At 70.7% G+C, this 113417-nt stretch carries 104 protein-coding genes and 1 pseudogene (2 of these 105 running past the window's edge); 43 read left to right on the top strand and 62 right to left on the bottom strand.

Annotated elements, in window-relative coordinates; translation table 11 throughout:
• From ACSYGO_RS31655 to glgB, 4 genes are all read left to right on the top strand, one after another.
• On the top strand, positions 1-451 hold the 3' end of the coding sequence (locus ACSYGO_RS31655) for an alpha-1,4-glucan--maltose-1-phosphate maltosyltransferase (protein ID WP_460388525.1). Its footprint begins 1862 nt before the window's first position; only the last 451 of its 2313 coding nucleotides appear in the window; the start codon falls outside the window, past its left edge; the stop codon is at positions 449-451.
• Complete coding sequence (gene treS, locus ACSYGO_RS31650; RefSeq protein ID WP_460388523.1) at positions 448-2148, top strand: maltose alpha-D-glucosyltransferase; 1701 nt, start codon at positions 448-450, stop codon at positions 2146-2148. Before ACSYGO_RS31655 ends, treS begins: the two co-directional genes overlap by 4 nt.
• Positions 2149-2232: 84 nt before the next feature.
• Positions 2233-3660, top strand: a complete 1428-nt coding sequence (locus tag ACSYGO_RS31645) for a maltokinase N-terminal cap-like domain-containing protein (RefSeq protein WP_426682151.1) — start codon at positions 2233-2235, stop codon at positions 3658-3660.
• Positions 3661-3747: 87 nt separating this feature from the next.
• On the top strand, positions 3748-6342 hold the full coding sequence (gene glgB / locus ACSYGO_RS31640) for a 1,4-alpha-glucan branching enzyme (RefSeq protein WP_460388522.1): 2595 nt from the start codon (positions 3748-3750) through the stop codon (positions 6340-6342).
• 15 nt (positions 6343-6357) lie between these two features.
• Here glgB and ACSYGO_RS31635 read toward each other — a convergent pair whose 3' ends face one another.
• A complete protein-coding gene (locus tag ACSYGO_RS31635) occupies positions 6358-7578 on the bottom strand; it encodes an RNA-guided endonuclease InsQ/TnpB family protein (protein WP_460388520.1) in 1221 nt (406 codons plus the stop codon).
• 14 nt (positions 7579-7592) lie between these two features.
• On the opposite strand from ACSYGO_RS31635, the pseudogene ACSYGO_RS31630 reads away from it, so the two are divergent.
• Positions 7593-7703: pseudogene (locus ACSYGO_RS31630) on the top strand (IS200/IS605 family transposase); the annotation flags it as partial.
• A gap of 152 nt (positions 7704-7855) precedes the next feature.
• Here the strand turns inward: ACSYGO_RS31630 and ACSYGO_RS31625 are convergent.
• The 4 genes from ACSYGO_RS31625 to ACSYGO_RS31610 all read right to left on the bottom strand — a co-directional run bounded on the left by ACSYGO_RS31625 (position 7856) and on the right by ACSYGO_RS31610 (position 11691).
• On the bottom strand, positions 7856-10183 hold the full coding sequence (locus ACSYGO_RS31625; protein WP_460389788.1) for a HelD family protein: 2328 nt from the start codon (positions 10181-10183) through the stop codon (positions 7856-7858).
• Between the two features lie 144 nt (positions 10184-10327).
• Complete coding sequence (trxA, locus tag ACSYGO_RS31620; protein WP_432176166.1) at positions 10328-10660, bottom strand: thioredoxin; 333 nt, start codon at positions 10658-10660, stop codon at positions 10328-10330.
• The gene (locus tag ACSYGO_RS31615; RefSeq protein ID WP_460388518.1) at positions 10657-11085 is read right to left on the bottom strand and encodes a MerR family transcriptional regulator; all 429 of its coding nucleotides are present in this window, start codon (positions 11083-11085) and stop codon (positions 10657-10659) included. Before ACSYGO_RS31615 ends, trxA begins: the two co-directional genes overlap by 4 nt.
• A 90-nt stretch (positions 11086-11175) precedes the next feature.
• Complete coding sequence (locus ACSYGO_RS31610) at positions 11176-11691, bottom strand: Lrp/AsnC family transcriptional regulator (RefSeq protein ID WP_432176163.1); 516 nt, start codon at positions 11689-11691, stop codon at positions 11176-11178.
• Between the two features lie 120 nt (positions 11692-11811).
• Between ACSYGO_RS31610 and ACSYGO_RS31605 the strand changes: the two genes are divergently transcribed.
• Positions 11812-12717, top strand: a complete 906-nt coding sequence (locus ACSYGO_RS31605; protein ID WP_460388516.1) for an NAD-dependent epimerase/dehydratase family protein — start codon at positions 11812-11814, stop codon at positions 12715-12717.
• A gap of 1 nt (position 12718) precedes the next feature.
• Positions 12719-13630: an aldo/keto reductase gene (locus ACSYGO_RS31600; RefSeq protein ID WP_460388514.1), complete on the top strand. Its 912-nt coding sequence runs from the start codon at positions 12719-12721 to the stop codon at positions 13628-13630.
• Positions 13631-13666: 36 nt separating this feature from the next.
• Here ACSYGO_RS31600 and ACSYGO_RS31595 read toward each other — a convergent pair whose 3' ends face one another.
• From ACSYGO_RS31595 to ACSYGO_RS31585, 3 genes are all read right to left on the bottom strand, one after another.
• The gene (locus ACSYGO_RS31595) at positions 13667-14563 is read right to left on the bottom strand and encodes an NAD(P)-dependent oxidoreductase (RefSeq protein WP_460389787.1); all 897 of its coding nucleotides are present in this window, start codon (positions 14561-14563) and stop codon (positions 13667-13669) included.
• Between the two features lie 149 nt (positions 14564-14712).
• Positions 14713-15486: a DUF2127 domain-containing protein gene (locus tag ACSYGO_RS31590; RefSeq protein ID WP_426682145.1), complete on the bottom strand. Its 774-nt coding sequence runs from the start codon at positions 15484-15486 to the stop codon at positions 14713-14715.
• A gap of 122 nt (positions 15487-15608) precedes the next feature.
• Complete coding sequence (locus ACSYGO_RS31585) at positions 15609-17375, bottom strand: MFS transporter (RefSeq protein WP_460388512.1); 1767 nt, start codon at positions 17373-17375, stop codon at positions 15609-15611.
• A 306-nt stretch (positions 17376-17681) separates the two neighbouring features.
• Here ACSYGO_RS31585 and ACSYGO_RS31580 point away from each other — a divergent pair, with 306 nt between their 5' ends.
• Positions 17682-19139 carry an NF041680 family putative transposase gene (locus ACSYGO_RS31580; protein WP_460388510.1) on the top strand — a complete coding sequence of 486 codons (1458 nt, stop codon included), beginning with the start codon at positions 17682-17684 and terminating at the stop codon, positions 19137-19139.
• A 238-nt stretch (positions 19140-19377) separates the two neighbouring features.
• Positions 19378-19995, top strand: coding sequence for a TetR/AcrR family transcriptional regulator (locus ACSYGO_RS31575; protein ID WP_460388508.1), 618 nt, complete (start codon positions 19378-19380; stop codon positions 19993-19995).
• A 132-nt stretch (positions 19996-20127) separates the two neighbouring features.
• On the opposite strand, the gene ACSYGO_RS31570 is transcribed toward ACSYGO_RS31575, so the two are convergent.
• Positions 20128-21540, bottom strand: a complete 1413-nt coding sequence (locus ACSYGO_RS31570) for a cation:dicarboxylate symporter family transporter (protein WP_426682142.1) — start codon at positions 21538-21540, stop codon at positions 20128-20130.
• Between the two features lie 164 nt (positions 21541-21704).
• Between ACSYGO_RS31570 and ACSYGO_RS31565 the strand changes: the two genes are divergently transcribed.
• Together ACSYGO_RS31565 and ACSYGO_RS31560 are read left to right on the top strand one after the other, a co-directional pair.
• Positions 21705-23390, top strand: coding sequence for an ATP-binding protein (locus ACSYGO_RS31565; protein ID WP_460388506.1), 1686 nt, complete (start codon positions 21705-21707; stop codon positions 23388-23390).
• Positions 23387-24064, top strand: a complete 678-nt coding sequence (locus ACSYGO_RS31560) for a response regulator (RefSeq protein ID WP_359501689.1) — start codon at positions 23387-23389, stop codon at positions 24062-24064. The genes ACSYGO_RS31565 and ACSYGO_RS31560 overlap by 4 nt, the downstream gene beginning before the upstream one ends.
• A gap of 13 nt (positions 24065-24077) precedes the next feature.
• Here ACSYGO_RS31560 and ACSYGO_RS31555 read toward each other — a convergent pair whose 3' ends face one another.
• The 5 genes from ACSYGO_RS31555 to ACSYGO_RS31535 form a co-directional block, all read right to left on the bottom strand.
• The gene (locus tag ACSYGO_RS31555; protein WP_460388505.1) at positions 24078-25118 is read right to left on the bottom strand and encodes an NAD(P)-dependent alcohol dehydrogenase; all 1041 of its coding nucleotides are present in this window, start codon (positions 25116-25118) and stop codon (positions 24078-24080) included.
• A gap of 38 nt (positions 25119-25156) precedes the next feature.
• Positions 25157-25948, bottom strand: coding sequence for an SDR family NAD(P)-dependent oxidoreductase (locus ACSYGO_RS31550; RefSeq protein ID WP_426682139.1), 792 nt, complete (start codon positions 25946-25948; stop codon positions 25157-25159).
• Between the two features lie 5 nt (positions 25949-25953).
• Complete coding sequence (locus ACSYGO_RS31545; RefSeq protein WP_432189578.1) at positions 25954-26649, bottom strand: TetR/AcrR family transcriptional regulator; 696 nt, start codon at positions 26647-26649, stop codon at positions 25954-25956.
• Between the two features lie 75 nt (positions 26650-26724).
• Entirely contained in the window at positions 26725-27147 is a 423-nt protein-coding gene (locus ACSYGO_RS31540; RefSeq protein ID WP_460388502.1) for a hypothetical protein, read from the bottom strand.
• Positions 27148-27186: 39 nt separating this feature from the next.
• Positions 27187-27747, bottom strand: coding sequence for a hypothetical protein (locus tag ACSYGO_RS31535; RefSeq protein WP_426682136.1), 561 nt, complete (start codon positions 27745-27747; stop codon positions 27187-27189).
• 71 nt (positions 27748-27818) lie between these two features.
• Between ACSYGO_RS31535 and ACSYGO_RS31530 the strand changes: the two genes are divergently transcribed.
• The 6 genes from ACSYGO_RS31530 (at position 27819) to ACSYGO_RS31505 (ending at position 33988) form a co-directional block, all read left to right on the top strand.
• Positions 27819-28691: a 5'-methylthioadenosine/S-adenosylhomocysteine nucleosidase family protein gene (locus ACSYGO_RS31530; protein WP_460388501.1), complete on the top strand. Its 873-nt coding sequence runs from the start codon at positions 27819-27821 to the stop codon at positions 28689-28691.
• A gap of 64 nt (positions 28692-28755) precedes the next feature.
• Complete coding sequence (locus ACSYGO_RS31525) at positions 28756-29973, top strand: NB-ARC domain-containing protein (protein ID WP_460388499.1); 1218 nt, start codon at positions 28756-28758, stop codon at positions 29971-29973.
• A gap of 11 nt (positions 29974-29984) precedes the next feature.
• On the top strand, positions 29985-30722 hold the full coding sequence (locus ACSYGO_RS31520; RefSeq protein WP_460388497.1) for a tetratricopeptide repeat protein: 738 nt from the start codon (positions 29985-29987) through the stop codon (positions 30720-30722).
• Between the two features lie 74 nt (positions 30723-30796).
• Positions 30797-32167, top strand: a complete 1371-nt coding sequence (locus tag ACSYGO_RS31515; protein ID WP_432189579.1) for an extracellular solute-binding protein — start codon at positions 30797-30799, stop codon at positions 32165-32167.
• A 35-nt stretch (positions 32168-32202) separates the two neighbouring features.
• Complete coding sequence (locus ACSYGO_RS31510) at positions 32203-33099, top strand: carbohydrate ABC transporter permease (protein ID WP_426682159.1); 897 nt, start codon at positions 32203-32205, stop codon at positions 33097-33099.
• A 1-nt stretch (position 33100) separates the two neighbouring features.
• Positions 33101-33988 carry a carbohydrate ABC transporter permease gene (locus tag ACSYGO_RS31505; RefSeq protein WP_426682134.1) on the top strand — a complete coding sequence of 296 codons (888 nt, stop codon included), beginning with the start codon at positions 33101-33103 and terminating at the stop codon, positions 33986-33988.
• On the opposite strand, the gene ACSYGO_RS31500 is transcribed toward ACSYGO_RS31505, so the two are convergent.
• A complete protein-coding gene (locus tag ACSYGO_RS31500) occupies positions 33905-36172 on the bottom strand; it encodes a tetratricopeptide repeat protein (protein ID WP_460388495.1) in 2268 nt (755 codons plus the stop codon). The two genes, ACSYGO_RS31505 and ACSYGO_RS31500, sit on opposite strands and share 84 nt — an antisense overlap.
• A gap of 327 nt (positions 36173-36499) precedes the next feature.
• Between ACSYGO_RS31500 and ACSYGO_RS31495 the strand changes: the two genes are divergently transcribed.
• Entirely contained in the window at positions 36500-37129 is a 630-nt protein-coding gene (locus ACSYGO_RS31495) for an XRE family transcriptional regulator (RefSeq protein ID WP_426682158.1), read from the top strand.
• A 183-nt stretch (positions 37130-37312) separates the two neighbouring features.
• Here ACSYGO_RS31495 and ACSYGO_RS31490 read toward each other — a convergent pair whose 3' ends face one another.
• Entirely contained in the window at positions 37313-38338 is a 1026-nt protein-coding gene (locus ACSYGO_RS31490; RefSeq protein ID WP_426682132.1) for an ATP-dependent 6-phosphofructokinase, read from the bottom strand.
• Positions 38339-38617: 279 nt separating this feature from the next.
• Between ACSYGO_RS31490 and pta the strand changes: the two genes are divergently transcribed.
• The 3 genes from pta to pyk all read left to right on the top strand — a co-directional run bounded on the left by pta (position 38618) and on the right by pyk (position 43507).
• Positions 38618-40708 carry a phosphate acetyltransferase gene (pta, locus tag ACSYGO_RS31485; RefSeq protein WP_426682131.1) on the top strand — a complete coding sequence of 697 codons (2091 nt, stop codon included), beginning with the start codon at positions 38618-38620 and terminating at the stop codon, positions 40706-40708.
• A complete protein-coding gene (locus ACSYGO_RS31480; RefSeq protein WP_460388493.1) occupies positions 40705-42000 on the top strand; it encodes an acetate kinase in 1296 nt (431 codons plus the stop codon). The genes pta and ACSYGO_RS31480 overlap by 4 nt, the downstream gene beginning before the upstream one ends.
• Positions 42001-42073: 73 nt before the next feature.
• Positions 42074-43507 carry a pyruvate kinase gene (pyk, locus tag ACSYGO_RS31475; RefSeq protein WP_426682129.1) on the top strand — a complete coding sequence of 478 codons (1434 nt, stop codon included), beginning with the start codon at positions 42074-42076 and terminating at the stop codon, positions 43505-43507.
• A 91-nt stretch (positions 43508-43598) separates the two neighbouring features.
• Here pyk and ACSYGO_RS31470 read toward each other — a convergent pair whose 3' ends face one another.
• The 4 genes from ACSYGO_RS31470 to ACSYGO_RS31455 all read right to left on the bottom strand — a co-directional run bounded on the left by ACSYGO_RS31470 (position 43599) and on the right by ACSYGO_RS31455 (position 47819).
• Entirely contained in the window at positions 43599-44909 is a 1311-nt protein-coding gene (locus ACSYGO_RS31470) for a hypothetical protein (protein ID WP_435228435.1), read from the bottom strand.
• Complete coding sequence (locus ACSYGO_RS31465) at positions 44899-45468, bottom strand: DUF6114 domain-containing protein (RefSeq protein ID WP_345650081.1); 570 nt, start codon at positions 45466-45468, stop codon at positions 44899-44901. Before ACSYGO_RS31465 ends, ACSYGO_RS31470 begins: the two co-directional genes overlap by 11 nt.
• A 119-nt stretch (positions 45469-45587) precedes the next feature.
• A complete protein-coding gene (locus ACSYGO_RS31460) occupies positions 45588-46220 on the bottom strand; it encodes a DUF6230 family protein (RefSeq protein ID WP_028804271.1) in 633 nt (210 codons plus the stop codon).
• A gap of 621 nt (positions 46221-46841) precedes the next feature.
• Entirely contained in the window at positions 46842-47819 is a 978-nt protein-coding gene (locus ACSYGO_RS31455) for a tetratricopeptide repeat protein (RefSeq protein ID WP_460388490.1), read from the bottom strand.
• 288 nt (positions 47820-48107) lie between these two features.
• Between ACSYGO_RS31455 and ACSYGO_RS31450 the strand changes: the two genes are divergently transcribed.
• Positions 48108-48734 (top strand): TetR/AcrR family transcriptional regulator, encoded by a 627-nt coding sequence (locus ACSYGO_RS31450; RefSeq protein ID WP_460388488.1) that lies wholly within the window; start codon positions 48108-48110, stop codon positions 48732-48734.
• Between the two features lie 103 nt (positions 48735-48837).
• On the opposite strand, the gene ACSYGO_RS31445 is transcribed toward ACSYGO_RS31450, so the two are convergent.
• From ACSYGO_RS31445 to ACSYGO_RS31430, 4 genes are all read right to left on the bottom strand, one after another.
• Complete coding sequence (locus ACSYGO_RS31445) at positions 48838-50538, bottom strand: acyl-CoA mutase large subunit family protein (RefSeq protein WP_432189584.1); 1701 nt, start codon at positions 50536-50538, stop codon at positions 48838-48840.
• Positions 50539-50611: 73 nt separating this feature from the next.
• Positions 50612-50950, bottom strand: coding sequence for a DUF3817 domain-containing protein (locus ACSYGO_RS31440; protein WP_435228431.1), 339 nt, complete (start codon positions 50948-50950; stop codon positions 50612-50614).
• A gap of 177 nt (positions 50951-51127) precedes the next feature.
• On the bottom strand, positions 51128-51637 hold the full coding sequence (locus ACSYGO_RS31435; protein ID WP_028804266.1) for a MarR family winged helix-turn-helix transcriptional regulator: 510 nt from the start codon (positions 51635-51637) through the stop codon (positions 51128-51130).
• A gap of 10 nt (positions 51638-51647) precedes the next feature.
• Entirely contained in the window at positions 51648-53171 is a 1524-nt protein-coding gene (locus ACSYGO_RS31430; RefSeq protein WP_460388486.1) for an MFS transporter, read from the bottom strand.
• Positions 53172-53254: 83 nt separating this feature from the next.
• Here ACSYGO_RS31430 and ACSYGO_RS31425 point away from each other — a divergent pair, with 83 nt between their 5' ends.
• The gene (locus tag ACSYGO_RS31425) at positions 53255-54238 is read left to right on the top strand and encodes an ArsR/SmtB family transcription factor (RefSeq protein ID WP_432176149.1); all 984 of its coding nucleotides are present in this window, start codon (positions 53255-53257) and stop codon (positions 54236-54238) included.
• 135 nt (positions 54239-54373) lie between these two features.
• Here ACSYGO_RS31425 and ACSYGO_RS31420 read toward each other — a convergent pair whose 3' ends face one another.
• Positions 54374-54667 carry an MTH1187 family thiamine-binding protein gene (locus ACSYGO_RS31420; protein WP_426682122.1) on the bottom strand — a complete coding sequence of 98 codons (294 nt, stop codon included), beginning with the start codon at positions 54665-54667 and terminating at the stop codon, positions 54374-54376.
• Positions 54664-55008, bottom strand: coding sequence for a DUF3817 domain-containing protein (locus tag ACSYGO_RS31415; RefSeq protein WP_095936710.1), 345 nt, complete (start codon positions 55006-55008; stop codon positions 54664-54666). Before ACSYGO_RS31415 ends, ACSYGO_RS31420 begins: the two co-directional genes overlap by 4 nt.
• 223 nt (positions 55009-55231) lie before the next feature.
• On the opposite strand from ACSYGO_RS31415, the gene ACSYGO_RS31410 reads away from it, so the two are divergent.
• The 4 genes from ACSYGO_RS31410 (at position 55232) to ACSYGO_RS31395 (ending at position 57882) form a co-directional block, all read left to right on the top strand.
• Positions 55232-55864, top strand: a complete 633-nt coding sequence (locus ACSYGO_RS31410; RefSeq protein ID WP_426682157.1) for an AIM24 family protein — start codon at positions 55232-55234, stop codon at positions 55862-55864.
• 1 nt (position 55865) lies between these two features.
• Complete coding sequence (locus ACSYGO_RS31405; protein ID WP_426682120.1) at positions 55866-56516, top strand: AIM24 family protein; 651 nt, start codon at positions 55866-55868, stop codon at positions 56514-56516.
• Complete coding sequence (locus ACSYGO_RS31400) at positions 56513-57313, top strand: AIM24 family protein (RefSeq protein WP_345650115.1); 801 nt, start codon at positions 56513-56515, stop codon at positions 57311-57313. Before ACSYGO_RS31405 ends, ACSYGO_RS31400 begins: the two co-directional genes overlap by 4 nt.
• A gap of 92 nt (positions 57314-57405) precedes the next feature.
• Entirely contained in the window at positions 57406-57882 is a 477-nt protein-coding gene (locus ACSYGO_RS31395) for a MarR family winged helix-turn-helix transcriptional regulator (protein WP_028804259.1), read from the top strand.
• 46 nt (positions 57883-57928) lie between these two features.
• Here ACSYGO_RS31395 and ACSYGO_RS31390 read toward each other — a convergent pair whose 3' ends face one another.
• The 3 genes from ACSYGO_RS31390 to ACSYGO_RS31380 all read right to left on the bottom strand — a co-directional run bounded on the left by ACSYGO_RS31390 (position 57929) and on the right by ACSYGO_RS31380 (position 62156).
• Positions 57929-59302: an MFS transporter gene (locus ACSYGO_RS31390; RefSeq protein WP_460388483.1), complete on the bottom strand. Its 1374-nt coding sequence runs from the start codon at positions 59300-59302 to the stop codon at positions 57929-57931.
• 654 nt (positions 59303-59956) lie between these two features.
• Positions 59957-60913: a methylmalonyl Co-A mutase-associated GTPase MeaB gene (meaB, locus tag ACSYGO_RS31385; protein ID WP_095936707.1), complete on the bottom strand. Its 957-nt coding sequence runs from the start codon at positions 60911-60913 to the stop codon at positions 59957-59959.
• 40 nt (positions 60914-60953) lie between these two features.
• Complete coding sequence (locus tag ACSYGO_RS31380) at positions 60954-62156, bottom strand: acetyl-CoA C-acetyltransferase (RefSeq protein WP_426682118.1); 1203 nt, start codon at positions 62154-62156, stop codon at positions 60954-60956.
• A 146-nt stretch (positions 62157-62302) separates the two neighbouring features.
• Between ACSYGO_RS31380 and mce the strand changes: the two genes are divergently transcribed.
• The 5 genes from mce to ACSYGO_RS31355 all read left to right on the top strand — a co-directional run bounded on the left by mce (position 62303) and on the right by ACSYGO_RS31355 (position 69810).
• Positions 62303-62743 (top strand): methylmalonyl-CoA epimerase, encoded by a 441-nt coding sequence (gene mce, locus ACSYGO_RS31375; protein WP_095936705.1) that lies wholly within the window; start codon positions 62303-62305, stop codon positions 62741-62743.
• A 243-nt stretch (positions 62744-62986) separates the two neighbouring features.
• On the top strand, positions 62987-66835 hold the full coding sequence (gene scy, locus ACSYGO_RS31370) for a polarized growth protein Scy (RefSeq protein ID WP_426682117.1): 3849 nt from the start codon (positions 62987-62989) through the stop codon (positions 66833-66835).
• A gap of 182 nt (positions 66836-67017) precedes the next feature.
• Positions 67018-67953 carry a coiled-coil domain-containing protein gene (locus ACSYGO_RS31365; protein ID WP_028804254.1) on the top strand — a complete coding sequence of 312 codons (936 nt, stop codon included), beginning with the start codon at positions 67018-67020 and terminating at the stop codon, positions 67951-67953.
• Positions 67954-68068: 115 nt separating this feature from the next.
• Positions 68069-69037 carry an ABC transporter ATP-binding protein gene (locus ACSYGO_RS31360; protein WP_426682116.1) on the top strand — a complete coding sequence of 323 codons (969 nt, stop codon included), beginning with the start codon at positions 68069-68071 and terminating at the stop codon, positions 69035-69037.
• A gap of 2 nt (positions 69038-69039) precedes the next feature.
• Entirely contained in the window at positions 69040-69810 is a 771-nt protein-coding gene (locus tag ACSYGO_RS31355) for an ABC transporter permease (RefSeq protein WP_426682115.1), read from the top strand.
• Between the two features lie 113 nt (positions 69811-69923).
• Here ACSYGO_RS31355 and ACSYGO_RS31350 read toward each other — a convergent pair whose 3' ends face one another.
• A complete protein-coding gene (locus ACSYGO_RS31350) occupies positions 69924-70832 on the bottom strand; it encodes a hypothetical protein (RefSeq protein WP_426682114.1) in 909 nt (302 codons plus the stop codon).
• Between the two features lie 265 nt (positions 70833-71097).
• On the opposite strand from ACSYGO_RS31350, the gene ACSYGO_RS31345 reads away from it, so the two are divergent.
• From ACSYGO_RS31345 to ACSYGO_RS31335, 3 genes are all read left to right on the top strand, one after another.
• Entirely contained in the window at positions 71098-71979 is an 882-nt protein-coding gene (locus tag ACSYGO_RS31345; protein ID WP_426682113.1) for a hypothetical protein, read from the top strand.
• A gap of 260 nt (positions 71980-72239) precedes the next feature.
• Positions 72240-73511 carry an ABC transporter ATP-binding protein gene (locus tag ACSYGO_RS31340; RefSeq protein WP_460388479.1) on the top strand — a complete coding sequence of 424 codons (1272 nt, stop codon included), beginning with the start codon at positions 72240-72242 and terminating at the stop codon, positions 73509-73511.
• Positions 73508-74353 carry an ABC transporter permease gene (locus ACSYGO_RS31335; protein WP_426682111.1) on the top strand — a complete coding sequence of 282 codons (846 nt, stop codon included), beginning with the start codon at positions 73508-73510 and terminating at the stop codon, positions 74351-74353. Before ACSYGO_RS31340 ends, ACSYGO_RS31335 begins: the two co-directional genes overlap by 4 nt.
• An 84-nt stretch (positions 74354-74437) precedes the next feature.
• Here the strand turns inward: ACSYGO_RS31335 and ACSYGO_RS31330 are convergent, their stop codons facing one another.
• Entirely contained in the window at positions 74438-75598 is a 1161-nt protein-coding gene (locus ACSYGO_RS31330; RefSeq protein WP_460388477.1) for a hypothetical protein, read from the bottom strand.
• 210 nt (positions 75599-75808) lie between these two features.
• Positions 75809-76147 carry an ATP/GTP-binding protein gene (locus ACSYGO_RS31325; RefSeq protein WP_426682109.1) on the bottom strand — a complete coding sequence of 113 codons (339 nt, stop codon included), beginning with the start codon at positions 76145-76147 and terminating at the stop codon, positions 75809-75811.
• A 221-nt stretch (positions 76148-76368) separates the two neighbouring features.
• Here ACSYGO_RS31325 and ACSYGO_RS31320 point away from each other — a divergent pair, with 221 nt between their 5' ends.
• Complete coding sequence (locus ACSYGO_RS31320) at positions 76369-77397, top strand: LLM class flavin-dependent oxidoreductase (RefSeq protein WP_426682108.1); 1029 nt, start codon at positions 76369-76371, stop codon at positions 77395-77397.
• Positions 77398-77499: 102 nt separating this feature from the next.
• Here the strand turns inward: ACSYGO_RS31320 and ACSYGO_RS31315 are convergent, their stop codons facing one another.
• The gene (locus ACSYGO_RS31315) at positions 77500-77892 is read right to left on the bottom strand and encodes an SCO5389 family protein (RefSeq protein WP_028804246.1); all 393 of its coding nucleotides are present in this window, start codon (positions 77890-77892) and stop codon (positions 77500-77502) included.
• 244 nt (positions 77893-78136) lie between these two features.
• On the opposite strand from ACSYGO_RS31315, the gene nucS reads away from it, so the two are divergent.
• Positions 78137-78808 (top strand): endonuclease NucS, encoded by a 672-nt coding sequence (gene nucS, locus ACSYGO_RS31310; protein ID WP_095936694.1) that lies wholly within the window; start codon positions 78137-78139, stop codon positions 78806-78808.
• A gap of 84 nt (positions 78809-78892) precedes the next feature.
• On the opposite strand, the gene ACSYGO_RS31305 is transcribed toward nucS, so the two are convergent.
• The 4 genes from ACSYGO_RS31305 to ACSYGO_RS31290 form a co-directional block, all read right to left on the bottom strand.
• Entirely contained in the window at positions 78893-81427 is a 2535-nt protein-coding gene (locus tag ACSYGO_RS31305; protein WP_460388474.1) for an ATP-binding protein, read from the bottom strand.
• Positions 81428-81663: 236 nt separating this feature from the next.
• Positions 81664-81987 (bottom strand): STAS domain-containing protein, encoded by a 324-nt coding sequence (locus ACSYGO_RS31300; protein WP_426682106.1) that lies wholly within the window; start codon positions 81985-81987, stop codon positions 81664-81666.
• A 191-nt stretch (positions 81988-82178) separates the two neighbouring features.
• Positions 82179-83027, bottom strand: a complete 849-nt coding sequence (locus tag ACSYGO_RS31295; RefSeq protein WP_432174588.1) for a 3-hydroxyacyl-CoA dehydrogenase family protein — start codon at positions 83025-83027, stop codon at positions 82179-82181.
• Between the two features lie 210 nt (positions 83028-83237).
• Positions 83238-83879 carry a TetR/AcrR family transcriptional regulator gene (locus ACSYGO_RS31290; RefSeq protein ID WP_426682104.1) on the bottom strand — a complete coding sequence of 214 codons (642 nt, stop codon included), beginning with the start codon at positions 83877-83879 and terminating at the stop codon, positions 83238-83240.
• Between the two features lie 81 nt (positions 83880-83960).
• Here ACSYGO_RS31290 and ACSYGO_RS31285 point away from each other — a divergent pair, with 81 nt between their 5' ends.
• The 3 genes from ACSYGO_RS31285 to ACSYGO_RS31275 are packed head-to-tail and all read left to right on the top strand — an operon-like array spanning position 83961 to position 86089.
• Entirely contained in the window at positions 83961-84743 is a 783-nt protein-coding gene (locus ACSYGO_RS31285) for an ABC transporter ATP-binding protein (RefSeq protein WP_460388471.1), read from the top strand.
• A gap of 10 nt (positions 84744-84753) precedes the next feature.
• On the top strand, positions 84754-85503 hold the full coding sequence (locus ACSYGO_RS31280) for an ABC transporter permease (RefSeq protein ID WP_359499880.1): 750 nt from the start codon (positions 84754-84756) through the stop codon (positions 85501-85503).
• 13 nt (positions 85504-85516) lie between these two features.
• Complete coding sequence (locus tag ACSYGO_RS31275; RefSeq protein ID WP_028804238.1) at positions 85517-86089, top strand: cob(I)yrinic acid a,c-diamide adenosyltransferase; 573 nt, start codon at positions 85517-85519, stop codon at positions 86087-86089.
• Positions 86090-86373: 284 nt separating this feature from the next.
• On the opposite strand, the gene ACSYGO_RS31270 is transcribed toward ACSYGO_RS31275, so the two are convergent.
• The 5 genes from ACSYGO_RS31270 to ACSYGO_RS31250 are packed head-to-tail and all read right to left on the bottom strand — an operon-like array spanning position 86374 to position 89740.
• The gene (locus ACSYGO_RS31270) at positions 86374-86565 is read right to left on the bottom strand and encodes a hypothetical protein (RefSeq protein WP_426682102.1); all 192 of its coding nucleotides are present in this window, start codon (positions 86563-86565) and stop codon (positions 86374-86376) included.
• On the bottom strand, positions 86565-86951 hold the full coding sequence (locus ACSYGO_RS31265; RefSeq protein WP_426682101.1) for a hypothetical protein: 387 nt from the start codon (positions 86949-86951) through the stop codon (positions 86565-86567). Before ACSYGO_RS31265 ends, ACSYGO_RS31270 begins: the two co-directional genes overlap by 1 nt.
• 51 nt (positions 86952-87002) lie before the next feature.
• Positions 87003-88466, bottom strand: a complete 1464-nt coding sequence (locus ACSYGO_RS31260) for a sensor histidine kinase (RefSeq protein ID WP_426682100.1) — start codon at positions 88464-88466, stop codon at positions 87003-87005.
• Positions 88463-89143 carry a response regulator transcription factor gene (locus tag ACSYGO_RS31255; protein WP_095936685.1) on the bottom strand — a complete coding sequence of 227 codons (681 nt, stop codon included), beginning with the start codon at positions 89141-89143 and terminating at the stop codon, positions 88463-88465. Before ACSYGO_RS31255 ends, ACSYGO_RS31260 begins: the two co-directional genes overlap by 4 nt.
• 15 nt (positions 89144-89158) lie before the next feature.
• Complete coding sequence (locus ACSYGO_RS31250; RefSeq protein ID WP_426682099.1) at positions 89159-89740, bottom strand: hypothetical protein; 582 nt, start codon at positions 89738-89740, stop codon at positions 89159-89161.
• Positions 89741-89893: 153 nt separating this feature from the next.
• Here ACSYGO_RS31250 and ACSYGO_RS31245 point away from each other — a divergent pair, with 153 nt between their 5' ends.
• From ACSYGO_RS31245 to ACSYGO_RS31235, 3 genes are all read left to right on the top strand, one after another.
• Positions 89894-91078, top strand: coding sequence for a sensor histidine kinase (locus ACSYGO_RS31245; RefSeq protein ID WP_432187721.1), 1185 nt, complete (start codon positions 89894-89896; stop codon positions 91076-91078).
• On the top strand, positions 91075-91716 hold the full coding sequence (locus ACSYGO_RS31240; RefSeq protein ID WP_460388468.1) for a response regulator: 642 nt from the start codon (positions 91075-91077) through the stop codon (positions 91714-91716). The genes ACSYGO_RS31245 and ACSYGO_RS31240 overlap by 4 nt, the downstream gene beginning before the upstream one ends.
• Positions 91717-91862: 146 nt before the next feature.
• Positions 91863-93698, top strand: coding sequence for a glycosyl hydrolase family 18 protein (locus ACSYGO_RS31235; protein WP_426682096.1), 1836 nt, complete (start codon positions 91863-91865; stop codon positions 93696-93698).
• Positions 93699-93781: 83 nt separating this feature from the next.
• Here the strand turns inward: ACSYGO_RS31235 and ACSYGO_RS31230 are convergent, their stop codons facing one another.
• The 20 genes from ACSYGO_RS31230 to rho all read right to left on the bottom strand — a co-directional run.
• Positions 93782-94228, bottom strand: a complete 447-nt coding sequence (locus ACSYGO_RS31230) for a DUF2550 domain-containing protein (protein WP_095936681.1) — start codon at positions 94226-94228, stop codon at positions 93782-93784.
• A gap of 138 nt (positions 94229-94366) precedes the next feature.
• The gene (locus tag ACSYGO_RS31225) at positions 94367-94741 is read right to left on the bottom strand and encodes a F0F1 ATP synthase subunit epsilon (protein ID WP_095936680.1); all 375 of its coding nucleotides are present in this window, start codon (positions 94739-94741) and stop codon (positions 94367-94369) included.
• Positions 94742-94869: 128 nt separating this feature from the next.
• Positions 94870-96306 carry a F0F1 ATP synthase subunit beta gene (gene atpD / locus ACSYGO_RS31220; protein WP_426682095.1) on the bottom strand — a complete coding sequence of 479 codons (1437 nt, stop codon included), beginning with the start codon at positions 96304-96306 and terminating at the stop codon, positions 94870-94872.
• The gene (locus tag ACSYGO_RS31215) at positions 96306-97223 is read right to left on the bottom strand and encodes a F0F1 ATP synthase subunit gamma (protein WP_426682094.1); all 918 of its coding nucleotides are present in this window, start codon (positions 97221-97223) and stop codon (positions 96306-96308) included. The genes atpD and ACSYGO_RS31215 overlap by 1 nt, the downstream gene beginning before the upstream one ends.
• 21 nt (positions 97224-97244) lie before the next feature.
• Entirely contained in the window at positions 97245-98837 is a 1593-nt protein-coding gene (gene atpA, locus ACSYGO_RS31210; protein ID WP_426682093.1) for a F0F1 ATP synthase subunit alpha, read from the bottom strand.
• Positions 98838-98967: 130 nt separating this feature from the next.
• Positions 98968-99789 carry a F0F1 ATP synthase subunit delta gene (locus ACSYGO_RS31205; protein ID WP_095936676.1) on the bottom strand — a complete coding sequence of 274 codons (822 nt, stop codon included), beginning with the start codon at positions 99787-99789 and terminating at the stop codon, positions 98968-98970.
• Entirely contained in the window at positions 99786-100331 is a 546-nt protein-coding gene (locus tag ACSYGO_RS31200) for a F0F1 ATP synthase subunit B (protein ID WP_028804226.1), read from the bottom strand. Before ACSYGO_RS31200 ends, ACSYGO_RS31205 begins: the two co-directional genes overlap by 4 nt.
• Before the next feature lie 41 nt (positions 100332-100372).
• Positions 100373-100603, bottom strand: coding sequence for an ATP synthase F0 subunit C (atpE, locus tag ACSYGO_RS31195; RefSeq protein ID WP_028804225.1), 231 nt, complete (start codon positions 100601-100603; stop codon positions 100373-100375).
• A 74-nt stretch (positions 100604-100677) separates the two neighbouring features.
• Positions 100678-101514 carry a F0F1 ATP synthase subunit A gene (atpB, locus tag ACSYGO_RS31190; RefSeq protein ID WP_179332583.1) on the bottom strand — a complete coding sequence of 279 codons (837 nt, stop codon included), beginning with the start codon at positions 101512-101514 and terminating at the stop codon, positions 100678-100680.
• A 210-nt stretch (positions 101515-101724) separates the two neighbouring features.
• Positions 101725-102162: a hypothetical protein gene (locus ACSYGO_RS31185; protein ID WP_028804223.1), complete on the bottom strand. Its 438-nt coding sequence runs from the start codon at positions 102160-102162 to the stop codon at positions 101725-101727.
• Positions 102163-102455: 293 nt separating this feature from the next.
• On the bottom strand, positions 102456-103814 hold the full coding sequence (locus ACSYGO_RS31180; protein WP_426682092.1) for an MraY family glycosyltransferase: 1359 nt from the start codon (positions 103812-103814) through the stop codon (positions 102456-102458).
• A 129-nt stretch (positions 103815-103943) separates the two neighbouring features.
• A complete protein-coding gene (locus tag ACSYGO_RS31175) occupies positions 103944-105182 on the bottom strand; it encodes a serine hydroxymethyltransferase (protein ID WP_426682091.1) in 1239 nt (412 codons plus the stop codon).
• A 105-nt stretch (positions 105183-105287) separates the two neighbouring features.
• A complete protein-coding gene (locus ACSYGO_RS31170; protein WP_460388463.1) occupies positions 105288-105935 on the bottom strand; it encodes an arsenate reductase/protein-tyrosine-phosphatase family protein in 648 nt (215 codons plus the stop codon).
• Between the two features lie 52 nt (positions 105936-105987).
• Positions 105988-106635: an L-threonylcarbamoyladenylate synthase gene (locus ACSYGO_RS31165; protein ID WP_345650234.1), complete on the bottom strand. Its 648-nt coding sequence runs from the start codon at positions 106633-106635 to the stop codon at positions 105988-105990.
• A gap of 53 nt (positions 106636-106688) precedes the next feature.
• Positions 106689-107534: a peptide chain release factor N(5)-glutamine methyltransferase gene (gene prmC / locus ACSYGO_RS31160; protein ID WP_095936669.1), complete on the bottom strand. Its 846-nt coding sequence runs from the start codon at positions 107532-107534 to the stop codon at positions 106689-106691.
• A 52-nt stretch (positions 107535-107586) separates the two neighbouring features.
• Positions 107587-108663 carry a peptide chain release factor 1 gene (gene prfA / locus ACSYGO_RS31155; RefSeq protein WP_426682089.1) on the bottom strand — a complete coding sequence of 359 codons (1077 nt, stop codon included), beginning with the start codon at positions 108661-108663 and terminating at the stop codon, positions 107587-107589.
• 173 nt (positions 108664-108836) lie between these two features.
• Entirely contained in the window at positions 108837-109058 is a 222-nt protein-coding gene (rpmE, locus tag ACSYGO_RS31150; RefSeq protein WP_028804216.1) for a 50S ribosomal protein L31, read from the bottom strand.
• Positions 109059-109370: 312 nt separating this feature from the next.
• A complete protein-coding gene (locus ACSYGO_RS31145; protein ID WP_426682088.1) occupies positions 109371-110507 on the bottom strand; it encodes an LCP family protein in 1137 nt (378 codons plus the stop codon).
• 213 nt (positions 110508-110720) lie between these two features.
• Positions 110721-112490 (bottom strand): trypsin-like serine protease, encoded by a 1770-nt coding sequence (locus ACSYGO_RS31140; protein WP_460388459.1) that lies wholly within the window; start codon positions 112488-112490, stop codon positions 110721-110723.
• Between the two features lie 190 nt (positions 112491-112680).
• On the bottom strand, positions 112681-113417 hold the final stretch of the coding sequence (gene rho, locus ACSYGO_RS31135) for a transcription termination factor Rho (RefSeq protein WP_432174577.1). The gene runs 1252 nt beyond the window's last position; 737 of the gene's 1989 nt are visible here — the last part of the coding sequence; the start codon falls outside the window, past its right edge; it ends in the stop codon at positions 112681-112683.

Here is a 113417-nt window from a genome sequence, read left to right as displayed (position 1 = left end):
GGACTCCGAGAAGTACCAACTGCGACCCCGTGACTGGGAGTCCGCGGAGCGAAACGGACATAGCATCGCACCATTGGTGCGCGCGCTCAACGCGGTCAGGCGGCGCAGTCCCGCGCTGCGTCAGTTGCGCGATCTCCACTTCCACCACGCGGACCAGGATGCGGTGATCGCCTTCTCGAAGTCCGCCGTGGACGCACGCGGTTCGAACACGGTTGTGGTGGTGGTCAACCTCGATCCCCGCCACACCCAGGAGGCCACGGTCTCGTTGGACATGCCGCGACTCGGCCTGGACTGGCACGAGACCGTGCCGGTGCGCGACGAGCTCACCGGCGAGACCTACCACTGGGGCAGGGCCAACTATGTGCGTCTGGAACCCGGGCATAGCCCCGCGCACATCCTCACCGTCCTGCGACCGTCCTCACCGCAGATCGGAGGGTCACCCACAACATGATCGTCAACGAGCCCGTCCCGGACACGTTCGAGGACACTCCGGCCAAGGACCGCGACCCCGACTGGTTCAAACGCGCCGTCTTCTACGAGGTCCTGGTCCGCTCCTTCCAGGACAGCAACGGTGACGGTGTCGGCGACCTCAAGGGCCTGACCGCCAAACTCGACTACCTGCAATGGCTCGGCATCGACTGCCTGTGGCTGCCCCCGTTCTTCAAGTCACCCCTGCGCGACGGCGGCTACGACGTCTCCGACTACACCGCCGTCCTGCCCGAGTTCGGCGACCTCGCCGACTTCGTCGAGTTCGTCGACGCCGCCCACCAGCGCGGCATGCGCGTCATCATCGACTTCGTCATGAACCACACCAGCGACCAGCACCCGTGGTTCCAGGAGTCCCGCACCAACCCCGACGGCCCCTACGGCGACTACTACGTCTGGGCCGACGACGACAAGCAGTACCAGGACGCCCGCATCATCTTCGTCGACACCGAAGCCTCCAACTGGACCTTCGACCCCGTCCGCAAGCAGTACTACTGGCACCGCTTCTTCTCCCACCAACCCGACCTCAACTACGAGAACCCGGCCGTGCAGGAGGAGATCATCTCCGCGCTGCGGTTCTGGCTGGATCTGGGGATCGACGGGTTCCGGCTGGACGCGGTGCCGTACCTGTACCAGGTCGAGGGAACGAACTGCGAAAACCTTCCGGCAACGCACGAGTTCCTCAAGCGGGTCCGCAAGGAGATCGACACGCACTACCCGGACACGGTGCTGCTGGCGGAGGCGAACCAGTGGCCCGAGGACGTCGTCGACTACTTCGGCGACTTCCCCTCCGGCGGCGACGAGTGCCACATGGCCTTCCACTTCCCCGTCATGCCCCGCATCTTCATGGCCGTCCGCCGCGAGTCCCGCTACCCCGTCTCCGAGATCCTCGCCAAGACCCCCGCCATCCCCTCCAACTGCCAATGGGGCATCTTCCTGCGCAACCACGACGAGCTCACCCTCGAAATGGTCACCGACGAGGAACGCGACTACATGTACGCGGAATACGCCAAGGACCCGCGCATGCGCGCCAACATCGGCATCCGCCGCCGCCTGGCCCCCCTCCTCGACAACGACCGCAACCAGATCGAACTCTTCACCGCCCTGCTGCTCTCCCTGCCCGGCTCCCCGATCCTCTACTACGGCGACGAGATCGGCATGGGCGACAACATCTGGCTCGGCGACCGCGACGCCGTACGCACCCCCATGCAATGGACCCCCGACCGCAACGCGGGCTTCTCCTCCTGCGACCCCGGCCGCCTCTTCCTCCCCACGATCATGGACCCCGTCTACGGCTACCAGGTCACCAACGTCGAGGCCTCCATGTCCTCGCCGTCCTCCCTGCTCCACTGGACCCGCCGCATGATCGAGATCCGCAAACAGAACAAGGCCTTCGGACTCGGCACCTACACCGAACTGCCCTCCTCCAACCCCGCCGTCCTCGCCTTCCTCCGCGAAGCCGACGACGACCTCGTCCTGTGCGTCCACAACTTCTCCCGCTTCGCCCAGCCCACCGAACTCGACCTGCGCGAGTTCAACGGACGCCACCCCGTCGAACTCATCGGCGGCGTGCGATTCCCGGCCATCGGAGAACTCCCCTACTTGCTCACCCTCGCCGGACACGGCTTCTACTGGTTCCGGCTCCGCAAGGACGCCCTCTAGGACCCGGGCGGCGGGGCGGTTTCCCCCGCCCCGCCCTGGGCACGCATCAGTAACACCCCGACTCCGGGGAAAGGACGCGACGCCATGTCGGAAGCCGCAACCCACTCTGCAACGGCCCCCGTCGCACGCCCCGAGCTCCTCGCGTCCCTCGATCCACTGCTGCGGGAGTGGCTGCCGCGGCAGCGCTGGTTCGCGGGCAAGGGGCGTCCGGTGACCGGATTCTCGCTGGTCTCGGCGGTGGAACTGCTGCCGCCCGGGGCGAAGGCGGGCCTGCTCCACCTTCTCTTACGCGCACATCAGCCGTTCACTCCGGCGCAGGGTGCCGCCCCGCAGCCGGGCGACTGCTACCAACTGCTCATCGGTGTCCGGGAGGCGCTGCCGCCGCGGCTCGCGCCCGCGCTGATCGGGCATCCGGACGGGGGGCCGCTGGCCGGGCGCACCGTGTACGAGGCGCTGTACGACCCGCGCCCCGCCGGGCTGCTGCTGGAAGCGCTGCGCAGCCGGGCCCGGGTCGGCGAGCTCCGCTTCGAGCGCGACACGCGCCAGGAGATCCGCAGGGATCTGGTGCCCCGCCTGATGACGGCGGAGCAGTCCAACTCGTCGATCGTCTACGGAGATACGTTCATTCTCAAGCTGTTGCGCCGGATCGTGCCGGGCACCAATCCCGATCTGGAACTGCCGCTGGCGCTGTCCCGGGCGGGCTGCGCGCGCGTACCGGCCCCCGCGGCGTGGATGCTCGCGGACCTGGGCGAACAGACGTCCGTCCTCGGTGTGCTCCAGCCGTTCGTCCAGGGCGCGTCGGACGGCTGGGAGCTGGCGCTGCGCGAACTGGCCAAGGGCGAGGACTTCGCCGGCGAGGCGCGTGCGCTGGGCCGGGCCACCGCCGAGGTGCACACGGCGCTCGCCCGTACGCTGCCCACGGTGACGCTGGGCCGCGCGCAGATGGAGCTGCTCGTCGACGGCATGACCGAGCGTCTGGAGGCGGCGGCGCAGGCGGTGCCCGCCCTGCGTCCGTACGCGCCCGGCCTGCTCACCGCGTTCGAGGCGCTGGCCGATCTGGCCGGCGAGGGACACACCTGGACCGCGCAGCGCATCCACGGCGATCTGCACCTGGGGCAGTGTCTGCGCTCCCCCACCGGGGAGTGGTCGCTGATCGACTTCGAGGGCGAGCCGTCGAAGCCGCTCGCCGAGCGCCGGATGCCGCAGCCCGTGGCGCGTGACATCGCGGGCATGCTCCGTTCGTTCGACTACGCCGCCCACTCGGTCCCCGGTGCCCCGGGCGCCACCGGTGCGCCCGCCTCCCTGATACCCGGCTGGGCCGACGCCTGCCGCGCCGCGTACTGCACCGGCTACGCGGAGGCCGCCGGCGTCGACCCGCGCACCGACCCCGTCCTGCTGCGGGCGTACGAGACGGAGAAGGCGGTCTACGAAGTGCTGTACGAGGCCCGGCACCGGCCCGACTGGCTGCCGGTGCCGATGGCGGCGGTGCGCCGGCTGGCCGCGTCGCCCTGAACCCCGCTCCTCCCTTCGAACTCCCCTGGTTCCTTCGATCCACCTGGTCCCGCGATGTCACCCGATCCTGCCGAGGAGGCCCTGCCCGTGACGCCCCGCCCTCCGTCCGACGACAGTCCGAAGAAGACCGGCGCGAAGAAGTCCGGCGCGAAGAAGTCGGCTGCCGCCAAGAAGACGGCGGCCGGCCCGACGGCGGCCGGGAAGACCCCCAAGGATTCCGGGGCGGCGAAGGGGGCTGCGGGGGCTGCCGGGCCGGCCGCGGCCAGGGACGCGAAGGGGAAGACCGCGGCCGGGAAGGGCGCGGCCGAGGCGGCGGCCGGGAAGTCCGCCGCGGGCAAGGCGCCGAAGGCCGCGAAGACGCGGAAGTCCACGAGCTCCGCGAAGGTCCCGAGGCAGCTTCCCCGCCCGGAGGGGACCGCGGCCCCGGCACCGGTCCCGGAACCGGCCCGCATCCCGGAGCAGGCGCCGGGACCCGTCGCCGACCCCGTGCCCTTCTTCCCGGGCGTCGGCCCCGGCGACCGGGAGCGGCTGCTCGACGGCACCCACCACGATCCGCACGGCGTGCTCGGAGCCCATCCGGTGCCGGACGGCGTGGCCTTCCGCGTCTTCCGCCCGTACGCGCTCGGGGTCACCGTCGTGACGGACCGGCTGCGCGCCGAACTGCAGGACGACGGGGACGGGTTCTTCTCCGGACTGCTGCCGCTGCGTGACGTCCCCGCGTCGTACCGGCTGCTCGTGGCGTACGAGGAGACGGTCCAGGAGACCGAGGACGCGTACCGTTTCCTGCCCGCGCTGGGCGAACTCGACCTGCACCTGATCGGCGAGGGCCGGCACGAGGAGCTGTGGCGGGCCCTGGGCGCGGAGCCGATGGTCCACCAGGGCGTGACCGGCACGCGGTTCACCGTGTGGGCACCCAACGCGCGCGGGGTGCGTCTCGCCGCCGGTTTCAACTTCTGGGACGGCACGGGTCATCCGATGCGGTCGCTCGGCTCCTCCGGGGTGTGGGAGCTGTTCGTGCCCGCGATCGGCGAGGGCGAGCTCTACAAGTTCGAGATCACTCGCCCGGACGGGACGCGCACGCTGCGCGCGGACCCGATGGCCCGGCGCACCGAGACACCGCCCCGTACCTCGTCGATCGTCCACGCGTCCCATCACGAGTGGCGGGACGCGGAGTGGATGTCGCGCAGGGGGCTGCGGGCGACGCACGAGGCGCCGTTCTCCGTGTACGAGGTGCACCTGCCGTCCTGGCGCCCCGGTCTCACCTACCGCCAGCTCGCCGAGCAGCTCCCCGCCTACGTGTCGGACCTGGGCTTCACGCATGTGGAACTGATGCCGGTGGCGGAGCATCCCTTCGGCGGGTCGTGGGGCTATCAGGTGACCGGTTTCTACGCCCCCACCGCACGGCTGGGCACGCCCGACGACTTCAAGTACCTCGTCGACGCCCTGCACCGGGCCGGCATCGGCGTCCTGATGGACTGGGTGCCCGCGCACTTCCCCCGCGACGACTGGGCCCTCGCCGAATTCGACGGGCGTCCGCTGTACGAGCACGCCGACCCGCTGCGTGCCGCCCACCCCGACTGGGGCACCCTCGAGTTCGACTACGGGCGGCACGAGGTCCGCAACTTCCTCGTCGCCAACGCCGTGTACTGGTGCGAGGAGTTCCACATCGACGGCCTGCGCGTCGACGCGGTCGCCTCCATGCTCTACCTCGACTACTCCCGCGAGCCCGGGCAGTGGGTCCCCAACGAGCACGGCGGACGCGAGAACCTGGACGCGGTCGCCTTCCTCCAGGAGATGAACGCCACCGTCTACCGCCGCAACCCCGGCGTCGTCACCATCGCCGAGGAGTCCACGGCCTGGGACGGTGTCACCCGCGCCACCCACCACAACGGTCCGGGCGGATTCGGCGGGCTGGGCTTCGGGCTGAAGTGGAACATGGGCTGGATGCACGACTCGCTGGGCTATGTGGCCCACGATCCGGTCCACCGCAGGTACCACCACGACGAGATGACCTTCTCGATGGTGTACGCCTACAGCGAGAACTACGTCCTGCCCATCTCGCACGACGAGGTCGTCCACGGCAAGGGCTCACTGGTCTCCAAGATGCCCGGAGACTGGTGGCAGCAGCGGGCCACCGTGCGCGCCTACCTCGGCTTCATGTGGGCCCACCCCGGCAAGCAACTCCTCTTCATGGGGCAGGAGTTCGCCCAGGGTGCCGAATGGTCCGAGGCACACGGCCCCGACTGGTGGCTGCTCGATCCCGCCTATCCCGCCGAACCCGACCACCGCGGTGTCCGCGACCTCGTCCGCGAGCTGAACGCGGTCTACCGCCGCGAGCCCGCGCTGTGGCAGCGCGACACCGAGCCCTCCGGGTTCAGCTGGATCGCCGGAGACGCCGCCGAGGACAATGTGCTCGCCTTCCTGCGGTACGACGCCGACGGCACCCCCCTGCTCGCCGTCTCGCACTTCTCCCCCGTCGTGCGGCACGGCTACCGCATCGGCGTCCCCGAGGACGTTCCCGCCTGGCACGAAGTCCTCAACACCGACGCCGGCCGCTACGGCGGCAGCGATGTCCTGAACCCCGACCCCGTCAAACCCGAACCCCACCCGGCGCACGGCCGCCCGGCCGGCATCCGGCTGACCCTGCCCCCGCTCGCCACGATCTGGCTCCGGCCCGCTTGACTTCCGCTCCCCGGCCTAAAGGCCGGGGATCCCTACCACGGTCGGTTGACCGTCTCGGTGGGTTCCTGCTTCATCGCGCTGTGCCGGTACACGTACCGGTCTTACCTGCGCTCGACAGGCTGACACCGCCAGTCCGGCGGCCTTGGCGACGTTCACTGCCGCGTTGATGTCCCGGTCGAGGACGGCCCCGCACTCCTGGCACTGCCAGAAGCGGATGTGGAGGGGTTTGGGGCCGTCCTTGACACCGCACACGCAGCAGACCTGAGAGGTCGGCTCGAACCGTCCGATGCGGTGGAAGGTGCGCCCGTACCGGGCGGCCTTGTACTCCAGCATCGTGACGAACGCGGACCAGCCGGCGTCATGCACGGACCTGGCCAGGCGCGTACGCGCGAGTCCCTTGACCGCCAGGTCCTCAACAGCAACCGCTTGGTTCTCGCGGATGATCTTCGTTGAGAGCTGGTAGTGGAACTCGCGCCGCGCGTCGGCCACCTGCGCATGAGCGCGGGCGACCTTGATCCGCGCCTTGGCACGGTTGTGGGAGCCCTTGGCCTTGCGAGACAGGCGGCGCTGTTCCCGCTTGAGCTTCTTCTCCGCCCGGCGCAGAAAGCGCGGGGATTCGATCTTCGTGCCGTCCGAGAGGATCGCGAAGTGGGTCAGGCCGAGATCGATGCCGACCACGTCGTCCGTCCCGGGCAGCGTCTCATCCAGCCCGGTCTCCACCACGAATGAGGCGAAGTACCTGCCGGCTGCGTCCTTGACCACGGTCACCGTGGACGGGACCGAGGGCAAAGAACGGGACCACTTCACCCGGACATCGCCGATCTTCGGCAACGACAGATCCCCGCCGGTCGTGATCTTCCAGCGGGCGTTGGCGGTGAACCGTACGGCCTGCCGGTTGTCCTTGCGGGACTTGAACCGGGGCGCACCCATGCGCGGGCGCTTGCCCCTCAGGCCGTCGAAGAAGTTCCGGTACGCGGTGTCCAGGTCCCGCAGGGACTGCTGGAGGATTACGGCGGACACGTCGGCCAGCCATGCCCGCTCGGGGGTGCGTTTGGCCTGGGTGATCAGCAGCTTCGACAGGTCCCCGGTCCTGGGAAATGCCCCACCTGCGGCACGGGCGGTCTCACGAACCCGCAGCGCGTCGTTGTAGACCACCCGCGCACACCCGAACGCCCGGGCCAGTGCGGAGCGCTGAGGACCGTTCGGGTACAGGCGGAAGCTGTACCTCAACTGCATGCCCATCACCGTAGCCCGAACTGGTCCGGCACTACTGGCGGGCACAGCGTCTATGGTCCGGCTCCCACTTCGCCGGATCGGTCGGCGGCGCTCCGCTGTCGACCGTCCGTCAGCACATCGAATAGCAGAGTCGTCCGCTCTGAACTGCGGGTTAGAGCACTTCTCAGAATCGCTTCACCACCGCCCTAAAGGGAGGTGCACTGCGATTGGGCCCGGTAGCGGCATCGACCGCCGGACGGCCTGGTTCCGGCCGTCCGGCGCTCGACGACGCGGCCGCTCAGGCCGGTTCGGGTGCGCTCAGGGACCGGGGCAGCGTCCCCGTGTGGAGCACGCCCAGCGACTGGGTGGCGCGGGTCAGCGCGACGTACAGGTCGCTCGTGCCGTACGACGCCGGGTCGACCACGAGCACGGAATCGAACTCCAGCCCCTTGGCCTGCCGCGGATCGAGCAGCACCACGTCCCGTGTCAGGTCGGGCTCGGCCCCCGCGGTGACCCCGTCCAGCCGCTCGGCCAGCGCGCCGTGCAACGGGCGCGGCGCGATCACCGCGAGCCGCCCCTCGGCCGGGGTCAGTTCGGCCACCGCCTTGGCGACGGCTCCGGGCAGATCGGCGCCGGCGTCCCGCACCCAGGGCCGTTCCCCGGTCGACCGCACGGACCGCGGCGGCTCGAAGCCGGGCTGCTCGGCCCGGACCACGGACGCGGCGAGCTCCATGATCTCCGACGGGGTCCGGTAGTTGACGGCGAGACGCGTGTGCTCCCAGCGGTCCTCCACGTAGGGGGCCAGGATCTCCTCCCAGGAGCCCACCCCGGCCGACTCCGCGGTCTGTGCCGGGTCGCCGACGAGGGTCATCGACCGGGTGGGGCTGCGGCGCATCAGCAACCGCCAGGCCATCGGGCTCAGTTCCTGCGCCTCGTCGACGATGATGTGGCCGAAGGCCCAGGTCCGGTCGGCGGCGGCCCGCTCGGCGGCGCTGCGGTGGTCGTCCTCCTCGTGCCGTTCCGCCATCCGTTCGGCGTCGATGATGTCGTGCGCGGAGAGGATCTCGGAGTCCTCCTCGTGCTTGTCCTCGAACTCGTACGTCCGCGAGGCGTACGACACATCGAGCACGCCCTGCGCGTAGGCGACCTGGGTGCGGCGCTCCTGGTCGGCGAGGGCACGGGCGACGCGGTCGTCCTCGCCGAGCAGTTCGGCGGCCTCGTCGAGGAGGGGGACGTCCGCGGTGGTCCATTCCCGGGTGACGGGCCGGCGGACGGCGGCGGCGTCCTGTTCGCCGAGGTGGGTCTCGGGGGCGGCGAGGAAGTCCGCGACGACGCGCTGCGGTGTCAGCCGCGGCCACAGCTGGTCGACCGCGGACCAGACCTCGGGGTTCTCGGCCAGTTCGTCGCGGATCTGCGTGATGTCGCTGGGGTCGAGGAGGTTGGACCCGTCGAACGGGTCCGTGCCGATGCGTTCGGCGAGCATGTCGGTGAGGGTGTTGAGGATGTGGCCCTCGAAGTGCTCGCGCGCCACGTTGTGCGGCAGCCCGGCCTCGCGGGTGCGTTCGCGGGCGACCTGCACGAGGCCCGCGTCGAGCATCAGGACGTCCCGGTCGTGCTCGATCGCGATGACCGGGTCGGGCAGCGCCTGGCGGTCGCGGACGACGGCGGCGAGGACGTCGGCCATGTCGGCGCGGCCCTTCACGGCGGCGGCCTCGGGGGTGTCGCCGGCCGTGGCGTGGACACCGGGGAACAGTTCGCCGACGGTCGCGAGCAGGACGCCCGTCTCGCCGAGCGAGGGCAGCACCTCGCCGATGTAGCCGAGGAAGGCCGGGTTGGGGCCGACGATGAGGACGGCGCGTTTGGCCAGCAGCTCGCGGTGCTCGTAGAGGAGGTAGGCGGCGCGGTGCAGGGCCACGGCGGTCTTGCCGGTGCCGGGCCCGCCCTCGACGACGAGCACGCCCCGGTGCGGCGCGCGGATGATCCGGTCCTGCTCGGCCTGGATGGTCTGCACGATGTCGCTCATGCGGCCGGTACGGGCCGCGTTGAGCGCGGCGAGCAGTACGGCGTCGCCGGTGGGGTCCTCGTGTCCGGTGCGTTCGCGGTCGCCCAGGTCGAGGATCTCGTCGTGCAGGCCGGTGACCCGCCGGCCCTCGGTCGTGATGTGCCGACGGCGGCGCAGGCCCATCGGGGTGTGGCCGGTGGCCAGGTAGAAGGGGCGGGCGACCGGGGCCCGCCAGTCGATGAGGATCGGGGTGTGTTCGGTGTCGTCGGCGCGGATGCCGATGCGGCCGATGTGGTGGCTGACCCCTGACGGGGACTCCCCCTGCCCGGGCGAGGAGGAGGGGTCGGGGGCGAGGTCGATGCGGCCGAAGCAGAGCGATCCGTCGACGGCGTTCAGCGCGGCGAGCAGGCCGGAGCGCTCGGCGACCAGCACGTCCCGTTCGAGCCGGGCCTGCATGGGCGTGTTGCCCTGGGCGAGCGCGTCCTCGACGGACGCCTCGGTGACCCCGCGCAGGGCGTCCACGCGCGCGTACAGCCCGTCGATGAATTCCTGCTCTCTCCGCAATTCATCGTCGGGAAATTCTGTGTGTGAGCCCCTGTTTGACAATTCCGCTCCCGCCCGGATATACTGTGGCCAGTGAACTTCTCCGCGACTCAATTCTCCTGAAGTCGCGAACCATCGAATATACGCAAAGAAATCCCCCGAGCGCAATCGCCAGGGGGATTTCTCGTATATCTGCCCGGATGCGGGCTCGTTCGCCGGGTTCGGTCAGAGCACGTCGGCGAGCTCTTCCAGCAGCCGTCGCTTGGGCCGGGCGCCCACCATCGACTTCACCGGCTCCCCGCCGCGGAACACCATGAGCGTGGGCATCGAGAGCACGCCGTACGCGACGGTCGTCTCGGGGTTCCTGTCCACGTCCAGCTGGACGATCTTGATCCGGTCGCCCTCCTCGAAGGCGATGTCGCCGAGCACCGGGGCGAGCTGCCTGCACGGTCCGCACCAGTCGGCCGTGAACTCCACGAGCACGGGCAGGTCCGCCCCGATCACCTCCGCCTCGAAGTCCGCGTCCGTCACCTCGGCCACACCCGCCGCCTTGATCACCACGTCTGCCCTCCCAGTTCGCATTCCGGTTCCGGGCCGCCCGGAACCCGCGACTCGGCCGCCAGCTCGTCCCGCGCCTGCTCCGCCCGCACCAGCTGCCCGGCGACCTGCGCGCGCACCGACCGCAACTCCTCGATCAGCGTGTCGAGCTCACCGAGCTTGCGGCGGTAGACCGCGAGCGACGCGGGACACGAGTCGCCCTCGGGATGGCCGGCCCGCAGACACTCCACGAAGGGGCGCGTCTCCTCCAGGTCGAACCCGAAGTCCTGCAGCGTCCTGATCTGCCGCAGCAGCCGCAGGTCGTGCTCGTCGTAGGTGCGGTACCCGTTCTCGCCGCGCCGCGCGGGCAGCAGCCCCCGCGACTCGTAGTAGCGCAGGGTCCGGGTGGTCGTCCCGGCGCGTGCCGCCAGCTCGCCGATTCGCATGCCTGCGACGGTAGTCCTTGACGCCGACGTCAAGGCAAACCCTCCGGGCGCCGGACCGGCCCGTCCGGAGCCGGCCCGGCCGCCGCGGGTTCAGGCCGGCGGCAGCAGCGGCTTCCGCTCCACCGGGGAGGACAGCACGATCGACGTCGTCGTACGCCCCAGCGCGGAGGTCTGCTCCAGGATCTCCTCCAGGTGGATGGTGTCCTCGACGGCCACCTTGAGGATCCAGCAGTCCTCGCCGACGACGTGGTGGACCTCGACGACCTCGGGTCGCTCCAGCAGCTCCAGCGTCCTTGGGTGCTTGAGGGTGTAGCCGCCGTGCGGATTGACCCGGATGAAGGCCTGGATGCCGTAGCCGAGGCGGGGCGGCGAGACATGGGCGCCGTAGCCGGTGATGGCGCCGGCCGACTCCAGGCGGCGGACGCGTTCGGCGACGGCCGCCGGGCTCAGCCGGACGCGGCGGCCGAGCTCGCTGAGCTTGATCCGGCCGTCGCTCTGGAGCTGCTCCAGGATCTGCCGGTCGAGCGCGTCGAAGGCCACCGACGTTTCGTTGGCGGCTGCGCGCAGATGCCGTGGTTCCTTCTGTGCCTCGGCCGGATCTCCCATGTCTCCCCCTTCAGACCTCCTGCGTACGACGGGAGAATTATCACCACAAGGACCGGCGCGCCGAAGGCTTCGAAGCACGCCGGGGTACACGGAATGCGAAGCGGATGGGGGGCGTTCGTCATGCGCGAGATATGCGTCATCGGCGGAAACCGGTATTTCGGAAAGCGTCTGATAGCCCGGCTGCTGGCCGCGGGAGACCGGGTCACCGTGATCAACCGGGGGTCGTCGGCACCGCCCGCCGGGGCAATTCATCTCGTCGCGGACCGCAATGACGAGAAGTCCCTGGAGAACGCGCTGGGTTCGCGGACGTTCGACGTCGTGATCGACCAGGTCTGCTACACGCCGCGGCAGGCCCGGATCGCGCGGCGCGTCTTCGCGGACCGCACCCGGCGCTATGTGATGACGTCGACCGTGGAGGTGTACGAGTACGAGGACTCGGCGGACCTCGTGGGCGAGGACGCCGTGGATCCCCGTACGGTCGCCGTCGACCTCACGCTGCCCTGGGACGACCCCGAGTTCCTGGAGACGCACTACGGCGAGGGCAAGCGGCAGGCCGAGGCGGTCCTCGCGTCCGGTCCCGCCTTCCCGTACGTGGCCGTCCGCGTCGCCCATGTGCTGGGCGGCGACGACGACTTCACCGGGCGCCTCGACCACTACGCCGACCGCATCCGCACGGGCGATCCGATCGCGGTGCCCGCCGTGAACCGCCCGGCGACCTACGTCCATGTCGAGGAGATCGCGGACTTCCTCGTCTGGGTGGCGGGCCAGGACTTCACCGGCCCGGTGAACGCCGCCTCCCACGGGGTGCTCACCACCGAGGAGCTGTGCGCGGCGGTGGCGGTCCACGTCCCCGGGGGCCGGACCGTCTTCCGGAGCGTCGAGGTCGGGGAGGTCTCCCCGTTCTCGTTCGCCCGCTCCTACGGCATGGACAACTCCCGGGCCACGAAGCTCGGTTTCACCTTCGGCGGGACGGACGACTGGCTGCCGCGCGCGGTCGCCGAGACACTCGGAAAGGAGAACGGCTGACATGCGCCACCGCACTCTGGGAGAGGTGAGCGTCGGCGCGATCGGCCTCGGCGCGATGCCGCTGTCCATCGAGGGCCGCCCGGACGAGGCGCGGGCCCTGGCCACGGTGCACGCCGCTCTGGACGCGGGCGTGACCCTGCTCGACACGGCCGACTCCTACCATCTGCCCGGTGCCGAACCCGGCCACAACGAGCGGCTGGTGGCCCGCGCGCTGGCGACGTACGGCGGCGACTCGGGCGACGTGCTGGTGACCACGAAGGGCGGACGCGGCAGACCCGCCGACGGCAGCTGGACGGTGACGGGCTCGCCGCGTCATCTGAAGTCGGCCGCGCGGGCCTCGCTGAAGCGCCTCGGGGTGGACGCGATCGGCCTCTACCAGCTGCACAAGCCCGACCCGTCCGTGCCGTTCGAGGAGTCCGTCGGCGCCCTGCGCGAACTCCTCGACGAGGGCACCGTCCGGCTCGCCGGCATCTCCAACACGACCACCGCCCAGATCCGCGCCGCCCGTGCGATCCTCGGCGACCGGCTGGTCTCGGTGCAGAACCAGTACTCGCCCGCGGTCCGGGACAGTGAGGACGTGCTGCGGCTCTGCGCCGAGCTGGGCATCGCCTTCCTGCCGTGGAGCCCGCTGGGCGGGATCTCGCGCAGCTCCCTGGACGGCCCGCCCACGGCGCCGTCCGCGGCGGGGAGCGGGCCGGAGTCCGGCCCCTTCGGGGCCTTCCACGCGGTGGCCCGCGAACGCGGGGTCAGCCCCCAGCAGGTCTGTCTGGCCTGGCTGCTGGCGCGGTCGCCGGCCGTGATCCCGATCCCGGGCGCGAGCCGCCCCGAGACGATCCGGGACTCGGCCGCGGCGGCCGACCTGGTCCTGACCCCGCAGGAGCTGGCCCGCCTCGACGCGACGACGGGCCGGTAGGGCCCGCCAGGGCGCCGGGGCGCGCCGCCCGGCCGGTCACCCCCGCACGACCTCGACGGTGCTCGCCCAGCTGTCGGCCGCGTGACCGCGGGCGACGGCACGGTCGGCGATCTCCTTGACCGAGCGCAGGGTGCTCACGTCGAGGCCGCGGTGCTCGGCGGCTTCCAGCACATGGCCCGCCCCCGCGGCCATCATGGCGAGGTTCGCGGCGGCGCCGGGATAGCGGCCCGCGTCGATGTCCTCGGCGGTGCCGGCCGCGATGGGCGGCAGGATGGCGGCGATGGTGTCCAGGTAGGGGGCGAGCGAGGCGGCCGGGACGCCGTCGGCCCCGGCCAACGCGAAGGCGTGCACGAGTCCCGCCATGCTGGAGTAGAAGAAGTCGAGCAGCGCCAAGTCGTACACGGCGGCGAGGCCCGGCTCCTCGCCCAGGTACGCGGGCCGCCCGCCGAGCGCCGTCAGCGCGCTCTCGTGCTTGTCGTACGCCGCCCGCGGCCCGCTGTAGAAGACCAGCGCGTCGGGTCCGCCGATCGCCGGGACCGGGACCATGATCGAGCCGTCGAGGTGGTCGATGCCGCGCTCGTCCGCCCAGGCGGCGGTGGCGCGGGCGCGCTCGGGGGTGTCCGACGTCAGGTTCACCAGGACGCGTCCCGGCAGCTCGTCCGCGGTGGCGTCGAGGACGGCCCGCACCGCGCCGTGATCGACGACGCAGACGACGGCCAGCTCGGCGGCGCGGACGGCTTCCGCGGCACTGTCCGCGCGGCGGGCGCCCTGCGCGACGAGGTCGTCGCCCTTGCCGGGCGAGCGGTTCCAGACGGTGGTGCGGTGCCCCGCGCGGAGGAAGGCCGCGGCGAGGGCCTGTCCCATGGCACCCAGACCCAGCACGGCGACAGAGGCGGCAGAGGTGTTCTCAAGGTCGTTCGTCATGCCGGCCATGCTGGTCGGGGGGACAACTTCCCACAAGTACCGACTATTTGGTCAGCTACTGACCCAAAGGTAAGCATGCGGCGGCCTCGGAGTCCCGCGGGCGGCCCCGTGCCCGCGCGAGGGCTCGGGGCGCGCCGCGACGGGACGGCACGGCGCCGCTACGCGTGGGCGGGTTCGAGGCCCGCCGACTCCTCCACCTCCAGCAGCGAGGCGCTGTGCCGCTCCGCCTCGAACGCCCGGTGTCCGCCACGCAGTCCGAACAGCCGCTTGGCCAGGGCGATGTAGAGCACCGCGAGGATGTTGAGGATCAGCGTGGTGATCTTCAACCAGCTGACGTGCTCGGTGAGTTCGTAGATCTCCAGCGGGAGGAAGGCGGCGGTGGCGACGACCGTGAGGTATTCCGCCCAGCGTTTGGCGTACCAGAGGCCGACCGCCTCGACGAGCTCGATCGCCGCGTACACCAGGAGCAGCACGGCCACCAGCACGAGGGTGGAGTGCCGGTAGCCGAAGGTCTTCTGGACGGTGCCGACCACGGGTGAGTGGTCGAGGTCGTAGTGGAAGTGCCGGAAGACCGGACGGAAGACGTCGAGGTACTCGTCGAAGAGCCGGCGCACCGAGTCCTGGCTGTTGCTGAACTTCCACACGGCCGCCGCGACCAGCACGATGAACACCCCGCGCACGGCCCGCTCGACGGCGAGGAAGCGCAGGATGAACAGATCGCGCAGGACCTTGCCACGCGGTACGAGCGGGGCCTCGTCGGCGGGCCCGGAGCCGTGCGGGTCGCCGAGCGCGAAGTCGCCGCAGCGCAGACAGCGCCAGGCCTCGCCGAGACCCGTCTCGGCGCGCAGCCGCTCGCGCAGGGCGCGCTCGTCGGGGGCGTACGTGACGTGACCGCGCCGGGCGCAGGTGCGCCGGTCCCAGTCGATCTTCATGCTCCGTGTCCTTTGCCGAACGTGCCGTGCCGTGCCGGTCCGACCGGCACGGCACGGTGATGCATGTCCTACGAGACGGCGGCCCTCAGGGTCACGGTTCCGAACGGATGTTCAAGAAAGGGTCAGCGACGGGCTCCGCTCGCGGGCTCGGGCGCGTCCGTCTCCTCGGCCGCACTGTCGGGCGCGCCCTGCGTGGCGCCGTCCTCGGTCTCGTCCTCGGTCTCGGTCTCGGTCTCGGCTCCGGCTCCGGCTCCGGGACCCTCGGCCGCCGTACGCGCCTTCCGGGGCAGGAGGAAGGCGACGAGCACCGTGCCCACGCCCAGGATCACCGCTCCGACGAGGCTGGTGTGTGCCACCGCGTCCGCGAAGGACGAGCCCACCGCGTCCGCCATCTGCCGTGCTCCCTCGGCGAGTTCGCCGGCCTGGGCCTTCAACTGCGCGGCCTGCTCGGGGCTGCCCGCGTGGGCGGCCTGTTCACCGGCCTGGCGGGCCTTGTCCCCGATGCCCTGGGCGACGGCGTATCCGGCACCGACCGAATCCTGCGCGGTGGACAGGGCGTTCGCCGGGAGCTTGCTGCCCGCCGTCGCGTCCGACAGGTGCGAGGAGTACGCACTCGACAGGACCGAGCCGAGGATGGCGATGCCGAGCGAGCCGCCGAGTTCCAGCGAGGTGTCGTTGACCGCGCCGCCGACGCCCAGGTCGGACTCGGGGAACGCGCCCATGATGGCGTCCGTGCAGGGCGACAGGGCGAGCCCGATCGCGAGTCCCAGGACCACGAGGGGCAGGACGAGGTCGCCGTACGACGATGCCGCGTCGACCCGGGTGAGCAGGGCGAGCGCCGCGGTGCCGCCGACCATGCCCGCGGTCACCGTGATCTTCATGCCGACGCGCGGGGTGAGGTAGCCGGTGAGCGCCGAGCCGACGAAGACGGCCCCGGCGAGCGGCAGCATGCGCACCCCGGTGTCCAGCGCGTCGTGGCCGAGGACGAACTGGAGGTGCTGGGTGAGGTAGTAGAAGGCGCCGAAGACGGCCAGGAAGAAAAGCGCGACGGCGAGGTTCGAGCCCGCGAAGCCGCGGTCGGCGAAACGGCGCACGTCGACCACGGGCCGCGGATGGCGCAGTTCCCACACCACGAACAGCGTGAGGCCGACGCCCGCGACGACCGCGGCGGTGAGGGCGTTGACGCCCCAGCCGAAGTGCGGACCCTCGATGATCATGTAGACCAGCGAGCCGATCCAGACCACCGACAGCAGGCCGCCCACGTAGTCGATGCGGTGCTGGTGCGCGGCCTTGGACGGCGGCACGAGGACGAGGGCGCCGACGATCGCGACCGCGGCGATCGGGACGTTGATGAGGAAGGTGGACGACCAGCCGTGGTGCTCCAGAAGCGCTCCGGCGACCAGCGGGCCCGCCGCGATGGCGAGTCCGGCGGTGGCGGTCCACAGGGTGATCGCCTTGGCCCGCTCCGCGCGCGGGAAGGTCGCGGCGAGCAGGGAGAGGGTCGCGGGCATGATCAGCGCGGCTCCGACACCCATCACGGCGCGGGTCGCGATCACCCCGGTGGAGCCGTCGACGAGCGACCCGGCGACGGCGCCGCCCCCGAAGACGACGAGCCCGAGGATCAGGGCGCCGCGGCGGCTGTACTTGTCGCCGATCGCGCCGAGCAGCAGCATCAGCGCGGCGTACGGGACGGTGTAGCCGTCGATCACCCATTGCAGATCGGCGCTGGACAGGCCCAGGTCCTGGGTCATGTCGGGCGCCGCGACCGTGAGGGCGGTGTTCGCCATCACGATGATCAGCAGGCTCAGACAGAGCACCAGGAGCGCCCACCAGCGCCGGGCGTAGGGACGCTCCATCCTCTCGACGGGTTCGTTCATGACGAGACGCATGGGTACGGGTCGCCCTTTCCTCGGTCGACGCGCACGGCGGTCGGCCGGCGCGGACACGTGTACAGCGAGATCCACTTGCACAGCACTGTGTATTTGCTCAACGATGTGCAATGTACGGCGTTGCACAGTGCTGTGCAAATCGAGGAGGTGGAGGCCTTGTGCCCTAGCTTGATCTTTAACGCTCGATGTCGAATGGTGCGTCGAACTTGATCACTCGGTTCGGTAACCGCCGTACGCAGAAGCGGCCTTCGGCTGAACATGTGTTCCGACCAAGGAACACACACGTCCAGCACGAAGGCCGTGAAGATGAGTCTGCTGCATCACAACGCCCGATCGGAGGCATTGGCACAACTGTCATGCTTCCGGGGCGAGTTCTACGCCTGTCTGACCGCTCGTTCGGACACGTTGTTCGAGCTGGCTGATGCCGTTCTGTGCGGCGACGGGCCGGTGAGATCGCTGGCCGAGCTGTCACTGGTGGGTGAACACCGCCGCGGCCATGGAGGGCTCTACGCGGCAGTGGCTCGTGGACGCATCGATGCCGGCGGGCTGCGACGGGCACTGGCCGCAGTGCCACTGCCGCGGGCTGCCGACGGCCGGCTGGTCCTGGCTGTCGATGTCACCTGCTGGCTGCGGCCCGACGCCCACACCTCACCGGAACGCATCCTGTGCCACACCTACGGCCGGGGCAAGGACCAGCACATCCCGGTCCCCGGCTGGCCCTACTCGATCATCTGCGCGCTCGAGCCGGGCCGCAGCTCATGGACCGCACCGCTGGACGCACTGCGTCTGAGGCCCGAAGACGACACCGCCACGGTCACCGCCCGGCAGTTGCGCGATCTGCTTCAGCGACTGATCACCGCAGGGCAGTGGCAGACGGGCGACCCGGACATCCTCATCGTCGCGGACGCCGGATACGACGCACCCCGCCTCGGCTTCCTCCTGAGTGACCTGCCGGTCCAGGTGCTGGCCAGGATGCGATCCGACCGCGTCCTGCGCAGGGCTGTCCCACCGCGGCTCCCACACACCCAGGGCCGACCGCCGCGGCACGGCGGCGAGTTCGTCTTCGGGCAGCCTGACACCTGGGGCACCGCGGACACCGAAACGGTTACCGACACACGTCTCTACGGCACCGCCAGGGCCCGTTCCTGGAACCGACTCCACCCCAAACTGACCCACCGCTCTTCCTGGGCAGCCGCCGACGGCACCCTCCCCATCGTCGAAGGGACGGTGATCCGCCTGGACATCGGCCACCTGCCCAGCGGAGCAACCCCGAAGCCGGTCTGGCTGTGGTGGTCAGGCACCGACGCCACCCCGGCGGACGCCGACCGTCTCTGGCAGGCATACCTGCGACGCTTCGACATCGAGCACACCTTCCGCCTGTTCAAGCAGACCCTCGGCTGGACCTCCCCGAAGATCCGCAGCCCCGAGGCGGCCGACCGATGGACATGGCTGATCCTCGCCGGCTACACCCAACTGCGGCTCGCCCGAACGCTGGCAGCCGACCTACGTCGGCCCTGGGAGCAGCCGACCCCGCCGGACAGACTCACCCCCGCCCGAGTCCGCCGCGACTTTCGGCACATCCGCCCCAAGACCAGCTGCCCAGCCCAAGCACCGAAACCCTCCCATCCAGGCCCCGGACGACCTCCAGGCAGAAAGAACACCCGGCCCACACCCCGCCACGACGTGCACACACCCCGCAAAACACCGGCGACGAAGCCGCGGACGAAGAAGCCAACCACCCCACGACCCCGCCGCACAGGTTAAAGATCAAGCTAGGGCCTGTCGTCAAATTCCCGTCGTCCGCCCGGAGGGCGGGCCCTGCGGCGTCAGGTGCGTGCTCTCGGCGTGCCGGGCACAGGCCCTCGTACTGGATGTACTTGGGTCTGTGCCCGGTGCGGCGAGAGTGCGTGCATGACGTCGAGGGGCAGACGGGAATTTGACGACAGGGCCTAGGACGGGAGGTCGGCGCACGACGGACGGGGGCCGGCGAAGGGCAGGCAGAATGGCATTCATGACCACGGGTAACCTCAGCCGCGCGGACGTGAACCGCCGCCGCATCCTCGACGTCGCCCTCGCCGAGCTGCTGCGCGACCCCGACGCGTCCATGGACCAGATCGCACGGGCCGCGGGCGTCGTACGGCGCACGGTGTACGGGCACTTCCAGAACCGTGAGGCCCTGATCAGCGACCTCGTCGACGAGGCGGTGGACTCGGTGGCGGCGGCACACGCGGCCGGCCGCGAAGGCGTCACCGACCCGGCCGAGTCGCTCGTCCGCTCCACGCTCGCCGTCTGGGAGATCGCCGACCGCTACCGGCTGCTCGTCGCCCTCGCCCAGCGCAGCGTCACCATGCAGGGCATCCGGGACCGCCTCACCCCCGTCCGCGAATCCTGCGCGGACATCCTGCAACGGGGCCTCGACCAGGGCGTCTTCGAGTCGCCGCTGCCGCCGTACGCACTGGCCTACGTGCACGAGCAGACACTGTTCGCCCTGATGGAGGCCGTGAACGACGGACTGCTGCCCACGCGGGAGGCGGGCCGCTCCGCCGCGGTCACCATCCTGACCACGGCCGGCGTGCCCGCCTCGCGCGCCACCGAACTGGTGGCCGAACTGAGCGCCTGACGCACCGAGCGGCCGGGTCCACGGGGGAAGAACCCGGCCGCTCGGCGACCTCGGGGGCGTGCCCGATCGGGCGGACGCCCCCGTCGGCAGGGCGCGCCCCGTTCAGGAAGGCACGCCCTGTTCGCGGAAGTCCTACGCCTTCGCCAGCTCCTTCTCGCCGCCCTGCTCGGGCAGCTCGTTCCGGCCGGCGCTGTCGTCGTCCAGCAACGTCCGCTCGTCGAAGGGCAGTTCACCGGCGAGGACACGGTTGACGCGGTCCTTGTCGACCTCACCCGTCCACGTACCGATGAGCAGCGTCGCCACCGCGTTGCCCGCGAAGTTGGTGACGGCGCGGGCCTCGCTCATGAAGCGGTCGATGCCGATGATCAGGCCGACACCGTCCACCAGGGCGGGCTTGTGCGACTGGAGACCGCTGGCCAGGACGGCGATGCCGGAGCCCGAGACACCGGCCGCGCCCTTGGAGGCGACCATCATGAAGAGCAGCAGCCCGATCTGCTGGCCGATGCTCATCGACTGGTCCATCGCGTCGGCGATGAACAGCGAGGCCATCGTCAGGTAGATCATCGTGCCGTCGAGGTTGAAGGAGTAGCCGGTCGGCACGGTGATGCCGACGACGGGGCGGCTGACGCCCAGGTGCTCCATCTTCGCGATCAGCCGCGGCAGCGCGGACTCGGACGACGAGGTGGACACGATCAGCAGGAACTCACGGCCCAGGTACTTCAGCAGCTGGAAGAGGCTGACCCGGGCCACCAGCTTCGTCAGCGTGCCGAGCACGATCACGACGAAGAGGAAGCAGGTGATGTAGAAGCCGAACATGATGGTGGCCAGCGCCTTGAGCGCGTCCATGCCGGTCTCGCCGATGACCGCGGCCATCGCGCCGAAGGCGCCGACGGGCGCCGCCCACATGATCATGCCCAGGACGCGGAAGACCAGCTTCTGGATGTGCTCGACGCCCCGCAGCACCGGCTCGCCCTGGCGCCCCATGGCCTGCAGGGCGAAGCCGACGAGCAGCGCGACGAGCAGCGTCTGGAGCACCTGGCCCTCGGTGAAGGCCGACACGAACGTGGTCGGAATGATCCCGAGCAGGAAGTCGACCGGCCCCTCGGCGGCGGCCTCGGCCTGGGTGTGCCCGACGCCCTTCACGGCCTCGGTCAGGTGCATCCCGCTGCCCGGGTGGACGATGTTGCCCACGACCAGGCCGATGGCCAGCGCCACGAAGGACATGGCGATGAAGTAGCCGAGCGCGAGCCCGCCGACCTTGCCGACCCTGGCGGCCTTCCGCACCGAGCCGACGCCGAGCACGATCGTGCAGAAGATGATCGGCGAGATCATCATCTTGATCAGGTTGACGAAGCCCGTGCCGAGCGGCTTGAGCTCCACGGCGAAGTCCGGCGCGGCGAACCCGACGGCGATGCCGAGGCCCACCGCGGCGATCACGGCGATGTAGAGGTAGTGCGTACGGTCCCGCTTCACAGCGGGTGCGGCAGGTGCCGTTGGGGATGTACTGGCCACGGCTGCCCTCCTTGACGACGTCGTCGGCATCATCCGGCGTGCGGCTCACGTCCGGCGGAACCCGGCGTGCGGCTCACGTCCGGGGAATCCGGGAGGCGTGGACTCCCGGGCGATGCGGTGACTATCTCCCGGGCTGTGAGGGCGGTCACCCTTGCGTACATTTAGTTCACGCTTATAGGCCGAGGCAGACTGACGGCATGCGTTTCGTCCGCGCCCCGCGCCCTCGCAGCCTGGCGGGGCAGCTCTTCGCGATGCAGGCCGTGCTGATAGCGGTGCTCGTCGCCGGGTACGCGCTGTTCACCTACGTCAGCGACCGCAGCCAGGCCGAGGAGTCCGCGGGCCGGCAGGCCATGGGCGTGGCGCGCTCCGTGGCGGACGCGCCCTCGGTGCACGCGGCGATCCGCACCGAGGACCCCTCGAAGGACCTCCAGCCGTACGCGCTGCGGGTGCAGCGGCACACCGGCGTCGACTTCGTCACGATCATGGACCCGCGGGGCATCCGCTGGACCCACCCGGACGAGAACCGGATAGGCCAGCACTTCCTCGGCCACACCGGTCCCGCACTGGCGGGCCGGTCCTTCACCGAGACCTACACCGGCACGCTCGGCCCGTCCGTCCGCGCCGTCACCCCGATCCGGGACGACGGCCGCATCGTGGGGCTCGTCAGTGCCGGCATCAAGGTCGAGGCCATCACCAAGCGGGTCCAGGACCAGGTCACCGCCCTCGTCGGGGTCGCGGCGGGCGCCCTGGTCCTCGGCGGCATCGGCACGTACGTGATCAACGCCCGGCTGCGCCGCTCCACGCACGGCATGAACGCCGCCGAGCTCAGCCGCATGCACGACTACCACCAGGCCGCGCTGCACGCCGTGCGCGAGGGACTGCTGATGCTGGACGGGCAGTTCCGGGTGGCGTTGATGAACGACGGCGGGCGGGAGCTGCTCGGCGTGAGTGACGAGGCGGTGGGCCGTTCGGTGGCGGACCTCGGACTGCCCGCTCCGCTGACCGGCGCGCTGCTGTCCGCGCAGCCGCGCGTCGACGAGGTGCATCTGACCGCGTCCCGCGTACTGGTCGTCAACACGTCGCCGGTCTCCGGTGGTGAACGCCGTGGCACGGTGGTCACCCTGCGCGACGTGACCGAGCTCCAGGCCCTGACGGGCGAGCTCGACTCGGAGCGCGGTTTCACCCAGGCTCTGCGGTCCCAGGCGCACGAGGCCGCGAACCGCCTGCACACCGTGGTGTCCCTGATCGAGCTGGGCCGTGCCGATGAGGCCGTCGACTTCGCCACGGCGGAGCTGGAGCTGGCGCAGGCGCTGACGGACCAGGTGGTGGCGGCGGTCAGTGAGCCGGTCCTCGCGGCGCTGCTGCTCGGCAAGGCGGCGCAGGCGAACGAACGGGGTGTGGAGCTGGTGGTGTCCGACGACAGCGCCATCGACGACGGTCTGCTCCCGGATTCCCTGCCCTCCCGGGACCTGGTCACCGTCCTGGGCAATCTGATCGACAACGCGGTGGACGCGGCGCAGGGGACGACCGGTGCCCGGGTCACGGTGACGGCGTTCACCGACGAGTCCGTGCTGGTGATGCGGGTCGCCGACACCGGTGCCGGGGTGGATCCGGCGCACGCCGAACAGCTCTTCCAGCGTGGCTGGACCACGAAGCCGGCGGGACCCGGCGGACGCGGTCTGGGGCTGGCGCTCGTACGGCAGACCGTGGAGCGTCACGCGGGCAGGCTGACGGTGCGCGAGGCGGCCGGGGGCGGGGCGGAGTTCGAGGTGCGGCTGCCGTTGCCCGCGGTGCCGCCGGCCGAGCGGTCCACAATGTCCACCGTGCCCGGGCCCGCGCGGCCCGAGGCCGCCCAGCCCGCTCTGCCCGGAGGCGACGCATGACCGACCCGATCCGCGTGCTCGTCGTCGAGGACGACCCGGTCGCCGCCGACGCGCACGTCATGTACGTCGGGCGGGTGCCCGGGTTCACCGCGGTGGGCAAGGCCCACACGGGCGCGGAGGCCCGTCGCGCGCTGGACCGGACTCCGGTGGACCTGCTGCTGCTGGATCTGCATCTGCCCGACGTGCACGGGCTGCAACTGGCCCGCTCGTTGCGCGCCGCCGGTCACCACGCGGACGTGATAGCGGTGACGTCCGCCAGGGATCTGGCCGTCGTGCGCGAGGGGGTGTCGCTCGGTGTGGTGCAGTACGTGCTGAAGCCGTTCACCTTCGCGACCCTGCGCGACCGGCTGGTCCGTTACGCCGAGTTCCACGCGGCGGCCGGCGAGGCGAGCGGCCAGGACGAGGTGGACCGCGCCCTGGCCACCCTGCGCGCCCCCGGTCCGGCCGCCCTTCCCAAGGGGCTGAGCGCCCCGACCCTGGAGCGGGTCTCCGTCGTCCTCCGGGACTGCGCCGACGGACTGACGGCGGCCGGGGTCGCCGAGGCCGTCGGAATCTCCCGGATCACGGCCCGGCGCTATCTGGAGCACCTGGTCGAGGCCGGGCGGGCGGCGCGTGCTCCGCAGTACGGTCAGGTGGGGCGGCCGGAGTTGCAGTACCGCTGGGTCAAGGGCTGACCGGGCGGCCGCGTCAGCCGTTGGGGAGGATGACGGCCCGGCCGTTGACCTTGCCCGCGTGCAGGCGCTCGTAGGCGAGGGGTGCCTCGTCGAGGGAGTACGTCTCGGTGCGGACGGAGACGGCACCGGCACGCGCGAGGTCGAGGACCTCGATCAGTTCGCCGCGGGAACCCCAGTAGGGCGCGCTGACGGACACCTCGAAGGGCAGGGCCCCGAAGCCGACGGGCAGGGCGCCGCCGCCGATGCCCACGATGCTGATGTCGCCCTCGACGGCGGCGACGGCACCGGCGGTCCGTACGGTCGGCTCCGCGCCGACGAAGTCGAAGACCGCCTGGGCGCCGACGCCCGCGGTCATCTCCCGGACCTTCGCCGCCGCGTCCGCGTCGGACAGGACCGTCTCGTGGGCGCCGACCTGCCGTGCGAGGGCGAGCTTGTCCTCGCTGACGTCGAGGGCGATCACACGAGCCGCCGTCATGGCGCGCAGCAGCTGGATGGCGACGTGGCCGAGGCCGCCGGTGCCGATGACCACGGCGGTCGAGCCGGGCAGCAGCCGGGGCAGTGCGCGCTTGATCGCGTGGTACGGCGTCAGTCCCGCGTCCGTCAGCGGGACCGCGGCGACCGGGTCGAGACCGTCGAGGGGCACGAGGTGCCGCGGGTCGTCGACGAGGAGGTACTCGGCCATGGATCCGGGCGCGCCGAGTCCCGGGGGGCGGATGCCGAGTTCATCGGCGCGCAGGCAGTAGTTCTCCTTGCCCTCCGCACACTTGGCGCAGATCCCGCACCCCCACGGCCCGTACACGGCGACGGCGTCGCCCTCGCGCAGTCCGGTCACACCGGCGCCGAGGGCGGCGACGGTGCCGACGCCCTCGTGCCCGAGGGTGAGCGGCAGCGGGTACGGGAAGTTCTCGGCGGGCCAGCTCATCACCGCGATGTCCGAGTGGCACACGCCGGCGGCGGTGACCTTCAACAGGACCTGTCCGGGGCCGGGTTCGGGGTCGGGGACGGTGACGACCTCGGGGGCGGCGCCGATGGTGCGGTACTGAAGTGCCTTCATGGTGGTGCTCCTTGCGGGGGTTTCGTACGGCGGGCGGCTCAGACGGCGGTGTAGGCGCCGTCGACGAGGTGGTAGCTGCCGTGGACGAACGAGGCGCGCTCGGAGAGCAGGAAGACGATCAGTTCGGCGACCTCCTCGGCGCGGCCGAGGCGGCCGGCGGGGTGCAGGGCGACCAGCCCGTCGTACTGGGTCCGGTCCATCCCCTTCAGCAGGGGGGTGTCGATGAAGCCGGGGCCGACGGCGTTGACCCTGATGCCCTTGGGGGCGTACTCGGCGGCGACCGTCTTGGTCAGGCCGACGACGCCGTGCTTCGCGGCGACGTACGCGGACGATCCCGCGGAGGCCACCGAGCCGAGGATGGAGGCGACGTTGACGACGGCCCCGCCCGCGCCGGCCGCCTCGATGGCCGGGAGTTCGTAGCGCAGCGAGTGGAAGACGCCGTCGAGATTGGTGCGTACGACGCGGTTGTAGGCGTCGATGTCGTAATCGCCGGTGGGGACGACCGGGCCGCCGATGCCCGCGTTGTTCACGGCGAGGTGGAGTCCGCCGAAGGTGTCGACGGCGAACCGCACGGCCGCCTCGACCGACTCGGGGAGGGTCACGTCGACGGCGACGGCGGACGCGAGGATCCCGTCGGTCCGGAGTTCGGCGGCGGCCTTCTCGGCGCCCTCGGCGTCGTAGTCGGCGATGACGACGTTCGCGCCGCCGTGGCCGAGGCGGCGGGCGGTGGCCAGGCCGATGCCGGAGGCGGCGCCGGTGACGAGGGCGGTCCTGCCGGAGAACTCGGTGGAGTAGTCGGTGACGGGGGCGGCGGGTGCGGTGGTGCTCATGCTGGTCACTTTCCTGCTGTGCGAGGGGTGCCGGGCGAGGCGGCGAGTTCCGCCTCGTCCATCAGGGCGTCGTAGGCCCGTTCCACGAGGGCGGCGAGGTCCGCGGCGGCGGAGTCGTCGGCGTGGTCGCGGGTGCCGCGCGCCCACAGGCGCAGTGCGGCGGTGAGCACGCCGGCGGCCGCGCCGACGACGACGGCGGGGCGTACGTCCTGGACGTCGTCGGTGCCGAGCCGGTCGGCGATGATGCGGATCGACTCCTCCTGGGCGTCGACGCGGATGCGCTCGTACGCGGCGAACAGCGCGGGTTCGCTGTCCAGGAGGGCGAGGAGTCTGCGCATGTCGGGGCGCAGGTGCCAGGCCGGGTTCGCCCGGTCGGCGAGCCAGTCGCGCACGGCCCGCCGGTAGGCGAGCAGCGGGGGCTCGTCGGCGGGCCGGTCCCGCAGGCAGGCGTTGATGCGGGCGCCGTCACCCCGGACGAAGTCGAGGGCGGCGTCCTCCTTGCCCACGAAGTGGCGGCTGAACGTGCGGCGGGTGACGTCGGCGCGCTCCGCGACGGCGGAGACGGTCACGTCCTCCAGGCCGTGCTCGAGGATCAGGTCGAGCGCCGCGGCGGCCAGCGCGTTGCGCGTCAGCCGCGCCTTGCGCGCTCTGCGGTCCTCGACGGCGCCCTCGGCGGGCTCGGTGGGCTCCTTGGCCTTCATGCCTCCGACCGTACACCCGAAGATGTCCCAGCGAGACACGAGGCTCACCGGGACATGAGTCCCAACGGGACATGACTACGGATGTGTGCCTTCTCGGCGGTCGGGCAGGCGGGTGACCGCCACGAAGGCGGCGAGGGCGACCAGGCTCCCGGCGGCGAGGGCGGGCCAGTCGGCCCAGTCGGGGTCGGCCGGGACGGCGGTCGTCGCCCGCACGAGGACCACGGTTCCCCAGCCTGCCGCCAGGCCGACGGCGAAGCCCGGCCACCGGTGCCGCACGCCCTTGAGCACGTCGTCGGCCATCGCGTACACCGGACCGAGCGCCATCAGCACCACCTGGTCACCCCACCCGAGGGCGGCGATGCCCGCCCCCGCGGCGACGCCGAAGAGCCCCACGCGGGCCAGCGGCACGACCGGCGCGGGACCTCGCGGGACCGCCCGCGGCCACCGGAAGAAACGGCGCACACTCGCGGCAAACCCTCGCCCCTCGTCGTCCGGCATGACGTCTCCCCCCAGACGCGTGAAACGGACCAATGGCCGTCAACTCACAGAAGGTGGACCCGCCGGCGCGGCGAAAGGTTGCGCGTACAGCACCACTTGGACTCCCAGACCCGCGACCGCCAGCGCCTCGGCGACCGACAGCACCACCAGCCCGGCGGAGACCTGGCCGCTCGCCCAGTACACGACCAGCCCCGCGAGCGGCACGAGACAGAACGCGAGCAGATCGACCCCGCACTGGATGACCTTGCGCGACGCTCTGCGCGCGTCGCCGCGATGGGCGGTCTCCCACCTGAAGGCGGCCTCGGCGCCCGCGAGTTCGGCGAGTCGCGGGCCCAACTCGCCCCTGACGTACGCCCCGATCGCGGAGATCTTCTCGTCGTTGACCAGGTAGGTCCACCCGAGCACGACACAGACGGGCGGCAGCGCCAGCATCATGGCGGCCTGCCTGGCCTGCGCGGATGCCGCGACGACGGCGGCCACCACCGCGAGCGTCACGTACAACAGATTGTCCCGGAACCCGATCCGCGCCCGCTGCTCGTCCTTCACGCTCTGGTACTCGGCGAGCAGCAACTGCCCTCCGTTGACGCCCTGCTCCGACACGTGCGCCTCTCCCTTCTCCTGCGAGCACCAACACGCCCTCTGGGCAGGCGACTTGGCAGTACCTTAAGAGTGTGCCGGAGACAGAACCCACCGTCGTGGTCCTCACCGCACTCCCGTCCGAGTACGAGGCCGTGCGCCGGCGGCTCTCGGACGCGGAGGAACTGGAACATCCCGCGGGGACGCGGGTGGAGCGGGGCCGGCTCGCCGACACCCCTTGGTACGTGGCCGTGGCGGAACTGGGCGAGGGCGCCCTGAACGCGGCCGTGCTCACCGAGCGGATCGTGGCCTGGCTGCGCCCCGAGGCGCTGCTGTTCGTGGGAGTGGCGGGCGGCCTCAAGGACGACATCGAGATCGGCGACGTCGTGGTGGGCACGAAGGTGTACGGCATCCACGGCGGCAAACAGACCGACAAGGGCTTCCACGTCCGCCCCGAGGCCTGGCGTTCCTCCCACCGCCTGGAACAGGCCGCCCGGTTCGCCCTGCGCGGCAAGGTGCACCTGAAACCGATCGCCGTCGGCGATGTCGTGCTGGCGGACGCGAAGTCGGACGTCGCCGAGCATCTCAGGACCCACTACAACGACGCCGCCGCCATCGAGATGGAGGGCTCGGGCGTCGCCCATGCGGCGCACCTCAGCGATCGGCTGGACGCACTCGTGATCCGCGGGATCAGTGACTACGCCGACGTGGGGAAGGCGGCGGCCGACGCGTCGGGGTCGCAGCCGCGCGCCGCCGACGAGGCCGCGGCGGCGATGGTCGCGATCCTGCGCAAGCACCGGCCCCAGCGCGACCGCACGGCCCGTCCGGGCACCCCGGACGACTCCGACTCCCAGGAGGGTCCCTTTCCCCCTTCCGAGTACGGCGGCGACCACCTCGACTTCCGGGGCAGCACGTTCCACGGGCCGTTCGTGGCGAAGTCGGTCGGACGACGAGGGGACAAGGGATAGGGCGAAGGCGAACTCCGGCCGCGTTCACGGGCCGGTCCCGGTGGCGACCGCTGCGCTTCCGGCCGTGCCCGCGGGATTCACCGGGCGGGACGACGCCCTGGCCCGCCTGCTGCGGGTTCTGGACCCGGCCGCCGAGTCCGACCTGCCCGTGGTGATCTGTGCGGTGTCCGGGCTGGGCGGCATCGGCAAGTCGTCGCTGGCCCTGTCCGCCGCGCACAAGGCGCTCAGGCACGGCTGGTTCCCGGGTGGAACCCTGTTCGTGGACTTCCGGGGCTACGACCCCGATCCGGTGACGGCCGACCAGGCACTGCTCGCACTGCTGGACGGGCTCGGGGTGCGGGGCTCCGACCTGCCCCAGACGCCATCCGCGCAGTACGCCCTGTACCGCACCCTGCTCGCACAGCGGCGCGACCCGACCCTGCTGCTCCTGGACAACGCCTCCGACCCGGCGCAGCTCACGCCGCTCATGCCCGGAACCGATCACCATCGCGTGCTGATCACTTCCCGCAGCCGGCTGACGGATCTCCCGGCCCGGCTCATCGACCTCGACGTCCTCGATCCCGCGGCGGCGGCCGACCTCGTCGACAAGGCTCTGCGCCTCAGCGACGATCTGGACGACCGACCCGCCCGCGAGCCCGAGGCCGTCGCCGCGCTCGCCGCGGTGTGCGGCCACCACCCGCTCGCCCTCCGCATCGCCGTCGGCATGCTGCGCAAACGCCGGTACCGCAGCATCGCCTCACTCGTGGACGACCTCCAAGAAACCGGCGACCGAACCACGACGCTGGGAGTACGGCCGATCTTCGACTCGGCGTACGGACAACTTCCGCCGGACCAGGCGAGGTTGCTGCGCCTGCTCGCCCTCGCGCCCACGGCCGAGGTCGATACGCACGCCGCGGTCGCGCTGGCAGACCTCCCCACCGATCGCACGCTCGCGCTGCTGGAGGAACTGGCCGCCTCGCACCTCGTCACGCCCGCACCGACGGACGGCGGTGTGCGGTGGAGGCTGCACGACCTGGTGCGTGACTATGGGGCAGCGGCAGCAGTGAGCACCCCTGTCCAGAGGGAGGAAGGCGAGGCCGCCCGCGACCGGTTGCTGGAGTTCTACTGCCGAAGGGCACGGGACGCCGATGCCCTGCTGCGGAAGCGCCCCCGGGTGCGGCGCCCGAACATTTCACAAGCCGACATGAGGCGCTGGCCTGGCTCGATGCGGAACGGACGGCCCTGGTGGCCTCTGTTCAGTGGTCGGAACGAGGGCGGCATGCTGACCAGGCGGTCCGATTGACGCTGCACCTCATGGACTACGGACTGAACTGGCGTAGGGACTGTGTCGAGTGGATCGCCATGAGCCGCCCCGCGCGCGCCGCAGCTCAGCGGACCGGTGACCGGATCGCCGAAGCACGCATCCTCAACAGTCTGGGTTTCGCCCTGCGAGAGCTCAATCAACTGGCGGAGGCAATGGACGCCCACACAGACGCACGTGACCTATACCAGACCACCGACGATCCGCACGGTACAGCCAGCGCTTGGAACAACATCGGGCTCACGCTGGCAGACCTCGGCCGACCGACGGAGGCAGCCGAGGCCCTTACCCACGCCCGCGATCTGCACCGTGCCACTGGCTTCGTCAGCGGCGAAGCCGCAGCCTCCCACAACCTCGGCAACACCCTTCAGGATGTGGGTCGTCTTACTGAGGCGATCGACGCCTACTCTCATGCGTGCCACCTGCACCATGTCGTTGACGACCTCCCTGGCGAAGCCATGGCATGGGCCGGCCTCGGATCGGCCTTGCAGGAGGCGATGCGGCGGGAAGAGGCTATCGAGGCGTGCGCGACGGCCCTCCGAATGTATCGGGAGTTCACGGACTGGGAAGGAGCGGGCCGAACCTCGCTGAATCTCGCTCGCATCTACGAAGGTGCGAATATGCCCACAGCGGCCCGCGCCCACTACCTTCAAGCCGCCGAAGCCCTCAGCCGAGCCGGCGCGCCCGAGGAGGCCGCCCAAGCCCGAGCCGCCGCAAGGTCATTGACCTGACATACGCACACCTCCTAAGTTCACCGAGCAGACAACTCGGCTCGCCCGACAACGATGTCGGTCAGTAGGAGGTCGTGCCCGTGCGCCCCACCGCCGCCCCACTTCTGCTCGCGACAGTGCTCGCCGCCACCACACTCACCGCATGCGGATCCGGGTCCGGGAGTGACCCCGACACCGTGAAGATCTCCTTCAAACAGTCGACCGACAACTCGGTCCGGGTGATGGACACCTACCTGGCCGACATGAAGAAGCAGTTCGAGAAGGCCAACCCGGGCAAGAAGGTCGAGCTCGTCCCGATCAAGGCCCCCGACTCGGAGTACTACACCAAGCTCCAGCAGATGCTCAGGTCGCCCAAGACGGCCCCCGACCTGGTCTACGAGGACACCTTCCTCATCAACTCCGACATCACGAGCGGGTATTTGAAGCCCCTCGACCCCTATCTGGACAAGTGGTCGGACTGGGACCAGTTCATCGACACCGCGAAGGCGGCGGCGAAGGCGCAGGACGGGAAGACGTACGGCGTCCCGGACGGCACGGACACCCGCGGTCTCTGGTTCGACAAGGGGATATTCAAGAAGGCGGGTCTGCCCGAGGACTGGCAGCCGAAGACGTGGGACGACGTCCTCTCCGCCGCGCGGACCATCAAGAAGAAGGTCCCCGGCGTCACGCCCCTGAACGTCTACACGGGCAAACCCGCCGGTGAGGCCGCCACCATGCAGGGCTTCGAGATGCTGCTGTACGGGACGGGCGACGGACAGTCCGACCCCCTGTACGACTCCGCGTCGAAGAAGTGGATCGCCTCCGGCCAGGCCTTCAAGGATTCCCTCGGCTTCGTGGAGACGGTCTACAAGGAGAAGCTCGGCCTCGACGTCCCCGACGCCCTGGACCCCAACATCCAGACCCGGATCCGCGGCGAGCTGCTGCCCGAGGGCAAGCTCGGCATCAACCTCGACGGCAGCTGGCTGCCGCAGGACTGGCTGAAGGGGGCCGGGCACGAGTGGCCCGAGTGGTCCCAGAAGCTCGGCCTCGCCCACATGCCCACCCAGCACGGCCAGGCACCGGGCAAGGTGAGCATGTCGGGCGGCTGGACCTGGTCGATCCCGGCCAAGGCGGCCAACCCCGACCTGGCCTTCAAGTTCATCGAGACGATGCAGACCAAGGCGAACGCCCAGAAGTGGTACATCGCCAACTCCGGCATCGCGGTCCGCAAGGACGTCGCCGCCGACCCCGCCTACGTGCAGGCGCAGCCCGGCATCAAGTTCTTCACCGACCTGGTGGCGAGCACGCACTACCGGCCCGCGTACCCGGCGTACCCCAAGGTCTCGACCGCCATCCAGGAGGCCATGGAGAGTGTCACCACGGGTGACAGTTCGGTCGACAAGGCGGCGAGCGGCTACGACGAGGAACTGAAGGCGGCCACCGACGACCAAGTGATCGAGAAGTGAGCGTCGGTACGCACACGGCGTCCCCGGTCGGCACGGTGGGCAAGACGTCCCCGCCCCCCGTGCGCCGGGGAGGTCTCCTGCGCTCCCTGACCCGCGCCCTGCCGCTCGCCCCGGCCGTCGTCCTCCTGCTGCTCTTCCTCGCCGGCCCGATCGCCTACTGCGCGTACATCGCCTTCACCGACCTCCAGCTCACCGGCCAGGCCCAGTCGTCCTTCGTCGGCCTGGAGAACTTCCGTGCGGCGTTCCGGGACGACGCGTTCCGCAACGCCGTCTGGCTGACGCTGGTGTTCACGGTGGTGTCGTCGCTGCTCGGCCAGAACACGCTGGGTCTGGCGCTCGCCTCGCTCATGCAGCGTGCGTCCAAGCCCGTCCGCACCGTGGTCGGCGGGATCGTCATCACGGCCTGGGTGCTGCCGGAGGTGGTGGCGGGATTCCTGCTGTACGCCTTCTTCCGCCGCGAGGGCACGCTGAACGCCATCCTCGAATGGCTCCATCTCCCCACCCAGAACTGGATGTTCACCCTGCCGATCCTCGCGGTGTCCTTCGCCAACGTGTGGCGCGGGACGGCCTTCTCGATGCTGGTCTACTCGGCCGCACTGAACGAGATCCCGAAGGAGATCACGGAGGCCGCCGAGGTCGACGGGGCAGGTGGCTGGCGGCGCCTGTGGCACATCACCCTGCCGATGATCCGTCGCTCCATCGGCACGAACCTGATGCTCAACACCCTGCAGACGCTGTCCGTCTTCGGGCTGATCTGGGTGATGACGCGCGGCGGCCCGGGCAACCGCAGCCAGACCCTCCCGCTGTTCATGTACGAGCAGGCCTTCCAGAAGAGCATGATCGGGTACGGGACGGCGGTGGCGCTGCTGCTCCTGGTGGTGGGCTCGCTGTTCTCGCTGGTCTACATGCGCCTGCTGCGGACGGAGGTGTGAGATGGCCGTACTGACACGCGGGGCGACGCTCAAGTCGCGTCCCACCGGGCGGGGCGTGACCCTCAAGTCGCGCCGGACGGGCCGGAGGCTGGCCGCGGACGCCGGGCTCCTCGTCGTGGCGGCGGCGTTCTCGCTGCCGCTGGCCTGGGTGGTCCTGTCCTCGCTGGACGCGCATGCCGATCTGCGGGTGAAGGCGCCGGACGGCCTCACCCTGTCCAACTTCGACGCCGTCCTGAAACCGGACATCACCTTCACCCCCCTGCTCAACAGCCTGATCCTGTGCGGCGGAGGCACCCTGCTCACGGTGGTGTGCGCGGCGCTGGCGGCTTATCCGCTGTCGCGTTTCCGCTCGCGCCTGAACCGCCCGTTCCTCCTGACGATCCTCTTCGCGACGAGCCTGCCGATCACGGCGATCATGGTTCCGGTGTACGCGCTGTTCGTGCAGGTGAATCTGATCGACACCATGCAGGGCACGATCTACTTCTTCGCCGCCTCCCAACTGCCTTTCGCCATCTGGCTGATGAAGAACTTCATGGACGGGGTGCCGAAGGAGCTGGAGGAGGCGGCCTGGACGGACGGGGCGTCCTCCCTCCAGTCCCTGGTGCGCATCGTGCTGCCGCTGATGGGGCCGGGCGTGGCCGTCGTGACGGTCTTCTCCTTCGTCATGATGTGGGGGAACTTCTTCGTCCCCTTCATGCTGCTGCTGACACCGGACCAGATGCCGGCGTCCGTGAGCATCAACGAGTTCTTCGGCAACCGCGGCATGGTGGTGTACGGGCAGCTGGCGGCGTTCTCGATCATCTACTCAACGCCGGTCCTGCTCCTGTACGTACTGGTCGCCCGCCGCCTCGGCGGAGGATTCGCGCTGGGAGGTGCCGTCAAAGGCTGAGAGACCCGGCAGGCCCGGGAACGGCAGACCGGACCCGTGCGGGTATCCCCAGCCGGATTCGGCCGGTGCGGGCACCGGCACCTCGGCCTCGGCGAGCGCCCGCGCGGCCCGGTCGGGCGCGTCGGCCTCGGTGAACGCCCGGGCGGCCCGGAGCCAGCAGTCCCGTGACTGGTACGGGGCGCCGGCCGCTCCATGGGCCCGCGCGAGGTTCTCCAGGGCCCGGCCGGTCCGGTACCAGTCCTCGAACTCCTGGTAGATCCCCACGGCTCTGCGGTACGACTCGATCGCCTCCCGCACGCGTCCCGCCTGCATCAGCGCGCTGCCGAGGTTGTTGCACGCGATGCCCTCGCGGTGACGGTCCCCGGTCTCCCTGAACAGTCCCTGGCTGCGGGTGTGCGCGTTGATGGCCGCCTCCGCCTTGCCGTCCTGGGCCAGCGCGAGACCGAGGGTGGTCCAGGCGATCGCCTCGCGGTGCCGGTCCCCGGCCGTGAGCTGGTACAGCGCGAGAGCGCTGTTGAGCGCGTCGATCGCGTCCGCGGGGCGGTCCTCGTCGCGCAGGGCCGCGCCGAGACTGCTCAGGGCGATCGCCTCGCCGTGCCGGTCGCCGGCCAGCTGATAGCGCTGCCGGGCGTGGGTGAGGGCCTCGATGGCGTCCCCCGTTCGGCCCGCGCCGCCCAGAGCGTTGCCCAGATTGCTCCAGGCGGCGGCCTCGCTGCGGTGTTCCCCGGCGTGTTCCGCGGCCTGCTGGGCGGCGCTGCTCACCACGATCAGGTCGTCGAAGTGGCGCCGCCAGTCCAGGTAGACGGCGAGCAGTTCGGCCAGCCGCACCGCCGCGGCGGCGTACCGCGCCTCCTGCGCCCACTGCACGGCCGCCACCAGTCCGGCCCGCTGCTCGTCCAGCCACTTCAGCGCCGCCGCCCGGTCGGCGAACAGCTCGGGCTCCGGCATTCCGTCCAGCCAGCGCAGCCGGGCGTCCGCGGCCTCCGTCCACCGGCAGAAGAACGCGAGCACCCGCGAGCGGGCCGCTTCCCCCTCCTCCGCGAGCGCCGGGTCCCGCTTCACCATGTCGATCCCGAACGCCTTCACGAGGTCGTGCAGCCGCCATCGGCCGCGCTGGGTGCCCTGTTCGACGAGATGGGCGCGAGCCAGTGCCTCCAGGGTCCGCACCGGTGGGCTCTCGGCGCCGATCAGCGCGTTGACGACCTGTGTGGTGACTTCGGGTCCGGGTGCGAGCGCGAGCAGTCCGAGGAGGCGGGTCTGCTCGGGCGACAGCCGGCGGTAGGACAGTTCGAAGGCGGCGCGGACACTGCGCTCGCCGTCGTCGAGGGCGAGCGGGTCCCGTAGCCCGGTCAGTTCGGCCGTGAGTTCGGCGACCGGCTTCGACCGGTCCAGTGCCAGGCGGGCGGCCGCGATCTGGAGGGCGAGCGGCAGGTGCTTGCAGAGGGAGGCGAGCTCCTCGGCGGCCGCGGCCTCGTGACGGATCCGGTGGTCGTGGGGATCCGCCAGCCTCAGGGCCCGGTCGAGGAGGTCGAACGCGGCCCGGGGTGTCAGCTCGTCCAGCGGCAGGAGTCTGGCCCCGTGCTGGGGCAGACGTTCGCGGGAGGTCACCAGCAGGCGGTGGTTGACGCCGCCGCCGGGAAGGAGGAACCGTACCTGCTCCGACAGGCCGACGTTGTCGGCCAGGATCAGCATCGGGCCCCGCTCGCGGGCCCGCTCGGCCAGCGCCGAGCGGTACAGCGCGGCCCGCTCCTCCGCCCTGCTCGGGATGTGCTGGGACGCGGTGCCCAGGGCCCGCAGCAGAGCCTCCAGGGCCTGTTCGGCGCTGACGGACTCCTCGTTGTAGTCGTATCCGTGCAGGTCGACGAAGAGCACCCCGCCGGGAAACCAGCCCCGTTCGCATGCCTGGTGCGCCGCCTCCACCGCGAGCGCCGTCTTGCCGATGCCGCCGAGCCCCGACACGGCGGTGACGACGACCGTCGCGGGACCGCCGGACTTGGAGGGGGCCAGCACGTCCAGCAGCACCCGCAGCTCGCTGTCCCGGCCGGTGAAGCCGCCGACGCGCATGGGCAGCGCGTCCAGCGCGGTGGGCGCCGGCCCGTGCTCGTGGAATTCGGCCTTCGCCGTGAAGGGACCGGTGAAGTTCCCGCCCCGGAAGTCGAGATGGTCCCCGTCGTACTCGGTCATCGTGCTGTCCCCCGTGCCGCCTCCGAACCTCGCCCGACATCACAGTACGCCGCGCCGGCCGACCCAACACCCGTGCTGGACAGGGGACTTGGCGATACCGTATGGAGCGCGCCACGACGGAACCGGCGAGGCGGCACGGGTGTGGCCCTCGGCCGTCCCGACGACGGCCGGAACCGTATGTTCCTACAATCCGTGATTGTGGCCGAACAGCCCGTAGTCACCGCTGCACCGTACCCATACTTTGTGCGCGTGCAGCTACCGCAAGCCCATCAGCCCACCCCGCCCTTCAACGCCCCCGCCGCCCGCAGACTGCGGGCGGCGCTCGGCATGGGGCCCGAGCACGTCGCGTACGGCATGCGGGCCTCGTACGGACTGCCGTACGTCACTCCGGACCTGGTCACGGCCTGGGAGCGCGGGATCGCCGCCCCGAGCTCGCCCGAACTGACAGCGCTCGCGGGGGTGCTGTGGTGCTCGCCGGGCGAACTCATCGGGGCGCCGCGCACCCTGCGCGAGCACCGGGTCGCACGGGGGCTGGCGCAGGAGGACGTGGCCCGCGCGGCCGGTCTGGAACTCCTCGCGTACCAGCGGATGGAGGAGTCCGACGCGTGGCGCGGCAACGAGCGGCAGTCGACCGCGCTCGCCGACATCCTCGAACTGTCGCTGCCCGACTTCATCACCGTGACGGGGCGCGACGAGAAGCTCGCGGACCTGCTGCGCAGTGCCATGACGACGCGCTGGCAGGCCTATGTGCGACCGGTGGGGAAGATGGTGCCGCTGGACCGGCACCTCCTGGAGGTCGTCCTGGAGAAGATGCACGCGGACTATCAGGGGCAGATGGTCGCCACACTGAGCTGGGGCGGTGGTTCGGCCGCGGCCGACTCCAGCGAGTCGGGACGCGACTTCCTCGACCGGATCGTCGATCGTTTCTGGACGATGGTCCAGAGCACCACCGCCTGACGCACGCGCCCGCCGCCCCGCGACCGTGACCGCGCCGGGGCCGCCGGAGCCATGACAGCGCCGGGGCCCGCCGGAGCCGCGACCGTCCGACATCGGCTCACGGCCCCGATGCCCGGCTCCGATGCCCGATACCCGGCTCCGGGCTCCGGGCTCCGGGCTCCGGGCTCCGGGCTCCGGGGACGATCAGAAGACCGACTCGGCCTCGTCCATCCGGTCCTTCGGCACGGTCTTCAGCTCGGTGATCGCCTCGGCGAGCGGCACCATCACGACGTCCGTACCGCGCAGTGCCGTCATCCTGCCGAAGTCGCCCCGGTGCGCGGCCTCGACGGCGTGCCAGCCGAAGCGGGTGGCGAGCACACGGTCGTACGCGGTCGGCGTGCCACCGCGCTGGATGTGGCCGAGAATGACCGGCTTGGCCTCCTTGCCGAGGCGGCGCTCCAGTTCGCCGGCGAGGGCGGTGCCGATGCCCTGGAAGCGCTCGTGACCGAACTGGTCGATCTCGCCGTGGCCGTAGTCCATGGTGCCCTCGACGGGGTGGGCGCCCTCGGCGACGCAGACGACGGCGAACTTCTTGCCGCGCGAGAAGCGCTCCTCGACCATCGCCACCAGGTGGGCGGGGTCGAAGGCGCGCTCGGGCAGGCAGATGCCGTGGGCGCCGGCCGCCATGCCGGACTCCAGGGCGATCCAGCCGGCGTGCCGGCCCATGACCTCGACGACCATCACGCGCTGGTGCGACTCGGCGGTCGTCTTCAGCCGGTCCATGGCCTCCGTGGCCACGCCGACGGCGGTGTCGAAGCCGAAGGTGCGGTCCGTCGACGAGATGTCGTTGTCGATCGTCTTCGGGACGCCGACGACCGGCAGGCCGGCGTCCGCGAGCATGCGGGCGGCGGTCAGCGTGCCCTCGCCGCCGATCGGGATGAGGACGTCGATACCGAATTCACGGGCCATGTCCTGCGCGTTGTCGCAGGCCTCACGGAGCCGGTCGCGCTGCAGACGCGAGGAGCCGAGGATGGTGCCGCCGAGGGCGAGGATGCCGCTGACCGCGTCGAGGTCGAGGGTGCGGAAGCGGCCTTCGAGCAGGCCGGCGTACCCGTCCTCGAAGCCGATGACCTCGTCGCCGAAGTTGGTGACCGCTCGGTGCACGACCGACCGGATCACTGCGTTCAGCCCCGGGCAGTCGCCGCCTGCGGTGAGAACTCCGATGCGCATCGTGCTGTGTCTCCTGCTCGCTGTTGATGCCGGTGAGCCGATCCGATTGTTTCACGGCTCCCCGGCAGCGTCGCTTCCGTCCTGTGCATCCCGGTCTGCACCTCGTGACCTCGGGTCCGGCGGGCGCCTTATCCAGCCGCGGGGGTATTGTCAAGGGGGTTCTGCTCACCCCAGCGGGCCATTTTTCCGCGCCGTAAAGCGGGCAGGGTCGCGAAGAGCACAGACCGCGAAGACCACGATGCCCCGAAGTGCACGATCGGGATGAAACGGAGAGCACGCGTGACGCGCAGCGTGTACGTGACCGGAATCGACCGCGGTGACGGCCGCCAGGTCGTCGAGCTGGGGGTCATGGAGATCCTGACCCGCCAGGTCGACCGGGTGGGGGTGTTCCGTCCGCTTGTGCACGACGGTCCGGACCGGCTCTTCGAGCTGCTGCGCTCCCGCTACCGGCTGTCCCAGGACCCGGCGACGGTGTACGGCATGGACTACCACGAGGCGTCCGCGCTCCAGGCCGAGCAGGGCACCGACGAACTGGTGTCGACGCTCGTCGACCGTTTCCACGGTGTCGCCCGCGAGTACGACGTCGTCCTCGTCCTCGGCACCGACTTCGCCGCCACCCAGCTCCCCGACGAGCTGGCCCTGAACGCGCGGCTCGCCAACGAGTTCGCCGCCTCCGTGATCCCGGTCGTCGGCGGTCGCGGGCAGAACGCCGAGTCGGTCCGCGCCGAGACGCGCAACGCCTACCGCGCCTACGACGGGCTGGGCTGCGACGTGCTCGCCATGGTCGTGAACCGGGTGGCGCCCGAGGACCGCGCCGAGATCCTCGAACGGCTCGACTCCCGTCTGCCCGTGCCCTGTTACGTGCTGCCCGACGAGCCCGCGCTCTCCGCGCCCACCGTCTCGCAGATCACCCATGCCCTCGGCGGCAAGGTGCTCCTCGGCGACGACGCCGGACTGGCCCGCGACGCGCTCGACTTCGTCTTCGGCGGTGCGATGCTGCCGAACTTCCTGCGCGCCCTGACCCCGGGCTGTCTGGTGGTCACCCCGGGCGACCGCGCCGACCTCGTCGTCGGCTCGCTCGCCGCGCACAGCGCCGGCACTCCCCCGATAGCCGGCGTGCTGCTCACCCTGAACGAGCGGCCCAGCGACGAGATCCTCACCCTGGCGGCGCGTCTCGCACCGGGCACCCCGGTCGTCTCGGTGGCCGGGACCTCCTTCCCGACCGCGGCGGAGCTCTTCTCCCTGGAGGGGAAGCTGAACGCCGCCACGCCCCGCAAGGCGGAGACCGCGCTCGGTCTCTTCGAGCGGTACGTGGACACGAGCGATCTGCTGAAGCGGGTCTCCGCCCCGAGCAGCGACCGGCTCACGCCGATGATGTTCGAGCACAAGCTGCTGGAGCAGGCCCGCTCCGACAAGCGGCGTGTCGTCCTCCCCGAGGGCACCGAGGAGCGCGTGCTGCACGCCGCCGAGGTGCTGCTGCGCCGCGGGGTGTGCGACCTGACGCTGCTCGGGCCCGTCGACCAGATCCGCAAGAAGGCCGCCGACCTCGGCATCGACCTCGGCGGATGCCAGATCGTCGATCCGCAGACCTCCGAGCTGCGGGACGTCTTCGCGATGAAGTACGCCCGGCTGCGCGCCCACAAGGGCGTCACCGTGGAGCTGGCGCACGACGTGGTCGCCGACGTGAACTACTTCGGCACGCTGATGGTCGAGGAGGGGCTCGCCGACGGCATGGTCTCCGGCTCGGTGCACTCCACGGCCGCCACCATCAGGCCCGCCTTCGAGATCATCAAGACCAAGGCGGACTCCAAGATCGTGTCGTCGGTCTTCTTCATGTGTCTCGCCGACAAGGTCCTGGTGTACGGGGACTGCGCGGTGAACCCCGACCCGAACGCCGAGCAGCTCAGCGACATCGCCATCCAGTCGGCGGCCACCGCCGAGCAGTTCGGTGTGGAGCCGAGGATCGCGATGCTGTCGTACTCGACGGGGACGTCCGGCTCCGGCGCCGACGTCGACAAGGTGCGCGAGGCCACCGAGCTGGTGCGGCTGCGCCGCGCCGATCTGAGCGTCGAGGGGCCGATCCAGTACGACGCCGCCGTCGAGCCGTCGGTCGCCGCGACGAAGCTCCCGGAGTCGGAGGTCGCCGGGCAGGCGTCCGTGCTGATCTTCCCGGACCTCAACACCGGCAACAACACCTACAAGGCCGTGCAGCGCTCGGCCGGCGCGATCGCCGTCGGGCCGGTCCTGCAGGGGCTGCGCAAGCCCGTCAACGACCTCTCCCGCGGCGCGCTCGTCCAGGACATCGTCAACACCGTCGCCATCACGGCGATCCAGGCCCAGACCCCCGACCAGAAGGCTTCCCAGCAGTGAGCTCCCATCCGTCGCCCACGACCGCCGCGTCCGGCGGGCCGCGCCCGGCCACCCGTGCCTCGCGCGTCCTCGTCCTCAACTCCGGCTCCTCGTCGGTGAAGTACCAGCTGCTCGACATGCGCGACAGCTCGCGGCTGGCGGTCGGCCTGGTGGAGCGGATCGGCGAGGAGACCTCCCGGCTCAAGCACACTCCGCTGACCGGCGGCCGGAGCCGCGAGCAGATCGGCCCCATCGCCGACCACGACGCCGCGCTGAAGGCCGTCGCCGCGGAGCTGGCCGCGGACGGGCTCGGTCTGGACTCCGCCGAGCTGGCCGCGATCGGCCACCGGGTGGTGCACGGCGGGCAGCGGTTCACCGAGCCGACGGTCATCGACGACGCCGTGCTCGCGGAGATCGAGCGGCTCATCCCGGTCGCGCCGCTGCACAATCCGGCGAACCTCACCGGCATCCGCACCGCCATGGCGCTGCGCCCGGACCTGCCCCAGGTCGCCGTCTTCGACACCGCGTTCCACACGACGATGCCGGAGTCGGCGGCGCGCTACGCGATCGACGTGCGAACCGCCGACGAGCACCGCATCCGCCGCTACGGCTTCCACGGGACCTCGCACGCGTATGTGTCCCGGGAGACCGCGAGGCTGCTCGGCAAGGCGCCCGAGGACGTGAACGTCATCGTGCTGCACCTGGGCAACGGCGCTTCCGCGTCGGCCGTGCGGGGCGGCCGGTGCGTCGACACCTCCATGGGGCTCACGCCGCTGGAGGGGCTCGTGATGGGTACGCGCTCCGGTGACGTGGATCCGGCCGTCATCTTCCATTTGCAGCGTGTTGGCGGGATGTCCACGGACGAGATCGACACTCTTCTCAACAAGCGGAGCGGTCTGATCGGTCTGTGCGGCGACAACGACATGCGGGAGATACGCCGCCGCGTCGACGAGGGCGACGAGCAGGCCCGCCTCGCCTTCGACATCTACATCCACCGCCTGAAGAAGTACATCGGCGCCTACTACGCGGTCCTCGGCCGGGTGGACGCCGTCGCCTTCACCGCCGGGGTCGGCGAGAACGCCGCGCCGGTGCGCGAGGCGGCCGTCGCCGGGCTGGAGCAGCTGGGCCTCATGGTCGACGGCGACCTGAACGCGGTCCGCGGCGGTGAGCCGCGGCTCATCTCTCCGCGGGACGCGCGGGTCGCCGTCGCCGTGGTGCCGACGGACGAGGAACTGGAGATCGCCACACAGACGTATGCGCTGGTCGGAGAGAGCGGTGGGAGCGGCGCCGGACTCGGAGAAGGCAACGCCTGAGCGGCTGTCCGCCCATTTGTATCTTCCGCCAGACGGAATATTCCGTAGCGAAACAAACCGATAGGATCGCCCCATGCGCCGTTCGAAAATCGTCTGTACTCTCGGCCCCGCGGTCGACTCCCAAGAGAAGCTGGTCGCGCTGATCGAAGCCGGCATGAATGTGGCCCGCTTCAACTTCAGCCACGGCACGCACGAGGAGCACCAGGCTCGGTACGACCGCGTCCGGGCCGCCTCGGCCGAGACCGGCAAGGCCATCGGTGTCCTCGCCGACCTCCAGGGCCCGAAGATCCGGCTGGAGACCTTCGCCGAGGGTCCCGTCGAGCTGGAACGTGGTGACGAGTTCACCATCACCGTCGAGGACGTGCCCGGCGACAAGCACATCTGCGGCACGACCTACAAGGGCCTGCCCGGCGACGTGGCCAAGGGCGACCAGGTCCTCATCAACGACGGCAACGTCGAGCTGCGGGTCGTCGAGGTCGACGGCACCCGGGTCAAGACGGTCGTCATCGAGGGCGGCGTGATCTCGGACCACAAGGGCATCAACCTGCCCGGCGCGGCCGTGAACGTGCCGGCGCTGTCCGAGAAGGACGTCGAGGACCTGCGCTTCGCGCTGCGGATGGGCTGCGACATGGTGGCCCTGTCCTTCGTGCGCGACGCCAACGACGTCAACGACGTCCACAAGGTGATGGACGAGGAGGGCCGCCGGGTCCCCGTCATCGCCAAGGTGGAGAAGCCGCAGGCGGTCGAGAACATGGAGGGCGTCGTCGCCGCGTTCGACGCGGTGATGGTGGCCCGTGGCGACCTGGCGGTGGAGTACCCGCTGGAGAAGGTCCCGATGGTGCAGAAGCGCCTCGTGGAGATGTGCCGCCGCAACGCCAAGCCGGTGATCGTCGCGACCCAGATGATGGAGTCGATGATCACCAACTCGCGTCCGACGCGCGCCGAGGCCTCCGACGTGGCCAACGCGATCCTGGACGGCGCGGACGCGGTCATGCTGTCGGCGGAGTCGAGCGTGGGCGCGTACCCGATCGAGACCGTGAAGACGATGTCGAAGATCGTCGTCGCGGCCGAGCAGGAGCTCCTCTCCAAGGGCCTCCAGCCGCTCGTGCCGGGCAAGAAGCCGCGCACGCAGGGTGGTTCGGTCGCCCGCGCCGCGTGCGAGATCGCGGACTTCCTCGGCGGCAAGGGCCTGGTGGCCTTCACCAAGTCCGGTGACACGGCCCGTCGGCTGTCCCGCTACCGCGCGGCCCAGCCGATCCTCGCCTTCACCACGGACGAGGGCACCCGCAACCAGCTCACGCTGAGCTGGGGCGTCGAGTCGCACATCGTGCCGTTCGTGCAGAGCACCGACGAGATGGTCGACCTCGTGGACCAGCAGCTGCAGCAGCTCAAGCGGTTCAACGACGGCGACATCGTCGTGATGACCGCCGGCTCGCCGCCCGGCGTCCCCGGCACCACCAACATGGTCCGGGTGCACCACCTGGGCGAGGGCGGCCACCACGGCTGACCGCCGGGCCCGTACGCCGCTGAGGGCGCCCCCTGTGACAGGGGGCGCCCTCAGCGTCTTCTGCGGCTCCCGGAAGGGCTCTCGGCGGCGCTCAGTCGGTCGTGTACTGGTGCAGCCCCGGCACGGTCAGCGTGCCGCCGAACTGGCCCGCCTGCACGACCTTCACCTTGGTGAAGTAGATGAGCGGGATGTTCAGCGGCGGCGGGTTGTCCGGGTCGAACGTGATCGGGATCAGCCCGAGCAGATTGCCGGAGATGCTCTCCGTGTACATGATCGTCTTGCCGTCGCGGATGGTCGACGTCGAGCCCTTGGCGGCCTGCACGTGGTAGGTCTTGCCGGACTGCTTGTCGTTCACCGTCTGGTGCAGGTCCCCGATGTCCGTGCCGTCGGAGATGACGTACTTCAGGACCCTCTTGGTGCTGCCGTTGGCCGTCTTCACCTTGACGATGCCCTTGTAGTCGGCACCCTTGAGCAGCAGCGAACTGGCGTTCAGGTACCAGGGGTCGTCCGGCAGGGCCACCGGGTTGTCGACACCGCCCTCGTCGTCGGTCGCGACCGGGCAGTCCGAGGCGTCGGTGCTCTCGCTCGCGGACGGGCTGGGCGAGGCGGTCGCCGCGTCGGCGGCCTCCTGGACCTTCTCCGTGGCGTCCGAAGCCGCCTTGGAGGCCGTGTCGGTGGTGTCCTTCACGGTGTCCTCGACCGTCTTGGTGACCTTGTCGGTCGTGTCCTTGACGGTGTCCGAGACGCTCTTGTCGTCCGACGCGGAGGAGTCCTTGCTCTCGCTCGCCGACGCGGACGGCGTGGGGGTGGGGCTCGCCGTGTCGTCGGGCGTGAGGAGGTCCTTGAGGGCGTCGCCGACACCCAGCGGGTCGAGCGGGTTCTTGCTGCTCTCGGACGCGGACGGGGCCGGCGTGGACGCGGCTCCGTCCGAGGAGTTCTGCGAGGTGCCCGCGGAGGACGAGGAGGCGGACGGCGTCGGCTCGGCCTTGTCGTCGGAACCTGAATCCGACGAAGAGGTCTCGTCCGAGGAGCCGGAGCTCGACGAGGGCTTCGGTGTCGCCGTGTCCGCGGACTCGCTCGCGCTCGGCGAGGACGAGGCGGAGGGCGACGCCGTGTCCGACGCGTCCTTGCCGTCCTCGGAGCCCGTCACGGCCTCGACGCACTTCTGGTACTCGTCGGCCGTCAGGCTCTTCGCGGTCGGGTGGTCCTCGGCCTGGGCCAGCGTGGGGGTGAGGCCCATTCCCATGAGGACAGCCGTGGGCATGGCCGCCAGGGCGATCGCCTTGCCGGCCGGCATGTGGAACCTGGTGAACAGCGGCTTCCTGGGGGCCGCGTGGCGCGGCCCGGTTCTCACACGGGACTCGTCCACCTCAGTCCCGTGGGTCACCTCGTCAGCCGGCACTGTGCCTCCCGTTCGCCCCGTTGGTCGGGCTCGTTCCTGACAGATCGTTCGGCTCACCCACACCGTTCGCGGCGATCGCGGGCTCGGCGTCCACGCCCTCCGGGCCGTCCCCCTTGGCGAGGGAGGCCGACGCGGGCCGCTCCTCCGCGGGAGGTGCGCCCGGGGCCCAGGAGACCGCCATCGCGCCGCCGATCATGGCGAACAGGAAGCCGATCAGGAAGCCGCCCAGGTTGGACACCGGGATGGACACCAGGGCCAGCAGGATCGCCGCCACACCAGCGAAGGTGCGGACGTGCTTCTGGAACCAGAGGCTGATGCCCAGCACGACGAGCAGAACGCCGATGATCAGGGAGCCCGCGCCGGCGGTGGTCGCCATCGCGAGCGTCAGGTGACCGATCTGGAGATTCGCGTACGGGAAGTAGGCGATCGGGAAACCGCCGAGCAGGACGAACAGGCCGGCCCAGAAGGGACGGTCGCCCCTCCAGGTACGGAAGTTCCGCCGGAAGACCCGGAGGTAGTGCTCGTTGTGTCCGGGCGCGGCAGGGGTCTCGGCGCTCATGGAAAACAGCTCCCTGGAACAGCTTTGCTGTGAGAAGTACGCGTGAGTGGTCCGCGTACGGCGGTGCGGAGCGGGGCGGGCGAGGCTGCCGGAGCCTCCTCACCCGCCCCAGGGAGTGCCTAGTAGCACTCCTTGACGCCCTTGGACAGCGACATCTTCAGGCCGCTGAGCTTGAACGTGCCGGCGGTGGTCGCCCACGCCGTCTGCTTGACGTCGGTCAGCGTGGCCGAGTCGGCCTGCTGAGCGAAGCCGTAGGGGTTCGCCGTGTCGCCCTTGGCGATGCCCGGACCCTTGCTGGCGTCCTTGGCCGCAACACCGATGTCGATGCCGCGGAAGGTCGCGTTGGCCTCGAGGTCCTCGACGTCGATGTACAGGTTCTCGGCCTCGACCGGGGTGTCGCCACCGCCGGCCTTGAGCACGAGGCTGACGGACCCGAGCAGCGGGATGTCCGGGGTGACCACGGACTGGCACATGCCCTTGATCGTCGCGGACTTGAACGCCGAGACGGCGACGGGGTGAGCCGTCTTCTTGCCGTCCAGGGTGTAGCCCGAGTCGATGGCTCCGTACTGCGAGAAGCCCGTACCGTCGAGTCGGTCCGCCGTCACCTTGAACGACTGACCGGAAACGCTGAACGACGCGGCGAGAGCACCCTGCGCGAGGGCGACACCTATCGCTGCCGTGGCGGCCACGCTGGGCACCATCACGACCGCGAACCGCTTCCATCTGGTCCCGCCACGCACCTGGGACTCCATATTTCCTCCTTCTCGGACGTACATCTCCTGGCCCTGACTGCCCCGAAGTCGGCGGCTCAGCCGGGCAGGGATGGGAGAAGTGCTACGTCCTCGGGAAGGAGAGCGCCCGTACTCGGAGGTGCGTAGAGCACCCGAATCACCGGCGATCACCCCCGAGCGACAACCACTGGTCGCGCCTGACACACATCACGCACAACCTGCTGGACAGGCTCCGCCGAACGGCAGAGACCCCCCTGTCCAAGAGCCGGCGCCACTGCCGTCGGCTCTACTCGGTGGGGACCCAGAAAATCCGTTGACCCGATTGGTTGTCGGGGTACGGGAATGGACCGAGCGTCGCCGATCGTGGTGCATTCTCGCCGCCCGCACAAGGGGGTTCGTTACTCGCTAGTAACGGCCGGATAACCGAACAACGACCCGTCGGTATCGGGTGGCGACGCAGGGTGGCATCGGGTGGGGTGACACAACGGTTGATTAGTGGACGGAATCCGACAGATCAACGGCCCTGACTTACTCCAAGTAACAGCGGCCGCGTTTACCAAGATTTGGTAAAGCGCGGCCACGTGTCGACCTGTCGGCCAATCTTTCACCTGGGCATCACAAGCCCCGGCGTTTAGGGACTGGTCAGAACAGAGCCCTGGCCAACGCCCGGCGCGCCCCTACGACCCGCGGATCGTCGGCCCCGACCACCTCGAACAGTTCGAGCAGCCGCAGCCGTACCGCGTCGCGGTCGTCACCCGCCGTGCGCTGCACCGTGTCGATCAGCCGCCCGAAGGCGTCCTCCACGTGCCCGCCCACCAGGTCCAGGTCGGCGGCGGTGATCTGCGCCTGCACGTCGCCCGGCTTGTCGGCGGCGTCCTTGCGCACCTGCTGCGGGTCGACGCTCTGCACGCGCTGGAGCAATTCGGCCTGGGCGAGACCCAGTTTGGCCTCCGTGTTGGCCGGGTCGTCGCTCAGCACGTTCTTGTACGCCTGGACGGCACCCGCCAAGTCGCCCGCGTCCAGGGCCTGCACGGCGGCTTCGAGGAGCGCGTCGTACGGGCCGGCGGGCACCTCGGGCGCGGCCTGGGCGTCGCCGGGCGCGGCGTCCGGGTCGACCGTCAGACCGGTGAGCCCGAAGCGCTGCTCGGCGACCTGGACGAGCTGGTCGAGGGTCCCCCGGATCTGCGCCTCGCCGGCGGCCCCCTGGAAGAGAGGCAGGGCCTGTCCCGCGACCACCGCGAAGACGGCCGGGATCCCCTGGACCCCGAACTGCTGCATCAGCATCTGGTTGGCGTCGACGTCGATCTTGGCCAGGACGAAGCGTCCGGCGTATTCGAGGGCCAGCCGTTCGAGCACCGGGCTCAGTTGCTTGCACGGCTCGCACCACTCGGCCCAGAAGTCGATGACGACGGGAACCTCGGTGGACCGCTGCAGGACATCGCGCTCGAAGCCCGCCTCGTCGACGTCGATGACGAGACTGTCGGGGGACACGGCCCCTGTTCCGCCGCCCTGCCTGGCCGCTTCCGCGCGCGCCTGCTCCGCCTTCGTCTTGGCCTCCTGGGCCGCCTTCACCGCGGCGAGGTCGACGACTCCGCTCATGGACATGTTCCGTGGCTGCATGAGTACATCCTCCCCCTTCCGCGCGCACGTGTGAAAAGCGTGGTGAAAGCCAGACCTGTTACGTCTTGATCGGGTCCGCTCGGCGCCGGGTCCCCACCCGGCGCCAGTGGCGTACTGGTGTGTCACTGTGGTTGTCGCCCGTGCGTGATCATGCTGCACGTGCTTTCGCTACGAGTCGTAGCGTAACTGTCCCGGGGCGCCGCTGTGCACCCTCCCCCGGTGATCTCCCTCACGGCTTCACACAACCGCCGGATTCGGCCATCGAGATTGCCGGATATGGTCACTGACATGCAGAGTCGCACTTCAGCCCCTCGTACGGGGCGCCCGCGCAGCGCCGCCGCGGACGCCGCGATCCTGGAGGCGACGCGCGCGGCCCTGGTCGAACTGGGCTGGTCCAAGATGACGTTGGGGGACGTGGCGACGCGCGCGGGGGTCGCCAAGACGACGCTCTACCGCCGCTGGGCCGGCAAGAACGAGCTCGTGGTCGACGCGGTGGCGGTCCTCTTCGACGAGCTGCAGCTCCCCGACCGGGGCAGTCTCGCCGCCGACATCGAGGGTGTGGTGCTCCAGTTCGCGGCGATCCTGGACCGCCCGGAGGCGAAGACCGCGCTGATGGCGGTGGTGGCCGAGTCCACCCGCGACGAGCCCCTGCGCGAGCGCATCCGCACCTCGATCGTGGACCGCCAGAAGCGGCTGGTCCTGGAGGGGCGCGCCCGGGCCACCGCGCGCGGGGAACTGCCCCCGGAGACCGACGCGGCCACCGCCGCCCGCACGGCCGACCTGATCTTCGACGTGGTCGCGGGTGCCGTGGTGCACCGCACCCTGGTCAGCGCGGAGCCCGCGGACGAGGAGTGGGTGCACAGCTTCACCCGGGTGCTGCTGCTGGGCCTCGCGGGCGCCTCGGCCCAGCCCTGAGGACTTCCCCGGAAACGCACAGGGGTGGCCGGGGGCCGTGCGACCGGCCCCCGGCCACCCCGGGGAAGGGAACCCCCGGCCGGGCCGGGGAGCGGAAAGAGGGTCAGAAGCCCGCCGGCTCCGTGTAGATGCCCCACTCGTCCCGCAGGGCGTCGCAGATCTCGCCCAGCGTGGCCTCCGCCCGGACGGCCTCCAGCATGGGGGCGATCATGTTCGACCCGTCGCGCGCGGCCACGAGCATCGCGTCCAGCGCCCCGCGCACGGCCGCCTCGTCGCGTGCGGCCTTGCGCCCGCCGAGCACACGCACCTGCTCCCGCTCCACCTCGTGGCTGACCCGGAGGATCTCCAGGTCGCCGGTGACGGAGCCGTGGTGGACGTTGACGCCGACGACGCGCTTGTCGCCCTTCTCCAGGGCCCGCTGGTACTGGAAGGCGGACTCGGCGATCTCGCCGGTGAACCAGCCGTCCTCGATGCCCCGCAGGATTCCGGAGGTGATCGGCCCGATCGGGTGCTGCCCGTCGGGGTGCGCCCGCAGGCCCCGCTCCTTGATCTGCTCGAAGATCTTCTCGGCGTCGGCCTCGATCCGGTCGGTGAGCTGCTCGATGTACCAGGAACCGCCCAGCGGGTCGGCCACGTTGGCGACGCCGGTCTCCTCCATCAGCACCTGCTGCGTGCGCAGGGCGATCTCGGCGGCCTGCTCGGACGGCAGGGCGAGGGTCTCGTCGAGGGCGTTGGTGTGCAGCGAGTTGGTCCCGCCGAGCACCGCCGCGAGCGCCTCCACGGCCGTACGCACCACGTTGTTGTACGGCTGCTGGGCGGTCAGCGAGACTCCGGCCGTCTGCGTGTGGAAACGCAGCCACTGCGCCTTCTCCGACTTCGCGCCGTACACGTCGCGCATCCAGCGGGCCCAGATCCGCCGGGCCGCACGGAACTTGGCGATCTCCTCGAAGAAGTCGACGTGCGCGTCGAAGAAGAAGCTGAGGCCCGGGGCGAAGACGTCCACGTCGAGACCGCGGGACAGGCCCAGCTCGACGTACCCGAAGCCGTCGGCCAGCGTGTAGGCCAGCTCCTGCGCGGCCGTGGCCCCCGCCTCCCGGATGTGGTACCCGGAGACGGAGAGGGGCTTGTACGCGGGGATCGAGGAGGCGCAGTGCTCCATGAGGTCCCCGATGAGGCGCAGATGCGGCTCGGGCTGGAAGAGCCACTCCTTCTGCGCGATGTACTCCTTGAAGATGTCGGTCTGCAGGGTGCCGTTCAGGACGGCCGGGTCGATGCCCTGCCGCTCGGCGGCGACCAGGTACATGCAGAAGACCGGGACGGCCGGTCCGCTGATGGTCATCGACGTCGTGACGTCGCCCAGCGGGATGTCCTTGAACAGGACCTCCATGTCGGCGGCCGAGTCGATCGCGACACCGCAGTGCCCGACCTCGCCGAGCGAGCGCGCGTCGTCGGAGTCGCGGCCCATGAGCGTGGGCATGTCGAAGGCCACGGACAGGCCTCCGCCGCCGTTGGCCAGGATCATCTTGTAGCGCTCGTTGGTCTGCTCGGCGTTGCCGAACCCGGCGAACTGCCGGATGGTCCACGTACGCCCTCGGTAGCCGGTCGGATAGAGACCGCGGGTGAAGGGATACTCACCGGGCCATCCGATCCGCTCGAAGCCCTCATATGTGTCCCCGGGCCGGGGACCGTACACCGGCTCCACGGGGTCGCCGGAGAGCGTGGTGAAGTCGGCCTCGCGCTTGCGCGAGGCGTCGTAGCGGGCCTGCCAGCGGCGGCGGCCTTCCTCGATGGCGTCAGCGTCCATGCTTCGAATTTACTAGGACGTCCTAGTAAATGTCGATGGGGAACCGCCGTACGGTGTCGTACGGCGGTGTGAACTATGCCTCGGCGACCGCGGGAGCGTCGTCCGCGACCCGCGGCTCCAGCTCGCGCGAGATCCTGCGCTCCACGAAGAAGGCGGCCGTGGGGATCGTCCCCGCCAGCAGCACCCACAGCTGCTTGCCGACCGGCCACTTCGCCTTGGAGCCGAGATCGAAGGCGAAGACCAGGTAGACGACGTAGAGCCAGCCGTGGGCGATACCGACGACGCGCGTGAAGTCCGCGGCACCGTCCATGTCGAGCACGTACTTGGCGATCACACCGAGGGTCAGCAGGACCAGCAGCACACCGGTGACGTAGGCCATCACGCGGTACCTGGTCAGCACGCTCTTCTTCATGGGGACGAGCGTAACCACCCCATTTGCGCGATCTTCGCGCACCCCCGCCCCCGTCCACCGGACGTGTGCTCCGCCACACGCCCGCGGCGCCGTGCGAGCCGGGGCGGGCCCGGCGCCCCCGGTGCCGTACGCATCGGCGGTCCTGCTCGTCCGCGGTGCCGTGCGCCCCGCGCGGTCCTACTCGTCCGCGAAGTCGTGCGCCGCGACCCGCAGCGGCCGCAGCATCGCGAAGATCTCCGCGCACTCCTCCGCGTCGTACACGCCGAGGCCGAAGTCCATCGCCATCAGATCACGGGTGGCCGCGTCGCAGACCTCACGGCCCTTCGCGGTGATGGAGGCGAGCGTGCCACGCCCGTCGTTGGGGTTGGGCCGCTTGTCGACGAGCCCGGACCGCACCAGCCGGTCCACGGTGTTCGTGACGGACGTCGGGTGCACCATCAGCCGCTCGCCGATCTTGGACATCGGCAGCTCGCCCGCCTTGGAGAAGGTGAGCAGCACCAGCGCCTCGTACCGCGCGAACGTCAGCTCGTACGGCTTGACGACGGCGTCCACCTCGGCGAGCAGGATCTGGTGCGCGCGCATGATCGACGTGATCGCGGCCATGGACGGAACCGATCCCCAGCGCTGCTTCCAGTGTTCGTCGGCGCGGGCGATCGGATCGAAGGCAAGACTGAGGGGCTTCGGCACGCCAAAGACCTTACCGGCCGGTCACATCGTGGTCAGCCCCGTCTCGCCTTTCGGTCGCCGGCCCCGGCCCTACGGGGATTCCGCCCTCTCCGGCCAGGGCCGCCGCCCCCTCGTCCGTGCTCCGCGCGACCTCCCGTTCCGCGCTTCGCAGCCGCGCCGATTCCGCCCGTCGCGCCTCCACCGCCAGCAGGACGCAGCAGACGGTGCCCAGCACACCCGCGCCCGCGACCGCCGCCCGCACCCCCGCGAACTCCGCGGCCACCCCCGCCAGCGCCATCCCGAGCCCCTGGACGGTCATCAGCCCCGCCGTGTTCAGGGTCATGGCCCGCCCCCGCAGCCCCTCCGGAACGGCCCGCACGAACCACTGGTCGAGGCCGAGCGTGTACGCCGACCCGGCACCCGCGAGCAGCAGCAGGACCAGCGACCAGCCGAGTCCGGGCCGCAGGGCGTAGCCCACGTAGGGAAGCAGGGTGACGCAGACCAGCGGGAGGGCGAGCCGGGTGCGGGTGGCCGGCCGCAGCCTCGCCCCGGCGTACAGCTCCCCCGCGATCGTGCCGACCGGCAGCGCGCACATCAGCAGGCCCAGCCCGGCCGGACCGGCGCCCAGCCCGTCGGCGTACGGAGCGGCCAGCGCCTCCGGCGCCACGGCGAACATCGGCGGCACCCAGAACAGCAGGAGCAGCGCGCGCACCCGCCGGTCGGCGAGCACGAGCCGGGTGCCGCGCAGCGAGTCCCGCACCAGGGCCCCCGACTGCCGGGCCCGCGCCGGGCGCCGCCGCGTGCCGAGACGCAGCAGCGCGGCGGACGCCAGGAACGTGCACACGGTGACGACGAGGGCGTGCCGCGGCGTGACGACGGTCAGCAGCAGGCCGCCGGCCGCGAAACCGGCGAGCAGCGCGCTCTGCGAGACGATCCGCAGCAGGGAACGGCCGAGTACGAACAGGTCCCCGTCGCCGAGCACGTCGGCGAGGGTCGCCGTCCGTGTCCCCTGGAAGACCGGCGAGACCACGGCGAGCGCGCACCGCATCGCGAGCAGTACGGCCGTGGGCGCGCCCGGCGTCACCATCACGGCCACGCACCCCGCGCACAGCAGGTCGCACACCACCAGCACCCGCCGGGCCGGGAATCGGTCGGCCACGCCCGCGAGGAGGGTCCCGCCGACGAGGTACGGCAGGAAGCCGAGCGCGAAGGTGAGGGAGCTCAGCAGCGGGGAGCCCGTCAGGTCGTAGACCAGGACCGACAGGGCGATCTCGCTGACCACGAGCCCGAGCAGCGACAGGGCGTGCGCGGCGAAGACGGCCCTGAACTCCCGTACCGCGAAGACACGGCCGTAGCCCGTGACGCCGGAGTCGGCGTCCCCGGCGGACGGCACCGGGGGGCCCGCCGGTCCTGTCGGCCCCGTTCCCCCGGCGTCCTGCGCTTCCGTGCCCTGCGCTTCCGTGCCCTGCGCTTCCGTGCCCTGCGCTTCCGTGCCCTGCGCTTCCGTGCCCTGCGTTTCCGTGCCCTGTACTTCCGTGCCCTGTACTTCCCGCATGGGCAGCAGCGTGCCCGTACGCCGGCGGGACCCGTAGAGTTTCGGCGTCAGCCGAATCTTCGAAATCGCGCGCGGGAGGCGCCGTGCCGTCCCTGCTGCACTTCGGGGAGGACGACCTCCTCAACTGCCGCTTCGCGGTGTCCCCGCTGTGGGAGACCGTGGAGGCGGTGCGGACCCTGAACCGTCCCGCGCGCCACGGCTACCACGCGCACTGGCTGCGCCGGATCCGTGCCGCGGCGGCGGGGCTCGACCTCGCTCCCCTGTGGATGCTGATGCCGCACCGCGGCTACACCCCCGACTGGCTCGGGCGGCCGCCGATCGGCCCGGCCGCCGGCTTCGAGGAGGAGATCGCCGCGGTCCGCGCGGCCGACCCCACGGCGGCCCGCGAGGAGACCGCGCGGTCGCTCGCGGACACCCCCGGCGCCCTCACGTCCGCCCGCGGACGGGCCCTGCTGGAGGACCCCGTCCGCATGGTCGGGGAACTGGCCGACCTGGTGGAGGAGGCCTGGCACACCCTGCTCGAACCGGACTGGCCGCGGCTGCGGGCCCTGCTGGAGGCGGACGTCTCGTTCCACTCACGGCGGCTCGCGGAGGTCGGGCTCGGCGGGCTGCTGCCGGAGATCGACCCGCGGTTCGGCTGGCGCGCCCGGACGCTGGCCGTCGAGTGGAAGGGGCTCCACGAGCGGAACCTCGCGGGACAGGGGCTCGTCCTGATGCCCAGCGTCTTCATCTGGCCCGACGTGGTCAGCTCCTACGACCCGCCCTGGCAGCCCACGCTCGTCTATCCGGCGCGGGGCATCGGCGGTCTGTGGGCCGAACCGTCGGACCGGGCACCCGACCCGCTCGTCCGGCTGCTCGGGCGGGGGCGGGCCGCCGTCCTCACCGCGCTGGCCGAGCCCGCCACCACGACGACCCTGGCGCGGCGTCTCGGGCTCGCGCCGTCCTCCGTGTCGGCCCACCTCGCGACGCTCCGCGACGCGGGCCTGCTCACCTCCCGCCGCTACGGCCACCAGGTCCTCTACGAGCACACACCCCTGGGCCTGGCGCTGGCGTCCGGAGCGGGATGACCGCAGGGGCTGCGCGCCCACGGCGCCGGCCGGGGCGCGCCGGCCTGCGCGGGCCACGAGACACGAAGAAACCCCGGCCCGGGGGCCGGGGTTCGACAAGAGACCCGGTACGGAAGCGTCCAGGGGGCGCGGGGCCTACTCGGACAGGTGCCGCTCGACCGTCTCCACCTTGGAGGTCAGACCGTCCGTGACACCGGGGCGGATGTCCGCCTTGAGGACGACCGAGACCCGTGGCGCGCGTTCCTCGACCACGGCGACGGCGCGCTTGACGACGTCCATCACCTCGTCCCACTCGCCCTCGATGGAGGTGAACATCGCGTCGGTGCGGTTCGGCAGACCCGACTCGCGGACGACCCGGACGGCGTCGGCGACGTACTCCCCCACGTCATCGCCGACGCCCAGCGGCGTCACGGAGAAGGCGACGATCATGCGTTCACGATCCCTTCCTTGCGGGCGCGGGACGCGATCACGGCGTCCTCGGCCTCGCGCTTGAGCTTGCGCTCGGCGAAGAAGCCGCCGGTCGGCAGGACGGAGAGGACGAAGTAGAGGATGCCGGTCCCGGCGCTCCACTTGGCGCGGTTCCAGGCGTCCGCCCAGAAGATCACGTACAGGATGAACAGGACACCGTGGAGGGCGCCCATGACGGGCACCGCGTTGAAGTCCGTGGTCCGCTTGAGCACCGAGCAGACGAGCAGCAGCAGGAAGGAGACGGCCTCGGGGGCCGAGACCAGGCGGAGGCGGCGGAGGGCGGAGGCGGTCTTTATGTCCACGGTTCACCTTCGGTGAGAGATTCGCTGTCGACTTGATCGTCGCGTGGTGGTCGTACGGGCGGCGCCGGGGCTCGCTTTGTGAACGCAAGCACAAGCGTCGGTCCATTGTGGCACCCGGACTCCGGCCGCCCCGGCAGGGGGGTGTCGGGGTGTCCTCGGGGTCGGGATCCTCCCCGGGGACCTGTCGGCCGCCCCACCCTGCGGCTACCTTCACACCGTGGCGATGTTCCGACTTCAAGGCAGCAAGGTGCTGGCGGTCGACATGACCGGGGACGCCGTGAAGGCGAAGAACGGCTCGATGGTCGCGTACGACGGCCAGATGGCGTTCAAGAAGCTGAGCGGGGGTGGTGAGGGGGTACGGGGGATGGTGACCCGGCGCCTCACCGGTGAGCAGATGACGGTGATGGAGGTGAAGGGGCACGGGACCTGCTGGTTCGCGGACCGGGCCTCCGAGATCAACCTCGTGAATCTCCAGGGGGACAAGCTGTACGTGGAGTCGAGCAATCTGCTCGCGACCGACGCGGGGCTGCGCACCGGCACGACCTTCACCGGGCTGCGCGGCGCCTCGCAGGGCAACGGGCTGTTCACGACCACGGTCGAGGGGCACGGGCAGGCGGCGATCACGTCGGACGGCCCGGCGGTGGTGCTGCGGGTGAGCTCCCAGTACCCGCTGACGGTCGACCCGGGCGCGTACATCGCGCACCAGGGCAATGTGCGGCAGTCGTTCCAGTCCGGCGTGACGTTCCGCACACTGCTCGGCGAGGGCGGCGGCGAGGCGTTCCAGATCCGCTTCGAGGGCGACGGTCTGGTCTATGTGCAGCCCAGTGAGCGCAACACGATCGCGGGGGACGTGTGACATGCCGTTCCGTGAGGTGAACTCGAAGATGGTCGAGGCCACGGTGCTGCCGGGCCGGCGGCTGTTCAGTCAGCGCGGCGCGATGCTCGCCTACCGGGGCGAGGTCTCCTTCACCCCCAACATCCAGGGCGGTCAGGGCGGTGTGATGTCGATGATCGGCCGCCGCCTGGCGAACGAGGCGACGCCGCTGATGACCGTGGAGGGCTCGGGCACCGTGCTCTTCGGGCACGGTGGCCACCACGTCCAGGTCATCGAGCTCACCGGAGACACCCTGTACGTGGAGGCGGACCGGCTGCTCGCCTTCGACGGCACGCTCCAGCAGGGGACGATGTTCCTCGGCTCGCAGGGCGGCGTCATGGGCATGGTGCGCGGCCAGGTCACCGGCCAGGGCCTGTTCACGACGACGCTCAAGGGGCACGGCGCGGTCGCCGTCATGGCGCACGGCGGCGTCTTCGAGGTGCCGATCACCCCGCAGCGCCCGGTGCACGTGGACCCGCAGGCGTACGTGGCCCACCACGGGGACGTGCGCAACAAGCTGTCGACGGCGCTGGGCTGGCGCGACATGGTCGGACGCGGCTCGGGCGAGGCCTTCCAGCTGGAGCTGAGCGGCAACGGCGCGGTGTACGTCCAGGCCTCGGAGGAGAAGCTGTGAGCGCGTACGGGACCCCGGGCGGCCCGGTCATCCACGACCCGATGACCCTGCCGGTCGACGACAACGTGAACAACTACACCTTCTGCGTGGAGCTCAAGGGGAGCCAGTGGTTCCTGCAGAAGGGGAAGATGATCGCCTACTACGGCTCGATGGAGTTCAACGGCGTCGGGCACGGCCGGCTGGACCGTCTGGTGCGAACGTCATTCCATTCGCCTCTGCACGCGAGCGACTGGGTCGTGGCGGAGGGCTCGGGCAAGATGCTCCTCGCCGACCGGGCCTTCGACGTGAATTCGTACGACCTCGACGAGGGCAACCTGACCATTCGCTCGGGCAACCTGCTCGCTTTTCAGCCAAGTCTTGCCCTCAAGCAGTCGATCGTGCCGGGCTTTCTGACCCTGATCGGAACCGGAAAGTTCGTGGCCGCATCCAACGGTCCGGTGGTGTTCATGGAACCCCCGATCAGGGTGGACCCGCAGGCCCTGGTCGGCTGGGCCGACTGCCCGTCCCCCTGCCACCACTACGACCACGGGTACATGACAGGTGTAATGGGCGGTCTACGTGCGATGACGGGCCTCGGCGGGGCCTCCGGAGAGGAGCACCAGTTCGAGTTCGTCGGGGCCGGCACGGTACTGCTCCAGTCCACCGAAACCCTCATGGCCGAGCAGGCCACGGGGGTGGTTCCGCAGCAGGCCGGAGTACCGGGCGCGGGCGGGGTACCGGGTCAGCACGGGGCGCAAGCCGGCGCACCGCGTCTTCCCGGACAGCTGGGGGACCTCCAGCGTCGCTTCGGGCTGTGAGCGGTAGTCTGCGGAGTGTGACATCGAACGCGTGCGCACCGTCACACCACCCTCACTAGTTCGCCTTTCAACTTTTTAGGTAGACTTCATTCATGGAGACCGAGACGGCCACGCGCTGGCTGACCGATGCGGAGCAGTGCGCCTGGCGCACCCACCTGGAGGTCAACAGGCTGTTGACGTACCAGCTCGAGAGGGACCTCCAGCCGTTCGGGCTGACGATGAACGACTACGAGATCCTGGTGAACCTCTCCGAGTCGGAGGGCGTACGGATGCGGATGAGCGACCTCGCGTCCGCCACCCTCCAGTCCAAGAGCCGGCTCTCGCACCAGATCACCCGTATGGAGAACGCGGACCTGGTGCGCCGCGAGAACTGCGAGTCCGACCGCCGGGGACTGTATGCCGTCCTGACCCCGCACGGCATGGAGACGATGAAGAAGGTCGCGCCCCATCATGTGGCGTCCGTGCGCAAGCACTTCATCGACCTGCTGTCCCCCGAGGCGCTGGAAGACCTCCACAAGTCGCTGCGGCCGATCGCCGAGCATCTGCGCGGACAGCGCGGAAAGCCCTGACGGAGCGGGCGGGCGGCGGGAACACCGTCCCGCCGCCCGCCGCTTCTCATCGGGACGAGGACCCCGCCGAACCACCGTTCACGGAAGACGGCGCCGGCCCCTCCGCGGCCGACGGCGCCCCGGACGGCACGGCGGGCCGAGAGCGCCGGCTCCGGCCCGGCTCCGCAGCCCTCTCCTCCTCACCCTCCGGGCCCACGAGGGGCGCCGCCCTCTCCGCCGAGGCCCGGCCGCCCCAGCCGGAGACCAGTGCGGCGATCAGCGCCACGGCCCCCGAGACCGCGAAGCACACACTCAGCGGCAGCCGCCCGACCAGCAGACCGATCGCCGCCGTGCCTCCCGAACTGCCCGCGTTCACGGCCGTGTTGACCCAGGCGCCCGCCTGCGTCCGGGAACCCTCCGGAGCCGTCTCGTCCGCCAGCAGATACGCCGTGGTGAGCGCCGGAGCCACGAAGAAGCCCGCGCAGGCCACCGCGGCCGTCAGCGTGCCGAGGCCGGGGGCGAGTCCGGCGGCGGCCAGGGCCAGGCCCAGTCCGACGGCCAGCAGCGGCAGCCGGACGCGGGCGCTGGTCCGCCAGTCGACGGCGCCGTTCAGCAGGCCGCCGACCGCGCTGCCGGCCGACAGCGCCGCGAGCACCCAGGCGACCACGTCGTCGCCGTGGTGCCGTTCCTCGGCGAAGGCCAGGACCAGCAGGTCGACCGCGCCCAGCGACAGCCCGACCCCGGCAGCGACGGCGACGGGCCGCACCAGCGCCCGCGCGGCGCTCGGCCGGACGGCGCCGCGCCCCGGCTTGCGCCCACCGGACGGCCGTACGTCGCGGACGGCCGGAGACGCGACGAACGCGAGCGTCCCGGCGCCCACCAACAGCCCGCTGAGCGCGACGCCTGCCGCCGGGGGCGCGATCTGCACCAGCGCGCCGACCAGCAGCGGGCCGGAGACGAACAGCACCTCCTCGGCGACACCGTCCAGGCTGTAGGCGCGCTGCAACAGCAGCCGGTCGCCGACGAGTTCACCCCACACCGCGCGCATCGTGGGGCCGAGCGGAGGTGTGCAGGACCCCGCCGCGACCGCGACGGCACCGAGCACCACCGGGGGCGCACCGGGCCGCCAGCTCGCCGCCGCGAGCGTGCCGAGAAGCGCGGCGTAGAGCAGGGCCATGGGGAGCAGCGCGGCGCGCGGACCGTGCCGGTCGACCAGGGCCGCGCGCGCCGGGGACAGGAAGACGCTGGTGGCGCCGAACAGCGCCATCACCGTGCCGGCGACGGTGTACGACCCGGTGGCCCGGGTCACGGCCAGCATCACGGAGAGGGAGACGATCCCGTACGACAGGCGGCCCAGCAGGGCGGCGCCGAAGGTGCGGCGGGCGTACGGGATGCGCAGCACGGCGGCGTACGAGGGCCGCCCGGTGGAAGGCGTGGACATGCTCACGATTCCTCTGTCGAGGCGAAAAGGGGACACCGAGGGACCGCGACGGCGCAGCCTGCGTGCTGCCGACCGATCGCGGGCCTGGGCGGGCCCTACGCACAGAGGAGGAACATGCGCCCTAACTTAACAGCGGACACGACGAGTTGACCACCGGTCCCCCCGCCCCTCGATCACCGGACGAGCTGCCCACAGCCCGTCCGGCACCCCCTGAGAACCGGGGACACGCTTCAGCCCGTCCGGCGCCCCCTGAGAACTGGGGGCGCGCGTCAGCCCGTCCGGCGCCCCTTGAGAACCGGGGGCGCGCTTCAGCCCGTCCGGCGCTTGAGGACGAGGCCGTCCAGGCCGATACATTCCAGCCCGTCCGGCGCCCCTTGAGAACCGGGGACGCGCGTCAGCCCGTCCGGCGCTTGAGGACGAGGCCGTCCAGGCCGATCCGGGGGTCCGGGGGCGGAGCCCCCGGGAACAAGGGACGGGCAGGGGCGGAGGGGGCGAAACACGTCGGCCCCGGGCACCGCTGGGCAGCGGTCTCCGGGGCCGGGCAAGAGCAGAGCAGGAGGGGTCAGCCCTCCCACGCAGGAGGGGCACCCCGCGGGCGGCCCTCCCACGCAGGAGAGGGCCACCCCGCCGGCGGCCCTTCCGCACAGGAAGACGTCAGCCCTCGGTGAGCCCCTCCACCAACGTGTCCGCGGCCCGGTACGGGTCGAGCTCCCCCGCCACGATCCGCTCCGCGAGCGCCCCGAGCCGCCGATCCCCGTGCAGGTCACCGATCCGCTGCCGCAACGCGGTGACGGCGATCGTCTCGACCTCCTGCGCGGCCCGCGCCCGGCGCCGCTCGCCGAGCACCCCGTGCTCCTCCATCCAGGCCCGGTGCTTCTCCAGCGCCTCGACGACCTCGTCGATCCCCTCGCCCCGGGCGGCGACCGTCTTCACGATCGGGGGACGCCAGTCCCCGGGCGCCCGCGACTCCCCGAGCCCCAGCATGTGATTGAGCTCGCGGGCGGTGGCGTCGGCGCCGTCCCGGTCGGCCTTGTTGACGACGTAGACGTCGCCGATCTCCAGGATTCCGGCCTTCGCGGCCTGGATGCCGTCACCCATCCCGGGCGCCAGCAGGACCACCGAGGTGTCCGCCTGGGAGGCGATCTCGACCTCGGACTGCCCGACTCCGACGGTCTCGACGAGGATCACGTCGCAACCCGCCGCGTCCAGCACCCGGATCGCCTGGGGGGCCGCCCAGGCGAGTCCGCCGAGGTGGCCGCGGGTCGCCATCGAGCGGATGTACACACCGGGGTCCGAGGCGTGCTCGGACATGCGTACGCGGTCGCCGAGCAGCGCTCCGCCGCTGAACGGGGAGGACGGGTCGACGGCCAGCACTCCGACCCGCCTGCCCTGCTTCCGGTAGGCCGTGACCAGCGCCGACGTGGACGTCGACTTGCCGACGCCCGGCGAGCCGGTCAGCCCGACCACGTAGGCGTTGCCGGTGAGCGGCGCGAGCGCCGCCATGACCTCGCGGAGCTGCGGTGCCGCCCCCTCCACCAGGGAGATCAGCCGGGCCACGGCTCGCGGCCGGCCTTCCCTGGCCTGGGCCACCAGCGAGGAGACGTCCTGCATCACAGCTCCGTTCACGAGGGTTCTACGAGGAAAACGCGTGTCAGGCCTTGGGTACCCGCACGATGAGCGCGTCACCCTGACCGCCGCCGCCGCACAGCGCGGCCGCGCCGACACCGCCACCGCGCCGCTTCAGCTCCAGCGCGAGGTGCAGCACGAGTCGCGCGCCGGACATCCCGATCGGGTGACCGAGGGCGATGGCACCGCCGTTGACGTTCACCTTTTCCGTGGACACGCCGAGGTCCTTCATTGACTGGACGGCGACCGCGGCGAAGGCCTCGTTGATCTCGATGAGGTCGAGGTCCTCGACCTCCAGGCCCTCCTTCTTCAGCGCGTGCAGGATGGCGTTGGAGGGCTGCGACTGGAGAGAGTTGTCCGGGCCGGCCACGTTGCCGTGGGCACCGATCTCCGCGATCCACTCCAGGCCCAGCTCCTGCGCCTTGGCCTTGCTCATCACGACCACGGCGGCGGCGCCGTCGGAGATCTGCGACGAGGTGCCCGCGGTGATCGTGCCGTCGCGGGTGAACGCGGGACGCAGCTTGCCGAGCGACTCGGCGGTGGTCTCGCCGCGGATGCCCTCGTCCTTGCTGAAGACGACGGGCTCGCCCTTGCGCTGCGGGATCTCGACCGGCGTGATCTCCGCCTCGAAGATGCCGTTCTTCTGGGCGGCGGCGGCGCGCTGGTGCGAAAGAGCCGCGATCTCGTCCTGCTCCGGACGGGCGATGCCGAGGCGTCCGTTGTGCTTCTCGGTGGACTCGCCCATGGCGATGCCCTCGAAGGCGTCGGTGAGTCCGTCGTGCGCCATGGCGTCGAGCATCGCGATCGCCCCGTACTTGAAGCCCTCACGGGACTTCGGCAGCAGGTGGGGCGCGTTCGTCATCGACTCCTGGCCGCCCGCGACCACCACGTCGAACTCACCCGCGCGGATCAGCTGGTCGGCCAGCGCGATGGCGTCGAGGCCGGACAGACACACCTTGTTGATGGTGAGCGCCGGGACGCCCATCGGGATGCCGGCCTTGACGGCGGCCTGGCGGGCCGGGATCTGGCCTGCCCCGGCCTGGAGCACCTGGCCCATGATCACGTACTGCACCTGGTCGCCACCGATCCCCGCACGGTCGAGGGCGGCCTTGATCGCGAAGCCTCCGAGCTCGGCTCCGGAGAAGGATTTCAGGGAGCCCAGCAACCGTCCCATCGGGGTGCGGGCACCCGCGACGATCACGGAAGTCGTGCTGTTCGTTCCAGACATGAGGTGCGATCCCCTTCCAGCTTGCACAGCTGAGGAGTGAACGAGGGTTTACTCGAATGTACTGAGCGGTAAGCCACGCGTCATCCGGCCCGCGGTGTGATCGCGCGCACGTTGCGTAACCACTCGCGGAGCGCTGCACTGACTCCATGCTGACGCGAATCGACCACATTGGGATCGCCTGTTTCGACCTCGACAAGACTGTCGAGTTCTACCGGGCCACGTACGGCTTCGAAGTCTTCCACTCCGAGGTCAACGAGGAGCAGGGCGTGCGCGAGGCCATGCTCAAGATCAACGAGACGTCCGACGGCGGCGCCTCCTACCTCCAGCTGCTCGAACCCACCCGCGAGGACTCCGCCGTCGGGAAGTGGCTGGCCAAGAACGGCGAGGGTGTGCACCACATCGCCTTCGGCACGGCGGACGTGGACGGCGACGCCGCCGACATCCGCGGAAAGGGCGTACGGGTGCTCTACGACGAGCCTCGGATCGGGTCCATGGGGTCCCGGATCACCTTCCTGCACCCGAAGGATTGCCACGGTGTCCTGACAGAACTGGTCACTTCGGCGGCTGTTGAGTCACCTGAGCACTGACCTCCGTATATCTGGGCCGGTAGGGTTGGGGGCGGCCGTCGCCTCAGTGCGGTGACGGCCGAGGTCCTGCCGTATTCCAGCGAGCAGGACCGAGGGCCGGGGTCCAGGTTTCGGGGGTCGAGCGTCGGGGCAGCAGCCCGTGCTCCGCCGTTGATCTGACACCATTCCCCGGGGGCCCCGTTCGGCGGATGGACGGAGCTCGTTCGGAAAGACTTGCGACCAGGGGACGGATGGGACCGCGCAGTGCGGGGCTACGAACGCCAGGAGCGAGAGCCGGCGGCTGACGTCGACCACCTCTCTCGGTTCGAGGCCGAGATGGAGCGGCTGAAGACCGAGCGGGAGAAGGCGGTCCAGCACGCCGAGGACCTCGGCTATCAGGTCGAGGTGCTGCGTGCCAAGCTGCACGAGGCGCGGCGCAGTCTGGCGACCCGTCCTGCCTACGACGGCGCCGACATCGGCTATCAGGCCGAGCAGCTGCTCCGTAATGCGCAGATCCAGGCCGACCAGCTGCGCTCGGACGCCGAGCGCGAACTCAGCCAGGCGCGCGCGCAGACCCAGCGCATCCTTCAGGAGCACGCCGAGCAGGCCGCCCGGCTCCAGGCCGAGCTGCACCAGGAGGCGGTCAACCGTCGCCAGCAGCTCGACCAGGAGCTGTCCGAGCGCCGTCAGACCGTCGAGTCGCACGTCAACGAGAACGTGGCGTGGGCGGAGCAGCTGCGGGCCCGCAGCGAGTCACAGGCCCGCCGTCTCCTCGACGAGTCGCGCGCCGAGGCGGAGCAGGCGCTGGCCACCGCCCGCGCCGAGGCCGAGCGGATCGCCGGCGAGGCCCGCCAGCGGCTCACCAACGACGCCGAGTCGGCCCGCTCGGAGGCCGAGGCGCTGCTGCGCCGGGCCCGCACCGACGCCGAGCGGCTGCTGAACGCCGCGTCCACGCAGGCCCAGGAGGCCACCGACCACGCCGAGCAGCTGCGCAGCTCCACGGCGACCGAGTCGGACACCGCCCGCCGCCAGGCCTCGGAGCTGAGCCGGGCCGCCGAGCAGCGCATGACGGAGGCCGAGACGGCGCTGCGCGAGGCGCGCACGGAGGCGGACAAGGTCGTCGCCGAGGCGAAGGAGGCCGCCACCAAGGCCCTGGCGAGCGCCGAGTCGACGAACGAGCAGCGCACGCGGACCGCGAAGGAGCAGGTCGCCCGCCTGGTCAGCGAGGCCACCAAGGAGGCCGAGAACACCAAGTCCGAGGCCGAGCAGCTCGTCGCCGACGCCCGTACCGAGGCCGAGGGCATCATCGCGACGGCCAGCGAGAAGGCCCGCAGCCTCACCGCGGAGGAGACCGCTTCCCAGCTCTCCAAGGCGGCCCGCACCGCCGAGGACGTGCTGAACAAGGCGTCCGAGGACGCCAAGAAGACGACGAAGGCCGCGGCCGACGAGGCCGAGCGGATCCGTTCCGAGGCGGAGGCCGAGGCCGACCGGCTGCGCGGCCAGGCGCACGACATCGCCGAGGAGCTCAAGGGCGCCGCCAAGGACGACACCAAGGAGTACCGCGCCAAGACCGTCGAGCTGCAGGAGGAGGCGCGCCGGCTGCGTGGCGAGGCCGAGCAGCTGCGTGCCGACGCGGTCGCCGAGGGTGAGCGCATCCGTGCGGAGGCGCGGCGCGAGGCCGTCCAGCAGATCGAGGAGGCGGCCAGGACCGCCGAGGAGCTGCTCGCCAAGGCGAAGGCGGACGCGGACGAGCTGCGGGCGAAGGCCACGGCGGACAGCGAGAAGGTCCGCACCGAAGCCATCGAGCGCGCCACCACGCTGCGCCGGCAGGCCGAGGAGACGCTGGAGCGCACCCGGGCGGAGGCCGAGCGGCACCGCGCGGAGGTCGTCGAGCAGTCCGAGACGATCAAGGCGGAGGCCGAGCGGGCCGCCGAGGGGCTGCGCGAGGAGACCGAGCGGGCCATAGCGGCACGCCAGGCCGAGGCCGCCGAGGGGCTGACCCGGCAGCACACGGAGGCCGAGGAGCGCCTCGCCAACGCCGAGCAGGCGCTGACGGACGCGCGTGCGGAGGCCGAGCGGATCCGGCGCGAGGCAGCCGAGGAGGCGGACCGGCTGCGGTCGGAGGCCGCCGAGCGGATCCGTACGCTCCAGGCGCAGGCCGAGACCGAGGCCGACCGGCTGCGCACCGAAGCGGCGGCGGACGCGTCCGCCTCCCGGGCCGAGGGCGAGGCCATCGCCGTACGACTGCGGTCGGACGCCGTCACGGAGGCCGAGCGGCTGAAGTCGGAGGCGCAGGACACCGCGGACCGCGTGCGGGCCGAGGCGCAGGCCGCGGCCGAGCGGCTGGCGACCGAGGGCGCCGAGACCCTGGCCGCCGCGCAGGAGGAGGCCGCCCGGCGGCGCCGCGAGGCGGAGGAACTCCTCGGCTCCGCGCGCCAGGAGGCCGACCAGGAGCGCGAGCGGGCCCGCGAGCAGAGCGAGGAGCTCCTCGCGTCCGCCCGCAACCGTGTCGAGGAGGCCCAGGCCGAGGCGGTTCGCCTGGTCGAGGAGGCCGACCGGCGCGCCACCGAGATGGTGTCGAACGCGGAGCAGACCGCCCAGCAGGTGCGCGACGCCGTGTCCGGGCTGCACGAGCAGGCCCAGGAGGAGATCACCGGGCTGCGGTCGGCGGCCGAGCACGCGGCGGACCGTACGCGCAGCGAGGCGCAGGAGGAGGCGGACCGGGTCCGCGCCGACGCCTACGCGGAGCGCGAGCGGGCCTCCGAGGACGCGGCGCGTCTGCGCCGTGAGGCGGCCGAGGAGACGGAGGCCGCCAAGTCGCTCGCCGAGCGCACGATGTCCGAGGCGGTCGCCGAGTCGGAGCGGCTGCGTTCGGACGCCGCCGAGCACGCCCAGCGCGTACGCACCGAGGCGTCGGACACCATCGCGGGCGCCGACCAGGACGCCTCGCGCACCCGTGCCGACGCCCGTGAGGACGCGAACCGGATCCGTTCGGACGCGGCCACGCAGGCCGACACCCTGATCACCGAGGCGGCCTCGGAGGCCGAGCGGCTCGCGACCGAGACCGCCGCCGAGGCCGAGCGGGTCCGCGCCGAGTCCGTGGCGAAGGCCGAGAAGCTCATCGCGGACGCGACGGGCGACGCGGAGCGGCTGCGCGCCGAGGCCGCCGAGACGGTCGGGTCCGCGCAGCAGCACGCCGAGCGGACCCGGGCCGAGGCGGAGCGCGTCAAGACGCAGGCCGAGGAGGAGGCCGAGCGGCTCACCTCGTCGGCGCGCGAGGAGGCCGAGCGGACGCTGGACGAGGCGCGCCAGGACGCCAACAAGCGGCGCTCGGAGGCCGCCGAGCAGGTCGACACGCTCATCTCGGAGACGGCGTCCGAGGCGGACAAGCTGCTCGCCGAGGCGCAGCAGAGCGCGCAGAAGACCACGGCGGACGCCGAGTCGCAGGCCGACACGATGGTCGGCGTCGCGCGGGGCGAGGCCGAGCGCCTGGTCTCCGAGGCGACCGTCGAGGGCAACACCATGGTGGAGCGGGCCCGCACGGACGCGGACGAGCTCTTGGTGGGCGCGCGCCGGGACGCGACGGCGATCCGGGAGCGCGCGGAGGAGCTGCGCGACCGGATCACCTCGGAGATCGAGGACCTGCACGAGCGGGCGCGACGCGAGTCGGCCGAGGCGATGAAGACGGCCGGCGAGCGCTGCGACACGCTGGTGAAGGCCGCCGAGGACCAGCTCGCCGAGGCCGAGGCGAAGGCGAAGGACCTGGTCTCGGAGGCCAATTCCGAGGCGAGCAAGGTGCGCATCGCCGCCGTGAAGAAGGCGGAGGGTCTCCTCAAGGAGGCCGAGCAGAAGAAGAACTCGGTCGTCGCCGAGGCGGAGAAGATCAGGTCCGAGGCCATCCAGGAGGCCAAGGCGGCCGTCGAGGAGGGCAAGCGCGACCTGGAGGTCCTGGTGCGGCGCCGCGAGGACATCAACGCCGAGATCTCCCGCGTCCAGGACGTCCTGGAGGCGCTGGAGTCCTTCGAGGCGCCGTCCGGCGGCAAGGACAGCGGGGTCAAGGCGGGGGCCGCCGCCGGCGCAACCCGTTCGAGTGGCAAGACGTCAGAGGGCTAGCCAGAAGCACCGATTCCGTGCTTTGCCGTGACCTTTCGCACAGGCTCTGGCAAGCCCTCCGACAGCTAGCCACCCAAAAGGAGTGTCATTCTCCAGATCAAACACGTATCCGCTCGATGACACACCGCTTTGGCCCCTAGGATTCCCCTATCACCTCACCGGTCTCATTCGACAGGAACCCCATGAGCGACACTTCCCCCTACGGCTTCGAGCTTGTGCGGCGTGGGTACGACCGCGCGCAGGTGGACGAACGCATCTCGAAGCTTGTCTCCGACCGTGACAGCGCTCTGGCCCGCATCACTGCTCTGGAAAAGCGCATCGAGGAGCTCCACCTCGAAACGCAGAACGCCCAGGCCCAGGTCACCGACGCAGAGCCGTCGTACGCGGGTCTCGGCGCGCGGGTCGAGAAGATCCTCCGCCTCGCCGAGGAGGAGGCGAAGGACCTGCGCGAGGAGGCTCGTCGCGCTTCCGAGCAGCACCGCGAGCTCGCCGAGTCGGCGGCCCAGCAGGTGCGCAACGACGCAGAATCGTTCGCCGCGGACCGCAAGGCCAAGGCGGAGGACGAGGGCGTCCGGATCGTCGAGAAGGCCAAGAGCGACGCCTCCCAGCTGCGCTCCGACGCGCAGAAGGACGCGCAGTCCAAGCGCGAGGAGGCGGACGCCCTCTTCGAGGAGACCCGCGCCAAGGCCGCGCAGGCCGCCGCGGACTTCGAGACGAACCTCGCCAAGCGCCGCGAGCAGTCGGAGCGGGACCTGGCCTCGCGTCAGGCCAAGGCCGAGAAGCGTCTCGCGGAGATCGAGCACCGCGCCGAGCAGCTCCGCCTGGAGGCCGAGAAGCTGCGCACGGACGCCGAGCGCCGCGCCCGCCAGACGGTGGAGACGGCCCAGCGCCAGGCCGAGGACATCGTGGCCGACGCGAACGCGAAGGCCGACCGGATCCGTTCGGAATCCGAGCGCGAGCTCGCGGCCCTCACCAACCGCCGCGACTCGATCAACGCCCAGCTCACCAACGTCCGCGAGATGCTCGCGACGCTCACGGGCGCCGCGGTGGCCGCTGCCGGCACGCCGGCCGAGGACGAGCCGATCTCCCGTGGTGTTCCGGCCCAGCAGTCCCGCTAGTCGCAGGACCGGCTGACGACGCCGCAGGCCCGCACCCTCTCCTCGGGGGTGCGGGCCTTCGTCGTGCCGGAATGCTCAAGTGGCAGGCCCCTGCACCCCGTCTTAGCGTGGCCGCATGATCGAACTCGTGGGGCTGACCAAGCGGTACGGCGAGAAGGTGGCGGTCAACAACCTCACCTTCACCGTCAGACCGGGCATCGTGACGGGCTTCCTCGGCCCGAACGGCGCCGGCAAGTCCACCACGATGCGGATGGTGCTCGGGCTCGACCACCCCACCACGGGCGACGTACGGATCGACGGCCTCCACTACGACCATCTCAAGGACCCGCTCACGTACATCGGCGCGCTGCTGGACGCGAAGGCCATGCACGGCGGGCGCAGCGCCTTCAACCACCTGTTGTGTCTGGCCCAGAGCAACGGCATCCCGAGGGCGCGGGTGCACGAGGTCCTCGACACGGTGGGGCTCACCGCGGTGGCGAGGAAGAAGGCGAAGGGCTTCTCGCTCGGCATGGGCCAGCGGCTCGGCATCGCGGGCGCGCTGCTCGGCGACCCGCGGATCCTGATGTTCGACGAACCGGTCAACGGCCTCGACCCCGAGGGCATCCACTGGATCCGCAACCTCATGAAGTCCCTAGCCGCCCAGGGGCGTACGGTCTTCGTCTCCTCGCACCTGATGAGCGAGATGGCGCTGACCGCCGACCACCTGGTCGTCATCGGCCAGGGCCGGCTGCTCGCCGACACGTCCATGGCGGACTTCATCCAGCAGAACTCGCGGTCCTACGTGCGGATCCGCTCCCCGCAGCGCGAACGGCTGCTCGACGTGCTGCACGGCGCGGGCATCACCGTCGTCGAGTCGGGCAGCGGCACGCTGGAAGTGGACGGCGGCAAGCCGGAGCACATCGGTGAGCTGGCCGCCCAGCACCAGATCGTGCTGCACGAGCTCAGTCCGCAGCAGGCCTCCCTGGAGGAGGCCTTCATGCGGCTGACCGCGGAGTCGGTGGAGTACCACGCGCACGCGGACACCCCGCACGCACCGCCGGAACCCCGCCGGGAGTGGGGCAGCGACTGGAAGAGGGGGGCCTGACCATGGCCGCGTCCCAGGTCCTGCGGTCCGAGTGGACCAAGATCCGGTCGGTCTCGTCGACGGTGTGGACCCTGAGCCTCGCCGCGGTCGTCACGATCGCCCTGGGCATCCTGATCTCGCTGCTGTCGAAGAACGAGTTCGACCGGATGAGCGTGAAGGACCGGCTGTCCTTCGACCCCACGTTCATCAGCTTCGCCGGCATGAGCCTCGGGCAGCTCGCGATGATCGTGTTCGGGGTGCTGGTGGTGAGCAACGAGTACAGCACCGGCATGATCCGCACGTCGCTCGCCGCGGTCCCGCAGCGCGGCATGTTCCTGTCCGGCAAGATCACGGTCGCCGCGGTGCTCGCCCTCCTGGTCGGCCTCGTCACCAGCTTCGTCGCCTTCTTCCTCGGTCAGGCGGCGCTCGGCCCGCACCGGGCGTCGATCGGCGATCCCGGTGTCCTGCGCGCGGTGATCGGCGGCGGGCTGTACATGACGCTGATCGCCGTGTTCTCGATGGGCGTCGCGACGATGCTGCGCAGTCCGATGCTCTCGCTGGGCATCCTGATGCCGTTCTTCTTCCTGATCTCCAACATCCTGGGCGCGGTCTCCGCGACCAAGAAGGTGGGCCGCTACCTGCCCGACCAGGCCGGCAGCAAGATCATGCAGGTGGTGACGCCACTCGGCGACGACACCCCGTACGGGCCCTGGGGCGGCTTCGGGATCATGGTGCTGTGGGTGATCGCGGCGCTGCTCGGGGGGTACGCCCTGCTGAAGAAGCGGGACGCCTAGGGCCCACCCGGCGGTGGGCGCACCGCCTCACGGCCGTACGGGTCCTCACCGTCCGGGCGGGGCTCGGCCCCTCTCGGTTCTTCAGGGTCCCGCCGTCCGTGCGGTCCCGGCCCTCAGTCGTCGGGACCCCGGCCGTCCGGGCGGGGTGTGTCAGGGTCCCGGCCGTCCGGGCGGGGTGCCAGCAGGCCGTCGAAGTCGGTCCACCCCTCCCAGCGCCAGACGTCCTTGTCGAGTTCGGGCTGCAGGGGCACGAAGCGGCCGAGCTCGAAGTCGCCGGCCTCCAGATCGAACCAGCGCTCGTCGGCGACCTCGGTGCCCAGGCCCACGGTCCGCGCGGTGAGCCGCACGAGCAGTTTCACACCGTGGGAGTCCGACAGGTCCTTGCCCTGGATGTGCCGGAACGGCAGCTCGGACACCGGCGCCTGGACGGGTATCCACACGGTGAACGGCGCCCCGCGCTCGACCGCGAGCCAGTAGCGCTCGTCGGCCGGCTCGCCCTGCGCGTCCAGCACCTTCAGCCACTGCTTGTAGATCACGAGGCTGCCGTCGTGCGGGGACTCCTCCAGGTAGCGCAGGTGCGCCCGGGCCCGCAGGTCGACGACCGAGAGGTTGTCGAAGCGGTTGTAGAAGCGGACGGCGATGATCGCGTCGTCGCTGTGGGCGTGCCGGCGCGAGTAGCCGGGGAAGTCCGCGGTCCAGGCGTGCGAGATGCTCGCCCGCTGCCGCCAGACGAAGGGCCGCAGGGCGAACAGCTTGATCAGGACGATGCCGAGGAGCGCCGCGGGCGCCAGCGCGCCGGTGACGGAGGCGACCGTGGCGAGCAGCTGGTGCGCGGTGCTGTCCGGTTCGGGGTTGAGGTTGTCGGTGCCGACGCCGGCGCGCAGCACGGACAGGCTGAGGTCGAAGAGCCGCTCGCCGTCCGAGAAGCGCTGCGCCATCGACCGGGTCGAGTGTTCGGTCAGGGTCCAGCCGACCGCGATGAGCACGGAGAGCCCGGCCAGCGCGCCGAGCGTCATCAGCACCAGGGCGTGGACCGTGCGGCCTGCGATCCACCAGCGAACGGACGTACGGAACCGCGGATGCGCCCGGCTTCGCCCCGAGCGCCTCAGTAAGCTCAACTCGCATCCCCCGTAGCCGACTTGGTCCCACTCGTACAATGGGACGGCATCATTCCCGGTGTCCGTTCCGGCCAACCCCGTCCACGTGGGGAGATGAGCCCCCGCCCCGGGTACATCCCGCGTGGAAGGCTGTGCCCGTATCGCGCGACCACCCCCGAAGGGCGTCACCGTGACGACGAAGGACCGAAGCCTCGAGGCGCTGGGCCTGGACGACGTGCCCGCGAAGAAGCCGCTGACCTATCCCGGCCGGCCCACGACGGAGCCGTCCCTGCTGACCGGCGGGGAGCTGCTCCAGCTCGACGTACGGCCGCTGCGCCTGGGCGAGTGGTACGTGGAGGAGCGGCAGGAGCAGCAGCGGCTCGACGAAGCGCTCGCCGACCTCGGCCAGGTGGCCACGGGGCGCCGCCATCCGGTCATCGCCGTCGGCTCCAACGCCTCCCCCGGCCAGGTCGCCCACAAGCTGACGCGGCTCGGCATCCCCGCGACGGTGCCGATGGTCCCGGTGCGGGTGCACGGCATCGCGGTGGGCTGCTCAGGACACATCAGCCCGGCGGGCTATGTGGCGGGGACGCCCTACGTGGACCGGGACGCCTCGGCCACGCTGGTGGTGACCTGGCTGGACTCGACACAGCTGAAGGCGGTCGACGACACCGAGTTCCCCGACTACCGGCGGGCGATACTCCCCGGCGACGCGTTCGCGATGACGATGCCGTCCGGGGAGCGCCTCGGCGGCGCGTACATCTACTTCAGCGCGCACGGCGTGCTCGCCGACCCGGCCACCGGACGGCCGCGCGCGGGCGGCGGCGACCAGGCCGAGCTGCTCGCCCATCTGCTCGCCGACTCGGCGCGGCTGCGCGAGCTGCTCGGGCCCGACCCGGCCACCTGGGTGCGGCGCGCCGGAGCCGACCGGTCGCTGCGGGAGCGGGGCACGCTGGTCTTCGGCGAGGAGGGCTGGGTCCTGCCGCAGACCGACTTCCTGCCCTACGTCGACGAGTCGGCGGACCTGCGGCTGTACGACGACCTGCCGCCGTTGGGCGACTCGCTGCCGTAGCGCACGCCGGGCCGGACACCCGGGGGGCCGGGTTCCGGCCGTGTCTCCGGGCCCTCCGGAACGTTTCCGGAACACGGCGGTTTCTGCTCCCCGGGGTTCCGTTTCGCCCCTGGCCTGCGAAGACGCGTACCTGACAACGCGACCGTGTGACCTGCGTAGTTTTACTTCCCCTTGAGTGGAACCGTCAGCGCCCCGATATCCTCCTAACCCTTACGGGGGCGTGTGCCCCGACGTCCTGAACCTTTCGATGGGTGCGGAGCATGATCGAGGCAGTCGGCCTGACGAAGCGCTACGGCGCCAAGACGGCCGTGTACAACCTTTCCTTCCAGGTGCGGCCGGGCGCCGTCACCGGCTTCCTCGGGCCCAACGGCTCGGGCAAGTCGACCACCATGCGGATGATCCTCGGCCTGGACAACCCCACCTCGGGGCATGTGACCATCGGCGGCTTCCCCTACCGCAAGCTGCCGAACGCGCCCCGTCAGGTCGGCGCGCTGCTCGACGCCAAGGCCGTGCACGGTGGCCGCCACGCCCGTAACCACCTGCTGTGCCTGGCCCAGCTGTCCGGCATCCCCGCCCGCCGGGTGGACGAGGTGCTCGGTGTCGTCGGCCTCCAGGACGTCGCCAAGAAGCGCTCCAAGGGCTTCTCGCTCGGCATGGGGCAGCGGCTCGGCATCGCCGCCGCGCTCCTCGGCGACCCGCAGGTGCTGCTCTTCGACGAACCGGTCAACGGCCTCGACCCCGAGGGCATCCTCTGGGTCCGCAACCTGATGAAGTCCCTCGCGGCGGAGGGCCGGACGGTCTTCGTCTCCTCGCACCTGATGAGCGAGATGGCGCTGACCGCCGACCACCTGATCGTGATCGGCCGCGGCCAGCTGCTCGCCGACATGAACATCAAGGACTTCATCTCGCACAACTCGGCCGACTTCGCCCGGGTCCGTACCCCGGACACCGAGCCCCAGCAGCGCGAGAAGCTCACCGCCGCGCTGACGGAGGCCGGCGGCCAGGTGCTGCCCGAGCAGGACGGCGCCCTGCGCGTCACCGGTCTGCCGCTGCCCCGCATCAGCGATCTCGCACACTCCGCCGACGTACGCCTGTGGGAGCTGTCGCCCCATCAGGCCTCGCTGGAGGAGGCGTACATGCGGATGACGCAGGGCGCCGTCGACTACCGCTCGACCATCGACCAGAAGGCCGGTCTCCAGCAGGAGCTGCCGCCGGGCGCCGTGCCCCAGCCGCAGATGCCGGTCGCCGGCCAGGGGCAGCCGGGCTGGTACGCCCCGCCGCCGCCCCAGCAGGGCGGGCAGCCGTTCTCGATGCCGCAGGGGCAGCCCGGCCCGTACGGCGCCCCCGCGAGCGGCGCTCCGGGCCCGTACGGCGCTCCGTCCGCACCCGCGGGCGCGGACGGCAACCCGTACGCCCAGTCCGCGCCCCAGGCGCCCGTGCAGGCTCCCGCGCAACCGCCCGCCGCCGCACCGGCTGTTCCTGCCGCTCCCGCCGCCGCACCCGACCTGACCAAGCCCGAGGACGCCCGATGAGCACGCCCCAGCCCCCGATGCCGCAGCAGGCCGCCGCTGCCCCCAACTGGCAGGCGGCGCCCGGCGCTTCGTACACCTCACCGATCCCGGTCACCCGCACCCACATCGGTCACGCGCTCACCTCCGAGTGGACGAAGATCAAGTCGGTGCGCTCCACGATGTGGACGCTCGGCATCTTCCTGCTGCTGGTGATCGGCATCGGCTTCCTGGTCGCCGCGCAGACCACGAACGAGGACTTCACCGACGTCCCGTACACCATCCCGGCCTTCTTCGGCCTGATGCTCGGGCAGATCTGCCTGATCACGCTGGGCGTCCTGGTGGTCTCCTCCGAGTACGGCACGGGCATGATCCGTACGACCTTCACGGCCTCGCCGCAGCGGCACCGGGTGCTCGCCGCGAAGCTGATCATCTTCTTCGCGGTGGCGTTCGTCGTGTCGGCCTTCTCGATCGCGCTCGTCGGCATGATGACCTCCGGGATGCACGGCGGCTCCTCGGACGTCGGCTGGGGCGGTTCGGTGATCATGGGCGCGCTGTACGTCTCGCTGCTCGGCGTCCTCGCGCTCGCGGTCGGCTCGATGCTGCGCCACTCGGCCGGAGCGATCACCACCATGCTCGGTGTGGTGCTCGTGCCCGCGATCATGCCCGCGTTCCTGATGATGTCCGACAGCATGCGCACCATCGGCGAGAAGATGCAGGAGTACAACGCGCCCAACGCCCTCGCCCGGATCTTCCAGCTGGACACCGAGAGCGGTCACGGCGGGGCGCAGCTCGGCCTGCTCGCCGGGGTCACGGCCGCGGCGATCATCGGCGCGTTCGTGCTGCTGGAGCGCCGGGACGTGTGAGTCCGCCCCCCGAAGAGGGGCGCGCAGAGGCGACGGGGCGAAGGTCGTGAAGACCTTCGCCCCGTCGCCTTTGTCCTGTGACCGTCACACCCCGCCGTCGGTGGCGGCGGCGTCCGCCTCCGCACCGCTGTCCGCGGGAGCCTGGTCGGCCGCACCTTGGTCGCTCGCGCCCTGGTCGGTCGCGGTCTGGTCGGTGGCACCCTGGTCGGTCGCACCCTGGTCAGTGGCACCCTGCTCGGTCGCGGTCTGATCGGTCGCGTCCTGCTCAGGGACAACCTGCTCCTGGCCCTGCTGGTCGCCGGTGCCCTGCTGCGCCGGGTCCGTGCCCTGCTGGTCGCCGGTGCCTTGGGCATCGCCAGTGCCCTGCGCGTCGCCCGTGCCCTGCGCGTCACCCGTGCCCTGCTGGTCGCCGGTCCCCTGCGCGTCACCCGTGCCCTGCGCGTCACCAGTCCCCTGCGCGTCCGGCGGAGTCTTCTCATCGGGCGAGGTCTTCTCGTCCGGCGAAGTCTTCTCGTCCGGCGAAGTCTTCTCATCGGTCGGCGTCTTCTCGTCCGGCGAAGTCTTCTCGTCCGGCGGAGTCTTCTCGTCGGGCGAGGTCTTCTCGTCCGGCGGAGTCTTCTCATCGGGCGGCGTCTTCTCGTCCGGCGAAGTCTTCTCGTCCGGCGGAGTCTTCTCGTCGGGCGAGGTCTTCTCGTCCGGCGGAGTCTTCTCATCGGGCGAGGTCTTCTCGTCCGGCGAAGTCTTCTCGTCCGGCGGAGTCTTCTCGTCGCCCTCCTTCTTGATCCCGTCCTCGTCCTTGAACTGCTTCGGGTCGTTGATGTTGATCGTGATGTTGATATTGACGTTGTTTATGTTGACGTTCGTGATGTTGGTGACGTGCTGAACGAAGAAGCTGGGGTTGTTGCGGCTGGCCACGAAGTACCGCGGCTCATGGTTCTTGACGACGTAGTAGCACTTGTGGTGGTCGTCCCAGTAGAACTTGTAGGTCTTGTACCAGCACGAGTACTTCTGATTCTTGTGCTGCTTGAAGGACTTGAAGTGCTTGGACTTCTTGTCCCAGCAGTAGTTCTTGTGGTGACCCTTGTGTCCGTCCACCGTGGTCACGGCCGACGTCGCGGACATCGGGGCCGCCGTCGCGGCGGTCGCCGGCAGAATCACGGCTCCGCCGATCACGGCAGCCGACGCGGTCATGGTCGCCAGGCCGAGCAGACCCTTGGAACGAACGCCGTCACGCTTGCTGGTCATGCGAGTCATGGTTCTCTCCTCCTGAAGTGAGAGGCGCTTCCGCGCCTCCGGAGCCTCGGTTTCTTCCGGTGAGGTCCGCACTTCAAGTAGGCCCGCATCCCGCGACAGGGTCACGCTCCGAGGATTCGGGGCTTGACGGCACACGAGACCACAGGTAAAAGCCGCGCCGACGAGCCGCCGGCACCCGCTCGGCCGGGCTCCCGGGCCCCGCTAGAACCTGGGCGCGTTACGGGGCCGCTGCACCCGCGAGGTACGGCGGTCCTTCGCGTTCCAGCAGGCCTTGTGCCAGTGGCGCCGCTCGTCGACGCCCGAGTGCTCCGGCCACGCCACCACGTGCGGTACGCCCGAGGGGATCATCTGGTCGCAGCCGGGGCAGCGGTACGTCTTGCCCTCGGCGCTCGCGCCCGCGACGTGGCGCACGCTCCACTCCTCGCCCTGCCAGCTCTCCGAGGACTGCCAGCCGCCGTAGCGGTCGGCCCGGTCGTCCTCTGCGGACGCGCTGCGGCCGGGGCTGCCGGCGCCCTTCGAACGGTTGCGACGCGGGGACACGGAACACCTCACGGAGCTATACAGGGAGCAGCGGCCATGTCCAGCCTACGCGGCGCGCACAGGGGTACGCGTACTGCACCAACCCGCACAGATCGCCCACCGGGCGGCCCATTTCGCAGACAATCCGCAAATCTCTCCGCCAGGCCGTGACTTCGGCACGTGTCACGCGGTTATGCCGGGTGGGGGAGCTCCGTGTCGGAGCCGAGGAAGCAGGAAGTGCCATGCACGTTGGAAGTTTTGTACTGGCAGCGCAGTTCCCGGGACAGGGCCACGGGGAGGCCCTGCACCGTGCGGTGCGGTCCGCCGAGGTCGCGGAAGAAGCGGGCCTCGACTCGGTCTGGCTGGCCGAACACCACTTCGTGCCGTACGGCACGTGCCCGTCGGCCGTCACGCTCGCCGCGTATCTGCTCGGCCGCACCAGCCGGATCCGCGTCGGCACGGCGGTCAGTGTGCTGCCCACCGCACATCCCGTGGCACTCGGCGAACAGGCCGCGCTGCTGCACCTCACGTCCGGCGGACGGTTCTCGCTGGGTGTCGGGCGCGGCGGCCCCTGGGTCGATCTGGAGGTCTTCGGCTCGGGTCTCGACGCGTACGAGAAGGGGTTCCCGGAATCACTCGATCTGCTGGTGCGCTGGCTGCGCGAGCCGTCCGTGGCGAGCGACTCGGGGCGCTTCCGATTCCGTGAAGTCCCCGTGGTTCCCCGGCCGTCGGAGGCACTGAGCGGCGTCCCCGGCCCCGAGGTGGTCGTCGCCTGCACCTCTCCGGCGAGCGTGCGGCTCGCCGCGGAGCGCGGGCTGCCGATGCTCCTCGGCATGCATGTCGGGGACGAGGAGAAGGCCGAAATGGTGGCCCTGTGGCGGCAGTGCGCGCGTGGGGCGGGACGCCCGGCGGACGAGGTGTACGGGGCGGCCCATGTGTCCGCCGGTGTCTGCCAGATCGCGGACCGACGTACCGACGCCGTCGAGACGCTCGTCAAGGCCATGCCGGGCTGGCTCAAGCACGGTCTGGAGGCCCATGTGACGGTCGACGGCCGCACCCGCTCCATGCGCGACCCCCTGGCGTACACCGAACTGCTCTGCGGCCTGCACCCGGTGGGGACCCCACGGCTGTGCGCCGACCGGCTCGCGGCGACCTCGGAGCGCACCGGCATCACCCGCTTCGCCCTGCTGGTCGAAGGCTCGGGAGACCTCGCGGCGACCGAGGAGAACGTCCGCCGGCTCGGGGCCGAAGTACTGCCCCACCTCGGCTGACGTGACGCGGCCGGCCCCACGGGCCGGATGTGCGGGGAGCTTGCCGCCCAGTACGAATGCACCTCCCGCGTACGGAGCGGCAAGCCATACGGCATCACCGTGTCAGCAGTCCCGGAACTCCGGGGACTGGTTCAGCACCTGACTGCGGACGGAGGTGAAGCGTGCCAGCGTGTCGTCCACCGAGGCGTCCAGCGGGAACACCGCCACCCGGTGGCAGTTCTGGAAGGCCAGCCGCACTCCGAAGTGCCGCTGCAACGCGCCGCGAATCGCGTCACTCGCGAGCGCACGCAGCAGCTGCCCACGTGCCTGCTCGTCCGGCGGGGGCGTCTGGTTGTCGGCGAAGTTGCCGCCGTCCACCTTCAGCTGGGCCACCAGGGAGCTGATCATCTCCCACGCGTAGGGCAGGGAGGTCCGGACGCAGTCGACGAATTCAGCTTCGTCGACCTCGCCTCGCTCGGCCTGTTCGAGTAGGGCCGGTGAGACGTCGAGCGACATGGGTTCTCCTCTCGCACCCCCAGACCTCGGGGGTTGCCGGACAGGGACAGGGAATTCGCGATGTCGAACACGGTGAGTACACACACCGCGACCTCCCGTTTATACGGTAAGCAACGGACGGTGACGGCACCAGGAGAATGCGCACATAGCGAACTCCCAGTAGGCACACAATCAGCCACCACGGAACATGCGCCTTCCAGGGCGAATCGCGTGCACCCGGGCCCGTCGAGTAGCGTTGCCGACCATGCGTCTCGTCATTGCCCGCTGTTCCGTGGACTACGCGGGCCGGCTCACCGCCCATCTCCCGTCGGCCCCCCGCCTCATCCTGGTGAAGGCGGACGGCAGCGTCTCGATCCATGCCGACGACCGGGCCTACAAGCCCCTCAACTGGATGTCGCCGCCCTGCACGCTGAAGGAGGGTTCCGGTGACGAGGAAGGCACCTGGACCGTCATCAACAAGGCGGGCGAGAAGCTCATCATCACGATGGAGGAGGTCCTCCACGACTCCTCGCACGAACTCGGCGTCGATCCCGGCCTGATCAAGGACGGCGTGGAAGCGCACCTCCAGGAGCTCCTCGCCGACCGCATCGAGACGCTCGGCGAGGGCTACACGCTCATCCGCCGCGAGTACATGACGGCCATCGGCCCGGTCGACATCCTGTGCCGGGACGCGGAGGGCCGGACCGTCGCCGTGGAGATCAAGCGGCGCGGCGAGATCGACGGTGTCGAGCAACTCACCCGCTACCTGGAGCTGTTGAACCGCGACCCGCACCTCGCGCCGGTGCGCGGCGTCTTCGCCGCCCAGGAGATCAAGCCGCAGGCCCGCGTGCTCGCCACCGACCGCGGCATCGGCTGCACGGTCCTGGACTACGACGCGCTGCGCGGCATCGAGGACGACAAGCTGCGGCTGTTCTGACCCCCTGAGGGTCCCGCCGGGGCAATGGGAGTGGGCCCGCACCGTCCGTGGACGGTGCGGGCCCACTCCCATTGCCCTGTGCGGTCAGATCAGCGCGCCGCCCGGCGACGCGGCGGTGCCGCTGCTCTCGGGGGCGCCGGCCGTGGTGCTGGCCGGCGCGCTCGACGCGGGGCCGCTCGCGCTGTCCGACGTGGTCGGTGTCGTCGTCGGCGTGGTGGTCGTCGGCGTCTCCGTCGGAGTCGGGGTCGAGGGCGTCGTCGGGGGCTTCGACGTGGACGACGGCGGCTTCGAGGTGGACGACGGCGGCTTGGACGTGGACGACGGCGGCTTCGACGACGAGGACGGCGGCTTGGTCGACGGCTTCGAGCTGTGCGAACCGCTCGGTTTGTCGGACGGCTCGCCGCTGTCGGTCGCCGACGGCGGCGTCGGGTCGTCCGACGTCCCGTAGGTGCCGTCGGGGCCCGGATCGGTGGGCGTGGGCACCGACCCCGTGTCGGAGTCGGAGTCGCCGTCCTTCTTGGCCTTGTCCGCACCCAGGCTGTCGTCGTCGCCGCCCTGGGTGGCCGAGGGGTTGACGCCGACCTTCTCGGACGGGGGGTTGTCCTCGTGGTTCGAGGTCGCGCCGAGCGTCACCACGGTGCCGAGCACCGCGACGAGGAGCGCGCCGGCCCCGGCCGCCACCAGATTGCGGCGGGTGCCGCTGACCAGCCGGCCCGCGACGCCCATGGGCTTGCCGGCCAAACGGTCGGGCTCCGCCCGGTGGGTGACCAGCGTGGTGGGTTCGGCGGGCGGCTCGGCGAGCACGAAGGCCGCCGGCACCCCGCCGGGCGGCGATGCCGACTCCTCGTAGCGCGCGGCGGACACCTCCTCCCCGGCAGCCGTGCCGGCACCGGACCCGACGGTCCCGGAGCGGTCGGCGACCAGCGCGAGGGCGCGGCGGCCCGCGACGGTGCCGCGCTTGTCGGCGAGCGCGCCGCGCAGCCCGATGGAGGCCTCCAGCTCGGCGCGGGCCCGGTCGAGCTGGCCTCCGCAGAGCGCGAGGATGCCCAACTCGTGGTGGAAGTAGGCCTGTTCGGCGACCTCGCCGGAGAGCCGGGATGCCTCGGAGCCGGCGCGCAGCATGCGTTCCCAGGCGCTCCAGTGCAGGCCGGCGGCGAAGGCGGGCGCCGCGGTGCGGGCCAGCCGTACGCCCTGGTTCTCCTCGTCCTCGTCGTCGAGCGGAGCCGTGGAGAGCGGCACGAGCACGGTCAGGGCGGCGAGCAGGGCGTCGGCTTCGGCGCACACCCGCTCCGGGGTGACCGAGGGGTGGCCGGCCCACCAGGTGTAGTGCCGGGCGGCGGTGAACGCACGCTCCTCCAGGTCGTCCGCGTATCCGGCGGCCTCCAGCTGGGTGAGCACGCCGGCGGCGAGCCGGTAGCGGGAGCCGACCGGGGAGACCAGCGCGCAGTTCGCGAGCTCGGCGAGCGCGGCGTCGGCGTGGGTGTCGCCGACGAGTGCGGGCAGGTGCGCCTGGTGCGGGACCTCGCCGCCGAGCGCGACGGCGAAGCGCAGGGTGGTGCGCGCCGAGTCGCTCAGCCGGGACGCGAGCAGCGCGGCGGGCGCGGCACCCTCGGCGAGCGAGGGCAGCGGTACGTCGTGGCCGTCGCCGGCGTCGAAGGGCGCGTCGACCGGCGCCTCCTGGAAGACGCCGAACTCGTCGAAGGCCTCCTCGCTGGCCCGCAGCCGGTCGCGCTGCCGCAGCAGCGCCCCGGCCTGCACGAAGCGCAGGGGCAGGCCCTCGGACTCGAACCAGAGGTCACCCGCCCAGTTCGCCTCGTCCTCGGTCAGCTCGCGCCCCACGGCCCGTTCGAGCAGTTCCAGACCGCCGCTGCGGTCGAGGCCGCCGAGGAGCACCTCTTCGAGGAGCGAGTCGGCGGACGCCGCGGGGACGTCGGGGGTCGTGGCGATCAGGAAGGCGCACTCGGGGGTGGCGTCGAGCAGTTCGTCGAGCGCGCTGCCGCCGATCTCGGCGTCGTCGAGGACGACGACCGCGCCGATCTCGTGGACGTGCCGGAGCAGCTCCTCGCGTTCCGGGCGGTACAGGGGTGCGGAGTACACGGCCGTGAACAGGTCGTGCAGCAGGTCGTCCGCGGTGCGCCGGTGGCCACAGAGGCGGACGACGCCGTCGGGGGCGAGGTCCGCGCAGTCGTCGGCGACGGCGTCGAGCAGGCTTGTGCGGCCCGATCCCGACGGCCCGGTCAGGCGTACCGAGCGCCCGCGCGCGAGGAGGCGTACGAGCCGCTCACGCTGCTCCTGGCGCTCCAGGAGCGGCAGCCTGGGCTGCGCCGGGCCGGGTGGCACCGGTGGCCGGGCGGCGCGGGCCAGCTCGGCCCGCTCGGCGGCGCTGAACTTCACCGGCGGCTGCGGCCGCTCGTTGGGCGGGCAGTTCTCGATCTCGCTGCCGTCGACGGGATTGACCGTGAGCAGGAAGTCGCCCGCGACGAGCTGGACGGTGCGGGCGAGTGCGGGCGAGTGCTGGCCGAGGTCAGCGGTGAGCGGGTCACGAGGCGGGCGCGAACGAGGCGCCTGGCCGTCGTCTTCATGGCCGTACTCTTCGGGTCCCCGGTTGTTCGGGTCCATGTTCCAAGCCCCCCAAAAGCGTCGTGTGCCAAGCCCCTCCCGGCCTTGCTGCACACCGCGCTGTCGCTTCTGGTCCGGTGCCCGCTCTCAGGGTTTCGGGCGGCGGGCAGCCGAACCCTAAACCTTCGCACAGTATCTATGAACAGGCGGGGTACCGCGCCGTCCGAGACGTCACAGCTTCGTGAGGATTGTGCGCGTGGTGCCTTTGGTACGCCGGTCGGGACGGGTACGAGGGCTCACACCCGGGGCAGGGAGTCGACGCCGATGCCGCCCTCGATCGCCAGGATCCGGTGCAGCCGGGTGGCGACGAGCAGGCGTTGCATCTGTGGTGGCACGCCGCGCAGCACGAGTCGTCGCCCGCACCGCCCGGCCCGTCGGTGGGCTCCCATGATGACGCCGAGTCCGGTGGCGTCCCAGGAGTCCAGTCGGGACAGGTCCAGCACCAGGTCGCCGGCTCCGTCGTCGACGGCCGAGTGCAGGACGGTACGGGCGTCCGCCGCGCTGCGTACGTCGAGGCGGCCCCCGACGACCAGCTCGGCGTGGTCGCCCCTGATGTACATATGCGCTCCCCGAGAGTGCGTCTCGTACTCCGCGTTGTGTCTGTGTTGCATCGTCTGACTGGCTGAGGCCCGCAGAGGTTGCCGTCTGTAAGCGAACCGATACCGAATTCACCTCATGGAGTGATGCTCCAGAGGCTCGTGCGGATCCCGTGCCGGATGCGGCGCCCGGTGTCCGGGCGCCGCGGGGTCGTTCAGTGCTTGTAGAAGCCCTGCCCGCTCTTGCGCCCGATGTCACCGGCGTCAACCATCCGGCGCATCAGCTCCGGCGGCGCGAACTTCTCGTCCTGGGTCTCGGTGTAGATGTTGCCGGTGGCGTGCAGCAGGATGTCGACGCCCGTCAGGTCGGCCGTGGCCAGCGGGCCCATGGCGTGTCCGAAGCCCAGCTTGCAGGCCAGGTCGATGTCCTCGGCACTCGCCACGCCGGACTCGTACAGCTTCGTCGCCTCGACGACGAGGGCCGAGATGAGGCGCGTCGTGACGAAGCCGGCCACGTCGCGGTTGACGACGATGCAGGTCTTGCCGACGGACTCGGCGAACTCCCGGGCGGTGGCGAGCGCTTCGTCGCTCGTCTTGTAGCCGCGGACCAGCTCGACGAGCTGCATCATCGGCACCGGCGAGAAGAAGTGCACACCGACGACGCGCTCCGGGCGCTCGGTGACTGCCGCGATCTTGGTGATCGGGATCGCGGAGGTGTTGGAGGCGAGGACGGCGTCGTCGCGGACGATCTTGTCGAGCGTCCGGAAGATCTCGTGCTTGACCTCGAGCTTCTCGAAGACGGCCTCGACGACGACGTCGGCGTCGGCGGCCGCGTCCAGGTCGGTGGTGGCGGTGATGCGCGCGAGCGCCGCGTCGGCGTCCGCCGCTTCCAGCTTGCCCTTGCTCACGAACTTGTCGTACGAGGCCTTGATGCCGTCGAGGCCACGGGTGAGGGCCTCGTCGGTGACGTCGCGCAGGACGACGTCCCAGCCCGCCTGCGCGGAGACCTGGGCGATGCCGGACCCCATGAGTCCGGCTCCGATGACGGCAAGCTTCCGTGCCACTCCGACTCCCCTACTGCGTTTCCCCGGGGGACGCCCCCCGGACCCCCAGCCGAAAGAAAGGTCAGCTGGGTCGACCGGCGCTGACTTCGCAAGGCGACCCCGGGTAACCCTGAGTTGCCTCTCCGGCGGACCCTAGCGCTCGTGAGGGCCTGTGTGACCGGTAAGTAATGCGCGTCACGTCTCATCTGACGGACATCACACCGGCACGGGTCATTGCGCCCCCCGTACGGCGTAGTTGAGGACCTTCTCGCTCAAAAGGTCCTCCATGTCGTCGAGGAGGACGAGCACCTCGCGCGACACTTCGCCAGGATCTCGACCGGCCATCATCTTCCTGCCGATGACGGACATCACGGTCTGGTGGATCCAGTTGATCTGGCCGGCCACCAGACCGGGCAGCGGGTCGTCGTCGGACGCGCCGGTCTCCTCGCGCAGCGCCTCCTCCAGGTTGTCGAGGACCTCCTGGGCGATCGCCCACAACCGCGAGCGGAGCGCGGGGGCTTCGTGGATGACATGCATGAAGCGGGCATAACCGGCCATCAGGCCGAGCCGGGGCGAGACGGCCTCCGCCTCCTCGCGCAGTTCGCGCAGGACCGCGGCGGCGGCGGACTCTCCCGCGCTCCGGCCGCGCACCCAGCGCGCCAGCCGGTCGACGACCCCCCGGGAGCGGTCGAGGAAGAGGTCCTCCTTGGCCGGGAAGTAGTTATAGACGGTGTTCACGGAGACGTTCGCCGCGTCAGCGACCTCCGCGACCGTGACCGCGTCGAAGCCCCGCTCCAGGAACAGCCCCGTGGCGACGTCCGAGATGTACTGCCTGGTCTGGCGCTTCTTCCGCTCCCTGAGCCCTTCAGCCATGCCCGCATCGTAACTTTCGCTGGAGCTCCTGAAATCTTGGAGTCATTGCAAAATTTCAGTGACTCTGTTTTTCTGGGCGGCATGGCAATCATCAGTACGGCCGGCTTGGCCCGTACCTTCCGGACGAAGAGCGGCCCCGTGGAGGCGGTGCGCGGCATCGACCTCACCGTGCGGCCGGGCGAGATCCTCGGATTCCTCGGCCCGAACGGCGCGGGCAAGACGACCACGCTCCGGATGCTCACCACCCTGCTCGCGCCGACGGGCGGCGCCGCCACCGTCGCGGGCCATGACCTGGCCACCGATCCGGCCGGGGTCCGCCGGGCCTGCGGCTATGTCGCGCAGTCGGGCGGCGTCGACGGGCAGATCACCGCGCGGGAGGAACTGGTCACCCAGGGCCGCCTGTACCGCCTGCCGAAGGACCGGGCCGTGGCACGCGCCGAGGAACTGGCCCACGACCTCGGCCTGACGGAGCTGCTGGACCGCAGGACGTCGGCGCTCTCCGGCGGCCAGCGGCGGCGCCTGGACATCGCGATGGCCCTCACGCACCGGCCTCGGGTGCTCTTCCTGGACGAGCCGACGACCGGTCTGGACCCGGGCAGCCGCGCCGACCTCTGGGACCTGATCCGCCGTCTGCGCGACGACCACGGCACGACGGTGTTCCTCACCACCCACTATCTGGACGAGGCCGACGCCCTCTCCGACCGCCTGGTGATCGTCGACCGGGGCGTGGTCGCCGCCGAGGGCACGCCGGGCGCCTTGAAACTGGCGTACGCCGGCTCGGCCGACGCCTCGCTCCAGGACACCTTCCTCGCCGTCACCGGACGCGGGCCGGCCCCGGCCGACACCGCCCCCGTAGCCGTATAGGACCGCCCCGATGCTTCTTCACGACACCGCGCTCATCTACGGCCGGTATCTGCGCCAGTCGCTGCGCTCGCGCTTCGCGCTGCTCTTCGGCGTGCTGATGCCGCTGCTCTACCTGCTGTTCTTCGGCCCCCTGCTCACCGGGCTGCCACTGGGCGGGCGGGGCAGCTCGTGGCAGCTGCTCGTGCCCGGACTGCTGCTCCAACTCGGCCTGTTCGGCGCCGCGTTCGCGGGCTTCGCCGTCATCATCGAGAACGGGCAGGGGGTGCTGGAGCGGATGCGGGTGACACCCGTCAGCCGGCTGGCCCTGCTGCTCGGCCGGGTGCTGCGCGACGCCACCGTCTTCGTCTTCCAGGCGGTGCTGCTGGTGCTGGCCGCGGTGGCGATGGGGCTGCGCGCCCCGCTGCCGGGTGTGCTCATCGGATTCGCGTTCGTCGCGCTGCTCACCGTCTCGCTGGGCTCGCTGTCGTACGCGATGGCGATGAAGGTCGCCACCCCGCAGGAGTTCGGTCCCGCGGTCAACGCCCTGACCATGCCGTCCATGCTCCTGTCCGGCCTGATGCTGCCGATGAGCCTCGCGCCGGGCTGGCTGGACGTGCTCTCGCACTTCGTCCCGTTCCGCTATCTGGTGGACGCGGTGCGTGACGCGTACGTGGGCTCGTACGCCACGGCCCACATGCTGTACGGCGTCGTCGTGGCCCTCGGCTTCACCGCGCTCTCCGTGACGGTGGGCACACGGGTCTTCCGGACGGCCGGAGCGTAACTACGCTGGCCTCATGGTCAATCTGACACGCATCTACACCAGGACCGGCGACCAGGGCACCACGGCCCTCGGCGACATGAGCAGGGTCGCCAAGACCGACCTGCGGATCTCGGCGTACGCCGACGCCAACGAGGCGAACGCGGTGATCGGCACGGCGATCGCGCTCGGCGGGCTCGACGAGGAGATCATCACGGTCCTCACCCGTGTGCAGAACGACCTGTTCGACGTGGGCGCGGACCTGTCGACGCCGGTGGTCGAGAACCCGCAGTTCCCGCCGCTGCGGGTGGAGCAGTTCTACATCGACAAGCTGGAGGCGGACTGCGACCGCTTCAACGAGCGGCTGGAGAAGCTGCGCTCCTTCATCCTGCCCGGCGGCACTCCCGGGGCGGCGCTGCTGCACCAGGCCTGCACGGTGGTCCGCCGTGCGGAGCGGTCCACGTGGGCCGCGCTGGAAGTGCACGGCGAAGCCATGAACCCGCTCACCGCGACCTACCTCAACAGGCTGTCCGACCTGCTGTTCATCCTCGCCCGCACGGCGAACGGCGAGGTCGGGGACGTGCTCTGGGTCCCCGGCGGGGAGCGCTGAGGGCTCTCCCGTAATCCCTGGTGGATCAGCGCGCGGCGTCAGATGCGGTGCGTCGCAAGGCGGAGGGTTGTCCTCATACCGGGCGTATTCGGGCGATCCGACAACGCGGCGAGGTGCCGTAGCTGTCGTCGTGCGCCCGCCGGGGATTACGGGACAGCCCTCAACCTCCCGCCCGAAACCATCCGGACGGCGAGGGGCGCCCCGGCCGGTCCGCGTCACGCGGACCCACGTGCCGTGGGCGTCCCTCGCCTTCTTCCTTCCCGCCGGTCACCGGCCCGCGCCCGTCACTTGTCGGTGCGCGCGTCCCGGTCGGCCTCCGCCGCCGCCGACTCGGCGGCGTCCACCTTCTTCTGCATGTCGGCGTACCCCGAAGGGGTGGCGGACGACGGCTCGGCCGCCGGACCGTCGTGCGCCCCGCAGCCCACGGCGAGCCCCAGGGCGAGCACAACCGCCGGCAGGACCCGCAGCGCGCGCATCACCTCGCCCCGTTGTCGTGGTCCGCGCACCAGGTGCGGACGTCCTTCAGATCCTTCTGCCGCTGCTGAAGCGTCGTCACCAGCGACGTGCGGAAGGTCAGCCGGTCCTTCAGGTAGGTGGCGATCTCGTCGTGACCCGCCTTCTTCGCGTTGGCCACGCGCTGCTCCAGCCGGGCGACCGAGCCACGCCTGCCCGGGCCGGCCTGGAGGCGCTTGAGCGCCCGGTCGATCCGGTGGTCGATCTTCGGCGCCCGCTTGCACAGCGCCTGCGCCCCGTCGCCCGTCGGCCCCGCCGCGGGAGAACTCTCCGCCGTGGCCGCGCCCGTGGCACCCGCGAGCAGGGCCACCGTGGCCAGCCCCGCGATGAGCGGCCGTCGTACGTACATGTGCGTCTCCGTTCCCCGGACGGCCCCGTCGTCCGTCCGCCGCAGCGGAGGCTAGGAGGCGTCCTTGGGGAAACTCTGTGACCGGTTTGCCCCCACCGTGCCGATCAGCCAGTCCCTGCGTCCGGGCAGTTCGCCGCCCGCTCGCGGCAGCCGCACCTCGAAGCGCGCCCCGGTGTCGTCCGGGCCGTCGGCCACCGTGACGCTCCCCCGGTGCAGTGCCGTCTGCTGGGCGACCAGGGTCAGGCCGAGGCCGGAGCCGGTGCTGGCCGGGCCCCGCCGGAAGCGTTCGAAGATCTGGGCGCGGGCCTCCGGGGGCACCCCCGGTCCGCGGTCGTCCACCGTGATCACCACCTGCTCCCCCGCTCCCCGCACGGCCACCGTCACCTCGGCCGGCCGCTCCCCCTCCCGGCCGTGGGCGAGCGCGTTGGCGAGGAGGTTGTCGAGCAGCAGCCGCAGGCCGGGTTCCCAGCCGTGGACGGTGAGCCCGGGGGCCGCGTCCAGGGTGATCCGGGCTCCGGGTGCGCGCCGCCGGGCCTCGGCCACTGCCGCGTCGGCGGCCTCCGGCAGGTCGACGGTCCGCAGCGCTTCCGCCTCCACCAGGTCCCCGCGCCCCAGTTCGCGCAGCATCACCAGCAGGCCGAGCAGCCGTGCGTGTTCGCGGCGCAGGTCGGTGAGGACCTCGGTGCGGTCCGGGTCGGGGAGGCGTGGATGGTCGGCGAGGATGTCGAGATTGGTGCCCATGCTCATCAGCGGGGTGCGCAGTTCGTGCGAGGCCGCGGTGGCGAAGGAGCGCGCGGTGTCCAGGGCCTCACCGGTGCGCACGGCCTGGGCGTCGTAGCGGGCGAGGACCGTCTGCAGGGTGGCGGCCAGCTCGTCCACCTCGGTCAGCCCGGTCGGCTCGTGATGCAGCCGCGCGGTGCTCGTCCGCGGGTCGAGGCCGGCGGCGCGACGGTTGAGGCGGCGCAGCGGACGGCCCGCCCCGGCGGCGACACCCCACGCGAGCAGGCCGGAGAGCGGGGCCGCGAGCAGCGCGGTGGTGACCACGCGCCTGCGCACCAGCTGGAGTTGGGCGCGGTCGGCGGTGTCCTGCGCGAAGACCCACAGGGTGCCGGAGACCCGGGCGCCCGCGACCGGCACGGCAAGCGCCCGCCAGCTGTCGCCGTCGGCGCGGACGGTCACCGGAGCGGACGTGTGGTCCGGCAGCGGGACGGAGGGGTCCGGCTGCGGTCCGCCGCTGTACGTCGTCTCCGGTCCGACGACGCGTACGCCGACGTCGAGGGCGGCGCTGTAGAGCCGCCGTTCCCTGGTGTCGGCCGCCTTGGGCCGGTCGTTGGCACCGGCTCGCAGCAGCGCGAGGGCGTCGGGGACGACGGCCGCGGCCCGCTTGCGCAGGTGGTCGTCCTCCACCCGGTGCAGGTCCCGGGAGACCAGCTGGAGCAGGAGCCAGCCGGAGGCCAGGACGAGCAGTGGCACGGTGAGTGCGACGGCGAGCCCGATGCGGGTCGAGAGCCTCACGGCTCCTCCCGCAGGACGAAGCCCACCCCGCGCACGGTGTGCACCAGCCGCCCGGCGCCGCCGGCCTCCAGTTTGCGGCGCAGGTAGCTGACGAAGGTGTCCACGGCGTCGGTGCGCACATCGAAGTCGTAGCCCCACACGCGCTCCAGGAGCTGGTCGCGGGTGAGGACGAGCCCGGCGTTGCGAGCGAGCACCTCGAGGAGTTCGAATTCCCGCCGGGTCAGCTCCAGGGCCCTGCCGTCGCGCTCTGCGGTGCGGGCGGCCGGGTCGACGACCAGGCCCGCCACCCGCAGCACCTCATGGCCCGTCGGGGGGCGGCGGCGCAGCAGTGCGTGCAGCCGGAGCACGAGTTCCTGGAGGGCGAACGGCTTGACCAGGTAGTCGTCGCCGCCCGCCTGGAGTCCGGCGATGCGGTCGGCGGTCTCGTCGAGCGCGGAAAGCATGAGCACCGGCAGGTCCCGCCCGTCGTCGCGGAGCCGGGTGCACACCTCGATGCCGCTCATGCCGGGCATCGAGACGTCCAGGACGAGTACGTCCGGCGGCTCGTCGCGGACCGCGTCGAGCGCCTCGGGACCGCTGTCGGCGGTGCGGACCCGGAAGCCGCTCAGTCGCAGCCCGCGTTCCAGTGACCGTCGTATCGCCGCGTCGTCGTCGACGACCAGCACCGCACCGCTCATGCGCCTCGCCCCTCCTCATCGCCCGGTCAGGGTACGGCCCTCCTTCTCGCGGGCGGCAGCGGCGGCCGGGCTCCGCTTGGGCCAGAACAGGTAGGACAGGGCGATCAGCCCGTGGATCACGACGATCCGCAGGGCGACCCACTGCCAGGAGCGCAGCGGGCCGGTGTCGCCGGCGTCGCCCACGTACCAGACCGCGGACTGGAGCAGGGCGAGGGCGACGGCTGCCGCGAGCAGCGTGCGCAGCCAGAGCCGGCCCTCGTACCGGGCGCGGGCCGTCCCGTGGCGCGGCGGCTTCGGCGGGCGCGGGCCGCCGGCCAGCCGGTGGGCGGCATGGCCGTCGAGCCATCGGACCGTGAAGTGCCCGTAGCCGACGGTGAAGCCGATGTAGAGCGCCGCCAGGCCGTGTTCCCAGCCCGGCTCGCCCCCGTTCCTGAGGTCGACTGCCGTCGCCACGAACAACACCACCTCCAGCAGCGGCTCGCACAGCAACAGGGCCGCGCCGGTGCGCCGCAGTCTCAGCAGGTAGCGGGCACCGAGGCCGGCGGCGAGCAGCACCCAGAAGCCCACCTCGCAGGCGATGACCAGTCCGACGATCACGGTTCGCTCCTCTCGCTCGTCGTTCCAGGCTCGCCGCTGCGGATGCGCGCTTCGTCGTCGGCGGTGACGAAACCGCGGTACACCGAAAGATGCAGTCGGGGACCGTTCCCCGGGAGCACGCGGGCGGTCCGGCGGCCGTGTTGGATGGAGGGCATGGCTCTGACGCTCCCCCGCCCGCACCGCGACGACGTACGCATCGCGGTCGGCGGGCTGCTCGGCGGGCTGGCGCTGTGGGGCGTCGGTCTCCACAGCCGTGGCCCGAGCGATCCGATGGCGCGCGTCGACCAGCGCTGGGCGGTCCTCGTCCCGCTGGTCGTCCTGGCCGGCTGTGAGCTGATGCGGCGCACCCGGCCGCGGACCGCCCTGTTCATCGGCACGGTCGCCCTCGTCGCGGATCTGCTGACGCGGGGCAGCCTGGCCAGCGTGGTGATGTTCACGGACCTGGTGTACGCGGCGGTCCTGTACGGCTCGCCGGCCGCGGCCCGCCGCATTCCCTGGATCACGGGGCTGGTCACGGTGATCGCGACCGTGTGGCCGGTCGTCCTGTGGCGCAAGCCGGAGGGCCTGCTGATCGGGGCGTTCACCGGTCTGGTGACCTTCACCCCGGCGGCCACCGGCTGGATCGTCCGCAACCACCGTGACACCGCCGTCGCGGAACGGCTGCGGGCCGAACAGACGGCGCTGCTGGCCGAGATGGACCGGGTCCAGGCGGTCACGGCCGAACGAGCCCGGATGGCAAGGGAGTTGCACGACATGGTCGCCAACCACCTGTCCGCCATCGCCATCCACTCCACGGCCGCGCTCTCGCTCCGCGATCCGAGGACGTCCGAGGACGCCCTCGCCGTCATCCGGGAGAACAGCGTCGAGGGGCTCGCCGAGATGCAGCGGCTGATCGGCATCCTGCGCGACGGCAGCGGGGACGACGAGCCGGCCGCGGCGCCCACCCTGGACGGGCTCGGCGCGCTGGTGGACGGCGCCCGCGCCAACGGGCTGGACGTCGCGCTCAGCGCCGACCACGGCAAGGTGCCGGCGCCGGTCGAGCTCGCCGCGTACCGCATCGTCCAGGAGTCCCTGACCAACGCACTCAAGCACGCGGGACCGGGCCGGGTGACGGTCGCGCTGGCGCTGCGGGACGACTGGCTCACCACGCGTGTCAGCAGTCCGTACGCCGGCCGGGACCGTCCGCGGGCACCGGGATCGGGGGCCGGCCTCGTCGGCATGCGGGAACGGGTGGCCCTGCTGCACGGCACGTTCGAGGCCGGTCCCGAGGACTCCCCCGGCGGGAGGGTCTGGACCGTGCGGGCCGCCCTGCCCCTGAACCGAGGAGCAGCCGCATGATCCGGGTGGTCGTCGCCGAGGACCAGTCCGCCGTGCGCGCCGGGCTCGTCCTCATCCTGGGCAGCGCGCCCGACATCGAGGTGGTCGGCGAGGCGGCGGACGGCGAGCAGGCGGTGCGGCAGGCTCGCCTGCTCCGGCCGGACCTGGTCCTGATGGACGTGCAGATGCCCCGGCTGGACGGGGTGTCGGCCACCCGTCAGGTCGTCGCGGAGCGGCTCGCCGACGTCCTGGTGCTCACCACCTTCGACCTCGACCAGTACGTGTTCGGTGCGCTGCGCGCGGGCGCCGCCGGCTTCCTGCTGAAGAACGCCGAGGCGCGGGACCTGCTGACGGCGGTACGGACGGTGGCGCGCGGGGAGGGGATCGTCGCACCGGCGGTCACGCGCCGGCTGATCGCGGAGTTCGCCGCCTCGCCGGTGCGCGACCCGTCCGTCGACGCGGCCGTGCTGGACACCCTGACCCGGCGGGAGCGCGAGGTGCTGTCCTGCCTCGGCGAGGGACTGTCGAACGCGGAGATCGCGGCACGTCTGGACATGGCGGAGGCGACGGCGAAGACCCATGTCAGCCGTCTGCTGGGGAAGCTGGAGATGCGCAACAGGGTCCAAGCGGCGGTACTGGCGCAGGAGTTGGGCGTCTAGCACCCGGTACCGACACCGCATCATCCTCACTGGTCCAGACCTATTGACCTATGGTCCAGACCTTTCTATTCTCGCCGCACTGCGCTTAGCCATGCCCACGACACCGCCTGCCCCCACAGGCGATCAGACTCAAGAGGAGAGGCATCATGCGCTTCCGGCAGAGAGCCCGACACAGAACCGTGGCAGGGCTCACCACCCTGCTCCTCCCCCTCGCCGCACTGGTCGGCCTCGCGGGCCCCGCCCACGCGGCCGCCGGCGCCAAGGCCACGTACACCAAGACCCAGGACTGGGGTACCGGCTTCGAAGGCAAGTGGACGGTCACCAACACCGGTACCACCAGCATCAGTTCCTGGACCGTCGAGTGGGACTTCCCCTCCGGCACGTCGGTCACCTCGGCCTGGGACGCCGACGTCACCTCCTCCGGCAACCACTGGACCGCCAAGAACAAGTCCTACAACGGCACCCTCGCCGCGGGCGCCTCCATCTCCTTCGGCTTCAACGGCTCGGGCTCCGGCTCGCCCTCCAACTGCAAGCTCAACGGCGACAGTTGTGACGGCACCACCGTCCCCGGGGACGCGGCCCCCTCCGCGCCCGGCACCCCGACCGCCTCCTCGATCACCGACACCTCGGTGAAGCTGTCCTGGTCCGCGGCCACCGACGACAAGGGCGTCAAGAACTACGACGTCCTGCGCGACGGCGCCAAGGTCGCGACCGTGACCACGACCTCGTACTCGGACACCGGGCTGACCGCCGGCACCGACTACTCGTACACCGTCCAGGCCCGTGACACCGCCGACCAGACCGGACCGGTCAGCGGCGCGGTCGCCGTGCACACCACGGGCGGCACCACCGACCCGCCGCCCACCGGCAACAAGGTCAGGCTCGGCTACTTCACCGAGTGGGGCATCTACGGCCGCAACTACAACGTCAAGAACCTGGTGACGTCCGGCTCCGCCGCCAAGATCACGCACATCAACTACGCCTTCGGCAACGTCACGAACGGCCAGTGCGCCATCGGCGACTCCTACGCCGACTACGACAAGGCCTTCACCGCCGACCAGTCCGTCAGCGGCACCGCCGACACCTGGGACCAGCCGCTGCGCGGCAACTTCAACCAGCTGCGCCAGCTGAAGGCCAAGTACCCGAACATCAAGGTGCTGTGGTCCTTCGGCGGCTGGACCTGGTCCGGCGGCTTCGCGCAGGCGGCGGCCAACCCGACCGCCTTCGCCCAGTCCTGCTACAACCTGGTCGAGGACCCGCGCTGGGCCGACGTCTTCGACGGCATCGACATCGACTGGGAGTACCCGAACGCCTGCGGCCTGAGCTGCGACACCAGCGGGGCGGCGGCCTACAAGAACCTGATGCAGGCGCTGCGCGCCAAGTTCGGCTCGAACAACCTGGTCACCGCGGCCACCACCGCGGACGGCTCCTCCGGCGGCAAGATCGACGCCGCCGACTACGCGGGCGCCGCACAGTACGTCGACTGGTACAACGTGATGACGTACGACTTCTTCGGCGCCTGGGCGGCCCAGGGCCCGACGGCCCCGCACTCCCCGCTCACCTCGTACAGCGGCATCCCGACGGCCGGCTTCACCACGGCCGACGCGATCGCCAAGTACAAGGCGAAGGGCGTGCCCGCGAGCAAGCTGCTGATCGGCATCGGCTTCTACGGGCGCGGCTGGACCGGCGTCACCCAGGACGCCCCCGGCGGCACCGCGACCGGACCGGCCGCCGGCACGTACGAGCAGGGCATCGAGGACTACAAGGTCCTCAAGACGTCCTGCCCCGCCACCGGCACCATCGCCGGGACGGCGTACGCGCACTGCGGCAGCAACTGGTGGAGCTACGACACCCCGGCCACCATCGGGACCAAGATGACCTGGGCCAAGAACCAGGGCCTGGGCGGCGCCTTCTTCTGGGAGTTCAGCGGCGACACCAGCAACGGTGAACTCGTCAGCGCCATCAACAGCGGCCTGTCGTAGGAAAGTCGGAACCACCGGGCGTCACTGACGCCCCTCCCCGGACCCCGTCCGGGACATCTCACCCGGCGGGTGGACGTGACCTCTCAGGCCACGTTCACCCGCTGTCCGGGTGGAGCGGCCTCCAGCCACGCGAGGAATCCCGTCAGGGCGTCCTCGCTCATCGCCAGTTCGAGCCGTGTCCCGCGGTGCAGACAGGCGAGGATGATGGCGTCGGAGAGCAGGGCCAGCTCCTCCTCGCCCTCCGGGGCGCGACGGCCGGCCACCTCGATCGCGGAACGCTCCAGCACTCGACGCGGGCGCGGTGCGTAGGAGAAGACGCGGTACCACTCGATGCGGTCGCCGTTGTAGCGGGCCACCCCGTAGCTCCAGCCCTTGCCGCTGGGGTCGCCGTCCTCCGGGACGTCCCACCGCAGGCTGCAGTCGAACGTGCCGCCGGACCGCTGGATCAGCCGTCGGCGGAGACCGAAGACGAAAAGGCCCACGACCACGAGCGCCACTACCAACCCGCACACAGTCAGAGCGAGGACCATCGACACCGACCTCCTCGTCTCCTAGGTAAAGCAGGTAATGAAACGGAAAAAAGTACCCGCATCGCCTCAGCCGCGGCCCGGTCTGGATGTCTCCAGTCCCGGCCGCGGCTGAGTCATGTCATTCCGTGCACGCTGGGGTCAGCGTGCCGCCACCGCCCGCAGGCGGACGTCCGCGCGACGCTCGGCGGAGGCATCGCCCTCCGCCTTCGCGCGCTCGAGCTCCCGCTCCGCACGCTGGACGTCGATCTCGTCCGACAGCTCGGCGATCTCGGCCAGCAGTGACAGCTTGTTGTCGGCGAACGAGATGAAACCGCCGTGCACCGCGGCGACGACCGTTCCACCATCACTCGTACGGATGGTCACCGGGCCCGACTCCAGCACACCGAGCAGCGGCTGGTGACCGGGCATGACGCCGATGTCGCCGGACGTGGTACGCGCGACGACCAGGGTGGCCTCGCCGGACCAGACACTGCGGTCCGCGGCGACGAGCTCGACGTGCAGCTCAGCAGCCAAGGTGGGCTCCTCGGGTCACCACCCGGCGTTGCTGCCGGGTGTTGGGTCAAAGTCTAGTAGGCGTACGGAGGGGGACGGGACGCGCCCCGCGAGGTGCGGCCCCGCCCCCCTCACACAGAACACGAGGTTCAGGAGACGCCGAGCTCCTTGGCGTTGGCCTTGAGGTCCTCGATGCCACCGCACATGAAGAACGCCTGCTCCGGGAAGTGGTCGTACTCACCGTCGATGATCGCGTTGAAGGCCGCGATCGACTCGTCCAGCGGGACGTCCGACCCGTCGACGCCGGTGAACTGCTTGGCGACGTGGGTGTTCTGGGACAGGAAGCGCTCCACGCGACGGGCACGGTGGACGGTGAGCTTGTCCTCCTCGCCGAGCTCGTCGATACCGAGGATCGCGATGATGTCCTGGAGGTCCTTGTACTTCTGCAGCACCGACTTCACGCGCATCGCGGCGGTGTAGTGGTCCTGCGCGATGTAGCGCGGGTCCAGGATGCGGGACGTGGAGTCCAGCGGGTCCACGGCCGGGTAGATGCCCTTCTCGGAGATCGGACGGGACAGAACCGTCGTCGCGTCGAGGTGGGCGAACGTGGTGGCCGGGGCCGGGTCGGTCAGGTCGTCCGCGGGGACGTAGATCGCCTGCATCGAGGTGATCGAGTGACCACGGGTCGAGGTGATGCGCTCCTGGAGGAGACCCATCTCGTCGGCCAGGTTCGGCTGGTAACCCACCGCGGAGGGCATGCGGCCGAGCAGCGTGGAGACCTCGGAACCGGCCTGGGTGAAGCGGAAGATGTTGTCGATGAAGAACAGCACGTCCTGCTTCTGCACATCGCGGAAGTACTCCGCCATGGTCAGACCGGCCAGGGCCACGCGCAGACGGGTGCCCGGGGGCTCGTCCATCTGACCGAAGACAAGGGCGGTCTTGTCGATGACGCCCGAGTCCGACATCTCCTCGATGAGGTCGTTGCCCTCACGGGTGCGCTCACCGACACCGGCGAACACGGAGACACCGTCGTGGTTGTTGGCGACGCGGTAGATCATCTCCTGGATGAGCACCGTCTTGCCGACGCCGGCACCACCGAACAGACCGATCTTTCCACCCTTGACGTACGGGGTGAGAAGGTCGATGACCTTGACGCCGGTCTCGAACATCTCGGTCTTCGACTCGAGCTCGTCGAAGTTCGGGGCCTTGCGGTGGATGGACCAGCGGTCGCCCGTGTACTGCTCGTCGACGTTCAGCACCTCACCGAGGGTGTTGAACACCTTGCCCTTGGTGAAGTCACCGACCGGGACGGTGATGCCGTCGCCGGTGTCGGTGACCGGGGCCTGGCGGACCAGACCGTCGGTGGGCTGCATGGAGATCGTGCGGACCAGGCCGTCACCCAGGTGCTGGGCGACCTCCAGGGTCAGCGTCTTCTTCTCGCCGGCGTTGGCCGGGTCGGCCACCTCGACGTGAAGGGCGTTGTAGATGTCCGGCATCGCGTCGACGGGGAACTCCACGTCGACGACCGGACCGATGACCCGGGCGACGCGGCCCGTGGCAACGGCCGTCTCTGAAGTCGTCGTCATTACTTGTCACTCCCCGCGGTCGCGTCGGCAAGGGCGCTCGCGCCACCGACGATCTCGCTGATTTCCTGGGTGATTTCGGCCTGGCGGGCCGCGTTGGCAAGACGGGAGAGCGTGTTGATCAGCTCGCCCGCGTTGTCGGTCGCCGACTTCATCGCGCGGCGCGTGGCGGCGTGCTTGGAGGCAGCCGACTGGAGCAGCGCGTTGTAGATACGGCTCTCGACGTAGCGCGGCAGCAGGGCGTCGAGGACGTCCTCCGCCGACGGCTCGAACTCGAACAGCGGGAGGATCTCGCCCTTGCCGGACGCCTCCTCCGCCACCTCTTCGAGGCGAAGCGGAAGCAGTCGGCCGTCGATGGCCGTCTGCGTCATCATCGAGACGAACTCGGTGTAGACGATGTGGAGTTCGTCCACGCCGCCGTCCGCCGTCTCCTTCTCGATGGCCTCGATGAGCGGACCCGCGACCTTCTTCGCGTCCGCGTAGGTGGGCTCGTCGGTGAAGCCCGTCCACTGCTCCGCGATCTTGCGCTCGCGGAAGTTGTAGTGGGCGACACCGCGGCGGCCGACGATGTACGTGTCGACCTGCTTGCCCTCCGCCTCGAGGCGCGCCGTCAGCTGCTCGGCGGCCTTGATGGCGTTGGAGTTGAAGGCGCCGGCCAGTCCGCGGTCGCTCGTGAGGAGCAGCACCGCGGAACGGGTCGCCGTCTCCGCCTCCGTGGTCAGCGGGTGCTTGGTGTTCGAACCGGTACCGACCGCCGTGACCGCGCGCGTGAGCTCGGTCGCGTACGGCGTGGAGGCCCTCACCTTGCGCTGCGCCTTGACGACGCGCGAGGCGGCGATCATCTCCATCGCCTTGGTGATCTTCTTGGTCGCGGTGACGGATCGGATGCGACGCTTGTAGACCCGGAGCTGGGCTCCCATGAGTCAGGTCCCTTCCTTACGTCACTTGGCGGCAGCGGCCGGAGCGTCCTCGCCGAGCAGCTTGCCGTCAGAGGTCTCGAACTGCTTCTTGAAGTCCGCGATCGCGTCGGCCACGGCGGTCAGCGTGTCGTCCGACATCTTGCCGCCCTCCTTGATGGAGGTCATGAGGCCCTGCTCCTTGCGGTGCAGGTACTCCAGGAGCTCCTTCTCGAAGCGGCGGATGTCGGCGACCGGCACGTCGTCCATCCGGCCGGTGGTACCGGCCCACACGGAGACGACCTGGTCCTCGGTCGGCATCGGCTGGTACTGAGCCTGCTTGAGCAGCTCGACCATGCGCTGACCGCGCTCCAGCTGCGACTTCGACGCGGCGTCCAGGTCGGAACCGAAGGCGGCGAACGCCTCCAGCTCACGGAACTGGGCGAGGTCGACGCGCAGTCGGCCGGAGACCTGCTTCATCGCCTTGTGCTGGGCGGAACCACCGACACGGGAGACGGAGATACCGACGTTCAGCGCGGGGCGCTGACCGGCGTTGAAGAGGTCCGACTCCAGGAAGCACTGGCCGTCGGTGATGGAGATGACGTTGGTCGGGATGAACGCCGACACGTCGTTCGCCTTGGTCTCGACGATCGGCAGACCCGTCATCGAACCGGCGCCCATGTCGTCGGAGAGCTTCGCGCAGCGCTCCAGCAGACGGGAGTGCAGGTAGAAGACGTCACCCGGGTAGGCCTCGCGGCCCGGCGGGCGGCGCAGCAGCAGGGAGACGGCGCGGTAGGCGTCGGCCTGCTTCGAGAGGTCGTCGAAGATGATGAGGACGTGCTTGCCCTCGTACATCCACTGCTGGCCGATGGCCGAACCGGTGTACGGCGCCAGGTACTTGAAGCCGGCCGGGTCGGACGCCGGGGCGGCGACGATGGTCGTGTACTCGAGCGCGCCGGCCTCTTCCAGGGCACCGCGCACCGAGGCGATGGTGGAGCCCTTCTGGCCGATGGCGACGTAGATGCAGCGGACCTGCTTCTTCGGGTCGCCGGTGCGCCAGTTGTCGCGCTGGTTGATGATCGTGTCGACGGCCAGGGCGGTCTTGCCGGTCTGGCGGTCGCCGATGATCAGCTGACGCTGGCCACGGCCGACGGGGGTCATCGCGTCGACGGCCTTGTAGCCGGTCTCCATCGGCTCGTGCACCGACTTGCGCTGCATGACCGTGGGGGCCTGCAGCTCGAGGGCGCGGCGGCCGGTGGTCTCGATCTCGCCGAGGCCGTCGATCGGGTTGCCGAGCGGGTCGACAACGCGGCCGAGGTAGCCCTCGCCGACGGCGACGGACAGAACCTCTCCGGTGCGCTGCACCGGCTGGCCCTCCTCGATGCCGCTGAACTCGCCGAGGACGATGGCGCCGATCTCGCGCTCTTCCAGGTTCAGCGCGAGGCCGAGGGTGCCGTCCTCGAACTTCAGCAGTTCGTTGGCCATGGCCGAGGGCAGGCCCTCGACCTTCGCGATGCCGTCGCCGGCAAGGGTGACCGTACCGACCTCCTCGCGCGAGGCCGCGTCCGGCTTGTACGACTGGACAAAGTTCTCCAGCGCGTCCCGGATCTCCTCCGGCCGGATCGTGAGCTCCGCCATCTGGGTTCCCTGCTCTCCTTGTTGGGCCCGAAGTTTCACTTTGGGGGGATGGGGACTCCCCCCTAAGAGAGGTGAATCCTCTGCACGGCCCAACGAGGGCCGTAATTACGTACTTCTTTTTGAGTTGCTGCTAGCCGGCCAGGCGGCGGCCCGCGTCCTCAAGTCGATCCGCGATGGAGCCGTTGATGACCTCGTCGCCGACCTGCACCCGGATCCCGCCGAGGACCTCGGGGTCCACGTCGAGGTTGAGGTGCATCTGACGGCCGTAGAGCTTCGCCAGAGCGGCGCCGAGGCGCTGCTTCTGTCCGTCGCTCAGCGGGACCGCCGAGGTGACGACGGCGACCACGCGGTTGCGGCGCTCTGCGGCGAGCTTGGACAGGGACTCGAGTCCCGCTTCCAGGCTACGTCCACGCGGAGCGGTCACAAGGCGCGTCACCAGACGCTCGGTGGTCACGTCGGCCCGTCCGCCGAGCAGGCTGCGCAGCAGCTCGCTCTTGGCCGCCTTGGAGGCGGCGCGGTCGGTCAGCGCGGCGCGCAGCTCGGTGTTCGAGGAGACGATCCGGCCGAACCGGAACAGCTCGTCCTCGACGTTGTCGAGGCCACCGCTGCGCTGCGCGGCCGTGAGGTCGGCCGTCGCGGTCAGCTCCTCCAGCGCGTCCACCAGGTCGCGGGGCTGCGACCAGCGGGAACGCACCATGCCGGACACCAGGTCGGCGGCCGTGCCGCTCACCTGGCCGCCGAGCAGGCGCTGCGCCAGTTCGGCCTTGGCCTCGCCGGGCTGCGCCGGGTCGGTCAGGACCCGACGCAGCGACACCTCGCGGTCGAGCAGCGCGGTGACGGCGGCCAGCTCGTCGGCGAGCTGCGCCGCGTCCACGGACGCCGAGTCCGTCAGCGCGTCGAGACGCTCACGGGCTGCTGCGAATGCCTCGCGGCTCGCTCCGTGCGCTGTCATCGAGCTGCCTCGGCCTTCTCCTCAAGCTCGTCGAGGAAGCGGTCGATGACACGGCTCTGCCGGGCGTGGTCCTCGAGGGACTCGCCGACCAGCTTGCCGGCCAGGGCGGTGGCCAGCTGGCCGACGTCCTGACGCAGCGCCTGGGCGGCAGCCTTGCGGTCCGCCTCGATCTGCGCGTGACCGGCGGTGACGATCTCCTCGCGCTGCCGCTGGCCTTCCGCACGCATCTCGGTGATGAGCGTGGCGCCCTGTTCCTGCGCCTCCTGGCGCAGACGGGCCGCCTCGTGCCGGGCCTCGGCGAGCTGCGCCTTGTACTGCTCAAGAACGCTCTGGGCCTCGGTCTGAGCGGCCTCGGCCTTCTCGATACCGCCCTCGATGGCCTCGCGACGCTGCTCCAGAACCTTGTTGATGTTCGGGAGGAGCTTCCAGGCCAGGAAGCCGAAGACGATGACGAAGGCGATCAGGCCGATGACAAGCTCGGGGATCGGCGGGACGAGGGGGTTTTCCTTCTCCTCGGCCGCCAGAATGAGCAGGTGGCTCATTTCAGTGCCTTTCGTCTAGTGGGCTGTTGCTGATCGGTCGATCAGGTGCCGTAGACGAACGGCATGACCAGACCGATGAGGGCGAGCGCCTCACAGAAGGCGAAGCCGAGAATCTGGTTGGCGCGGATCAGACCGGCGGCCTCAGGCTGACGGGCGAGCGCCTGGGTGCCGTTACCGAAGATGATGCCGACGCCGACGCCGGGGCCGATGGCCGCGAGGCCGTAACCGATCGAGCCGAGCGAGCCGGAGACAGCGGCAAGGGTCTGGGACATGCCAGTTCTTCCTTTTCTTTACGGACCGGTGGGGGTTGGCCACCGGACGAGTGCGGGGTCGAGAGGGGCGGCGCTCAGTGGTGCTCGGCCAGCGCGCCCTGGATGAAGGTGCAGGTCAGCAGCACGAACACGTACGCCTGCAGGGCCTGGATGAACAGCTCGAAGGCCGTCATGACCAGCGTCATGATGAACGAGACACCCGCGTACGCGATACCGATGCCGTTGAGCAGGTACCAGCTGGCGATCGTGAACAGCAGCAGCAGCGTGTGGCCCGCGAACATGTTCGCGAAGAGTCGCACGGCGTGCGTGAACGGCCGGACGATCAGGTTCGAGAGGAACTCGATGAACATGGCCAGCGGGAGGACCGGGCCGAGCGACTTGTCGTAGCCGGTGAAGTTCTTGAGCGCACCGACGAAGCCGTGCCGCTTGAAGGTCAGCGAGACCCACAGGACGTAGACGATCAGTGCCAGAACGGCGGGGTACGCGATGATCGCCGTGACCGGGAACTGGGCGACCGGAATGATCGACCAGAGGTTCATCATCCAGATGAAGAAGAACAGCGAGACGATCAGCGGAACGTACTTCTCGCCTTCCTTCTTGCCGATCGTCTCGTAGACGACGCCGCGGCGGATGAAGTCGTAGCCCGCCTCGGCGACCATCTGCAGCTTGCCCGGGACGACCTTCGGCTTGCGGAAGGCGGCCCAGAAGAAGCCGATAACGATGATCGAGCCGAGCAGCGCCAGCAGCATCGTCTTGTTGAAGTACACGTTGCTGTCGCCGTCGCCCCAGAGGGGCTCGAACAGGAACGAGTGCAGGCCGGGAGCCGGGAAGCCACAGCCGTCGAAGATGTGGCAGTCGGTCTCGAAGGCGAGCACCTGCGTCGGGTCAGCACTCACCGCGGGCTCCTTCAGCGTGGCGCATAGGTACGGCAACCTCGTTGTGTCGGCGCGGCGCGCAGCCGCGGTTCGGCACTGGACTGGTGTTACGGATGTGGGGGCGGCTGTGGGGCATCAAGCCTCGCGATTGAGCAGGCGTCAGCTCAGATGCCCGCGCCCGCGATGCCGCAGTTGGCACCGGACGATAGCAGGATCTCTTACGCGCACTTATCCCGGCCCTACCCCTCACGACGAGTGCCCCGACTTTTCGGGCTTGTCGCCCTTCGAGGAGTCGGGTTCGACGTAAAGGATCTTGGCCTTCATATGGGCACGCGCCTGTGCGCCGATCCACACGAGCGTGGTGGCGACCAGGGTGAGCGCGAAGGCCTTGGGGTTGAACAGCGACGTGTTCTTGAACGCGGCGACGAAGACGAACAGCAGCAGGATCTGCGCCGTGTAGAGCAGCAGACCCATCGCCTGGAACAGGTGCGGAAGCGATTTGGCGGTGCGCTGCAGGACGTAGAGCCCGAGCCCCATGAACAGGATCACGACCAGCGTCGCGACGACCGCCCCGATCGCTCCCTTGCCGCCGGCGACCACACCACTGACGACGGCGGCAATCGCGCCGACGGCAGCTGTGGGCACAGCGGCCTGTAGGAGGATCCGGGCGTCATTGGACGGCATGGCGGCAACTCCGCTTGTAAGGGGGGCGTGTCGTCATGGACGAGCGTAGTCCCGGGCTGAGAGAGAACCTCACGCCAAGGGACCGTCGCACTACGGTCCTTCGGCTCTATCCCGGGTTCTCGTGAACCGTATCACAAACTATTTGATGAGGTCTTTACCTGGTTGGTGTGCTCGCTGTCACACATGAGAGTGAACCTGCGCGTCTGTGCAAGAACAGCGTGGACTTGTCTGTTATTGGGGTGCTTTGCACCCCCACGACTTGGTCACGCGTTAGTCAGATTCTTACCTTCGCGTCAGCGCGACGACCCGGCGTTGCGCCCATCCAGGAAGCGCGAACGGGGGCCGATGGCCGTCGCTCCGTTGACTCCCGAGACACCCGCCACGACCGGCGGACGGTGCTCGCGCGCCTCGTCCGGCTCCTCGGCCTCCGCCGTCCCGTGCGTGACCTCCTGCCCCGCCTCCGCGGCGGCCGAGGAGGCCGCCCTGCGGCGCCGGTAGCGCGGCGGCACGAGGCGCTCGGCCCACTGCGGGGCGCGCGGGGTGAAGCGCGGCAGCAGGAGCAGGACGAGGCCGACCGCGCTGAGCGCGGCGATGCCGAGCACGATCCACATGGACGCCGAGTTGACCGAGAAGGCGAGGGCGCCGAAGGCGATCAGCGCGGACCAGAAGTACATGATCAGCACCGCGCGGCTGTGCGAGTGCCCGACCTCGAGGAGCCGGTGGTGCAGGTGCCCGCGGTCGGCGGCGAACGGGGACTGGCCGCGCCAGGTGCGCCGCACGATCGCCAGCACCAGGTCGGCGGCCGGCACCGCGATGATCGTCAGCGGGAGCAGCAGCGGGATGTAGACGGGCACCGTCTGGTGCACGGTGTTGCGCTCCGAACCGGAGAACAGGTTCATCGCGTCGGGGTCGATCTGCCCGGTGATGGAGATGGCGCCCGCCGCCAGCACCAGCCCGATCAGCATCGAGCCGGAGTCGCCCATGAAGATCCGCGCGGGATGCATGTTGTGCGGCAGGAAGCCGAGGCACATGCCCATGAGGATGGCCGCGAAGAGCGTCGCCGGGGCCGCTGCCTCGATGCCGTAGCTGTACCAGATGCGGTACGCGTACAGGAAGAACGCGGCGGAGGCGATGCACACCATGCCCGCGGCGAGGCCGTCGAGGCCGTCCACGAAGTTCACGGCGTTGATCGTGATCACGACGAGGGCCACGGTCAGCAGCGTGCCCTGCCACTGGGTGAGCGCCACCAGGCCGACGCCGGGGATGGGCAGCCACAGGATCGTCAGACCCTGCACGACCATCACGCCCGCGGCGATCATCTGACCGCCCAGCTTGATCAACGCGTCGATCTCGAACTTGTCGTCGAGGACGCCGATGAGCCAGATCAGCGCGGCACCGGACAGCAGTGCCCGCGGTTCGTTGGAGTTCGAGAAGACCGCGTTGAGATTCGTCAGGTGGTCGGCGACCAGCAGTCCCGCGCACAGCCCGAAGAACATCGCGATCCCGCCGAGGCGCGGAGTGGGTTCCCGGTGCACGTCGCGCGCACGGATCTCCGGCATGGCTCCGGCCACGATCGCGAATTTCCGTACCGGTCCTGTCAGCAGGTACGTCACCGCGGCCGTGATGCAGAGCGTCAGCAGGTATTCACGCACGGGCTTCCCCACAGGTCTCGCTGGCCATCTCAGCCCCACACCCTAGCGATGCACGCATATGGTTGGGGACTTCCGGGTAGCGACGATGGTTGCACGAGTGGCTGTGCACGAGTGAGCGAGTACCCCTGCTCAGTCCGGATAGGGCGGAAATCTTCCGGTGAGCTCCCGCACATCTTCACGCGCGGTCTTGGCGTCGACGTCCTCGCGCAGCACCCCGGCGAACAGGTCCGCGATCCACACCATCTCCGCCTCGCCCATGCCCTGTGTGGTCAGGGCGGCGGTGCCCAGCCGCAGACCGCGCGCGTCCCCGTGGGGAAGCGCACACGTGTCGAGGACCATGCCCGCCGCGGCCAGGCGTCCGCGCGCGGTGCGTCCGTCGAGGCCGAGCGGCGCCGGGTCCACGGCCAGCAGGTGGGTGTCGGTACCGCCGGTGGTGATGTGCAGGCCCTGCGCCGCCAGCCGCTCCGCGAGCACTCGCGCGTTGGCGACCACCTGGTGGGCGTAGGCGGTGAAGGCCGGGGTCGCCGCCTCGCCGAACGCGACGGCCTTGGCGGCGATGGTGTGCATCTGGGCGCCGCCCTGCGTGAACGGGAAGACCGCCCGGTCGACCCGCTCGGCCAGCTCCGCCCCGCACAGGATCATGCCGCCGCGGGGACCGCGCAGCACCTTGTGCGTCGTCGCGCACACGACATCGGCGTACGGCACCGGGTTGGGCGCGGCTCCCCCGGCCACGAGCCCGATGGGATGTGCGGCGTCGGCGATGAGATAGGCGCCCACCTCGTCGGCGATCTCACGGAAGACGGCGTAGTCGATGTGGCGCGGGTAGGCGATCGATCCGCACACCAGCGCCTTGGGCCGGTGCGTCCTGGCGAGCGTGCGCACCTGGGCGTAGTCGATGAGCCCGCTGTCGGCCTCGACGCCGTATCCGACGAAGTCGAACCAGCGGCCGGAGAAGTTCGCGGGCGAACCGTGGGTGAGGTGACCGCCGAAGGGCAGTCCCAGGGCGAGCACGGTGTCACCGGGCCGCAGCAGGGCGGCGTACGCGGCGAGGACCGCGGAAGACCCCGAGTGGGACTGCACGTTGGCGTGGGCGGACCCGAAGAGCGCCTTGGCGCGGTCCACGGCGAGACGCTCCGCGACGTCGACGATCTCGCAGCCGCCGTGATGCCGGGCGCCGGGGTAGCCCTCGGCGTACTTGTTGGCGAGCGGCGAGCCGAGCGCGGCCAGCACGGCGGGCGAGGTGAAGTTCTCGGCCGCGATCAGCTGGAGCGTGGTGGACTGCCGGTCGAGCTCCCCGAGGATGATCTCGGCGAGCTCGGGGTCCTGGCGACGCAGGACATCCGCTTCGAGCGTTTGTGTGACCGGCATGGTGGACTCCGGACCTCGGCGGGGGGACGCTACGTCCCAATGTAGAACCGGGGCCGGTGGGGCGCCCGGTATCACCACCATTCGCACCGCGCGCGGTCGTTGCCGTCAGGCCCGGGCCGGCACACCCGTCAGCGCGGTCACCACGGGGTCCAGCGCCTCGTTGATCTCGTCCCCGATCGACCGGAAGAACGGCAGCGGCGCCCCGTACGGGTCGTACACCTCGTCCGCCTCGGCGGTCGGGGCCAGCAGCCATCCGCGCAGCGCGGCGGCGGCCCGCACGAGGGCGCGGGCGCGTGCGACGACGCCGTCGTCCAGCGGCGGAAGCGTCGCCGGGTCTATCGCCCGTACGAGGCGGGTGAACTCCTTCAGGGTGAAGGTGCGCAGGCCCGCGGAGTGGCCCATCGAGATGACCTGGGCCCGGTGGTCACGGGTGGCGGTCAGGACCAGGTCGGCGCGGATGACGTGCTCGTCGAGGAGTTCCCGGCCGACGAAGCCGGAGGCGTCCGCACCGAAGTCGGCGAGGACCGTCTCGGCGTTGGCCTCCATGGGCGCGCCCTCGTGGCCCCAGGTGCCGGCGCTCTCCACGATCAGGCCGCCCCACAGGGGGTCGCCGAGCCGGTCCGCCAGGGCATGCCGGGTCAGCCGCTCGGTGATCGGCGAACGGCACACGTTGCCGGTGCTGACGTGGAGGATGCGGAAGGACCCGCCGGAGAGCCCGCCGGCCTCCGTGATCCCCTCGCCTATGCCACGCATGGGGGTGCCCCCTGGTCGAGCGGAGCCGCGGGCCGGGAGGTTTCAGGGGCTGTCAATTCGCCACCTCGAGGTCGGGTACGACCTTCCTCAGCTCGTCCGCCGACAGTGCGCCCGCACGCAGCAGCACGGGCACCTTGCCGGTCACGTCGACGATCGAGGAGGGCACGTTGCCCGGGGTGGGGCCGCCGTCCAGGTAGACCGAGATGGAGTCGCCGAGCATCTCCTGCGCGGCGTCGCAGTCCTCCGGCGCCGGGTGGCCGGTGAGGTTCGCGGACGACACGGCCATCGGGCCGACCTCGGTGAGCAGTTCGATGGCGACCGGGTGCAGCGGCATGCGCACGGCGACGGTGCCACGGGTGTCCCCGAGGTCCCACTGGAGGGACGGCTGGTGCTTGGTGACGAGCGTCAGGGCGCCCGGCCAGAAGGCGTCGACGAGCTCCCAGGCCATCTCGGAGAAGTCCGTGACGAGGCCGTGCAGGGTGTTCGGGGAGCCGATGAGGACGGGCGTGGGCATGTTGCGGCCCCGGCCCTTGGCCTCCAGGAGGTCGGCGACGGCCTCGGAGGAGAACGCGTCGGCGCCCACGCCGTACACGGTGTCGGTCGGGAGGACCACCAGCTCGCCACGGCGGACGGCGGACGCTGCCTCACGCAGACCGGTGGTGCGGTCGGTCGCGTCGTTGGTGTCGTATCGCCGTGCCATTTAGCGGGCCTCCTCGTACACGTACTGCTGGCTGGGGAACGTGATGCGCGTGCTCACGGCATCGCCTTGCGGGCGGTCGCGAACCGCGGCCGGTTGTTGAGGTCCGGGTGGTCGGCCGCGTCGGCCCAGCCCCGCTCCTCGGTGAAGATCCACGGCACCTGTCCGCCCTGGGTGTCGGCGTGCTCGATGACGACGACGCCGCCGGGGCGCAGCAGCCGGTGCGCGGTGCGCTCGATGCCGCGGATGAGGTCGAGTCCGTCCTCGCCGGAGAACAGGGCGAGTTCGGGATCGTAGTCCCGGGCCTCGGGGGCGACGTACTCCCACTCCGTCAGCGGGATGTACGGCGGGTTGGAGACCACCAGGTCCACCTGGCCGTCGAGGTCCGGGAAGGCCTCCAGGGCGTCTCCCTGGCGCAGGTCGACCCTGGACCCCTCGACGTTCTTGCGCGTCCACCGCAGGGCGTCCTCGGACAGCTCTACGGCGTGCACGCGGGAGCGCGGCACCTCCTGCGCCAGGGCGAGCGCGATGGCGCCCGAACCGGTGCACAGGTCCACGATCAGGGGTTCGACGACGTCCATCGCGCGGACGGCGTCTATGGCCCAGCCGACCACCGACTCGGTCTCCGGCCGGGGCACGAACACTCCGGGCCCGACCTGGAGTTCCAGGTAGCGGAAGTAGGCCCGCCCGGTGATGTGCTGGAGCGGTTCGCGGGCCTCGCGGCGCGCGGTCACCTCCCAGTAACGGGCGTCGAAGTCCGCGTCCTTGACGGTGTGCAGCTCGCCCCGCTTGACGCCGTGCACGAAGGCGGCGAGCTCCTCCGCGTCGTTGCGCGGCGAGGGCACGCCGGCGTCGGCCAGCCGCTGGGTGGCCTGGGCCACTTCCGCGAGCAGCAGGTTCACGCTGGTCCTCCGGGGCTGAGCTGTTGTCGTGTGCTGGTTGTCGCCGCCGCTGTTACGCGGCGGCGAGCTTGGCCGCCGAGTCCGCGTCGACGCAGGCCTGGATCACCGCGTCGAGCTCCCCGTCGAGCACCTGGTCCAAGTTGTACGCCTTGAAGCCGACCCGGTGGTCCGAGATGCGATTCTCCGGGAAGTTGTACGTACGGATCTTCTCGGAGCGGTCGACAGTACGAACCTGGCTGCGGCGGGCGTCCGCGGCCTCCCGCTCCGCTTCCTCCTGCGCCGCCGCGAGGAGCCTGGAGCGCAGGATACGCATCGCCTGCTCCTTGTTCTGCAGCTGGCTCTTCTCGTTCTGGCAGGAAGCGACGACTCCGGTGGGAATGTGCGTGATGCGCACGGCCGAGTCGGTCGTGTTGACGGACTGACCGCCGGGACCCGACGAGCGGTACACGTCGATGCGCAGATCGTTCGCGTGGATCTCGACGTCGACCTCCTCGGCCTCCGGCGTGACCAGCACGCCCGCGGCGGAGGTGTGGATGCGGCCCTGCGACTCGGTCGACGGCACCCGCTGCACGCGGTGCACCCCGCCCTCGTACTTCAGACGGGCCCACACGCCCTGACCGGGTTCGGTGGCACCCTGGCCGCCCTTGGTCTTCACGGCGACCTGGACGTCCTTGTAGCCGCCGAGCTCCGACTCGGTGGAGTCGATGATCTCGGTCTTCCAGCCGACGCGCTCCGCGTACCGCAGGTACATGCGCAGCAGGTCGCCGGCGAACAGGGCGGACTCGTCGCCGCCCGCGCCCGCCTTGATCTCCAGGATCACGTCCTTGTCGTCGCTGGGGTCGCGCGGAACCAGCAGCAGGCGCAGCTTCTCGGTGAGCTCCTCGCGCTGCTTCTCCAGGTCCTTGACCTCGGCGGCGAAGTCGGGGTCGTCGGCGGCGAGCTCCTTCGCCGTCTCGATGTCGTCCCCGGTCTGCTTCCAGGAGCGGTACGTCGCGACGATCGGGGTCAGCTCGGCGTAGCGCTTGTTGAGCTTGCGCGCGTTGGCCTGGTCGGCGTGGACCGACGGGTCAGCGAGCTTCTTCTCCAGGTCGGCGTGCTCGCCGATGAGTTCCTCGACCGCCTCGAACATCTCCGGCTCCAATGGACTGTCCCCAGCTCCATCATGGGCTCGGGACGTAGGTACGGCATGGGGGTCCCCCCTGCTCGGGCAGGTGCGCGAGTTCGGGGGAGGGGGCTGCACCGCAAAGCGCCGGTCCCGGCGCCCCCGTGCAGGGGACACCGGAGACCGGCGCTGTGGGCTCGCTACTTCTTGGCAGCGGCAGCCTTGCCGAAGCGGGCCTCGAAGCGGGCCACGCGGCCACCGGTGTCGAGGATCTTCTGCTTGCCCGTGTAGAACGGGTGGCACTCGGAGCAGACCTCGGCACGGATGGTGCCGGATTCGATCGTGCTACGCGTGGTGAACGACGCGCCACAGGTGCAGCTGACCTGCGTCTCGACGTACTCGGGGTGGATGTCGCGCTTCAAGGTGTCTCCTAGATTCGGGAGGGCGCCGGGTCGCCGCCGCGGGATGCGGGAGCGTGAACCGGAGCCGACGTACCAGTCTGCCAGGACTGGGCGCATCCCCCAAAACCGGGGTGGCGGAGGATCTATTCCCGGGCCGCCCGGGGGCCGCTCCCGGGTCGTCTCCCGGCCGCTCGCGAGCCCTCCCCGCGCCCGTCCCCGGACCGCACCCAGGCCTTCCCTGGACCGCCCCCGGACCTCTCCCCGGACTCTCCCCGGCCTCTTCGGGGCGCTTCCACGAGCCCCGGCGTACGCCTCGGGAGCCGGCCCGGCGTCTCAGGAGGTGACGACGCCCTTGGCGGAGCCGGTGGCGGTGCCCTTGGTGGCCGCCGCGGGGATCGCCCGGTCGTTCTTCAGGGCGTCCCACACCAGCTTCGACTTGGCCTTGTCGACGAGGACGCGGTTGGCGTCCGCGGCGTCGTACTGGACCGGCATCGTCACCATGGTCATGCGGGACGAGTTGATGCCCTTGAGGCCGTCGGCGAAGGACGCGAGCTCGGCGACCGAACCGATCTCGGAGTCGGTGGTGACGGTCCTGGTCGCGGTGTCGGCGAGGTCGTACAGCTTCTTCGGGCTGGTCAGCACGCCGACGTCCTTGACCTGCTGCACCAGGGCCTTGATGAAGGCCTGCTGGAGCTGGATGCGGCCGAGGTCGGAGCCGTCACCCACGCCGTGCCGGGTGCGGACCAGGCCGAGTGCCTGCTCGCCGTCGAGCGTGTGCCGGCCGGCCTTCAGATGCAGGTGGCTGTCCGGGTCGGAGATGTCCTTGGTGGTGGTGATGTCCACCCCGCCCAGGTCGTCGATGAGCTTCTGGAAGCCGCTGAAGTCGACCTCGAGGTAGTGGTCCATGCGGATGCCGGTCATGGACTCGACGGTCTTGACCGCGCAGGCGGCGCCGCCGGTCGAGTAGGCGGAATTGAACATCACGCCGGAGGCCGCGTCGTGGGTGACGCCCTCGGGGTCGGTGCAGGAGGGCCGCTCGACGAGGGTGTCGCGGGGTATGGAGACGACGCTCGCCTTCTTGTGGCCCTTGTACACGTGCACGATCATCGCCGTGTCGGAGCGGGCGCTGCCGTCGTCGGCGCCGCCGCCGAGCTTCTTGTTGCTGCCGGAGCGTGTGTCGGAGCCCAGGACGAGGATGTTCTCCGAGCCGTTGTCGACCTTCGTCGGCCGGTCCGTGCCGAGGGCGCCGTTGATGTCGACGTTCTTGAGGTTGCCGTTGAGCTTGAAGTACAGGATTCCCGCGCCGGTACCCCCCAGCACGACCACACCCGCGGCCGTCCACGCCGTGATCAGGAGGGCCTTGCGCCGCGTGCTGCGTGCCTTGCGGCGTCGGCCCTTCCCGCGCTGACGCGGGGCGCTGGTGCCGGGCTCCCCCGGTATGCCGGGTTCCGGCGTGCTCTCGGCAGGCATGTGCTCCTCAGTCCTGTGTCTGCGGTCGGTTACCCCCTGCTTTCAGGGCCAAGCCCATCAGGTCGTGACTACGGGTACCGCTCCATGGTCACTCCGTACGGTCAGACGGGGAAACCCGGGAAAGGGTTGCACAACGCAATGTGCCCATCGCGTGGCGCGATGGGCACATTGCGTCACCGGCGAAAGCGGGCGAACCCGCGCTCACCTGCGATTTCAGCCGAAGATGTCGTACTGCTTGAAATCGGTGCCGACCGAGATTCTTGTGGCGAAGATCTCCGTGGTCGCCTTGCCGGTGCCCGGGTACAGGTAGAGCGTGCCGCCGGGCGTGCGGGCCAGGAAGTCGGCCTTGCCGTCGCCGGTCACGTCACCGGGGGCGTCGAAGGCGTTGTAGCCGCTCCAGGTGCGCACCTTGATGCGGCTGGAGAAGGCCTCGCTGCCGGTCTTGCCCGTGCCCTTGTAGAGGTAGACGTACGAGCCGGTCTTGCTGCGCGCGATCAGGTCGGCCTTGCCGTCGCCGGTGAAGTCGCCGTGCCCGCGGATGGAGTTGTACTGGTTCCAGCCGGTGCGGACCTGGATACGCGCCGAGAAGGTGCCGTTGCCCTTGCCCGGGTACTCCCACATCGCTCCGGCGGAGTCGACGGAGAGCATGTCGGGCAGGCCGTCGCCGGTGATGTCGCCGGGGGCGATGATCCGGGTGCGGGTGCCCCAGCTGCTGAAGATCTGGTCGGTGGACCAGCTCTCGCTCGCCGGGACGTAGTGCGACCAGTAGACGTTGCCGCTGCTGCTGTCGCGGACGACGAGGTCCTGGTAGCCGTCACGGTTCAGGTCGGTCTGGAGCACGACGTTGACGCCGTTCCAGTTCCCCCACGACTGACGGGCGGCGAACGAGGTGCCCTTGGAGTCCTTCTCGTACCCGGTCTTCGTGGAGGAGTTGCGCACCCAGAGGTCGGCCTTGTGGTCGCCGCTGAGGTTGGTGTCCTCCACCCGCGGCCAGGCCGCGCCCACGTACGTGCTCACCTTGGAGAAGACGCTGTACGCGCCCTTCTCGACGCAGTCCTTCACACCCCAGGAGACGACGCCGACGATACGGCCGCCGACGATCAGCGGGCCGCCGGAGTCGCCGTTGCACGCCGTGGTGGTCCCGGTGTCGCTGCCGGTCGCCGCGTCGCCCGCGCAGACCATGTGGCCCTTGACGAAGTCGCTGCCGTAGTAGCCGGCGCAGGTGGTGTCGGACTTGATGGGCAGCGTGGCCGTCTTCAGCGTCTCGGAGATGTCCTCGCTGGTGGAGCTGGTGCGGCCCCAGCCGTACAGCGTGGCCTTGGTGCCGGACGCGTACGAGGTGGTGTCACCGGACGTCGTCATGCGGATCGGCTTGGCCTTGACGGGGCTCGCCAGCGTGATGACCGCGATGTCGTTGTCGATGGTCGTCGAGCTGTACGAGGGGTGGTTCCACTGCCGCCAGACGCCCGAGACGGTGCCGCCGTGCAGGTCGGTGTTGCCGGAGGAGTCGGTGGTCGGCAGCTGCGCGGTGCCCGTCACGACGGCGCCGTTGGCGTGCCAGTCGTAGCCCTTGACGCAGTGCGCGGCGGTGAGGATCTTCGTCGGCGACACGACGGAGCCGCCGCAGAAGAAGCCGAGGTCGTCGCTCTCGCTCGTGGTGCCCTTGTCGTCGTAGTACCAGAGCTGCGCCATCCACGGGGCGGTGGTGATGGTGGTCTGGCTGCCGCCGATGATCTTCGGGTCGACGCTCGCGCTGTCGGTGCTCGCGCTCAGCGACGACTTCTTGGTCGTCTCGCCCGCGGTGTCGTCGCCCGCCACGGCTCCCGCGACCCGCTTCGTCAGCTCGCTCAGGGAGGGCGAGGACGTGCTGGGCTTGACGGTCGGCGTGGGCAGCGACGTGGCGGCGTTCGCGGACGACATCAGGAGCGCGCCGGCGACCGCTGCCGCCAGGCCTGCCGCCGCGACGGGCACGACGATGCGCATCCGACGTCTGTGACGACCCCGGCCGGATATGGATGTATCCACTCAAGTCCCCCCTGAGACAGGTGAATTCAATGCTGGAATTCAGTGAATGCTGAAAGAAGCGAGATCGTACACCTGCCCCGGGCAGCGCAAAGGGCCGCCCCCGTCACCTGCGTGACGGGGGCGGCCCTTGTCCTGCTTGTCCTACGGACTAGTCGTTGCCGTTGCCCGGCATCGGCGTCGTCTTCTGGATCTGGAGCAGGAACTCGGCGTTCGACTTCGTCTGCTTCATCTTGTCGAGCAGCAGCTCGATCGCCTGCTGCTGGTCGAGCGCGTGCAGCACGCGGCGCAGCTTCCAGGTGATGGCGAGCTCGTCGCTGCCGAGCAGGATCTCTTCCTTACGGGTGCCGGACGCGTCGACGTCCACCGCCGGGAAGATGCGCTTGTCGGCGAGCTTCCGGTCGAGCTTGAGCTCGGCGTTGCCGGTGCCCTTGAACTCCTCGAAGATCACCTCGTCCATGCGGGAGCCGGTGTCGACGAGCGCGGTCGCCAGGATGGTCAGCGAGCCGCCGTCCTCGATGTTGCGCGCGGCACCGAAGAAGCGCTTCGGCGGGTAGAGGGCCGTCGAGTCGACACCACCGGACAGGATGCGGCCGGAGGCCGGGGCGGCGAGGTTGTACGCACGGCCCAGACGCGTGATCGAGTCGAGCAGCACGACGACGTCGTGGCCCAGCTCCACCAGGCGCTTGGCGCGCTCGATGGCGAGCTCGGCGACCGTGGTGTGGTCCTCGGCCGGGCGGTCGAAGGTCGAGGAGATGACCTCGCCCTTGACCGACCGCTGCATGTCGGTGACCTCTTCCGGACGCTCGTCGACAAGGACGACCATCAGGTGGCACTCGGGGTTGTTGTGGGTGATCGCGTTGGCGATCGCCTGCATGATCATGGTCT

The sequence above is a fragment of the Streptomyces krungchingensis genome, assembly GCF_054729265.1.
The sequence above is the reverse complement of the archived record's forward strand: the minus strand, read 5'-3'. Positions and strand labels throughout refer to the sequence as shown.

Bases quoted from the DNA above. Each gene is read 5' to 3' on its own strand.
- treS (WP_460388523.1), top strand. From the start codon at position 448: ATGATCGTCAACGAGCCCGTCCCGGACACGTTCGAGGACACTCCGGCC.
- ACSYGO_RS31645 (WP_426682151.1), top strand. From the start codon at position 2,233: ATGTCGGAAGCCGCAACCCACTCTGCAACGGCCCCCGTCGCACGCCCC.
- ACSYGO_RS31635 (WP_460388520.1), bottom strand. From the start codon at position 7,578: ATGCAGTTGAGGTACAGCTTCCGCCTGTACCCGAACGGTCCTCAGCGC.
- ACSYGO_RS31615 (WP_460388518.1), bottom strand. From the start codon at position 11,085: ATGCGAATCGGCGAGCTGGCGGCACGCGCCGGGACGACCACCCGGACC.
- ACSYGO_RS31610 (WP_432176163.1), bottom strand. From the start codon at position 11,691: ATGGGAGATCCGGCCGAGGCACAGAAGGAACCACGGCATCTGCGCGCA.
- ACSYGO_RS31605 (WP_460388516.1), top strand. From the start codon at position 11,812: ATGCGCGAGATATGCGTCATCGGCGGAAACCGGTATTTCGGAAAGCGT.
- ACSYGO_RS31600 (WP_460388514.1), top strand. From the start codon at position 12,719: ATGCGCCACCGCACTCTGGGAGAGGTGAGCGTCGGCGCGATCGGCCTC.
- ACSYGO_RS31595 (WP_460389787.1), bottom strand. From the start codon at position 14,563: ATGGCCGGCATGACGAACGACCTTGAGAACACCTCTGCCGCCTCTGTC.
- ACSYGO_RS31590 (WP_426682145.1), bottom strand. From the start codon at position 15,486: ATGAAGATCGACTGGGACCGGCGCACCTGCGCCCGGCGCGGTCACGTC.
- ACSYGO_RS31585 (WP_460388512.1), bottom strand. From the start codon at position 17,375: ATGCGTCTCGTCATGAACGAACCCGTCGAGAGGATGGAGCGTCCCTAC.
- ACSYGO_RS31580 (WP_460388510.1), top strand. From the start codon at position 17,682: ATGAGTCTGCTGCATCACAACGCCCGATCGGAGGCATTGGCACAACTG.
- ACSYGO_RS31575 (WP_460388508.1), top strand. From the start codon at position 19,378: ATGGCATTCATGACCACGGGTAACCTCAGCCGCGCGGACGTGAACCGC.
- ACSYGO_RS31570 (WP_426682142.1), bottom strand. From the start codon at position 21,540: ATGATGCCGACGACGTCGTCAAGGAGGGCAGCCGTGGCCAGTACATCC.
- ACSYGO_RS31565 (WP_460388506.1), top strand. From the start codon at position 21,705: ATGCGTTTCGTCCGCGCCCCGCGCCCTCGCAGCCTGGCGGGGCAGCTC.
- ACSYGO_RS31560 (WP_359501689.1), top strand. From the start codon at position 23,387: ATGACCGACCCGATCCGCGTGCTCGTCGTCGAGGACGACCCGGTCGCC.
- ACSYGO_RS31555 (WP_460388505.1), bottom strand. From the start codon at position 25,118: ATGAAGGCACTTCAGTACCGCACCATCGGCGCCGCCCCCGAGGTCGTC.
- ACSYGO_RS31550 (WP_426682139.1), bottom strand. From the start codon at position 25,948: ATGAGCACCACCGCACCCGCCGCCCCCGTCACCGACTACTCCACCGAG.
- ACSYGO_RS31545 (WP_432189578.1), bottom strand. From the start codon at position 26,649: ATGAAGGCCAAGGAGCCCACCGAGCCCGCCGAGGGCGCCGTCGAGGAC.
- ACSYGO_RS31540 (WP_460388502.1), bottom strand. From the start codon at position 27,147: ATGCCGGACGACGAGGGGCGAGGGTTTGCCGCGAGTGTGCGCCGTTTC.
- ACSYGO_RS31520 (WP_460388497.1), top strand. From the start codon at position 29,985: ATGGACTACGGACTGAACTGGCGTAGGGACTGTGTCGAGTGGATCGCC.
- ACSYGO_RS31505 (WP_426682134.1), top strand. From the start codon at position 33,101: ATGGCCGTACTGACACGCGGGGCGACGCTCAAGTCGCGTCCCACCGGG.
- ACSYGO_RS31500 (WP_460388495.1), bottom strand. From the start codon at position 36,172: ATGACCGAGTACGACGGGGACCATCTCGACTTCCGGGGCGGGAACTTC.
- ACSYGO_RS31495 (WP_426682158.1), top strand. From the start codon at position 36,500: ATGGGGCCCGAGCACGTCGCGTACGGCATGCGGGCCTCGTACGGACTG.
- ACSYGO_RS31490 (WP_426682132.1), bottom strand. From the start codon at position 38,338: ATGCGCATCGGAGTTCTCACCGCAGGCGGCGACTGCCCGGGGCTGAAC.
- pyk (WP_426682129.1), top strand. From the start codon at position 42,074: ATGCGCCGTTCGAAAATCGTCTGTACTCTCGGCCCCGCGGTCGACTCC.
- ACSYGO_RS31465 (WP_345650081.1), bottom strand. From the start codon at position 45,468: ATGAGCGCCGAGACCCCTGCCGCGCCCGGACACAACGAGCACTACCTC.
- ACSYGO_RS31460 (WP_028804271.1), bottom strand. From the start codon at position 46,220: ATGGAGTCCCAGGTGCGTGGCGGGACCAGATGGAAGCGGTTCGCGGTC.
- ACSYGO_RS31455 (WP_460388490.1), bottom strand. From the start codon at position 47,819: ATGCAGCCACGGAACATGTCCATGAGCGGAGTCGTCGACCTCGCCGCG.
- ACSYGO_RS31450 (WP_460388488.1), top strand. From the start codon at position 48,108: ATGCAGAGTCGCACTTCAGCCCCTCGTACGGGGCGCCCGCGCAGCGCC.
- ACSYGO_RS31445 (WP_432189584.1), bottom strand. From the start codon at position 50,538: ATGGACGCTGACGCCATCGAGGAAGGCCGCCGCCGCTGGCAGGCCCGC.
- ACSYGO_RS31440 (WP_435228431.1), bottom strand. From the start codon at position 50,950: ATGAAGAAGAGCGTGCTGACCAGGTACCGCGTGATGGCCTACGTCACC.
- ACSYGO_RS31430 (WP_460388486.1), bottom strand. From the start codon at position 53,171: ATGCGGGAAGTACAGGGCACGGAAGTACAGGGCACGGAAACGCAGGGC.
- ACSYGO_RS31420 (WP_426682122.1), bottom strand. From the start codon at position 54,667: ATGATCGTCGCCTTCTCCGTGACGCCGCTGGGCGTCGGCGATGACGTG.
- ACSYGO_RS31410 (WP_426682157.1), top strand. From the start codon at position 55,232: ATGTTCCGACTTCAAGGCAGCAAGGTGCTGGCGGTCGACATGACCGGG.
- ACSYGO_RS31405 (WP_426682120.1), top strand. From the start codon at position 55,866: ATGCCGTTCCGTGAGGTGAACTCGAAGATGGTCGAGGCCACGGTGCTG.
- ACSYGO_RS31395 (WP_028804259.1), top strand. From the start codon at position 57,406: ATGGAGACCGAGACGGCCACGCGCTGGCTGACCGATGCGGAGCAGTGC.
- ACSYGO_RS31390 (WP_460388483.1), bottom strand. From the start codon at position 59,302: ATGTCCACGCCTTCCACCGGGCGGCCCTCGTACGCCGCCGTGCTGCGC.
- meaB (WP_095936707.1), bottom strand. From the start codon at position 60,913: ATGCAGGACGTCTCCTCGCTGGTGGCCCAGGCCAGGGAAGGCCGGCCG.
- ACSYGO_RS31380 (WP_426682118.1), bottom strand. From the start codon at position 62,156: ATGTCTGGAACGAACAGCACGACTTCCGTGATCGTCGCGGGTGCCCGC.
- mce (WP_095936705.1), top strand. From the start codon at position 62,303: ATGCTGACGCGAATCGACCACATTGGGATCGCCTGTTTCGACCTCGAC.
- ACSYGO_RS31365 (WP_028804254.1), top strand. From the start codon at position 67,018: ATGAGCGACACTTCCCCCTACGGCTTCGAGCTTGTGCGGCGTGGGTAC.
- ACSYGO_RS31360 (WP_426682116.1), top strand. From the start codon at position 68,069: ATGATCGAACTCGTGGGGCTGACCAAGCGGTACGGCGAGAAGGTGGCG.
- ACSYGO_RS31355 (WP_426682115.1), top strand. From the start codon at position 69,040: ATGGCCGCGTCCCAGGTCCTGCGGTCCGAGTGGACCAAGATCCGGTCG.
- ACSYGO_RS31340 (WP_460388479.1), top strand. From the start codon at position 72,240: ATGATCGAGGCAGTCGGCCTGACGAAGCGCTACGGCGCCAAGACGGCC.
- ACSYGO_RS31335 (WP_426682111.1), top strand. From the start codon at position 73,508: ATGAGCACGCCCCAGCCCCCGATGCCGCAGCAGGCCGCCGCTGCCCCC.
- ACSYGO_RS31330 (WP_460388477.1), bottom strand. From the start codon at position 75,598: ATGACCAGCAAGCGTGACGGCGTTCGTTCCAAGGGTCTGCTCGGCCTG.
- ACSYGO_RS31320 (WP_426682108.1), top strand. From the start codon at position 76,369: ATGCACGTTGGAAGTTTTGTACTGGCAGCGCAGTTCCCGGGACAGGGC.
- ACSYGO_RS31315 (WP_028804246.1), bottom strand. From the start codon at position 77,892: ATGTCGCTCGACGTCTCACCGGCCCTACTCGAACAGGCCGAGCGAGGC.
- nucS (WP_095936694.1), top strand. From the start codon at position 78,137: ATGCGTCTCGTCATTGCCCGCTGTTCCGTGGACTACGCGGGCCGGCTC.
- ACSYGO_RS31305 (WP_460388474.1), bottom strand. From the start codon at position 81,427: ATGGACCCGAACAACCGGGGACCCGAAGAGTACGGCCATGAAGACGAC.
- ACSYGO_RS31300 (WP_426682106.1), bottom strand. From the start codon at position 81,987: ATGTACATCAGGGGCGACCACGCCGAGCTGGTCGTCGGGGGCCGCCTC.
- ACSYGO_RS31290 (WP_426682104.1), bottom strand. From the start codon at position 83,879: ATGGCTGAAGGGCTCAGGGAGCGGAAGAAGCGCCAGACCAGGCAGTAC.
- ACSYGO_RS31285 (WP_460388471.1), top strand. From the start codon at position 83,961: ATGGCAATCATCAGTACGGCCGGCTTGGCCCGTACCTTCCGGACGAAG.
- ACSYGO_RS31280 (WP_359499880.1), top strand. From the start codon at position 84,754: ATGCTTCTTCACGACACCGCGCTCATCTACGGCCGGTATCTGCGCCAG.
- ACSYGO_RS31275 (WP_028804238.1), top strand. From the start codon at position 85,517: ATGGTCAATCTGACACGCATCTACACCAGGACCGGCGACCAGGGCACC.
- ACSYGO_RS31270 (WP_426682102.1), bottom strand. From the start codon at position 86,565: ATGCGCGCGCTGCGGGTCCTGCCGGCGGTTGTGCTCGCCCTGGGGCTC.
- ACSYGO_RS31265 (WP_426682101.1), bottom strand. From the start codon at position 86,951: ATGTACGTACGACGGCCGCTCATCGCGGGGCTGGCCACGGTGGCCCTG.
- ACSYGO_RS31255 (WP_095936685.1), bottom strand. From the start codon at position 89,143: ATGAGCGGTGCGGTGCTGGTCGTCGACGACGACGCGGCGATACGACGG.
- ACSYGO_RS31245 (WP_432187721.1), top strand. From the start codon at position 89,894: ATGGCTCTGACGCTCCCCCGCCCGCACCGCGACGACGTACGCATCGCG.
- ACSYGO_RS31240 (WP_460388468.1), top strand. From the start codon at position 91,075: ATGATCCGGGTGGTCGTCGCCGAGGACCAGTCCGCCGTGCGCGCCGGG.
- ACSYGO_RS31235 (WP_426682096.1), top strand. From the start codon at position 91,863: ATGCGCTTCCGGCAGAGAGCCCGACACAGAACCGTGGCAGGGCTCACC.
- ACSYGO_RS31230 (WP_095936681.1), bottom strand. From the start codon at position 94,228: ATGGTCCTCGCTCTGACTGTGTGCGGGTTGGTAGTGGCGCTCGTGGTC.
- atpD (WP_426682095.1), bottom strand. From the start codon at position 96,306: ATGACGACGACTTCAGAGACGGCCGTTGCCACGGGCCGCGTCGCCCGG.
- ACSYGO_RS31215 (WP_426682094.1), bottom strand. From the start codon at position 97,223: ATGGGAGCCCAGCTCCGGGTCTACAAGCGTCGCATCCGATCCGTCACC.
- atpA (WP_426682093.1), bottom strand. From the start codon at position 98,837: ATGGCGGAGCTCACGATCCGGCCGGAGGAGATCCGGGACGCGCTGGAG.
- ACSYGO_RS31205 (WP_095936676.1), bottom strand. From the start codon at position 99,789: ATGACAGCGCACGGAGCGAGCCGCGAGGCATTCGCAGCAGCCCGTGAG.
- ACSYGO_RS31200 (WP_028804226.1), bottom strand. From the start codon at position 100,331: ATGAGCCACCTGCTCATTCTGGCGGCCGAGGAGAAGGAAAACCCCCTC.
- atpE (WP_028804225.1), bottom strand. From the start codon at position 100,603: ATGTCCCAGACCCTTGCCGCTGTCTCCGGCTCGCTCGGCTCGATCGGT.
- ACSYGO_RS31185 (WP_028804223.1), bottom strand. From the start codon at position 102,162: ATGCCGTCCAATGACGCCCGGATCCTCCTACAGGCCGCTGTGCCCACA.
- ACSYGO_RS31175 (WP_426682091.1), bottom strand. From the start codon at position 105,182: ATGCCGGTCACACAAACGCTCGAAGCGGATGTCCTGCGTCGCCAGGAC.
- ACSYGO_RS31170 (WP_460388463.1), bottom strand. From the start codon at position 105,935: ATGCGTGGCATAGGCGAGGGGATCACGGAGGCCGGCGGGCTCTCCGGC.
- ACSYGO_RS31165 (WP_345650234.1), bottom strand. From the start codon at position 106,635: ATGGCACGGCGATACGACACCAACGACGCGACCGACCGCACCACCGGT.
- prfA (WP_426682089.1), bottom strand. From the start codon at position 108,663: ATGTTCGAGGCGGTCGAGGAACTCATCGGCGAGCACGCCGACCTGGAG.
- ACSYGO_RS31145 (WP_426682088.1), bottom strand. From the start codon at position 110,507: ATGCCTGCCGAGAGCACGCCGGAACCCGGCATACCGGGGGAGCCCGGC.
- ACSYGO_RS31140 (WP_460388459.1), bottom strand. From the start codon at position 112,490: ATGCGCATCGTCGTGCCCGTCGCGGCGGCAGGCCTGGCGGCAGCGGTC.